Origin of the sequence: Acinetobacter pittii ATCC 19004 = CIP 70.29 (assembly GCF_000369045.1) — a bacterium.
GTDB classification, from domain to species: domain Bacteria; phylum Pseudomonadota; class Gammaproteobacteria; order Pseudomonadales; family Moraxellaceae; genus Acinetobacter; species Acinetobacter pittii.
The window spans coordinates 138,515-253,857 of sequence record NZ_KB849797.1 but is presented as its reverse complement, the minus strand read 5'-3'; the positions used below and the strand labels follow the sequence as shown (position 1 = coordinate 253,857).

The window sequence follows — 115,343 nt, the reverse complement described above, 5'->3', positions numbered from 1 at the left end:
CCTCTTCATGAACCTGTTGTTGCTGTGGTTCTTGATTGTGGTGGTGCTGATGTTGTTCACGTTGCTCTTTGTGCTTACGTTTTTTGTTGTTTGGACGCTGCTGTTGTACTTTATCGTCTTTTTCAACATTCTCACGTGCTTCCTGCTTAACAGGAGATTGAGAAATATAAGCATTGTTAGATGGAGCCGAAGTAACTTCAGCAACAGCTGGTGCTACAACTTGTCCAAACTGCCCACGGCTAACAGCGCCTGTATTCACCATTTGTTCAATTGCAGCAGCAGCATTTTGTGCTGAGCGAGATTGATCAACTGTTTGAGCTTGTTTTTGAACAAAAAGGTTTTCTAACCATGCACATGGGCTTGCTGCTTTTTGAGCGCTTGCCTGAGCAGCAGGTTGAGCCGCTTGATTTACTTTCTTTTGATTAGCTGCGTTATTGGCAGCAGGGGCTGCATGAGTATGGCCATGATCAGCTTCTTCTAAATGCCATTCAGAAGATTCATAACCTAACTCTTTTTCACTTGAACGAGTTGCTTCAGTACGTTCGTAGCTAGATGGGGCAAATCCATCTGGATTGTACTGAATTTCGTAGTGAGGTGTTTCTAAGTGCGGGTGAGGCAAAACAGTCACACGAACACTAGAAGTTTGCTCTAAATACACCAAACTATGGCGTTTTTCATTAAGCAAGAAGGCTGCAATTTCAACTGGAACTTCAACCTGAACTTCACCATGACGTTCACGAAGCGCGATCTCTTCTACTTTACGCATAATAGAAAGCGAAAGTGAGCGTAAGTCACGAACCATGCCTGTACCATGACAGCGTGGGCACACATAACCTGTTGCTTCTTCAAGAGATGGACGTAAGCGTTGACGGCTCATTTCCATTAAGCCAAAACGAGAAAGTTGGCCAAACTGAATACGTGCGCGATCGCTTTGAGTTGCTTCACGAAGTTTTGCTTCAACCATACGTTGGTTGCGCTCTTTAGTCATATCAATGAAGTCGATTACAACTAAACCACCAATGTCACGAAGACGAAGTTGGCGAGCAATTTCTTCTGCTGCTTCTAAATTAGTATTAAGCGCAGTTTCTTCAACGTCATGTCCACGAGTCGATTTCGCAGAGTTAATGTCGATTGAAACTAAAGCTTCGGTCTGGTCAATCACGATTGAACCGCCAGAAGGAAGTTTTACTTCACGTTCATAAGCAGTTTGAATTTGACTTTCAATACCAAAATGAGCAAACAATGGCTCGTTTAAAGTATAAGTTTTAAGTTTGTCTAATTGACGAGGCATCACTGCTTTAACAAAGTTATAAGCTTCGTTATAAGCCTGTTCGCTATCAATTAAAATTTCTGCAACATCATCACGTAAATAATCGCGGATAGCGCGAGTAACAACACCAGCTTCTTGATGAACCAGCATTGGAGAAGGACCAGAGCTTGCTGTGCCTTGGATTTGTGCCCAAAGGTCAAGCAAATGCTGTAAGTCTAACTGTAATTCTTCTTGGGTACGGCCAATACCAGCGGTACGTACAATAACGCTCATACCACGTGGTAAATTTAAAGAAGCTAGAATCTCTTTTAGCTCTTCACGTACAGAACCTGAAATTTGACGACTAATACCGCCACCTTTCGGGTTGTTTGGCATAAGAACCAAATAACGTCCTGCAAGTGAAATAAAGGTAGAAAGAGCTGCACCTTTATTGCCACGTTCTTCTTTTTCGACTTGAACAAGTAATTCAGTACCTTCAGTGATAAGTTCACGAATGTTTGAAGTTTGTCGTGGGTCTGCTTGGAAATAACTGTTAGCAATTTCGCGCATAGACAAGAAGCCTTGACGGCCTGCGCCGTATTCAACAAAAACAGCTTCTAAAGATGGTTCTACGCGGGTTACATGGCCTTTATAGATATTGGATTTTTTCTGTTCTCGGGTACGATTCTCTAAATCAAAATCGTAAAGACGATTACCAGTGATAAGTGCAACGCGGACTTCTTCTGCGTGAGTTGCATTAATCAACATACGTTTCATGGGTGTGACACCTAATAGTGACCCACACAAACATATCGCACAAACTTAAAGGTTCTGAACGAACATCGAACATGACGGATCATTTCCCAGATCTCAAAATATTTGTGGTCTGAGTCATCTGTTACCGGCTACATTTAGCCTTAGCTTCGATTCTCGTCTGTGATGTAGGCAATACTGCTTCAACCTTTAAATCGGACTTCCTTAGTGCTTCACTGGCGGGTGAGCGGTGCATTGGTTAATGACTTTCACTGTCATTGGGCGCGAAGTGACTTCTTTTGGGAAGTTTGATACGGAATGCTCATCGTATCGGTGCTTTCGGCAGTTCCAATGCATCAACGCTTTAGCCTGAAGGCAACATTAAGGAGCGATTTGTCTGATGTGTATCAGTTTACGTTCCATAACCAACTAGAGTTGGTAACATATTTTTTTGAACAAACTGAATTAAACGCAACAGTTTGTCATTTTGCCGATATAATAAGCCTTCGGCGTCGGCATAATTCTTTAGGACCAATCCGAGCTGGTGATGAAAGCATCATTTTGATTGAGGTTTCAATCAGGGAAATTCCCTATTAGATGTTCACTTACGGCGGTATCCGTGCGCTGACTATATCAAACCTTGCAGCATCTGCCTATGGGCTAAGCTTAGATTTCTTGTGAAAAAACTAAGCTAATCGGTCATTTATTAATCAAATTTAGCAAAATTTCAGGTTTAAATATTAGTATGAATTCTACACAGCAATGGCAAAGTGTCACTTGGTTTGAGGTGGATGAACATCAAGCAGGACAGCGAATTGATAATTTCCTGTTTTCGCGTTTAAAGGGTGTACCTAAGAGTCGTATTTATCGTTTGATTCGTGAAGGTCAGGTTCGTGTAAACAAAAAACGTATTAAAGCTGAGACCAAATTAGAGATTGGAGATCAGATTCGTGTTGCACCTATTCGCTATGAACAAAAGGATGAAACAGCTGCTCCTGTGAGTGATGGTGTAGCACAGAGCCTACTTAGCCGTGTGGTCTATGAAGATGAAGGACTGTTAGTCATCAATAAACCATCAGGTATTGCTGTACATGGCGGTAGTGGTGTGGCGTATGGTTTGATTGAGGCTTTACGCGCAGCGACAGGTAAAAAATATTTAGAACTAATTCACCGCATTGACCGTGATACCTCTGGTCTGGTCATGATTAGCAAAAAACGTAGTACTTTAAAGCTGCTACAAGATATGTTGCGTGAGCACAAAATTCGTAAGACTTATGCGGCAATTGTAAAAGGTCAGGTGAGTCTCGATAAACAACTCATTGATGCCCCTTTATTTCGTTATGAGTTAGCCAATGGCGAGCGTCGTGTACGTGTGTCTAAAGAAGGTAAACCGAGTAAAACCGAATGGGTTGTTGCAGAGCGTTTTAAAAATGCCACTTTGGTTCATGCATCGCCGTTATCAGGTCGTACCCATCAAATTCGTGTACATGGTTTAAGTATTGGACATCCGTTGTTGGGTGATGATAAATATGGACATACCACTGAGTACACAGGTCCGCAGGCACGACGTTTATGTTTACACGCGATGCGTTTAGATATTCCGGGTTATCCACCGATTGAAGCGCCGTTACCGGAAGACATGACCCAGTTATTAAAGGCTTTGAGAGTAGCAAAATGAGTCTGAAAACCGAATTAGTAATTTTTGACTGGGACGGAACTTTATATAACTCTGTTGGCCAGATTGTTGCGAGCCTACAACATGCAGCAGAGCAACATGAATTGTCTCTAAGCGATGAAGCTGCAAAAAGTATTATTGGGTTAGGCTTGCCTGAGGTGATGCAGACCTTATTTCCAGAAGCGCCAGAATTGCATGACTCGATCTTAAAGGCATATGGCGATCACTATATTGCGAACTCGACTAGTGACGCATGGTTTGAAGGTATTTCTGAACTACTCCATGATTTAAAAGCCCAAGGTTTAAAGCTTGCAGTTGCAACGGGTAAAAACCGCCGTGGGTTAGACCGTGTAATCGCAAAAACACAAAGTACTCATCTTTTTGATGTGACTCGGGCAGCCAACGAAACACGTTCAAAACCAGATCCGCTCATGCTGCAGGAAATATTGACTGTAACTGGTGTGAATGTTGAGCAAGCGGTTATGATTGGTGACAGCAGCTATGATCTTGAGATGGCACAGCGTTTAGGGATGCCGCGTATTGGAGTAGGCTATGGCGTACATTCGGTTGAAGTTCTGCAAAAGTTTCAACCTTTAACGATTGCTAAAGATGTACAAGAGCTTCACAGCTTTTTGAGAGGGTATACTCAGTTACCTACTGTAGATGTCGCTTAAATTGAAATAGTATTAAAGAGGGAATACGTTCCCTCTTTTTTTAAGCTGAATAACAAAACAATAAGAAGAGAAAAATGAGCCGTTCAATTCGTCTATTAAATCTTTTACAACAGCTCCGTGAAGCCCGTTACCCAATCACAGCACAAGTCTTGGCTGAAAGCTTAAACATTAGTGTTCGAAGTGTCTATCGAGATATTGATAGCTTACGTGAGCAAGGTGTAAGAATTGATGCCTCAGCAGGCTTGGGTTTTCAGCTTAAAGAAGACATCTTATTACCACCGGTTACTTTTAATGAGAATGAAGCCGAAGCTCTATTTTTAGCTTTAGAGTGGTTGAAAGACGTTCCAGATCAGGCAATGAAATCGGCAGCCGTTTCAATCTACTCTAAACTTTATGCAGTTCTACCCGAGCACCGGAAATATTTGATCGATGACATGACGCTAGGCGTTACACATTACTGGCATCCGGTTGATGAAGCTTTAGTAGAACAAGTACGTTTAGCGATTCGTAAACAAGTAAAAATAAAAGTCGATTATTGCGATGAACAAAAACGGTTAAGTAAACGTTCACTTTGGCCTTTTGCTTTAGGGTATTTACATGACAAAGTTGTACTTGCTGCTTGGTGTGAATTACGGCAGGCATTTCGCCATTTTCGGATAGATCGTATCCATGACTTGCAAATGAGTGAGGAAATATATCCTGAATTTAAAAAACATCTGTTTCAAAGATGGTGGAAACAAGAAATGCAAAGGACTACTGACAAAAACTGACAAAAGTTATTTGTAAACTAGGAACTACGATAAACAAGGAGCAATAAGAATGAGCCTTAAACTTTATACTAACAAAGAGTCACGTGGTGTAGTTATTGACTGGCTTTTGGTCGAGTTGGGTGTTGAATGTGAACGAATTGAAGTCGCATATAAGACCGAGATGAAATCGCCTGAATATCTAAAACTTAATCCTTTTGGAAAAGTACCGGTATTGGTAGATGGCGATGTCGTGATTTATGAGTTGGGTGCAATCTGTGCTTATTTGGCTGATAAGTTTAGTGATAAAGGTTTGGCACCAGCCTTGAATGATCCGAAACGTGGTTTGTACTATCGTTGGTTATTTGTGATGGCGGGCCCTTGGGAAGCTGCAGGTGTTGATAAAGCTTTAGGCATAGAAGTATCACCTGAGCAAAAAATGTTTGTTGGCTATGGCGATTACAACGATGCTTATCAAGCTTTAGTTCAGGGATTGAGTGAAGCGAATCCGTATGTATGTGGTGAGCAATTTACCGCAGCAGATGTAAGTGTGGGAGCAATGCTTTTATGGCAGTTAAAAATGAATGCGATTGAATCACATCCTGCTATTACCCGTTATGTTGAAACGATCAAACAGCGTGAAGGCTTAAAACAAAGTACTATGGGGCAACTGCTGTAAACCTAATATTCTTAAAAGTCACCCAAAAGGGTGGCTTTTTTATTTTCAAATAAAGATTTTAATTGGTAAGAAAGCCAGCAGCAACGTTAATGCAGATCGCTAAAATGGTGGTATTAAATCCAAAAGACAACACAGCGTGAAATAAGTTTAAAAGACGCATGTGCTTGTTGGTAATCGACACATCCGCAGTTTGAGCAGAAGTACCAATAATATAACTAAAATATAGAAAATCAGGATAAGTTGGCTGTTTTGTACCAGGGAAATCTAACCCTCCATTTTCCTCATTTCTAGATAGAGCCATATAAAAATCATGGGCATAATGTAGAGCAAAAACGGTATGCATAAAAAGCCATGCAGACACAATGGTGAGTAAAGCTAAAGCCACATGACCTAACTTTGCAGAACTGTCGGAAGGGAGTTGTGACAGTTGAATTAAAATAGCAACCAAACACATGATTAATGCTAATAAAACAATCAGCATAATGACCCATTTGCTTTCATCTTGTTTTTTAGCTTGCTGTTGCATTTGTGAATGGTCGGCACTTTTCATGAGTTGCCAAACATGTAGTAAATATATGCTAACGGAAGCATTCCAGCTGACTAATAAAATAGTTGACCACTTCCATGATGTTAACCATGTCAAAATACCGGCTGTGACAATACCTATGAATAAAGCAATAAAGAAATGTGGGCGGTTTTGTACACTACGTCCTAGATGTTGAAATACGCCAACCATTTTCCTAGTCTCCTTTATTATACGGGAAATATATTATTTTTTATTAAATGGTGAAAATAATATATGGTTTTATATAGATTTTATTTCAATTCTTTTCATTTATATTCATGAGATATTTAATTTTACCTATTAGGTAAAATAGGACATTACCGTGGATTAAACTGTTTATAAAAAGTATAAAATAAATAAAAGGAATATTTATTTATACTTTTTTATAAAGATGATCTTATTAATCATGCGCTTAATAATAAAATTATTCGTAATAATTAAGCGTGGTTTAAGTTTTTATCTAAATGAAATACTTTCGTGAGCTGGTCAATGAATTTTTGAACGCCTAAAGACTGTGAGTTTTTACGATAGTTTACGAATAAATCAAGTGTTGGTAAGTCGACATCAAGTGGACGAACTATCGTATTTTTGATGCCTAAAGGCGCAACATAGGCAGGTAAAATTGTACAGCCTAATCCAGAACCAAGAGAGTTAATATTGAATAATATACTGTCTGCTTTTTGAACAATATTCAGTTCGATGTTATGAGTTTTAGCGAAATCTAAAATGGTGTTATGTAAGGTTTGTGATTGTTCGGCTGCCGGAATGATAAAGTCAATACCTTGTAAGGCATGGACTGGGATTCGATCATATTGAGCAAGTGGATGATTTTTAGGAAGTAAGAAAATCAGGGGTTCAGTTAAAACAAATTGGCTTTGTATTTCATCACTATCTGTATTTTCACGGGTAAACGTAATGTCCAGCTCTCCTTTTTTTAAGGCTTTAAGCTGTTCAGTATTGTTTAAATTAGATAGTTCAATAGTAAGGTCTGGGTATTGTAGTCGCAGATTAGGAAGCACATAAGGGAAAATTTTCATTTCTGCGATGGGAACGAAACCGATACGTAACAATTGCTGTTTAGCCTTAGAAACTTGTCGTGCCATAGCGACCGCTTTTTCAGCCTGAGCGAGGGTGAGTCGAGCATGTTCTAAAAATACTTCGCCTTCTTCTGTTAACTCAACTTTGCGTTTTGTGCGGTTTAAAAGTCGTACACCAACGTCTTCTTCTAAATCTTTAATTTGTTGGCTAAGAGAGGGCTGTGCGGTAAAAAGTTTAAGAGCGGCTTTACTAAAATTTAATTCTTCAGCAACGGTAATGAAATATCGGAGATGGCGTAGTTCCATAAGACTAATCCAAAAAATGTCTTACTATGATTTAAGTGAAGTATAAAGCATAAATAGATATAGCGTGAAGGTGATTTAGGTATTTATAAAATAAATGGAATTTTAATTTTCATTAAAGATTTAATATAGGAATATAAGCTCTAATAATTCATAAAATATATTAATAATTAAATAATAAATACATTATTTTTAATTAATCAAAGAATTTTCTAAAGGATTTAAATATTCATTTAAGAAATTCTCATATTATGCAAAAACTAGAATAATAAAATAAATTTATAACCTAGAGGTCGCTAAGATCTACCCAAATGTAATTGTTACCAAATATATTGTTTTTATTGCACAGAAGAATCTTAAGTTAAAAATTACGGGTGACAAAGATGAAATAGACAGGTTCTATGGCGGCTTTTCGTCATCTTCTAATTGTTATGTTATACAAGAAGTCTTAGTAAGAATGGTAATTACTGACGCATAAACTCAACACATCTAAGTGTTTTTTATGGCACTCTAATTTAACTTAGGTTGGCTATGACCACGATAAAATGGATATTTATATGATAAATAAGTGTAAGTGCCATAGCTTAATTTGTTTTAATCGTTAAGATAGAAACCTGATCACATCCATTCTGCTGATGCTAAAACATAGAAAAGCCCATGAAAGACAAGCCGACATTAACATATCAATTGCCGACTCAGTCCTGTTGGACGCATACATGGATAAAACCTCCTTTTTGTCATCCCGAGTCTGGGCATGAAACGGATACACGTTTTTATAATCAACAACCTAAATCACCTGCTCGTGGCTCAAAAGAGTTATTGCGTTGGTTGGTTACGCGTGAGTCTTTTACATGGAAAGTGGATATTCAAAATGAATATGAAACCCGTGTAAATACGGCTGTAGCTTTGCCGCAAAATCGACCTCATGCAGATCTGGATGATTGGCAAGTTTGGTTTGTTGGGCATGCAACGGTATTGGTTCAGATTGGTCCTTATAACTTTATTACCGACCCAGTGTGGTGTGATTATGCAAGTCCTTCACAAGGGCGTGGCCCACGCCGTGTATGCCCAGCAGGTTTTGCACTAGAACAATTACCGACGATTCATGGAGTTTTGCTCAGCCATAATCATTATGACCATATGGACTTGGCGACACTTGAATGGCTACATAAAAAATTCGCAATGCCAATTTACACTGGACTCGGGAATGGTTTTTATCTACCTAAAGAGTTTCATGTCATTGAGATGGATTGGTGGCAAGAAATTCCTTATCACGAATTAAGAATAATCTATACACCTGCACAGCATGGTTCAGGCCGTGGTTTACGCGACCAGAATAAGGCACTTTGGGGCGGCTTTTCGGTTGTGGCTAAAACAGGTCATTGTTTCTTTGCGGGTGATACCGGTTATGCGGGTCATTTTAAGCAAATACATGCCCGTTATGGCGCACCGCGAGTAGCTTTACTTCCAATAGGTGCGTATGAGCCACGTGAATTGATGAGCTATGTTCATATGAACCCGCAAGATGCGCTACATGCGCACTTCGATTTACAGGCTCATCGTTCTATTGCGATTCATTATCGAACTTTCCAGTTGACTGATGAAGACCGAGAAGACCCAGAGCATGCTCTAGCACAGGCAATTAAAGCTTCTTCAAAGCTTGCAAATCCTTTTTATTGCATTCGGGAAGGACACAAACTGACTGTTTAAAAAACGATGCTTGATATTAAAAAAGCCAGTTCAAATTGAACTGGCTTTTTACCATTTTGGCTTAAATTAAGCTAAGTCAAAACGATCAAGATTCATGACTTTAGTCCATGCAGCAACAAAGTCTTGAACAAATTTTTCTTTACCATCTGCCTGAGCATAAACTTCGGCTAATGCACGTAAGATTGAGTTTGAACCGAAGACTAAATCATTACGTGTTGCGGTAAATTTTACTGCGCCTGTTTTACGATCTTTGCCTTCAAAGACTTCGCTTGTTGAGTCAACAGGTGCCCATGCAGTAGACATGTCGAGTAAGTTCGTAAAGAAGTCTGTGCTGAGTACACCAACTTGCTGAGTGAATACACCGTGTTGTGAGCCATCCCAGTTGGTGCCCAGTACACGTAAGCCACCAATCAATGCAGTTAACTCTGGTGCAGTCAAAGTCAGTTGTTGTGCTTTATCAATTAATAATGCCTCAGTTGTTGCGCTGACTCCTTCTTTTTTCCAGTTTCTAAAACCATCAGCAAGGCCGAGCAATAATTGGAAAGATTCGACATCAGTTTGACTTTGTAATGCATCAACACGACCAGGGGCAAATGGAACGCTAATATTGAAACCTGCCGCTTGAGCAGCTTGCTCTACACCAACGTTACCTGCAAGCACGATTAAATCAGCTAATGATAATTGAGTAGAAGCTTTGAGTTCTTCAATTTTAGTTAAAGTCTCAACTGCTTTTTTATTTACGTCCCATTCACGTTGTGGTGATAAAGCAATACGTGCTCCGTTTGCACCGCCACGCTTGTCTCCACCACGGAAAGTTGATGCCGAAGCCCAACCAAGGGAAACTAGCTCACCAGCAGATAGTCCTAATGCAACAATTTTTGCTTTTGCATCATCAATACTGGCAGTAGACGGTATAGCACTAGCAGCAGGTAATGGGTCTTGCCAAATTAAATCTTCAGCCGGAACCTCAGGACCTAAATAACGTGCTTTTGGACCCATATCACGGTGAGTTAACTTGAACCAAGCGCGAGCAAAAGCATTGGCAAAGGCTTGTGGATCGTTAAGGAAACGACGAGAGATCTTTTCAAACTCAGGATCAAAACGTAAGGTCAAATCTGTAGTAAGCATTGTTGGCTTACGTTTAACTGATGGGTCGAATGGATCTGGAATGATTGCCTCAGCATCTGCTGCTACCCATTGAATTGCACCAGCAGGTGAGCGCTCTTGTACCCACTCGTATTTGAATAGGTTTTCAAAGAAGTAGTTGCTCCATTGTGTTGGTGTTTGTGACCAAATCACTTCTAAACCTGAAGTGATCGCATCTTTACCAACACCAGTGCCAAAACTGTTTGACCAGCCAAAGCCCATTTGTTCAATTGATGCTCCCTCAGGATCAGCCTGAACATGGTCAGCAGAGGCAGCACCATGGGTCTTACCTAAAGTATGACCGCCCGCGATTAAGGCAACAATTTCTTCATCATCCATTGCCATATTGCCGAAAGTCGCGCGAATAAATGGTGCAGCTGATTTAGGGTCACCGCTGGCTTGTGGGCCTTCAGGGTTTACATAAATTAGACCCATTTCGGTTGCAGCTAGATTGCTGCCTTCCAATGCTTCAGAGTTGCGATGAGCTAACCATTCTTTTTCATCGCCCCAGTTTACGTCGTTGTCTGGTTCCCAAACATCTTCACGACCTGCACCAAAACCGAAGGTGCGGAAACCCGAAGATTCAAGTGCGATGTTTCCAGCAAGAATAAATAAATCTGCCCATGATATTTTTTGACCGTATTTTTGTTTAACTGGCCATAGCAAGCGGCGTGCTTTATCTAAGCTTGCATTGTCAGGCCAACTATTTAATGGCGCAAAACGTTGCTGACCACGACCAGCACCACCACGGCCATCGCCCATACGATATGTACCGGCAGCATGCCACGCTAAACGAATAAATAAGCCTGTATAATTTCCCCAGTCGGCTGGCCACCAATCTTGAGAATCGTTTAATACATTTTTGATATCAGCTTTGAGGGTGTAGTAGTCGAGTTTTTTAAATTCTTGACGGTAATTAAATTCTTTACCGAGTGGGTTAGAGCGTTCTGAATGTTGATTGAGTAGGTCGACGCGTAGTTGTTTTGGCCACCAGTGTAAACTAGGCGTGCCACCACCGACCGTTACTTCTGGTTTTGATTTATGGCCTGAAAAAGGGCATTTTGATTCATCTGACATGGTTATATTCTCTCTGGGTAATAATTATTGAGCTCTTCGTAAAAATGTTAGGGCTCATTTTCCTGGACTTCTGGTTTAAAAACTCATGTTTACTAAATAAAGAAATGGGAGAACAAATGGTGAGAGAAACCGTTTAAAAGTCTTTTCACTGAGATGTCGGCCATTATATTTTATTTAATAATGCATCAGATTCCTTTACTTGTTATTCCTCCAATTTACTGCATGAAGGTTAAAAAACAAGAGGAAAAATAAGATGAAACTTGTAAATAACGATGCATAGAATTACCTCTTCAATTGTTGGAACAACGTAAGATCTTTTAATAACGCTCTGTAAATATACTAGGAGTAGGAGTCTTATTTTTCAAATGGATTAAACTGTCAATATTGATTTAAAAAACCGATTGTACGTTTATTTAAAAGATTAAGATGGGGGAGCAATGGTGAGATGAAATTTTTATATTTAATTGTAGTAGAAGCGAGCTCAAAGGAATAAAGGAGAGCATTGCTCTCCTTTATTGTTTATATATTAAACATTTACGATTCGATTCGATTTAACCATATCAGCTAAACCGTGAGTTTTAAAATAGTACTCAAGCCAACTTTTCACGATGAGTGGATTATTCATTTTCATGACATCATCCAGCAATTTTTGTGCATCTGTCATTGGTACATGACAAATTGCTTTTCGTACACGCAAAATATTACTCGAGCTCATTGAAAGGGTATTAAAGCCCATTGCCATGAGCAGGATTGCTGATAATGGATCACCTGCCATTTCACCACAAATACTGATAGGTTTTTTATATTCATGGCATTCTTTAACTAAGCGAGTTAGCGCACGTAGAATGGATGGATGGAAGTGTGAGTAAACGTTAGCCACATGTGGATTATTACGGTCAACTGCAAGTAAATACTGTGTTAAGTCATTTGAACCGACCGAGAAGAAATCGACGAGTTCAGCAAACTCATCAATTTGTAGCAGTACGCTCGGCACCTCAACCATAATTCCAATTTTTGGTTTGGTAATTTTAACTTGCTCTTCTTCTTGCACAGCAATCCAGTCACGCTCAAGTAAATAAAGTACTTCTTCGACTTCACTGACTGTAGTGACCATTGGCAATAAAATATGCAAATTATTTAAACCAATACTGGCTTTGAGCATGGCGCGAATTTGCGAAGAAAAAATCTCGGGATGATCAAGCGTGAAACGAATACCACGCCAGCCTAATGCCGAGTTTTCTTCTTCAATACTGAAATAAGGCAAGTCTTTATCGGCACCAATATCCAGTGTTCGCATCACCACAGGTTTGTTGGCAAAGTGACTCAACTGTTGACGGTAGATTGCGCGTTGTTCTTCTTCACCTGGGAAACGTTCCCGTAACATGAATGGAATTTCACTTCGGTATAGACCGACACCTTGAGCACCACGTTGTACTCCGCGTACTACGTCAATCATGAGGCCTGTATTTACATAGAGCTGAACAGACACACCATCTGGAGTAATCGCTTCTTTGGTCTCGTATTGTTTGAGATCTTTTGCGATTTGCTCATCTTCTTTTTGGATTTCTTTATAGCGTTGGCGTAAACGACGTGGAGGGTTTACAAAAACACGGCCCTGATAGGCATCCACAATCATTTCTGCATCATCAAGTGTGTTCACTGGTAGTTCAGTTACACCAACTACAGTTGGAATACCTAATGCACGAGCAACAATCACCATATGTGAGTTGGCTGCACCTTCGGATGTCACAATCGCTGCAATATTGTCTACTGGCAACTCTACAAGTGCCGCAGTACTAATCTCTTCACCAATTAAAATACTGTCTGGACTCAGGTCACGATGGCTAGAGTCTTCTTCTTGCAAAGAGGCTAAAATACGTCGCCCTAAATCTTTAAGGTCGGAAACTCGTTCACGAAGATAGTCATCTTCCATCTGTGCAAATAGGGCAGTGTGTTTTTCAATGACACGACGTACTGCACCTTGTGCCCAATGTCCATCACGGATAAGTTCTTTAATTTCTGCTGGTAATGCATTTTCATCTAGCATTCTTAAGAAAACACTAAATAAAGCGCGTTCCTCAGCCATTAAAGAATCATGCATTTTTTCATCCAGAGAACGAATCTCTGAACGTACTGATGAAATGGCTTGATCTAAAATTCGAAGTTCATCGCTAATATCTTCTGCTTCACGATCAGGCACAGAACCCAAATCGGCAGGTGGATATAAAATAATAGCGCGACCTAAAGCAACACCGCCTGCACCTGAAGCGCCTTGAAAGGTTTTGTAGGCAGGTCCATTACTCGGCTTACGAAATACGTCAATATTACCCACTGCATGAGCATGAGCAATAACGCCAGAAAGCTGAGCACACAGTGTAACTAAAAAGGACTCGGCAGCTTCACTAAAATCTTGAGGAAGTTTATTTTGGACAACCAAAACGCCCATAACCTTACGACGATACATGACTGGTACGCCGAGGAAAGAGTTATAAATTTCTTCGCCTGTTTCAGGTAAATACAAGAACCGCTCATGTTTTGGCGCATTGTCAAGGTTAACGATTTCTTCGCGTTGCCCGACCAGACCGACCAAGCCTTCACCGAGTTGTAAAGAAACATGGCCTACAGATTCTGGATTTAAGCCTTTAGAGGCCATTAATACATAACGCTGATTGCGTTCATCGAGTAAATAAATAGAGCAAACATCCACTTTCATGGCCTCAGCAACCTGATTAACCATGATGTCTAATGATTCATGCAAACTGACGGACGCATTAACCTCTTGGACAATGCGCCGTAGAGTGTCGAGTTGCATGTTTGACATGGATGTATACTCCAGTATTTTTTTAGACTATGAATGTATTTATAACAGCACTTTTAATAAAAATCATTTGCTAGATAAATGATTTTTAGGGTAATTGTTGCATCGGCAACTGTGTACACAACTCCACCATGGCTTTACGATAAACATCACGCTTGAAGTTCACCACTTGTCCAAGAGGATACCAATAGCTAACCCACTGCCATTCATCGAATTCGGGCGGGTCGGAGAGGTTTAACTGAATATTTTTTGCAGGTGCAGTTAACTTCAGTAAAAACCATTTTTGTTTCTGTCCGATACATACGGGGTCAGAGTCTGACCGAATGTACCGATGTGGCAAACGATAACGCAGCCATCCTTTGGTTTGCGCAATAATCTGGACATGTTCGGGCAATAAGCCGATTTCTTCTCTCAGTTCTCGAAAAAGTGCCTGTTCAGGGGTTTCTCCAAACTGGATGCCTCCTTGTGGAAATTGCCAAGCATTGTGACCAATGCGCTTTGCCCATAAAACCTGTCCATCATCGTTTGCCAAAATGATCCCGACATTCGGTCGGAAACCTTCTGAATCGATCATTTGGCTACCTAAATATTGTCTATATCGTTGACTTTAATCGCGGGGACAAACACTTTTTTATGTCCAGCTCGAAAAGATCAAAGTAAAATGTTTAAATTGCTACGATCTTAACGAATTTCTATCGACTAGCGGAGATAGATTTACATTTTTTTTCTTAAATTTCAGTTTAAACGAGAATTTTCATGAAACTGGCGTTGTTTGATTTAGACCATACCTTGTTAAATACCGATTCAGACCATTCTTGGGGTGAATTTTTAGTCAATGAAGGTTTGGTTGATCCGGTTCATCATCGTCAGATGAATGATAAATTTTATGAAGATTACAAAGCAGGGCAACTTGACCCATATGCTTATAATGAATTTGTTTTCGGATTTTTAACGCAGCATGACAATGACTACTTAACTGAGCTCCACCAATTGTTCATGCAAAAAGTCATTCGTCCGCAAATGCGTCCAAAAGGTTTTGATGCAATCAAAAAACATCAAGATTTAGGCCATACTATTGTGGGTATTACGGCAACGAGTGATTTTATTACTGCGCCGATTTTCCGTGAATTTGGGATTACCGAAATTTTAGCAACCAATGCTGAAGTGGCTGACGGAAAATATACGGGTAAAGTTGCTGGTTTAGCGTGTTATCAAAAAGGCAAACTTGCACGTCTAGATGCATGGTTGGAAGGCCGTAACGTGTCTGAGTCTTGGGCGTATTCCGATTCAATTAATGACCGTTTTTTACTTGAATATGCAACTCATGCGATTGCAGTAAACCCTGATGATCGCCTTGAAAAGCTGGCCCAAGAACACAATTGGGACATTCAGGACTGGTCGATTTAAAATTGTGGAGTTGGAAGAACAGTTTAAAAAGTTTTGAGGTCTTCCAACTCTTAATTATATTTAAAATCATTTTTTAATATCTCTTATAAATCTTAGCTAAAAACAGATATTGCTATGATTAATAAAATAAATTCTATCTTGGCAAAGATTTCAGAATATAAAAAAATTTAATTTAAAAATGAGGAAATAATGTCAAAAACAGCACAAATTAAATTACCAAAACAACTTTGGAATGATGAAAGTATTGATTTAACACGTCATAGCTATCAGGGGAAATTACTTAATAAAAGCGAAGGTTTCAAATTAGGTAAGGCTCAACGTAAAAAAGTTCCACGTGAACAGCTATCAAAGCTTTCTGAACGACCAAAAGGTACAACTGCTTTAACGGTCTATGATTGGAGTAACCAAGGACGTTTAGAAAAGCTCAAGCCGATTCGTGCAAAACGGATGAGTGTTTCTCCATTTACATTTTATCGTGGCATGCCTTCTTTGATGCTATTTGACCAAGCGTGGGAGCAGACAAATTCAGGCTTATTTCAACAGATTTGTGGTGATTGTCATTTAAGTAATTTTGGTGGTTTTGCAAGTCCAGAACGTAATTTGTTATTTGGAATTAATGATTTTGACGAAACTTTAGTTGCCTCGTTTGAATGGGATGTAAAGCGCTTAGCAACCAGTTTTGTGATCGCGGCGCGTGATATTCATCTTGCAGAGAAAGTCGGATTAAAAGCAATTAAAATAATGCTGAATAGTTATCGTCAGCACTTATTAGAAATTACAGAACTTTCACCACTCCAAGTTTGGTATGAAAAAGTTGATGCCAGTACATTATTAGAAAATACTGAGTGTCGAAAACTAAGAAAGAAACGCGAGAAGCATCTCGATTCAGCACAGAAAAGAACTGCGTACTCTGTTTTGCCAAAGCTTACCCAGCAAGATCAAGATACAGGGTTTCGTCATTTTGTGGATGATGCGCCGTTATTATGGCATCCAAGTATGGATGAGCCATTTGGTAAAGATGTTGATGTATTTTTTCAAAAATACCGTGATTCTTTGAAATATGATCGCCAAGTGCTTTTTGATCGTTATCAACGTACAGATGTAGCTTTGAAAGTAGTGGGTGTTGGAAGTGTTGGTACACGATCAGCGATTGCATTATTTCAAGATGCAGATCGGGAACCGTTAATTTTACAAATGAAAGAAGCGAATCCATCAATTCTCAGCCCGCTATTTGTAGACAAGGTAAATCACGAAGGTGAGCGTGTAGTGCATGGTCAGCAGCTCATGCAGGCCGCAAGTGATATATTTCTTGGATTCTCTTCCATATCAAATCAACATTTTCATGTACGTCAGTTACGTGATATGAAAATTTCGGTTGATCTTAGTGACATGGATGATGAGTATTTCTATGAGTATGCCGAAAGTTGTGGTTTAGCCTTAGCTCATGCCCACGCTAAATCTGGAAATGCAGATGTACTTATGGGATATCTTGGCGAAGGTAATACGATAGTAGAAGTATTACAAACGTATGCAGAAGAATATGCAGAACGTAATCTAAATGACTATGACCAATTTATGAATGAAGTTGCAGATGGTAAGATTCAGCTCGCTGGAGATGATGCACTTTAATAATAAATATGCTGCTACAGATGACAGGAAATAATTCGAAAGGTTAGAGAAAAAATGTTTAGTAAAATTATGTCTGGTTTGGGTCTTCAAGGTGTGACGGTAGAAACTGTTTTACAGAACCCAAGCTTGCAAGCAGGCAGCACATTGCATGGAGAAATTAGCTTTAAAGGTGGAGCATCTGATAAAGAGATTAATGGTCTTTATTTGCAATTAGTGACGATGGCAGAAGTCGAATCCGGTGATCATGAGTTTAACCAACCTTTAGTTTTACAAGAGTGGTTAGTGAACTCTCGATTCCTCTTGCCAGCACATCAAGCGCATTCTTTCCCTTTTAGTATTCAACTACCATTTGAGACACCGATTACTGAGGTTGCTTGTCGAAGAAATGGTGCACGTGTTTGGATTCAAACCCATATGGATGTTGATTGGGGATTAGATGCAACTGATCGTGATTATCTAAAGGTTCTGCCAACTCCAGCCATGCAAATGTTTCTACAGGCTATGCAGCGATGTGGCTTTGTTTTATCGACAGTAGATGTAGAAAAAGGGCAGCTGACTGCGCGAAATTTTAGATCAACGATTGGTTGTTACCAAGAGCTTGAATTTGTCTCTTCACATATGTTTAGCGGATTTAATGAGGTTGAAGTTTCTTTCGTTGCTGAACCTAATCAAACTCACGTTATGCTTGAAGTAGACCGCCATTTTCGATCAGATCAGCTATTAACGATGACGATTCCCCATCATATGCTTGATGAAAACCAAATGGTGCAACAAATTAGAAGCCTCTTAAAGCTTGGATAAATTAAATTCGAGTAGATGCTTAGATGAGAGTCTTTTATGCATCCTGCATCATTTTAATCAACTCCTGCATGGCTCTAGATTGAGTGCGTGCAGGATGCCAAACCATACCTAATTGACGATTCATCTCAACATTCAAATCAAGCTGCTGCATATCCTGATTCAACAGAGTTTTTGGTAAAACTGACCAACCCAAACCAATTGACACCAACATGCGAATAGACTCAAGAGGGTTATTGCTCATGGTAATTTTGGGTTTAAGTCCTTGTTTTTCAAACTCAGCTAAAGTGATTTGAGCAGTATAAGTTTGTGCAGCGGGTAATAAGCTTGGATATTCAATTAAATCTTGTAAGGTGAGATTCTTTTTTTGTGCCAACGGATGAAAAGGGGCCGCAACAAAAACTAAAGGATCATTCCAAATTGTAATATAGTTAAGACGCTCATCTCCTGAAGGAGGAAGCGTTAAAAATGCGAGTTCTAGATCACCAGCCAGTACTTGTTCATGAGCTTGCTCTGAATCAACAAAATGCACATCTAAAGTAACCTGAGGAAATTGCTGAACAAAATGCTTAAGTGGTGCAGGTAAATGATGCAAACCAATATGATGACTCGTACCGACTTTTAAGCGGCCTTGTACCTGAGTTTGTTCATGGCTCAGCGTATGGTGAATATCACCCAGCTCATTTAACCAGTTTTTAACTTTAGGAAGTAATGAATGTGCAGCATGAGTTGCCTGAACACCTCGGCCTGCAGATTCAAATAGTTTTACGCCAAAATATTCTTCTAAACTGTGAATTCGTTTGGTAACGGCAGGTTGAGTAATAAATAACTGATCTGCTGCCACAGAGATAGACCCTGTTTCCATAACTTTTACAAAAGCTTCAAAGGCTGCAAGATTCATAATACAACTCAACTTGGAATAGAAAAATCGAGGGGCTAAAGTTGCCGAGCCAAAATCGTATCATGCTTGCAGCAAAACGAGTGAGAAAGTTATGAATTACCGCACTAATCTTAGCCTAAGCTGTTGTTTCTTTTTCAGCTAAGGCTGATATGCGGCGATCTTTAGCAGCCCAAACTTTTTCATGGAAGAAAAAAGCAAAAGCTTGTACGGTTGGTTCAAGCATACTTAATGTTAAAGCCATCCAGATATTACCTGTTACAAAGTATGCGACTAGCATTGCGACAGTAATATGCATAATGTAATAGCTTAAGGTTTTCTTTAAGGTACGTTGATTATTTATAACGAATTTTTGGATATTAGCCATGATCATTCTCTTTAGCCACTTTAGATATTTTTAGTATAGGCATTAGAGTATAAGATTAAAAATTGATTATGCAAATGATAATCATTAACAAAAACGATTTATTAAATTTGATGCACCTTATGGAAGTTATAATTTATTCCAAAAAGTTTTCTAATTTATAAAAATGATAAATTAGATTTATGTGAAACTCTGGCTATAATCGAATAAAGATCAGAATTACCCAGTCCAATGGAGCAAGACGACATGGCAGGCAAAACTTTATATGACAAATTGTGGGATGACCACGTTGTTTCACAGCGTGATGATGGCTCATGTTTACTATACATTGACCGTCATTTATTGCATGAAGTGACAAGTCCACAAGCATTTGAAGGTTTGCAACTTGCGGATCGTCAACCATGGCGTTTAAGTGCAAACGTTGCTACACCAGACCACAACGTTCCAACATCTAAAAAGGAACGTGACCAAGGCATCGCTGGTATTGAAGATGATACATCTCGTATTCAAGTTCAAACTTTAGATGACAACTGTAAGGCCTTTAATATTGTTGAATTTAGTATTAATGATATTCGTCAGGGGATTGTGCATGTAGTTGGGCCTGAACAGGGCTTAACTTTACCGGGCATGACGGTGGTATGTGGCGATTCACATACAGCCACTCACGGTGCTTTTGGTTGCTTGGCGCATGGTATTGGAACATCTGAAGTTGAACATGTCTTAGCAACACAATGCTTGATTCAGAAAAAATCTAAAAATATGTTGGTTCGCGTAGATGGCGTATTGGGTAAAGGCGTAACACCAAAAGATGTGGTGTTGGCGATTATCGGTAAAATTGGTACCGCTGGCGGTACGGGCTATGCAATCGAGTTCGGTGGTCAAGTTTTCCGTGATATGTCGATTGAGGGACGTATGACGGTATGTAACATGGCGATTGAAGCAGGTGCGCGTGTCGGTATGGTGGCTGTTGATGACAAAACTATTGAATACGTGAAAGGTCGTAGCTATGCACCAAAAGGTGAGCAATGGGAACAAGCAGTTGCTTACTGGAACACATTGCATTCAGATGAAGATGCTGTGTTTGATGCTGTAGTTGAGTTAAATGGCGCAGAAATTGAACCACAAGTATCTTGGGGAACTTCACCAGAAATGGTTATTCCAGTTACTGAAGCTGTGCCAACTTTAGAACAAGCGAAAGATGACGTACAACGTAATGATTGGACACGTGCTTATCAATATATGGGTTTAAATGCAGGTCAGGCATTAGCTGATATTCAGCTTGATCGTGTGTTTATTGGTTCTTGTACGAACTCTCGTATTGAAGACATCCGTGCTGCGGCTGAGGTGGTTAAGGGACGTAAAGTGGCATCTACCATTAAACAAGCCATGATTGTTCCGGGTTCTGGTTTAGTTAAGCAACAGGCTGAAAAAGAAGGCTTGGATAAAATCTTCTTGGAAGCTGGCTTTGAATGGCGTGAGCCGGGTTGTTCAATGTGTTTAGCAATGAATGCAGACAAGTTACAACCAGGTGAACATTGTGCATCGACGTCTAACCGTAACTTTGAAGGCCGTCAAGGCAATGGTGGTCGTACTCACTTGGTGAGCCCAGCAATGGCGGCAGCGGCTGCAATCGCTGGTCACTTCGTTGATGTTCGTTCATTTTAATTCGATCTGGAGCAAACCATGAAAGCTTATACAGTTGAACAAGGTATCGTTGCACCATTAGATCGTGCCAATGTTGATACAGATTTAATTATTCCAAAACAGTTTTTAAAGTCGATTAAACGCACTGGTTTTGGCGATAATTTATTTGATGAACTTCGTTATTTAGATGAAGGTTATCCAGGACAAGACAATTCAGTACGTCCAAAAAATCCGGATTTCGTTTTAAACCAGCCTCGTTATCAAGGAGCAACAGTTTTAATTGCTCGTACTAACTTTGGTTGTGGTTCAAGCCGTGAGCATGCGCCTTGGGCATTAAATGAATATGGATTCCGTACGGTTATTGCACCAAGCTTTGCTGATATTTTCTTTAATAACTGTTTCAAAAATGGCATGTTACCTGTCATTTTGCCAGAAGAAACAGTTGAGCAGTTATTTAAAGAATGTGCTGCTAATGAGGGATATCAATTAACAATTGATTTAGCCGCTCAAGAAGTACGTACTCCAACAGGTGAAGCGTTTAAATTTGAAGTTGATCCATTTCGTAAGCACTGCTTGTTAAATGGATTGGATGATATTGGTTTAACTCTTCAAAATGCGGACGCAATTCGCGCTTATGAAGAAAAAACTAAACAAGTTCGTCCTTGGGTATTCCAAGAGTTGAATTAACCTTTCGGTACATTTTAAACATAGCCATGGCGTAGCGTTCAAACTCTTGCTAACATGCTAAAGCATAAAAACACCTTAGAATTATGCACTAGATGAGGATTGGGCTTGAACAATGAAGAGGAACGTTACTCATAGCTTTTTGTTGAGCCTGTGCGCAATAACACTCAGTGCTTGTCAAAGCACTTACAATGTAGTGGATACTGTCCGCATTAAGCAGGCTGAACAAGAAAATTTGGGGCAGAATGCAGCAATATATTGTTCGGGCGCGAAGAGTTGTGAATTTGAACGACTAAATGATATTACTGTAGTGGATGCGCAAACACGAAGAATTAGTAATCAGGCAATTCATCAAGGGATTGTGAGATTACAAGGTTCAGTGCTTAGCCAAACTAACAGCTTATATTTATCAGTGCCTGCTAAACAATATGAAGTGGTGATTCGTTTCTATCCGATCTCTCCGGATCGTGCAGAAACATTTCATGTGATTCACCAGTTTAATGCTAACCATCGCTATACATTTAAAATGTACCGAGACAAATCTAACCGTTCGGGTAGTTTGCTGAATGTTTCTGTACCAGATCCATTATGTGTCGATTTAGAACAAGATGGGCATGTCATTCGCCGTTTTTGTCGACCATTTGATGTTACAACAGGACTAGGTGAATTCCTTGAGCAGAAAAAACTAACACCGCGGTAGTTGTAGCACTGCTTGTCTTTGGAAAATGGAAAAAGTTCATGTCTAAACAGATTTTAATTTTAGCTGGTGATGGTATTGGTCCTGAAATTGTTGGGGCGGCAGAAAAAGTATTAAATACAGTAAATGAAAAATTTAATTTATCGTTAACTTGGGAACATGGCTTATTAGGCGGCGCGGCAATTGATGCGCATGGTGAACCGTACCCAGCAGTAACAAGTGAACAAGCAAAAAAAGCTGATGCAATTTTATTAGGTGCGGTAGGCGGACCAAAATGGGACACCATTGAGCGTTCTATTCGCCCTGAACGTGGTCTTTTAAAAATTCGTAGTGAACTTAACTTGTTTGCTAACTTGCGCCCAGCGATTTTATATCCGCAATTAGCAGATGCTTCGAGCTTAAAGCCTGAAATTGTTGCTGGCTTAGATATTTTAATTGTTCGTGAATTGACTGGCGGTATCTATTTCGGTCAGCCACGTGGTATCCGTGAACTCGAAAACGGTGAAAAGCAAGGTTATAACACCGACGTTTATTCTGAAAGCGAAATTAAGCGTATTGCAAAAGTAGCTTTTGAACTTGCAGGCTTACGTGGTGGAAAGGTTTGTTCTGTAGATAAAGCTAACGTTTTGGAAGTTACAGAGCTTTGGAAGCAAACAGTTACTGATTTACAGCAAGCAAATTATTCAAATATTCAGCTTTCACATATGTATGTTGATAACGCTGCAATGCAACTTGTACGTGCACCGAAACAGTTTGACGTGATCGTAACGGGTAACTTGTTTGGCGACATCTTATCTGATGAAGCAGCAATGCTTACAGGTTCAATCGGCATGTTGCCATCGGCTTCGTTAGATGAAAATGGCAAAGGTATGTATGAGCCTTGCCATGGTTCTGCACCTGATATCGCGGGTCAAAATGTGGCAAACCCATTAGCAACTATTCTTTCAGTTGCAATGATGCTTCGCTACACATTCCGTGAAGAAGCTGCTGCAAAAGCAATTGAAGATGCAGTAGGTCAAGTGCTTGATCAAGGTTTGCGTACAGCAGATATTATGTCTGAAGGTATGACAAAAGTAGGTACGGCTGAAATGGGTGAGGCTGTTGTAGCTGCTCTTGCTTAAAAGCTTATTATAAAAAAACGCAGCGTTGAGCTGCGTTTTTTTATGCCTATGTTTTAACAGGCTTTACCTTCATATTGAATTGACTCGGCAATGTCATTTTTAAGCTGGAAAATCACTTTGCAATTGAAATTAATATCATAAGAATTGCCGCTCAGATTTCCTGATTGGACAGGAATAGAGCTTCCTCTCATATCAACATTACTCACCATCGGAATAGGAATGCTTAAAGGACGCAAAATCGTATAGATGAGCTGATTGGGTGTTTTTTGCGGTGTATTGGCGACTTGAAAACCAAGACTACGTAGATTGATATCTTGTTGAATGGTCGCCGATGATTTTCCTAAAAAGCCTTTTAAATATTCCTGTAAATCTACGGATTGACGTGGGTGGCTAGCACAACCGTTAAGACAAATAATGATGAAAGATAATAAGCCAATTTGGCAGCGGGTATATATGTTCATTTTTCTCACTATATGAAATTATATTTATTATTAAAGAACAATAGGTTGTATTTACAAGCTTGTAAAGTAAAAAAGGAGGATTATGATAAATGGAAGGTAAATTTGTCTTTCGATTTATCAATTACTTCCGAACTACTTTAATAATAATTTTATAGAAAACTTAAGGACGAATAGTATGAGAAAAATAGTTTTTGCTTTTTTATGCAGCTTTGGCATGACTTCAGTCTATGCAGATAACTGTGATAGTGCCCGCAATACTTACGATGATATTTACTGTACAAATAAAATTTATGCGAGTGCTGATGCAGATTTGAATAAGAATTATCAAGCACTGCGAGTAAAGTTAAACACCGCGCAGAAAAATATTCTTAAGAAGTCTCAGCTTGCATGGATACGTCAACGTGACGCCGAGTGTACAGATTCAAATAGGAATAGTGTAGACGTGCAATGTCGTTTACAGACAACGCAAGAAAGAAACCATTGGCTGCAAGAAAGATTGCGTGAATGCCAAACGGTGGGATGTAAAACCAGTCGCTTAAGTGAATAAATAACGCAATAAAAAAGCCACATCATAAAGTGGCTTTTTTGCATTCACTAATTAGCGAGCACGGTACGTAATACGACCTTTAGTTAAGTCATATGGAGTCATTTCGACTTTTACACTGTCGCCAGTAAGAATACGAATATAGTGTTTACGCATTTTACCAGAAATGTGTGCAATAACTTCGTGACCGTTTTCAAGACGTACACGGAACATCGTATTAGGAAGCGTTTCGGTGACAACGCCTTCGAACTCAATGAGTTCCTCTTTATTGGCCATAGCCTACCTGATGATCAAATTGGAAAGGCGCAAATTATAGTCAATTTTTTTAAAAAAAACAAGATAGACACACTTCTGCTAAAGCATCTGGTTAAAGTATGACTAATAAAAAAAGATGTAATTTTTTTCACAAAAGAAGTGTAATTCTGTTGTCAGTTTGGTCAATCAACGCTAATCTAAAATCATAGTTATTAGGGACTGTTAATTGCATAAAGGTCAACAGCCCTAAATATCAATGAAGTATCTACATGGAAGGGCACTGCGTGGGTCAGCTAACAGATGCATCAGTTGTATTACGCTTTGGCTACCAAGCGATTCGTCGTGCGGGTTTGCCAACAGAAGAAATATTAACCAAAGCGGGAGTTGCTTTAAATCAGGTCGATACCAATGCACGTACACCGTTAAGTGCACAGTACGCCTTTTGGACTGCCGCTCAGGAAGTCAGTAAAGATCCAGACATCGGTCTGCATTTAGGTGAGCATTTGCCTTTGTATCGAGGGCAGGTGATTGAACATCTATTTATTAGTAGTGAAACCTTTGGTGAAGGCTTAAAACGGGCCTTAGCTTATCAGCGACTGATTAGTGATGCATTTGATGCAAAACTAGTAGTTGAAGAAGGACGTTGTTATTTAACCAATGGTGAACAGATTGGTGCTGACAATCTCGTCAATCGTCATTTCTCTGAATGTGCAATTTCGGGCGTGCTTAGATTTTTTAAGTTCATTACTGAAGGACAATTTCATCCTATCTTCATCGATTTTAATTTTAGCGAAGGAGCTTCTGAGGATGAATATTTCCGTGTATTTGGTTGCCCAGTTAGCTTAGGTCAGAAAGAGACACGTTTATATTTTGATCCAGCTATTCTAGATTTTCAGCTTTGGCAAGCAGAGCCTGAGTTATTGCAGTTGCATGAGCAGCTCGCGATTGAAAAACTACAGGAATTGGCTCGCTATGATTTAGTGGGCGAAGTTCGCCGTGCGATTGGTTCAACACTTGAAAGTGGAGAAACGACGCTAGAAACGGTTGCTGCTCAGTTGAATATTACTCCACGTCGCTTACGTACTCAGCTCAGTGAGGCAAATACCAGTTTTCAACAAATACTTTCTGACTATCGTTGTCGTTTGGCTAAAAAGCTTCTGGCAAATACCAATGAGAGTGTTGAACGTATTGTGTATTTAACAGGTTTCTCTGAACCAAGTACGTTCTATCGTGCATTTAAGCGTTGGACGAATGAAACACCTGTGGAATACCGTAAGCGTAAGCAGCATCGCTAGATAAGTATATGTAAAGTTGGCTAAGCTTACTCCGGTAAGTTTAGCCAATGTGGCCCAAGTGGTGGCTGCGGCAAATCAAACTGTTCAGGATAATTACACTGAATAAAATAAAGACCGTCGGGTGGGGCTGTTACCCCAGCCGCCTTACGATCCTGCGCCGCAAACATTGCATCGATATGATCAATCTCATACATACCTTGACCAATTTCGAGTAAGCAACCGACAATATTACGCACCATATGGTGTAAAAAACCATCTGCTTGAATATCTAAAACTAAATAGCGTCCATGTTCAAATAAACGGCAATGTTTTACATGTCGAACAGGCTGGTTTGATTGACATGCTGCTGCACGGAAAGTTTCAAAGTTATGCGTTCCTTCAAATTTACTAGCAGCTTTAATCATCTTTTGCACGTCTAGCTTTTGGTAAATGTGCGTAACTTGCTTGTGTAATAGTGCTGGGCGATGCGGTGCGTTATAGATGATATAGCGGTAACGTCGAGCAGTCGCTTTAAAGCGGGCATGAAAATTTTCATCCATCAGTTTAATCCACTGAATGGAAATATCTTTAGGTAGTTGACTATTTGCCCCTCTTAACCACCCCGTTTCTGGACGAATAGCGTTCGTGTCAAAGTGCGCCACCATATTTGTTGCATGTACTCCCGCATCAGTACGACCCGCACCGTGAAGTGCAATGGGCTCATCTGCAATTTTACTCAGTACACGCTCGATCGTTTCCTGAACGCTGGCAACGCCTGGCTGTTGTGTTTGCCAACCTCGGTATTGAACTCCGCTAAATTCAATACCGACTGCATAACGTTGCATGGCTTTACCTCTGTTTAATGCAAATTTTCGTTCCAATGGCTTAGCCATTGTTCTGGGGTTGGGTATTTTAAATAGATTTGAAGTGCTTTTGCATAGAGATCTGCATGGCTATGTGCATCACTGATGACAATTTTTGCAGTTTTGGTCCATGCACTAATCGCATAACGTTGATCAATACCACCGAATGTCACCTGAGTGGTAAGAATCGGAACACAGCCACGTGTGTAAAGCTCATCTAATGTTGCAAGTAATTCTTGGTTTACTGCAATATTGCCAGTACCAAAACCTTGTAACACTAAAAAGTGTGGTGGGGCTGAAAGTAAATGACGTAATTGCTGTACTAAGTGCTGTGTTGCAATGGGTTGCATCATCCAGTTTAAAATCTGGAAGGAAGCAGCTCGTTCAATTTGGGCATCTTGTACGATCAATTCATTTTGCTGAGGCGTAAACTCAGCTTCACTACTTAACCCTGAAAATGCATCGAGTTCAGTCGTATGCGTTTTTAATGCAGTCTGCGCGTGGAATACTTGATGGTGGAATGCGAGATAAGCACCCACAGGTAAAGCAATCACTTGTTCTAGTGCAAGATATAAGTTTTCAATTGCATCAGTAAATTCACGGGTGTTATCGCCTTGAATATTGAGTAACGGGTATTGGCTACCGGTGATCACAATATGACAGCTTTGGCCCAAAAAGCGGGCTAGGGTCGCAGCCGCATAACTGAGCGTGTCTGTACCATGAATAACAACGAAATGCTGATAACCTTCAAGTTGTAGTTGTTGTATACGTTGAATCAGGCGTAACCAATCAGGTGCCGTGCATGCACTGCTATCAACAATATTGGGTGCAGCAAAGCAGTCAACTGTTAAGTGTGGGGGAATCACTTTTTCAAGTTGAGGTAAGAATTGCTCATAAGGCATAGGAGCTAGAGGTTCACCAATGCAACCAAAAGTACCACCCATATAAAATAAGGCTATTTTTTTCATATTTTTGCAGGCATAAAAAAGCAGTCATCTCTGACTGCTTATGGTAAATCGAACAGTTCTAAGAAGCTATGCGATTAAGTAAGTTTTTCGCGCGTTGTTGTTGTTCTGTGTTGAATTTTTGCTCATTGCTTGCCAATAAGGCTTGAGCTGCTGGGTAGGCTCCTAACTTGATGTATTGCTCAGCTAGTTTTAGATCAAGTTCATTTTCATCTAACTGTTTTAATTCTGGAAAAGCTTCTACAAGGGGATCTTTGGTTTGATCTGGGGTAGTTTCTTCACGTACTAAGTCTACAAGGTTTTGAGTTTCAATCTCTGGTGCTGTAACTAATGCAGGCTCGTCTAGCGAAAACTCAAGAGGTGCGATTGAATTCGAGTCTAATGGCGCTTGTTCTACCAATTTAAGCTCATCTAATGATGAGATCTGTTCATTAGGTTTTACTTCTGGATCTTCATGGGTTAATTCAAGATTAAAATCCAAAGCATTGGTGTTCTCTTGAGCTGCTGGTGCTGCTATTGTCTGGTTTTTTTCCTCAGATTCATGCAGAGGTGCCAAGTCAAAAGAAAACTCTAGGTCAGCTAGCTCATTTGTTTCTTGAGATGGCGATAACTCTGATTTGTGTGTTGGTTGGCTGGTACTTTCGGTAGTCGTGGTTTGCTCAAATGAAAAGTTAAACTCTAAAGGTTCAACTTCAACAGCAGGTTCTTGCTTTACAGGGGTATAGTCTTGCTGCAATTCATCAAAAAAAGAAGTTTCAGAAGAACTTGTTGTTAATTGATCAAACTGAGCTGTTGCATCAGATGTATTTTTTGGCTCTTGGTATGTTTGAGCTTGAGGAAAATCGATCGCATCTGGTTGTCTTGATGACTCATATTCTTTTTGTCTGGCTTCTGCTTGAATGGCTATTTCATTGAGCGCTAAGCTACGAATATGGCTAATCAGTTGAGTTATTGCAAACTCATCTTTTTGTGCAATATGAATCTCAAGTAGCAATAAATAAAGTTCATGTTGCGTATTATCTTTTTTGAGCGCCTGATTGACTTGAGCTTCAGCGGCTGAGAATTGTTTTTCTTGAATAAGTAGCTGAATCTTCTGACGAACAGCGTCTGGAACAGGACTGCTTTGTGGAGTAGAGGGAATAGATTCTTCAACTACATTTACTTTAGTTTTTTCACGCGAGTTTTTACTTGATTTAGAGTTCGCTTTTTTATTGGTTTTTCTATTTATTGTTTTAGGGGAATTCGACTCTTGCTTTTGGCTATTTTCGCGTTTTTTTAAAATGACAGCGACCACGAGCAATATGATGAATGGAATCACATATAACATTACTTTCCCCTTAAAAAATAAATATTTGCAATATAAAGCGAGCTGACTCTGGTTTTAACTTAATGCTTTTGCTTATGAGTCTGTTGCTGTGCTTGTAACTGCTGTTGTAACTCTGCCAAACGTGCATTCAGAAGTTGAATACGTTGGTCTTTTAAACGTAAAGTTTGATTTAGTTTGGTTACATTCCTTTGTAATGTAACGGTTTTTTCTCTTGTTGTCATAACTTTTACTGCTAACTCAGTATTGTTTTGACTTTGTTGTGTGCTCTTTTTAGCACTTCCATGTGTAGAATTTTGACTGTTTTCAGCCACAATACTCATTTCGGCTTGTTGTAAACGGTATTTTGCTTTGCCAGAAGTTGATTTTGCAGTATGTGCGATATCTGTTTTTGACTTGTTTTGATGAGGTTTAGCTGCAGGAGAGTGAGCTAGGTTAAGTGCGATTCCCTGACGCAAACGATTTACATCACCTTGAATAAAAGCATGTCGGTTTTGTGTTTGAATATCATGCATGACTTTCGCAACAGGTTGTTTTGTTTTCGCGGCAATACGATTAGCAATGCTCCATAAAGACTCATTTCGCTGTACCACATATTTACCTGATGATGCTGGTCCTTTGTAGGAACTTAACGATTGTTTCTTCGCAGGATTTTGGTTAAGCGCTTTTTGAGATACAGATTTCTTTTGCGCTGTTAGATTTTTGACCGGAGTTTTTGGTGAATTATTTGTAGCTGTCTTAGCGCTGGTTGGTTTAATTTCTGTCTGATCTGGAGTAGTAGCTGTTGTAACTTGTTGAGCAACCTGAGTAGAAGGATTTGCACTAAGTGTATTGGATGAATTTGTGTTTATTGCTGGAGCAGTTCCAACGTTAATACTAAGACTGTGTTCATCATTTGAATTATTTGTAGTTGAGGCCGAAGTTGGTGATGCATATCTAGTACTTTCTGGCAGATTTAGAGCAATGTCTTTTTCATTGACAATAAACTGAGGTGACAAAGTACTTTCGTTATTTTCAGTCTTTTTTATAGAAGAAGGCTTAATTACGGTTTTGATATGCTGCAAACGTGTGGCAGAACCTTCACTAATTTTTACTACAATATTTAGTTCAGGATCAATCACAGGGCGAGATGAGGTAATTACAATAACCCCTGAGCCTTGACCGTTTTGGCGTGTATAAAAATTAAGATTTCCGGGCGGCTGATGAGTTACGCCTAACGCGCTTAAATCTTCAGGAGTCGCTAGACTGACTTGTAGATTAGCGTTGGGGTCAGCTTGTTGAAAATTCATTTCGGCATATAACAAATCGCCAGGTGCGGACTGAATTTGTATAGGGTCTAATGTAATCGCATAAATAGAAGGCGAAGACATAATGGTGAAAATGGCAATTTTTAATTTGTTATAAACAGTCATCTCAATCCATGACCTAATAAGTCGTAAAGTCATTCAAAATTATACAATAATGAAATGTAAATAAATTGTAAAATTTTCACAAACCAGTTACGAAAAAGCCGATCTAATGTGATCGGCTTTTTATTTTGACTGAATAATTCAAATCAAATTATGAGCTTTTGTATTCAACTAAAATACGTAACATACGACGTAAAGGCTCAGCAGCACCCCAGAGTAACTGGTCACCCACTGTAAATGCACCTAGATATTCTTTACCCATGTTGAGTTTACGTAGACGACCTACAGGCACAGTTAAGGTACCAGTTACAGCAACAGGTGTAAGGTCAGTCATAGACGCTTCACGAGTGTTTGGTACAACTTTCGCCCATTGGCTTGAAGTACAAATCATATCTTCGATTTCATCAAGCGGCACATCTTTTTTCAACTTGATAGTAAGCGCTTGAGAGTGGCAACGCATCGCACCAATACGGACACAGTGGCCGTCGATAGGAACAATTTGTGAGTTACCCAAGATCTTGTTGGTTTCAACCTGACCTTTCCACTCTTCTTTTGATTGACCGTTTTCAAGTTGCTTATCAATGTAAGGAATTAATGAACCCGCTAATGGCACACCAAAGTTAGCAGATGGGAAACCTTCACCACGTTGTAACTCAGCAACTTGACGATCAATATCCAAAATTGCAGATTTAGGATCATCTAACAATGTTTTAGTATTGTTATATAAGTAGCCCATACCAGTAATTAGCTCACGCATGTTTTGTGCGCCAGCACCTGATGCTGCTTGATAAGTCATAGCAGTCATCCACTCCACCAAATTATTTTGGAAAAGTGAACCTACACCCATCAACATAAGCGATACTGTACAGTTACCACCTACGAAAGTTTTGGTGCCGTTAACCAAGCCGTCTTTAATAACGTTAAGGTTTACTGGGTCAAGAACGATGATCGCATCATCTGACATACGTAAAGTTGAAGCTGCGTCAATCCAGTAGCCATCCCAACCAGTCGCTTTTAACTGTGGGAAAACTTCAGACGTATAGTCACCACCTTGACAGGTAATAATGACATCCATTTGCTTCAGACTATTAATGTCTGTAGCTTCCATAAGTGCTGGGGCAGTCTTACCACCAAATGAAGGAGCTTCACCACCTGCATTACTGGTAGAGAAATAAAATGGCTCAATATGAGCAAAATCATTCTCTTCAACCATACGTTGCATAAGGACGGAACCGACCATCCCGCGCCAACCGACCAGACCTACTTTCATGTCATTTTGCCTCGGTGCGTTAAAATTGTTAGGGGGAGTTGAGTGTATCAAAAGTGTCCACAACTGCAAGCGTTACAGAAACAAAACACCATCTTTATTGAGTAGAATATCTTGTTTATGTTACATACAAAATTGATAAAGATGACAAAAACTTTAAAAAACAAATCATCTTAAAAGAGAAAATTCAATGATTTATATCGAAGTTCTAGCTGGTCTGGTGATTTGGTTAAGTTTCTGGTCACTTATTCCTCGTGATGAGTGGTGGTTTCGTGGTGCCGATTTTCCTAGGTTGCAGATTCTATTTGTTGGTCTTTTAGCTTTTATAGGAATGCTGTTTTGGCCAACCGAATGGAATCTCTGGCGTGAAGTCGTGCTGGCTGCGCTCATTGCTGCCATTGCCTATCAGCTTAAAATGATTTTGCCCTATACCTTGTTTTGGAAAAAACAGGTTAAACAGGTGAAGACGTCTCAATTAGATCCACAAAAGCAGATTTCATTAATCGTATCGAATGTCCTTACTCCTAATGATAAGTATCATTTATTGCTTGAACAGATCAGGACATTAAAACCAGATTTACTACTTACATTGGAAAGCGATACGACATGGGAAAATGCTTTAAGAGAGATTGAAAGTGACTATCCTTATCGCGTTCCTGTACCCTTAGATAACCTCTACGGCATGCATTTATATAGCCGTCTACCTTTATCAAATACTGAAGTTAAATTTATTCTCAGTGATGAAATTCCCTCTATTCATACAACTGTGACTTTACGATCTGGTATGCCAGTTCAACTCTATTGTTTGCATCCTAAGCCACCTAGTCCAACTGAGGCGAAGGATTCAACTCTACGCGATGCTGAACTTTTAATTGTGGGCGACCAAATTAAAGATCTAGATGAAAGCTGTATTGTGATGGGAGATTTAAACGATGTAGCTTGGTCACGTACTACACGGTTATTTCAACGGATTAGTGGATTGCTTGACCCGCGTGTTGGGCGACATTTTATTAATACTTTTCATGCGGACTATCCTTTATTGCGCTGGTCTTTAGACCATATTTTCCATAGTACAGACTTCGGTTTAGTGAAGATGCAGCGTTTACCTCATATTGGATCTGATCATTTTCCTGTCTATGTGGTTTTGCAGACTGGTCGAATATTTGAGCATATTCAAGAGGAACTGGAACAAACTCAAGATGATGAAGAAGAGGCGCAAAGAGCCATCCAAGAAGGAATTGCAAAGGCTGAAGCTGAAGAAAAAGTAGTAACTGATAAAATTGCACAGCCTTATAAATAAAAAGAATATAAAAAGTGATGTAAGCAATATCGTACAAAGATTTGAGTCTAGGGCGAATAGGCAGAGGGTTATAAAAACCTTATTCTACATTCATCGGCACACGGAACCGGGAATGGATAATCCCACGTAAGGATACATAACGCTGATATGGAATAGCATCACGGATCAGATGTTGGAACGGAAACGATAAAAATAATTATTAACCTGAAAGCACAACCTCATTTACCCGAGTTTTGCAGGACGCAGAACTCGGGTTGATATTTTTATATACCTTATTAAATTTATTGCAAATCACATAAATATTTCCAAGTTTATCTTATTTTTAAAATCTATTTAATTCGCGTTAAGCCTCCATATGTTTTCATATACATCTGCGCAATTTTTAGTGAAAAAAGATATAAAATTTTTTTTATCTAAGTTTTTGTTTTTATAGTTTATTAAGGAATAAATATAGGCTTTGATTTATTTAAAGATAAATTGGGGTTGTTTAATTAATAAATCTCAATAGAATGTGCCGATCGTTGACATGTTGGATCGTCAACAGGCATTGTTTTTTACTTCGCCGGATCGGCGGGTTGTGATTTGTTTGTACATTTAAATTTCTGTTTGGGAATTAGTGTGCATGTTGAGGTTTCACTCTTAGTTAGTGGTCTTCTCCCTCTCATATTTGATACTTTGCGGTGCATAAGGATTGTCTTATGAAGAATTTTAAATTTAGCCTTGCTTGGCAAATTTTAATTGCTTTAATCCTAGGGATAGTTGTCGGGGCTGTTTTACATAACCAGCCTGAAATCAGAGACAGTATTGTGAATAATGTTCTTGCCCCACTCGGTAAGATCTTTATTAGCCTGATTAAAATGATTGTTATTCCAATTGTTTTCTCTACCTTGATTTTAGGTATTGCAGGTGTTGGCAGTACGAAAAGTTTAGGGCGACTTGGTTTTAAAACCATTCTCTATTTTGAAATTATTACGACTATCGCTATTTTAGTTGGTTTGGTTGCGGCAAATATTTTCCAACCAGGTGCTGGTGTAGATAAAGCGATGTTAGTGACGACTGATATTTCGCAATATCAGCATACAGCTCAAGAAGTTGGTTCTCAGTCACATGGATTGGTACAGACAATTTTGTCCATGATTCCAACCAATATTGTTAACTCTATGGCACACGGTGAAATGTTGCCTGTGATTTTCTTTGCTGTGTTGTTTGGTATTGGTCTGTCTTCATTGCCAGCAACTACTAAAGACCCATTGTTAAATGTGTTTCATGCAGTTTCAGAAACGATGTTCCGTGTAACGCACATCATCATGAAATATGCACCTGTGGGTGTGTTTGGTTTAATCGCAGTAACTGTTGCTAACTTCGGTTTTACTTCACTCATTCCATTAGCTAAATTGGTAGTGTTGGTTTATGCTGCTATCTTTTTCTTTGCTTTTGTGGTTTTGGGTATTACCGCAAAAATGTTTGGAATCAACATCTTTATCTTGTTTAAGATTTTAAAAGATGAATTGATTTTAGCATTCTCAACAGCAAGCTCGGAAACAGTTTTACCACGTATTATGCAAAAAATGGAAGCTTACGGTGCGCCAAAAGCAATTTCCAGTTTTGTGATCCCAACAGGTTATTCATTTAACCTCGACGGTTCTACACTTTACCAAAGTATCGCAGCAATCTTTATTGCACAGCTTTATGGTATAGATATGTCAATCGGTCAACAGGTAATCTTGGTTATTACTTTGATGATTACTTCTAAAGGTATTGCTGGTGTTCCTGGCGTATCATTTGTTGTCCTATTAGCAACTTTACATACTGTTGGTATCCCGCTTGAAGGCTTAGCATTTATTGCTGGTGTTGACCGTATTATGGATATGGCTCGTACTGCTTTGAACGTTGTTGGTAACGCACTTGCTGTACTTGTAATCAGTAAATGGGAAAAACAATACGACTCTGAAAAAGCTGCCGCTTATGAAGCAACATTTAAATAAGATAGCTTTCTTTTAGTTGTAAAAAAACCCGCGAATATCGCGGGTTTTTTATTGGGTTATTTCAAAACGCGTTGATAAAGTTCTAGTGTTTGATCACACATATCTTTTAAGCTAAACATAGTGACAGGAGCAACGATTTGAGGTTGTTCAATATGCTTTTTCACAGTCTCGATTAATGCTTTTTCATTTTCTGCTTCAACAAGACCTTGGGGGTATACATTCGATAAAATCTCGGCAACACCGCCACGGTTCCAGCCAACCACTGGCGAACCCACTGAAAGTGCTTCTAAGGCTGTTCTACCGAATGTTTCGGCTTGATTGGATAGAGAGAGCACAATATCGCTAAAAGCGAGCCATTCCCGAATATCTGAGCGATGACCTACGAAGGTAATTTTATCTGCGAGCCCTTTACTTTGAATAGTACTTTGCAATTCACTTAAGTAAGCTTGCTTTTTGGCATCAGCACCACCGACAACAACCGCATGTAGCTGAGGATATTGCGACTGAAGTTGTTGCATCAGTTCAATTAAACTTTCATGCCCCTTTAAGCGTGTAATACGACCAGGTAAGCAAAGTAAAAACTTATTTTCAAGCTCAGGAAAGTCATTAAAAACTTGGTTAAACCACTGTGCTGAGGGCTGGTAATTATGTGGAAAAGCGGCAGGGTCAATGCCTCGATAAATCCGCACAATATCTTGCGGTGGACAGTTTTTATAATGGTCAGTGATGTATTTAACCACGCTGTCAGAAACAGCAATCACTTTTTCAGCTTGAGTCATAATGGCACTATAACGATTAACCGAATAGAAACCATGTACAGTGCTAATGAGGTGAGGGCGTTTGTTTGCAGGTATTTTTCTTAAGGCAAAGTGAGTAAGCCAAGCTGGTACACGAGAGCGCACATGAACAATATCAGGTTGATGCTGTTCAATCAGCCGACGTAAAGAACGAATTTGCCACAAGCTTGAAAGTGATTTTTTATGAATTGGTAGCGTTAAGTGAATAGAACCTTCAGCTTCAAGTTGAGACACTAATCGTCCGCCATTAGACACAACCAGAGATTGATGGCCTTGTGCAACCAGTGCACGTGCAATTTCTAGTGTGCCGCGTTCTACGCCACCGCTATTGAGTTCTGGGAGAAGTTGCATCACTTTCATTGTTTTTTGCCTTATACATTTATAAAAGATGTACCATCTATAGATACATCATTTCAAACTAAATCATTATCCGGAATTTACTATCGTGCTAGCGACATGGATGTCGCTGTTTCGCTGTGTTACAAGGAGGTAACATCAGCGGAACAAAGGATTTTTGCTTACTTTTTATCCTTAAAAAGTAAGGTCTGCCTATTGGATAGTATTTGAATTTCACTTTAAATTAAGGCTGTGTCTGTCATCAATTTAAAATCATTACAGCGTTATCTTAATAAATCTCTTCATATCCCTCAGGACGTGTCTTAAAACGACGATGGAACCACATATATTGAGTCGGTGCGATGCGAAGCTGATTTTCAATAATTTTATTAACTCGAGTTGCATCATCGACTTCATCTTCAGTTGGCATATTGTCTACCGCAGGTTCAATCAAAATATGATATTTAGGGTCCTGTACATCACCGTGACGATAAAAATATAAAGGAACGGCAACTGCCTTAGAGATTTTTAGTAAACGACGATGAGCAGTTACTGTGGCCGCTGGTACGCCAAAGAATGGTGCCATCACCCCTTGCTTGAGTCCAAAGTCTTGATCGGGGCTATACCAAATGGCATCGCCATCTTTAAGGTGACGAATTAAACCACGCATATCATCATGGTCGATTTGTGCTTTATAAATGGTGCCACGGCAACGATAAATCAGCATATCGAGCAATGGGTTATTTTGAGGTCGATAGACAACATCTGGTTCAAAATACTGAGCACAAACATAGCCGCCAGCATCAAGAAGCGTGCTGTGAGTACCCAATAATAAAACACCTTTGCCCTGAGCTTGAGCATTGGTAATGTGTTCTAAGCCTTCAATGGTGACACGGTTTTTAAACCAGTAAGGCTTATACCATGCGTTTAATGTCTCAAACACACCAAGCATCATATCTACAAAAACTTGCTTAGCTTGTTGCTGTACTTTTTCGGCTGACCATTCGGGAAAGCAGACTTCTAAATTACGAATAGTTGTTTTTCGGCGAGATTTTAAATATCTCCAAGCAAGATTTGCTAAGCCATGAGCCAGACGCCACTGAATTGCCCATGGTAAAATAGCCAAAAGCATTAAAAAAACAATGGCAATCCAAATACCCCAATATTTAGGTAATAAAAAGGACCATTGAAATTCACCGGGCGTATAAGTCTGCTTTTGGCTCATAACGATATAAAGAATTCAAAATTAAAACTGGCAAAAGTGTATCACGAACTGAATTTATCGTCGTAATACACTGTTGAATTGAGTGGTTAAGATGAGGAAGTAAAACGCGGTTATCGACGATTTTCTAAAAGAATGCGAACAGCAAGACCAGCTAACACCGTTCCCATAAGCCAGCGTTGTATATTTGCCCAAAGAGGCTTTTGTTGAAGAAAAAGGGCAATGCTACCCGCGGAAAGTACAATTAACGCATTTACCGAGACGCTAACAAAAATTTGAATAGTACCGAGTTGAATGGATTGCCATAAAATACTGCCTTGTTGTGGGTGAATAAATTGTGGCAATAACGATAAATACATAATCGCAATTTTAGGATTAAGTAGATTTGTAGCAAAACCCATTAAAAATAGTTTAGCTGGAGAGTCTACTGATAATTGTTTTACATCAAAAATTGGGGATGCATTGGGACGTAGCGCTTTCCATGCTAGCCAGAGTAAATAAATTGCTCCTGCAATACGTATGGTGTCGTAAGCATAAGGAACTGCAACAATAAGCGCTGTAATCCCGAAAGAAGCGCAAAGCATATAAAATACGAAGCCAACGCCAACGCCAGCGAGTGAAATAAATCCCGCCATTTTTCCTTGGCAAATTGAACGAGAAATAAGATAAATCATGTTTGGGCCAGGGGTGAGCACCATTGCCAAACAGATTAATCCGAATGCTAAAATTTGAGAAAGATCTAGCATGAAAAATACTCGAATATTATTATATTGGTAGATATAACATAATTATTTTTATAAGTCTTATATTCAATCAGAGTGTTATTTAAAACTATTAAGTCTAACTAAACTTAATCACTTATCATGTACTTTTTATAGCTTTTTTGCTTTAAAAATTTATAGATATTCTGAAAAAAGCCCCCTTAATTTAAGGAGGCTTTTTTACTTACTTTAAAGGAAATAAAAGTGAATTAATTTCCTTTGCTCATTTGTTCAAGTTCATCCCAGCGTTCTAATTTTTCAAGTAATACCTCTTCAATTTCTGCGAGACGCTGACTTGCTTTGGTTGCTTCATCGGCATTACTGACAAACCATGAACCATCTGCCAGCTTGTCAGAAAGTTCTGCTTGTTCAACTTCCAGTTTCTCGATTTCGGCAGGAAGTTGCTCAAGTTCACGTTGGTCTTTATAACTCAGTTTGACCTTTTTAACATTACTTTGTGCTGCGGCTTTTTCAGCTTCGGCTTTTGCCTGAGCTTTTTTTACGTCAGACTTTTGGTCTACGACTTTATCATCTGGACGCTGCTGCAAATAGTCTTGGTAGCCACCAATGTACTCTGCAATATTACCTTTACCATCAAAGACCCAAGTTGATGTTACGACATTGTCCATAAATGCACGGTCATGCGAAATGAGTAATAGAGTACCTTTATATTCAGAAAGCATCTCTTCAAGTAGTTCAAGAGTCACCATGTCCAAGTCGTTGGTTGGTTCGTCCATCACAATCAGGTTCGATGGTTTAAGCAGTAATTTAGCAAGTAAAATACGGTTACGCTCACCACCAGAAAGGGCTTTTACTGGTGTACGTGCACGTTCAGGTGAAAACAAGAAGTCTTGTAGATAGCTATAGATATGTCGACGATTACCGTTTACATCAACAAAGTCAGAGCCTTCTGAAACGTTTGCCATCACTGTCTTTTCAAGGTCTAAGGCATTACGTAATTGATCAAAATAGGCTACTTCTAATTGTGTACCTGTCTTAACAGAACCACCGTGCTCGATTTCACCTAAAATGGCTTTAATTAACGTCGTTTTACCGACACCATTATCACCTACTAGGCCAATACGGTCACCACGCATGACTAGTGTAGAGAAATCTTTAATCAGTGGCTTATCATCATAAGATACACTTAGGTGCTCAATATCAAATACTAATTTACCAGAGCGATTTGCTTCTTGAGTCGCCATGCTCACTTTGCCTTGTTGTGAACGGCGAGCTTTCGATTCTTCACGTAAAGCTTTTAAGGCGCGCACACGGCCTTCGTTACGCGTACGACGAGCTTTAATCCCTTGGCGAATCCAAGCTTCTTCTTCAGCTAACTTTTTATCAAATAAAGCATTTTGTTTCTCTTCTGCTTCCATTTGCTGAGCTTTAAGCTCTAAATAACGTGAATAGTTGCCTTCGTAGCCACGTAGGATGCCACGGTCAAGTTCAACAATTCGAGTCGCAATGCTATCTACAAAAGAGCGGTCATGCGAGATAAATAAAAGTGTTAAATTATTTTGATCGAGTAGGAATTTTTCTAGCCACTCAATACTTTCAACATCTAAATGGTTGGTTGGTTCGTCTAGAAGTAATACGTCTGGCTGCGTTAAAAGAGCACGAGCAAGTAAAACACGGCGTTTACGTCCACCTGAAAGATCTGCCAAATCTGCATTTGGATCGAGTCCCATTTTACTTAACAGGGCATTGACCTTGTTTTCGAGTGCCCAGCCGTCGAGTTGGTCGAGCTTATGCTGTAGGTTGCCCATACGGTCACAAGCTTCCATATCTCCCAGCATACAAGCATCAGTTGCTTCATGATAAGCTCTGAGTACTTCGGCAGCTTCTCCTGCACCATCTGCGACAATGTCAGCAACCTTACCTGAATCCATTGGAACGTCTTGGGCTAACATTGAAACTGTTAAACCATTTTGAATGGAAACTTCACCAGAATCTGGTAATAGGCTTCCCTCGATCAGTTTAAGTAAAGTAGACTTACCTTCACCATTACGCCCAATTAAACAGACTCGTTCGCCACGTTCTAGATTAAAGTTCGCGCCATCGAGCAGGGCAGGTCCGCCAAAAGCAAGTTGGACATCCCTTAGGGTAATATAGGCCATAATGTTTTCCAGAATCTCAAATGAGGATTTAAATGACTAAACCACCATATCATGATGATCAAGCGTCATTTTCCGCACCCATTGAAGATTTGCAAGTGCGAATTACATTTTTGGATGATTTAGTTGAACAATTAAATCAACAACTCGCTATTCAAACTCAAGAAATAGCTGATTTGAAAAAACAAATGCAATTTCTTTATCAACGTGTGGAATCGTCGGATTTGTCAGAAGGTATTGCCCCTTTTGATCCATTAACGAATAAACCTCCTCACTATTAATAAAAAGGCAAGTTCGATACTTGCCTTTTTATTTGGGAATATTTTCAATTTTGTTTAAAAACCTTGTAAGACGATCTTACCTTTTGTTGTGCCACTTTCAATTTGCTGATGAACTCGTTTTAAATTTTCAGCATTAATTGGACTTATAACTTCTGTCACAGTTGTTTTGATTTTCCCTTCATCAACCAGCTTGCTGACTTCATTTAATAGTTCACTTTGTTTTACCATATCTTCGGTCTGAAACATTGAACGTGTAAACATAAATTCCCAATGCACAGATACAGACTTTGACTTAAACGGTTTGATATCTAACTGTTCAGGATCATCAATAAGCCCAAAACGGCCTTGCGGTGCAATCAACTCGACAATATCTGCTAAATGCTGATCTGTTTGAGTGGTTGAGAACACATATAAAGGTGCAGTTAAACCTAATTGCTTGATTTGGGCTGCTAAGGGGTGACGGTGATCTAACACATAATCTGCTCCAAGTTGCTTAACCCAGTCTTGAGTTTCTGCTCGTGAAGCTGTTGCAATAATTGTTAGGTTTGTCAGCTGCTTAAGAAGTTGAATGGTGATTGAGCCAACACCGCCAGCTCCACCAATCACTAATATTGTTGTGCTTTCTGGCGCTTTCTTTGGAACTTGCAGGCGATCAAATAACATCTCCCAAGCCGTGATTGCAGTTAAAGGGAGAGCTGCCGCCTCGGTTAATTCTAAAGTTTTTGGTTTATGGCCAACAATGCGTTCATCAACGAGTTGTAATTCGCTATTACTACCTTGACGATTAAGAGCACCTGCATACCAAACAATATCGCCAATCTTAAATTGAGTAACTTTGTCTCCAATCGCTTCAACTACCCCTACTGCGTCCCAGCCAAGCGTTTTCCACTGATTATTTTTAGGGCTTACATTCTTTCGAATTTTAGTATCTACCGGATTTACTGAGACAGCTTGTACACGAACAAGTAAATCATGTCCTTCAGCAATAGGAGCATTGAGTTCAATATCAACGAGTGCTTCTGGCGATGTAATGGGACCAGCTTTTTGATATGCCACAGCTTTCATAATTATCCTTCCTCTTGTTGAGAGTTTGATCATAACGTAAGCTTAAAATAAGTGACTACAGACAAATAACGCTCATAGTGTCAAAAAGGATACTGTAAAATGGCAAAAGTACGACATTCAAGTTTTGATTGCTCTCCGGGTTGTTCAGTGGAGGCGGCGATTAGTTTGATTGATGGAAAATGGAAATGCGTCATTCTTTGGCATTTATTTAATGAAGGCACCTTGAGGTTTAACGAAATTCGAAAGCGTGTTCCGAGCATTACCCAAAGAATGCTGACAAATCAGCTACGTGAATTGGAACAAGATGGAATTATTCATCGGGAAGTCTATCCTCAGGTACCACCTAAAGTAGAATACTGCCTGACTGATTTGGGACAAAGTCTTGAGAAAATTCTGTTTGCTTTAAAACAGTGGGGGGATGCTCATATTGACCAGTTTGGAAAGTTGACACTTGTTGATGGCCATCCGAATCCTTAATGATATTTGTGTCAGCTCATCGCAATTTGCACTGTGAAATCTGACTATTTTGAAGCTTGCCCCTGTATCGGGCATTATTTTTATGATGAAACTTGCGTTTTCTGGTCAGCTTATGCAACTCTAATAAAAGAGATTAATAGGTTTTGCTATGGACAATATGGGAATTTGGGTTACCGTTATCATTGTTCTTTTCGTACTAGGCTCCATTTTTGGTTTAAGAGTGAGCCCACGTGAAAAGGCACTTGGTATTATGCGTGATAAAGCTCGTAAAATGGGTTTACACCCGCGTGTAATCGTTGCACCTGAATGGACACATGTCCCAATGGCGACTGAAAAGCGTGCCAGCATGGTTGCTTATTATAGTGTATTGATTCCCGATGCCCGTTTATCTTTAATGCGCGCTCGCGTTGTAGACGGCAAATTAAAAGTGGTTCAGGGTGATGAGAAATTTAATGATTCTCCCATTGCATTAAAAGGGATTTATGCTATTGATATGCAGGCAAACTGTGTAGGGCTTTATTGGGATGAGGAATCAGACCTGAGAGCAACACAATTAGATGAGATGAAGGCTTATCTGTTGAACTTGGCTAAAGCCTGATTTTTAAATTTATTGGTATAGGAATAACATTTTATATGGCGAATACCTCGCGCTCTGCATCTCAAAGCACAGCATCTACTGCACCTGCTGCACATAAACGTGCCTTAGTGATTGTGGAGTCGCCTGCCAAAGCGAAAACCATCAATAAATATCTGGGTTCGCAATACATTGTAAAGTCTTCTGTAGGTCACGTGCGTGATTTGCCAACAGGTGGCAGTAAATCAACTGAGAAAAAGCCGGCTGCACGGACTAAACTCACTGAAGCAGAAAAAGAACAAAAAGCCAGTCAGGCTTTAGTTAATCGTATGGGGGTTGATCCTGAACATGGTTGGGAAGCTCATTACGAAGTTCTGCCAGGTAAGGAAAATGTTGTTGCTGAACTAAAAAAACTCGCCAAAGATGCCGATGCAATCTATCTCGCAACGGACTTGGATAGAGAAGGGGAAGCCATTGCTTGGCACCTAAGAGAAGTTATTGGTGGTGATGACAGTCGTTATCATCGCGTGGTATTTAACGAAATTACTAAAAATGCCATTCAAGAAGCATTTAAACAACCTACACGCCTAGATTTAAACCGAGTTAATGCTCAGCAAGCACGCCGTTTCTTAGACCGTGTTGTTGGCTTTATGGTTTCACCATTGCTGTGGGAAAAGATTGCCCGTGGTTTATCGGCAGGTCGTGTACAGTCTGTAGCAGTGAAACTGGTTGTAGAGCGTGAAAGAGAAATTCGTGCTTTTATACCAGAAGAATACTGGCAAGTTTTTGCAGATACTCAAGCCAAGAAAGATGACATTCGTCTTGAAGCAGTTAAGCAAGCTGGTAAAACCCTTAAACTGAAAAATAAAGCTGAAACTGATGCTTTATTGGATGTTTTAAAAGGTGCTGAATATAAAGTTGCACAGCGTGAAGATAAACCGACTAAGGTCAATCCAAGTGCACCGTATATCACTTCAACGCTGCAACAGGCTGCAAGTACACGTCTAGGTTTTTCTGTAAAGAAAACAATGATGCTAGCGCAGCGTCTATATGAAGCAGGTTTTATTACCTATATGCGTACTGACTCAACGTTCTTGAGTGATGATGCAGTAAGCATGGTACGTGCTCATATTGAAAGCCAATTTGGTGAGAAGTATTTACCTGCAAAACCAAACCGCTATGGTAACAAAGCTGGTGCTCAAGAAGCCCATGAAGCAATTCGTCCTTCTAATGTTGCGCTTACAGGTGACCAACTTGCAGGTGTAGAGCGTGATGCTCAGCGTTTATATGATTTGATCTGGCGTCAGTTTGTTGCTTGTCAAATGACTCCAGCAGAATATTTATCTTCAACTTTAACGGTTGAAGCTGCTGATGTTGAATTGAAGGCAAAAGGCCGTACGCTTGTATTTGATGGTTTTACACGAGTGCGTGGTGCCAACAAGTCTGATGACGATATTATTTTGCCTGCAATTAAAGTAGGCGAAATTTTAAAATTAGAGAAGTTAGACCCAAGTCAGCACTTTACTAAACCACCTGCACGTTTTACTGAAGCTTCTTTGGTTAAAGAACTCGAAAAACGTAGTATTGGTCGTCCTTCGACTTATGCAGCTATTATTTCTACGATTCAAGAACGTGGCTACGTTAAGTTAGAAAACCGTCGTCTTTTCGCCGAAAAAATGGGTGAAATTGTCACGGATCGTCTTGATGAAAGTTTCAATAACTTGATGAACTATGCATTTACAGCAGACCTTGAGGGGCAGCTCGATAAAGTTGCAACAGGCGAGCGTAACTGGAAAGAGTTACTTGATACTTTCTACGGTGACTTCAAAAAACGTCTTACTAATGCTCAGGGCGAGCACGGAATGCGCCGTAACCAACCGGTTGAAGTGCCAGCAGTACATTGTCCTGAATGTTCACGTCCAATGCAGATTCGTACAGGTACAACAGGCGTATTCTTAGGTTGTTCTGGATATAACTTGCCGCCTAAAGAGCGTTGTAAAGGTACTTTGAACTTAACACCTGTTGAGTCCTTAGCTGCTCTTTCTGATGATGATGGTGCTGAAACCGCAGACTTGATGTCAAAACATCGTTGTGCAAAATGTGGCACAGCCATGGACAGCTATGTAATTGATGGTGGTCGTAAACTACATGTATGTGGTAACAACCCTGATTGTGACGGTTTTGAGCTTGAAGAAGGCGAGTTCAAGATTAAAGGCTACGATGGACCAACCATTCCGTGTGATAAATGTGATGGTGAAATGCAGCTTAAGACTGGCCGTTTTGGTCCGTATTTCGCTTGTACAAGCTGTGACAATACTCGTAAGGTCTTGAAAAGCGGTCAGCCTGCACCTCCACGTGTAGAACCGATCAAGATGGAACATTTGCGCTCAACAAAGCATGATGACTATTTCGTGTTGCGTGATGGTGCTGCTGGTCTGTTTTTGGCCGCAAGTAAATTCCCGAAAATTCGTGAAACACGTGCGCCAAAAGTTGCGGAATTGCGTAGTGTTGCTGCTCAGCTTGATCCTAAATATCAATTTATTTTACAAGCACCAGACGTGGACCCTGAAGGTAATCCGACAGTTGTGAAATTCAGTCGTAAGAATCAATCACAATATGTAGGTTCGGAAACTCCAGAAGGCAAACAAACCAAATGGAGCCTAATTTATCAAAATGGTAAATGGGTTGAGGGCTAATTAAGTCCACAATAAAAAATGCTAGCTCAGCTAGCATTTTTTATATCTAAAACAATAAAAGAAAATTTTAAATGCATGGGGAAAAAGAATGTGGAAAAACATTCGAGTTTTATGTTTGTTAATTATTTTATTGATTGTTGCTGTTCAGGCATGGCGAGATCAAAACCAAGACTGGAATCAACCTATTGTTGTCGTTTTACATCCTATTAATGCAGATGGTTTGCAGACAACAGAGAGCTATATTCATCAGTTGCAATACACTGATTTTGATAAAATAAAAAATTATTTAGGAGAATGGTCGCAGCATTATCGTGGTCAATCAGGAAACTTTGTAATTCGTTTAGGCCAGCCATTACAGCAACGACCTCCTGAGGTTCCTCAAAATGCCAATATCTTTCATGTGATGTGGTGGAGTTTAAAGTTCCGTTTTTATGCATGGCGACATCAACAATCTGAAGATAATGGGGCATCACTTAAACTCTATTTAAATTATTACGATCCCCATTATCAAAAAGTTTTGATCCATTCGACTGCTTTGGAAAAAGGTCGTATTGGTAGTGTGAATTTATTTGCGACCAACACACAAGCTTCCCAAAATCAGGTCGTGATTGTTCATGAGCTATTACATGGCTTTGGGGCACAAGACAAATATGATTTAAAAACTGGTCAACCGCTTTATCCTCTAGGTTATGCGTACCCTGAAAAAGAGCCTTTATATCCGCAGACTGACGCTGAAATCATGGGTGGTCGAACACCATTATCCGAGCAGAGCAGTAAAATGCCGAATGGTTTACATGAAACAATAATAGGTTTACCTACAGCTCAAGAAATTGGTTGGGTGAAATAAAATTGTGGATAAATACTGCTTTATCCACATTAATTGATAAGAAACGATGCAGATTTTATACAGACAAAAAATGTGAAGTACATCACTATTATTGGGTAGATGAAATTCTAATACCTGATAATAAGAGTGGCCATGATGAAAACTGTCGGTAATGATTTGGTACGTAATCAGTTACATGCTGATCGTAAGTGGTATTTGATATTAGGCTTTGTGCTTATTGGCTTTGGTCTGATTTTGTTTAGTTCATTACCATTTGCGACCTTTTCTGTCGTTTTTTTATTTGGAATACTCATGATGGTCGGAGGTGTTTTACATCTTGTTGCGGCTATTAGTGTTTTTAAAGGCGCAAGCCGATGGTTATGGGCACTGTTTGGTGTACTTTATTTAATAGCTGGTTATTACGCTTTTTCTACTCCTGTAAAAACAGCGGTAGTTTTAACAAGCTTACTATCGATTGCACTTATCATCGCTGGGACTATACGTACAATAAACGCAATTTTACTTAAGCCAATTACGGGCTGGGGTTGGACTTTATTCTCCGGATTATTAACACTCGCTACAGGTATTTTAATTTTGGTTTCTAAAGACTCACCTTTTTGGGTGTTAGGAATGTTCCTTGCTATTGATATCCTATTTCAAGGAATTAATTTTCTAGGTTTGGCTTCTGCGATTAAGCACCTACCATCTAGTTCAAAAACAATATCTTAAATAAGAAAATTGAATCAAAGAGCACTTTAGGTGCTCTTTTTGTTTTTAGGGCGAGCAGACGCATCTATGGTTGGGTCTGTTAAACTATGTCTTGGTGTTTTAGCGATATGTGTTATGAGTCTTGCAAAATTAATTAATGAACTAAATGCTCAGCAAAAAAAAGCAGCCACGACATCTGCGCAGAACTGTTTAGTTTTGGCGGGTGCTGGTTGTGGCAAGACAAAGACAATTGTTGCACGTGCCGCCTATTTAATTGATCAAGGCTTACCAGCGAATCAAATCCAGATTTTAACTTTTACTCGACGTGCTGCGAGTGAGATTGTTGCAAGGGTAGAGCAGCATGTAGGAGCACAGGCAAAGGGCCTAAGAGCTTCGACTTTTCATACTTTTTGTATGTATTTACTGCGCCGTAATCCACAAGCTTTTGGCTTAAATCAATTTAGTATTATTGATCGCGATGATCAGTTACTGATGTTCCGTTTATTAAGAGGTAAAGACAAAGATAATGTTTTACCTAAAGCGGCAGAGCTGTGTGATTTATATTCCTATGCAAGAAATACTCAAACCAAGCTTTCTGAAGCACTGCTTAAGCAACTTCCAGAAGCCTATGAGCACAAGGCACAAATTGCTGAGTTGATGAAAACTTATGAGCAACGTAAAAGAGAGCGTAATTTTTTAGATTACGACGATATCTTGTCGATTGTGGCTGTTCATTTACAAAACTCAGAAGCGTTGATCAATTGGGTAGCGGGCTTTTGTCAGGCATTGCTAGTTGATGAAATGCAAGATACAAACCCTTTGCAATGGGCTTTGTTACAGCCCTTAATTGGTAAAGTGAAGTTATTTTGTGTGGGTGATGATGCGCAGTCCATTTATGGCTTTCGTGGTGCAGACTTTGAAAATATTCATTCTTTTAAAGAACGAATACCCGATGCAGAAGTACTTACACTGGCTTTAAATTATCGCTCGACCCAAGAAATTCTAGATTTATCAAATTGGTTGTTGGCACATAGCCCAATCGATTATCAAAAACAGCTACAAGCGCATCGTGGCCAAGGGCAAAAGCCACAGCTACATTTGTTTGGTAATGAGTTTGAAGAAGCAAACTGGATCGCACAAGATTTAATAACACGCCATCAGCAAGGTGCAAACTGGCATGACCACATGGTGTTAGTCCGTTCTGGCTATAGTGCCCGATATCTAGAAGGGGCTTTTATTGCTGCTGAAATACCTTATCGTTTTATTGGCGGGGTAAAGCTTCTTGAGTCGGCCCATGTAAAGGATGTGCTCAGTCTCTTACGTATTGTGAGTAACCCTCACGATGATTTGGCTTGGATGCGCTTTTTAACCTTATGGGATGGGATTGGCGATGTTGGAGCGAGTAAGTTAGCCCAAGAACTGATGGGAATTGTTGATGTCGAGGAGCGCTGTCAGCGACTTGAACGCCATGGCAAGGTACCACTACAAGCGATTTTAATTTTAAAACAGCTAGATGTATTACAGCAGCATGTTGAGGTAAGTATTGGCTTGGCTCTTGATGCTTTAGGTGAACAGCTAGAGCAAAATTATAAAACTAAAGATTGGTCGCGTCGTTTAAAAGACTTTGATTTGGTTAAGCAACTTGCACGAAAGCATGCGTCGTTAGGTGAATTCCTTGAGGAATATGTACTTGAGCCGATTTCAGTTTCTGAAATTGAAAAAGCTGCTGATCAAGATTTAGTAACTTTAATTACGATTCATTCAGCTAAGGGTGCCGAACAGAAAGTTTGTTATGTACCTCACGTATCGCCAAATCAATATCCTTATGCAAGGGCTCAGGGTGATTTTGATGATGTTGAGGAAGAACGCCGTGTGCTATATGTTGCCTTAACGCGTGCTGAAAATGAATTAATTTTGACGAAGCAAAACCTTAATACGTGGTCGCAAGACACTTATGATGAGCAAGGTCGTAAAGTTGAGAGTTATTTCTTAAATGATCTGCCTGCACACTTGGTTCAAGCAAAAATTCATAGGCAAGTACCTCAGCAATTTACTAAAAAACAATGGAACAGATCTCCTGCAGTAAATTTAGGTTTTGGTATCGATCTGGACTAAACTACTGTATAAGACGCTGTGATTACTTAAATGTATATTGGCCCTCCCTTTTATTGCCAATTAAGGTTAGAAAATGAAAATATTAGTTCGTAATTTAGATCGTGCTGTAAGTGAAGCTGAAGTTTTAGAGTTGTTTAAGGCATATGGTAAAGTTGATACATGTGTTCTGGTGACTGATAAAGACACAGGTAAATCGAAAGGCTTTGGTTTTGTTGAAATGCCGAATCCACGTGAAGCGATTAAGGCAATTAAAGGCTTAAATACGCTTAAAGTTAAAGGCTATGGAATTCGAGTTAAAGCAGCCGAAGAATAAGTTTTTCTGATGAAAAGACAATTTTTAGCTCTCTCGATTGTAACGCCCAATGGTATTCGTATTGCTGAAGGTATCAAAACACTTGAAGTGCGTTCATGGGTGCCTACGCAGTTACCAGTGAAAGATCTATTAATTGTCGAAAACCAGAACTTTCTGATTAAAGATACTGATGAAGAGGAAGGAGTTGCTGTCGCTTTAGTTGATGTCGACTCTATTCACCCTTGGCGAAATGACGAGGTCAATTTAGCCTGTGCATCTGCTTGGAGTGAAGGCTATTTTGCTTGGGTCTTAAGTAATGTTCGTCCTATAAAACAGCCAGTGAAAATTTTAGCTAAACGTAAAATTTATCAAGTTGAGCTGGATTTACCATAAATAACGTTGATTTTATCAATGGAGTCGTTAAGCTAAGAATAGCTATTGCAATGGCGATTTTAGAACAGGAAAGTTTAGTTATGTCACGTGTTGCTCGTTATCATGCCGATCGTACCAATCAGAAGCTCTATTTTGCACGTCTAGCGTGTCAACAGGCAGAGCAGACCGATCATGTGCAGCAGGTACAAGCTTACCGTGAAGCAGCTGTATTTCATTTACATGGCGCAATGTTAGCGTTCTTACAAGAATTGGTACGTTATTACCGTTTAAATGATTTGCAACCCACCTTAAAATCTATAGAGGAACATATGGCGGCAAAAGGGCAGGTTTCTCCTGAAGTGTCCGTTTTGCAGCAATTGGCAAAAGATGGTTTTGTTGCAGAGTTAAAACGAGCTTATCGTATGTGCCAATACGCCCCAGAACCAAAAGAACCGACTCCGGAAGAAGAGACTTCTTCTAACCTCATTATTAAAGTGACACAAGGGCCTCAGTCTTGGTTGCCAGATGTTAAAATCTTGCGTGAATGGCATCGAGAATTAAGTCATTTAATTGATGGTTTTCGTAACGAAATGGTCGAGTTCTAAAATTAAACTGCCTAGATGCTTGAAATTTAGACTAGGTGTGCCTATATAAATAAGACAAGAGATGCAAAGTGCAAGGGTGCTTTGCCACCATGTTGAAACATGGAGGAAGTATATGTCTATACAGCAATTGAAAGAGTTATTTGGAAATCAAGAAGCAGTGTTGGAATTAGTTCAACTCGAAGGTGGTGAACTCGCCTTGCGTAATGCAGGTTCTGAGAATGAACCCTTGGTTAAAATTCAATTTAGCGATGAAGTCAAAGCAATCTTGGGTGAGCAGACTCCAGTTGTTGCTCAGCATATGATTCAGGCTGCATTGTTTGGACTGTTGGAAAAGCAGGTAAACGAGTGGCAGGCTGAGGTATTAGACGAACAGCCTAAATTCTTGAGTTAAAAAAAGCGTACTCTTGAGTACGCTTTTTATATGGAGTTAATGAACCGTTGACTGATGAGCAAGCTCGATCTGATTTAAGATGTGGTGGCTCATATTCTTTGCCATTTCTTCTTTTGCATAGAACACCTCTCCAATATTTTCGTCACGGATAACCGCTGCTTCTTCTTTGCTTTCCGCGCAAATTAATACCTGAATTTGTGGGTTTAATTGCTTGGCAATCGCCACAATACGGTGAATATCTAAAATATCCATAGGTGAGATTACTAAGAGTCGTGCATGCATGATATGTGCTTGAATTAAAACACTCGGTTCAGTAGCAACACCACTCACAGCAGCAATATTTGCATTACGTAGTTTTTCTACGATTTCACGATTCTCTTCTGCAATAACGACTTTAATATTCTCATTAATTAAATTTTCAGTAATACGTCTTCCCACACCGCCATATCCCACAATCACAACCTGATCACGTAAGTAAGCTTGATCAACTTCATCGGGTAACATTGCTAATGGGTCACCACTACGTTCAAGCAGTCGAGCTAAGTGAGAGCGTTCACGAATCCAGCGTTGTACAGGCTCAATGGCTGAGAAGATGAAAGAGTTAAGCGTAATTGAAAATAAAGCGCCAGCTAGAATTAAATTCTGAGCTTCTAAGCTTAATAGGCCTAAAGAAACACCGAGTGTCGCCAAAATAAATGAAAACTCACCAATCTGTGCAAGGCTTGCCCCGACTGTTAAAGCTGTATTGATTGGATAGCGGAAGAATAAAACCAGTGCCATTGCAGCAAGAGTCTTACCCACCATAATAATCGCGATAACAGCTAAAATATGGAGCGGACTCTCCACAAGAATATGTGGATCAAACAGCATACCCACAGAAACGAAAAATAAAATCGAGAAAATTTCACGTAGAGGAAGAGTTTCTTCTTCTGCACGATGGCTAAAGTCTGATTCTTTAACGACCATACCCGCAAAGAATGCGCCTAAAGCCATTGAAACCCCAAAGATGGCATAAGAGCCGTAAGCAATCGAAACAGCAGCAGCGACGACAGTCAGCGTAAATAGCTCTCTTGACCCTAACCGAGCAACGAATTGCATAATAATAGGTACAACACGCTTGCCTACAATAAGCATAAAGGCAATAAAGCCAATCACTTTTAATAAAGTTATTCCAAGGGTTAACCAGATATTTCCGTCTGCACCTGCTGGTGCTTTTCCACCGAGTAAAACAGCTGTAGCCGGAAGAAGTACTAAAACCAGTACCATCACTAAGTCTTCGACTAACAGCCAACCCACAGCAATTTTGCCGTTAACTGAGTCTAAAAGACCTCGGTCTCCTAATGCTTTTAATAATACAACCGTGCTCGCACACGATAGACTTAAGCCAAAAACGAGTGCAGACCCGAAACTCCATCCCCATAGCATTGAAACGCCAATACCAAGTAAGGTTGCAACAGCGATCTGTAAAATTGCGCCAGGCAAGGCAATACGACGAACTAGTAATAAGTCTTTTAATGAAAAGTGCATCCCTACACCAAACATCAGGAACATGACCCCGAGTTCTGCAAGCTGGTTGGCAAGGTGGATATCTGCTTCTATACCCGGTGTATTTGGGCTAATAATAATTCCGGCAATTAAATAGCCGATAAGAGGGGGGAGTCGTAATCGGGCTGCAATATAGCCAAAAATGAGGGCAACGCCGAAACCAACAGCAAGTAAAATAATTAAATCTACGTCATGCGGCACTAAAAACTCCTTTTACGTGAGTTAGGCTAAAAACAAGCATAAAAAATGCCAAGGCGGAATGTAGAGAAAGTTTAACAAAAAGGTGGGTATAAAAAAAATGCAAAAAAAAACGACTTCATAAAGAAGTCGTTTTTTTCGAGGCTAAAATTATTTGATTTTAGCTTCTTTGAAAATCACGTGTTGACGGATTTTTGGATCAAATTTTTTGATTTCCATTTTTTCCGGCATAGTACGTTTGTTTTTAGTCGTGGTATAGAAGTAACCTGTACCAGCTGAAGAAACGAGGCGAATCTTATCACGCATTGCTCAGACTCCTTAGATCTTTTGACCTTGAGCACGAAGGTCTGCAACAACCTTTTCGATACCCAATTTGTCAATAATACGCATACCTTTAGTGGTTAAACGAAGACGTACAAAACGTTTTTCGCTTTCTAACCAGAAACGGTGGTGGTGCAGGTTCGGCTCGAACCGGCGCTTGGTTTTGTTGTTGGCGTGTGAGACGTTGTTACCAACGACTGGACGCTTGCCGGTAACTTGGCAAACCTTAGACATGGTGTAACTCCATTGATTCAGCCAACAGCAAATCTGTGGCCAGTCATACTAAATGTAAACGGATGAATTCATTCAAGGGGCGTTTTATACCAAAAATACGATTAAAAGACAAGCGAAATTGGTAAAAACGAGGCATGATTTAGTATAACAGATCATGCCTTGATCAGTTAGCGCAACAAGGTTTTCGAAATGAAACGATGAATCGGCTTATTGAACGGTGGAAGAATGTATTTAAGGCTATAAAGTTTTGGATTTGACATCACCGAACGCTCATGAGAAAGGCTAAAAAAGCCCTCTGGTCCGTGATATTTACCCATACCTGATGCGCCAATTCCGCCAAACGGTAAATCATCTTGTGCAACATGGGTAATCACCATGTTAATTCCGAAATGCCCTGAATGGGTGTGTTGTGCAATATAGTCAGCACGCGCTTGATCATAGTCAAAATAATACATCGCTAGAGGACGTGGACGACTATTAATGAATTCGATGACTTCTTCTATTTGGTCATATTCTAAAATCGGTAGAATAGGCCCGAAGATTTCATTTTGCATAATATCCATTGCGGTCGTCACACCAGTGACTAAAGTTGGCGCAATTTTACGGACATCATCTAAAATTTCATTTTGCGGATTAATTTCAACAATACGTGCACCTTGATCACGGGCATTTTCAAGATAACCCTGAATGCGGTTGTACTGTTTATCATTAATAATAGAAGTGTAGTCTTGGTTGTTTCGGAAATGAGGGTACATTCCAGCTACAATCAATTTAAAGTTTTCGATGAACTCGGCAGTTTTGCCTCGTGGTAAGAAAATATGATCCGGCGCAACACAAGTTTGTCCTGCATTCCATAATTTACCTACAGCAATACGCTGGGCAACATCTTTCATGTCCATAGATGCATGCACAAGAGCAGGAGATTTTCCGCCTAACTCGAGAATTACTGGAACTAGGTTTTGAGCTGCGGCTGCCATCACTGTTTTACCAACAGAAGTTGAGCCTGTGAAAATCATTTTGTCAAAAGGCAAATGACTAAACGCATCTGAAATAATGCCACCACCATTTACCACAGCAACTAATTCTTGTGGAAATGCTTCTGCCAATGCACTTTCAAGGACACGTCCAAAGTTTGGTGAGGCGCTAGAAATTTTGATCATGGCATGGTTGCCTGCAGCTAGTGCACAGATCAGAGGTCCAACTGAAAGTAATAATGGGTAATTCCATGGTGTAATAATACCAATCACACCCATAGGCTGATATTGTACCCAACCTTTTGCTGGCTGATGTAATACACTGATGTGGCGTTTTGATGGTTTCATCCATGCAGTCAGATGTTTACTGTAATACTTGATTTGTTCCAAACTCGTGAGTAGTTCACCAATTTTTGTTTCCATAACTGCACGATTGCCATAATCAAGGTTAATTGCTTCGGCAATCTGATCTTGATATTTTACCAAGACTCTTTTAAGACGAGCTAAACGATCAATACGCTCTTTAGCAGTGGGTACCGGATGACGTAAATAAGCGAGCTTTTGTTGTTCAAGCAAATCATGTAAATGCTTAACATCATAAGGAAGCTGAGTCTCTGGATTTGTTTTTGTTTGACTGTTCATCGGTACTTACCAAATATACTGATATACTTATTTTTTAGAGTAAATACTCTAAATAGTCAAGTCGGTTTATGTGTTTAAGTCTTAACCATGTGAATTATTAAAGGTTATTAAAATGTCTCTACCTAAAGCTCTGAAGACAAAAGACCGGATTTTACAAATCAGTTTGCAGCTTTTTAACGAGCGAGGTGAACGGTCGGTTACAACCAATCATATTGCTGCGGAGTTAGGTATTAGTCCTGGAAACTTGTATTACCATTTCCGGAATAAGCATGAAATTATTAAAGAATTAATGTACCAATATCAGGTTGAGACTTTGGACATGCTTTCTTTACCTGAAGACAGACCACTAACGACCAATGATAAAATTAACTATTTTCAAGTATTAAGTGGTCAACTCTGGAGTTACCGTTTTATACATCGTGATGTCTATCATTTAGTTGAAAGTAACGAAGACTTTAAAAAGATTTATCCGCGTTTTGCGGGGCAGGTCATGCAGCAAGGGCAAAAAATTTATCAAGCCTTTGTCGATGCTGGTCTTATGAAAATGACGCCATCTGAAATTGAAGCGCTCATTATTAACTTATGGATTGTATTAACAAACTGGACAAACTTTTTATATATGTCTGGTCACATTAGTGACAATAACCACTTAGAAGAAAAATGGGTTTGGCAGGCATTACGTCAAATGGTTTTCCTTGAAGGTCCTTATCTTATGGGGGAAAGCCGAGCAACTTACGAGCAGTTGCTTGATTCACTGGGGCCTTCTGATCTATTCGCCAGCTTGTCGTCGTTAAAAGATGAATAGTTGTACTTGCCTATTTAGAGCGCTAGAATACTCGGCTTATTAAAAATTTGACTCAATTAAGTGATATTAACCAAATGAATATGACCACTGCCAATACAGCCCGTTTACTGATTACTTGTGAAGACAAGCCTGGGATCGTACAGGCTGTATCGAGCTTTTTGTACCACCAAGGTGCAAACATTACCGCGCTTGACCAATATGCGACGGAAGCTCAGGGTGGACGTTATTTCATGCGTGTTGAGTTTGAACTTGATCATTTACAGTCACGTAAAGATGCATTAATTCAAACATTTGCTGCCAACGTTGCTGAGCGTTATGGCATGCAATGGCGTCTTGCTTTCGTAAATGAAATTAAAAAGGTTGGTATTTTAGTTTCTAAAGTCGACCATGCTTTACTTGAGTTATTGTGGCGTCATGCACGTGGGTCGTTACCTTGTGAAATTACACACGTGATTTCTAACCACGAAGATTTACGTGAATCTGTTGAGAACTTCGGTATTCCATTTACTGTAATTAAAGTAACTAAAGACAATAAAGCTGAAGCTTATGCACAAATTGATGAAATGATGCAGGGCAATGACTTATTAGTTCTTGCACGCTACATGCAGATTTTAAGCGAAGATTTTGTTGCGAAATGGGAAATGAAAATCATTAATATCCACCATTCTTTCTTGCCAGCTTTCGTGGGTGCCAACCCATATAAACAAGCTTATGAAAAAGGTGTAAAGTTGATCGGTGCGACAGCTCACTATGTGACGGCTGATCTAGACCAAGGTCCAATTATTGAGCAAGACGTTGAGCGTGTAAGCCATGACTATAATGTTGAGCAACTTCGTGAGCTAGGTGAAGATGTTGAGCGTAATGTATTGGCTCGAGCAGTAAAATGGCATTTAGAAGACCGTATTATTGTTGATGGTAATAAGACGGTTGTTTTTTAAATAACGTTTATTTTAAAAAAGCACGCTTCATGCGTGTTTTTTTATATCAAAAAAAATATTGAAATGATATAACATAACAAAATTGAATGAATTTATGGTAGGATTCGATCTCTTCATAGTGAAATTAGCCTAACTATATAAGTTAGATTAAACATTTTGTGAACAAGAGATATGCGTTCATGTAACTATGAGAAAACAAAAGCAAAGACACTCAACTGATACAAATTAGTGATATTGAGCAAATGTTTTTCTCAAAAAATAGTTGCAAATGAAAACACTTCTCATTTATTATTGTGGCACTTTATTGTTCTATCCGATGTTTGAAATCGTTTCTACAAATAGAAATCTGAAATCATCATCCATTAGGTAATTAGATTCTTATGAGTCAATCTTCCGCAGCCTTAAACTCTCCCAATCCGATGAAAAAGAAAGTCATCACGGCACTAATTGCGGTTGCAATTGGTCATATCGGGGTCTTATGGGCGGTCAGCCATATTAAGCCTGCTGAATTAAAGCCAATCGAGAAGAAGCCTTTACAGGTACGTTTCGTAAAAATTCAAGAGCAACCAAAACCACTACCTCCTAAGCCAAAGGAACAGCCTAAAAAGCCGGAACCTAAGAAAGAGGTAAAAGAAGTTAAAGTTGTTGAAAAACCTGTGACACCACCTAAAAAAGTGGAAAAAATTCAACAGGTGAAAAAAGCTGAAACACCAAAAGAAACAGTAAAGACAGAACCTAAAGTTGAAACCAAAGTGGTAACGACAACTGTTACTGAAAAAGTTATCGAAAAACCAAAACCAGTGGTACAAGAAGCGCCTAAAGCTCAACCTGCCCCAGATCCATCACCGAAACGCGTTTCAATTGGTGGTTCGGGTGTACAGTGGAGCCGCTCGCCACGTTTAACTGTTTCTTCAAAGGATTTACAAGGCGAAGCACGCTCTGTCATGGTACTCATTGAAGCCGATGAAAAAGGCAAAATTATTAATGTACGAGTGACTAGAAGTAGTGGTATTTCAAGTCTAGATGACAAAGTAGTCCGTGCTGTTCGCGGTGCGAAATTTAAACCTTATATGGAAAATGGTGTTGCTTATCCAATTAAAGCAGAGCAACCCTTTGATTTAACCCCTTAAATGAATTTGAGTCCCAACGGCTAACCTTAATCAGGAGTTCAATATGAACTTTTCAATCTATTGGCAACATGCAGATGCAGTGAGTAAAACCCTGTATTTCATCTTATTGGCAATGTCGATTGCTACCTGGACAGTTTTCATCTTACGTTTGATGGGGACTCGCCAGCTAAAACAACAAGCTTATGCTCAACTTTCTCAGGCTATCACTTCGCTAAAAGCAAAGTTACAACCGTTGAGTTTTGAACAGCGTAAAGCGGTTGCAGAGCAGGCATTACTTCGTCAGATTTCTGCTGAAAAAGCCAATGCTGATAAAGGTATTTCTGTTTTAGGAACAATTGCTTCAATTGCACCATTCGTAGGTTTGTTTGGTACTGTTTGGGGTATTTTCCATGCACTTGTTGCGGTAGGTAAAAGCGGACAAGCAGGTTTGGCTCAAGTGGCTACACCAGTAGGTGAAGCACTTATTATGACTGGTCTTGGTCTTGCAGTTGCGATTCCAGCGGTATTGGCTTATAACATTTGTGTACGTGCAAACCGTGGTCTTGCTCACGACTTACAAGACCAAGCGCACAGCTTGTTAATTGACACGATGTTGCAGCAAGACTCAACTGTAAAGTCTGATGTTAAAACTGCACAGCAAAGTTACGTTGGAGGTCAAGCTTAATGGCTTTTCAATTGGGTGAAGACCACGATAGTGGCATGAATGAGATGAATCTCATTCCGCTAATCGACATTATGTTGGTGTTAATGATCATCTTTTTGGTCACAGCAACAGTTGCCAACCCATCGATTCCATTAACGCTTCCTAAAACAACTGCTGAAATTATTGATCCACCACCAAAAGCAATTACGATTAGTATCAATGCAAATGGTGAAGTGGCTTGGGATACTCAAGTAATTAGCCTAGATGAGCTTCAAAAACGTTTTCAAGAAGCAGGTCAAGGCGATGTTAAACCAACAGTTCAACTTCGTGCTGATAAAGAGTCGAAGTACGATACTGTTGCTCAGGTAATGTCTCGCGCCAGTGAAGCCGGACTGAGCGATATTGCCTTTGTAAGTGAAAACTAAAATTTAGTTTACTCAGTAAAAAAGCAACCAAACTGGTTGCTTTTTTATTGCTCTGATTTATTGATCTTTCATCAGATGCTGGAATTTACTATATAGCTTGAGCAGCTTTGGTGGAATCGCAAAGTTGCAATAACCTTGTGAAGGATTCTTTGCATAGTAATTCTGATGATATTCTTCTGCTGGATAGAATGTCGGAACAGGGGACAGCTCAGTCACAATATCAAGATCGTCATTTTTTAGAGTCTGAATCGTGTGTTCCGCTGCCTGCTTTTGCTCTTCATTATAATAGTAAATAACAGAGCGGTATTGTGTGCCGATATCATTACCTTGGCGATTTAAAGTCGTTGGATCATGAGTCGCAAAGAACACGTCGAGTAACTGGGAGTAAGTTACTTGCTCTTCATCAAAGTCGACTAAGATCACCTCAGCGTGCTGGGTGTCTCCTTGACATACTTGCTCGTAGGTAGGGTTAGTGGTGTGTCCACCTGCATAACCACTAGTTACTTTTTCTACACCGCGTATTTGTAAAAATACAGCTTCGACGCACCAAAAACAGCCGCCGCCAAATAATGCCTGTTGCATTGTTTTTCCCTCTATTTCCTGCCTATTACAATAGGGTTTATGTATTTAAAATACAAAGTAAAGCATGTATAAAAAAGTAAAGAAAAGTGCATTACTTATTTCATTTAGCTTTAGGTAAACCTTGTCGAACGATTTGAGAGAAGTGTTGACTACTCTGATCTGAAAGCTGTTCAAAATTTTCAGTACGTGGGTTGATATGCGCAATTTGATACCACTGTTTTAAACTGATATTTTGATTAAGTGCTTTAAGGTCATATAAATAATTAGGTAAGTAACCCGAAGCGATTAGACGATAATCTTTAGGAAGTTCATAGGGGTTAATCGCTTGAACCATATCAAAAATTAAAGTTGTACAGTTACTCGTAAGTGTGTTATACCACTCTGGCTTCTTGCGCAGCTCATCCGATTTCTTAAGATATTCTAAAAATAGCGCTTTTTGCTCGCTACGCGGCATATTGACTGGGAAATTATAAACCTGCTCTTTGCGGATGTTACTGCGCGTGTAGACAATATCTTTTTCATCAGAAGCAATTAAGCTCAGTTCATATTTTCTAAAAAAACCGCCAATTGCCGAAAACTCCTCAGTCTTTTCTTTACGAATCTCGATTGAGAAGACTAGTGGTTGTTGGTGTGCAAATTCGAAACTTACCAGTGTGTGAGCAATTTGTGGTCCCATCCAGTAAGAAGTAATGATATTTACTCCATTTAACTGGTTGAGGTCAAAAGTGCGGGTTTCCCATCGCACATCATAGGTTCCGTCAGGATGCCAGTTGAAGTTACGAACATTGTGCAAAGTGATCACATCACCGTGCTTTTCGTAACTCAGTATATTGGCAACTTCAGGGTTCCAGTCTCGATCTTGACGTGCAGTAATCGAAAAATACCAAACAAGAGAGCAGGCAAACGCTAAAAGATAAATCAGGATATCGGTACGGCGGCTAATAATATGACCTTCAACATATAAGCCAGCCATGCTGAGTGCAAAAGCAATCCATATGCCAATGAGTATGCGGCTGCCTAACCAGCCAAAAGGTTGTTGAACCCAAAGCGCTACGCATACCCAAATGCTAGAGAACACAATAAACAGCGTGAATAAACTATGTAATAGCCCAAAAAGTAGAGCAGTAATAAATTCACGTGTTCCGATATTGTGCATAGGCATCCATAAAATTATTTTTTATAAGTGGCAAACTCGAATGAAGTTCCTGATTTTTCATCAACATGCTGTTCACTTGCGGTTTTATGAAACTCACTTGGTATTGTTGGATAATGTGCATCACCTTGCACATCTAAGTCAACATGAGTAAGTTCAAGACGGTCTGCAATCGATAAGGTTTGCTTGAATATCTCGCCCCCACCAATGATGAATAAAGCTTGTTTTTCGGTATTCTTTACATCTTCTAAAGCTGCGTTTAAAGCATCTTCAATTGAATATGCAACTTTAACACCGTCAAATTGCCAGTTAATGTCACGGGTAATTACCCAGTTCACACGGTTTGGTAGAGCACGGCCCATAGACTCAAGTGTTTTACGGCCCATCACGACCACACCGCCTTGTGTGATTTCTTTAAAATGTTTTAAGTCGGCAGAAATATGCCATGGCAACGCATTGCCTTTACCAATACAGTGGTTTTTGTCCATTGCCACAACGTGGACAACTTCTACATTTTGCCATGCCATAATCTTATTCTCTAAACCGTAATCTAATGAAATTTAAGCCTTTGTTATACTGCAACTGGTGCTTTAATTGCCGGATGTGACTCGTAACCTACAATCTCGATATCTTCAAATTTGAAATCAAATAAGTCAGTTATTTCTGGATTTAGTTTCAATTGGCATAACGGTAAAGGCTCACGTGTCAATTGAAGTTTAGCTTGTTCAAAATGGTTGGCATAAAGATGTGTATCACCACCAGTCCAGACAAAATCACCTACACCTAAACCGCACACTTGAGCAATCATATGGGTGAGTAGAGCATAACTCGCGATATTAAAAGGCACGCCTAAGAACACGTCAGCACTACGTTGATAAAGCTGGCATGACAACTTGTTGTCTTGTACGAAAAATTGGAAGAGCGTATGGCAAGGCGGTAAGGCAACTTGTCCAGCTTCATTTGGGTTCCAGCCAGAAACAATTAAACGGCGTGAATTTGGATTGGTTTTAATTTCATTAATTAACCATTTAATCTGGTCAAAACCATCTTGATTATAAGTACCGTCAGCATTTTTAGTTGCGCCGAAATTACGCCATTGATGACCATAGACTGGTCCAAGTTCATGCTCTGGACGGCCAAAGCGAGCAGTTTGTTCTGCTGTTGCCCATTCGTCCCAAATTGAAACTTTATTGTCTTTTAGGTATTGGACGTTAGTGTCGCCTTTTAAAAACCAAAGCAACTCAATCACAATCGAGCGGAAGTGAACTTTTTTGGTAGTGAGTAAAGGAAAACCTTTAGAGAGATCAAAACGCATTTGATGACCAAATACAGAACGGGTTCCTGTGCCTGTACGGTCGCCTTTGTCACCGCCATTATCAAGGATATGTTGTAGTAGGTCTAAATATGCACGCATAACACTCTCGAGTTCGGATTAATTCCATAATATAGAAAGGGGGAGATAGCTCAGAAGATAAATAATTACTCAATAGAGCTGCTTCATCATGAACCACTGAAGATGATACCTGTTGTAGCTCAAGATGAAAATCTAAAATTAGTTCTAAGATATTTTTGCTGAATGTGTTTAGTTAAATCTTTTAGCACGATTTTGATAAATCGAAACAAGAAAAAAGCCAACCAGTACAAAGCCTAAAGCTTGTATGAGATGAATCCATTTATGCTGAAAAGGGAGCAAATACATCAAAATAATAATGATCAAAATAGGATAGATTTTGATTAAAACTCCCAAGCTCGATTTGCCTGATGTGTTGTTTGAAAGTTTGGTATTCAAGTAATGCTCAATATGTAAACCAAATCCGAAAATAAAGCTGAGTATTGTATAAATAGGAGGTAAGGGCTGAACTTGATTAGCAGCATAAACTGCAACACAAACAACGATAATGAAGATAAGTTTGATGTGACGTGGTGCGTTGTACCAATAAGCCAGCATATATTGAGCCTATTTATTAAAAAGTGATTGAGGTGAAAAAATAAAAGCTGCAAGCGCCATAAAAGCGATTCCTTGAACGCCCCAGATCAGCAAGTTCGGCATTGTTTTAACAAAAATAAGTGCAAATAAGAGAGCGATAGGGATCCAAGTCAGCAGGCGGTATAGCAAACCTGTCGGATTTTTTTGAGCAAAATGCAATTTAAAATAGCGACAGATTAAAAAAATAATCCCAGTTCCTGTAAACATTAGAATGGTATCTAAAGGCAGTGGTTGGTATTGATATAATCCAATACAAATCAACAGTGTAATAATTAAAATTACTAATTTTTTAAATGTCGGGACTTGAGTGTTAAACCAGAATTCCAGCATGTCATATCTTCATTTTTAGGAGAGTAAAAACTGTAGCATAAAAAAGAAAAGAGGAGCCGAAACTCCTCTGATTTATCATATTAACTGTTCTTTTGTGGGCCCCCAGTCATAGATTTTCTTTTGGTAGGCATACCACATCATCCAAAGGCCAATTAATAGCATTGGAACGGTGAGGATCTGACCTTTAGTCATCCAGCCAAACAAAATAAAACCTTGGTCGGCATCTGGTTGACGGAAGAATTCCATTACGAAGCGTGCAACACCATAGCCCATTAAAAATAGGGCAGAAACTGCCATGCGTGGACGTGGTTTTGAACTAAACCACCACAAGACAATAAATAGGATTAAGCCTTCACAAATTGCTTGATAAATTTGTGATGGATGGCGTACCAGTTGTAATGGATCGGTCGGGAAGATCATACCGAATGGATAATTTGGGTCAGTTACTGCACGACCATATAACTCTCCACCAATGAAGTTACCAAAGCGCCCAAACATTAAGCCAGTCGGTACACATGGGGCGATAAAGTCGAGAGTTTGGAACCATGTTTTTTGATATTTTTTACACCAAAATAACATCGCAATCATGACGCCTAAAAAGCCGCCGTGGAAACTCATACCACCTGTCCAGACTTGGAATAGCCAAATCGGATTTTCAAGGAATTTATCAAACTCATAGAAAAGGACGTAGCCGACACGACCGCCCAGAACGACACCTAAAGCACCGTAAAACACCAGATCGGAAACCATTTCTGATGTCCAGCCATCACGCTGTTTGGCACGGTAGGAAGCTAGCCCCCAAGCACATAAAAATGCCAATAAATACATGAGTCCATACCAATGGACTTGAAGAGGTCCTACATGTATTGCGACCGGATCGATATTAGGATAGGTCAGCATTGCTGCTCCTTGATCTTACGTTTTGACAGATTGTAGCGGAATGATGTGAAAAATGTTGTACATTCAATGTGTAAAGATAGGGAATAAGAAAAGATGTGTATTGTGGCTTTAGCATGGCATGTTCTGGATGATATGCCCTTATGTCTTATGTCAAATCGGGATGAGTTCTACCATCGACCAACAGCTTTATTACATCAGTGGCAACATACACCGATTATTGCTGGGCAAGATTTACAGTCGGGTGGGACTTGGATGGGCGTTACACCTCAAGGCCGATGGGCTGTCTTGACCAATTTTAGGGATGGACGAGATCAGAAATCATATGAAACCTCTCGGGGGCATTTAGTTCAGGCTTTTTTAGAGTCAGATTTATTGCCGATTCGATTTGCTCAACAATTAGAACAGCAGCAACAGAACTTCGCTGGCTTTAACCTGTTTATGGGAAATGCTGATCAAGCGGTTTATATGAGTAACCGTGGTGAAGCCCCGCAAGTATTAGCAAATGGTGTTTATGTGGTTTCAAATGGTTTGATGTCTGAACATTGGGAAAAAACCAGACATTTAAGAACACGTTTTACGCAAGAGTTTTTGCCTATGCTTCAGCACCAGACGGAAGAGTTAACTTTGCAACATGCTGCATGGGATATTCTTGAAGATGAACGTAAGGTCACAACGGCATTATTACCCAATACGGGCATTCAGCCAGAAATGGAAGAGTTATTATCATCGACTTTTATTCAAAGCCCTGTGTATGGCACACGTTGTTCAAATTTTTTAAGAATGACCAATAACGAATGGCTTTGGTTAGAAAAGACCCAACAAGGCGAGCATAGTGGGCAAATTGTTCAGCAACAGGTTCTCTTAAATCGATGATAATAAAAATGCCGATCAATTGACCGGCATTTTTAATCATCTAAGAATTAACCCACGATCACACCGCCATCTTTACGGGTAATCACAACAGTTGCTGAGCGTGGACGCGCAGTTTTGTTGCTTGGATCTTTCTGGGTTGCTGGCCAGTTACTTTCTGGTGTCGAGTAACTTGCAGAATCTTCGCCAGGGTGTTGAACATTAATGAAAATTGCTTTGTAGTCAGGTGTCATCGCAATACCTGTAATCTCACATTGCTTAGGTCCCACCAAGAAACGGCGCAAAGTTGAGTCTGTAACTTTAGCACCGACTAAAGTTTGCTGACCATTTGAGGTAGTTGCAGGAGCACCATCTCCAATCTGGCCTGGTAGCGCAGCAAGCATCATACAGTTAGTAACATCAGTGTATGCGCCATCATCTGTTTGAATCCAAAGTACGCCACGTGGGTCAAACCACATACCATCTGGAGATGACAAATCATTATTGTCTGTCAGACCCGATAAGTTGATGTTTGAAGCCATAGATGCTTCCGCACCGAATAGATAAATATCCCACTTGAAGGTTTCAGCAGTCGTTTTGTCATCCGTTTCTTTAAAACGGATAATATGACCGTTAACGTTACCCTTTTGCTCTTTAGTGCCGTTGTAGAGGTCTGTGTAGTTACGTGGGTTTGCAGCATCGGTCGCGTAATCTTTGCCACGATTTGAGTTGTTGGTGAGTGTGACATAAACTTCGCCGTTCACTGGGTTGACCGTACACCATTCTGGGCGGTCCATTTTTGTAGCACCGACTGCATCGGCAGCTAAACGTGCAAATGTGACAACGTCAGCTTGAGATTTAAATGGGTAGGTCGTGTTGCTTTCATTTAAGCCATTTTTGCCATAAGCAAGTTCAATCCATTGACCTGAACCATCGTTATTAAACTTGGCAACATACAATTTACCTGCGTTCATGTATTTGTCGCCAACTGCATAACCGCCATTTATATCTTTAGCATCCCACACTGCGGTAGAGACGAATTTATAGATGTACTCACCGCGAGAATCATCGCCCATATAAAATGCTAATGGTTGACCTACAACGGCACGGCAAGCACTGTCTTCATGTGCAAAACGACCAAGTGAAGTACGTTTAACTGGGTTTTGACGTCTATCAAATGGATCAATCTCGACCATCCATCCGAATGTATTTGGACCGTTGCGGTAGTCTTGGGTAGCTTGTGCAGCTTTTACGTCGGCATTCCAGCGGTCATATAAGTCTTGTGACTCTACTTGACCAATTGCTGTTTCCCAGCCGTAACGAGAACTTGCACCTAAATAAATTTGTCGTCCTTGTTCATCAACGTTAGGGATTAACTCACCATTTTTATCTTTTTCATAAATGATTTTGCCCTCGGTATCTTTTTTAGGGGCACCTTTCTCATCTTTCTCATAACGATAGAGCTCATCTTTTTTAACACCTAACCCATAACGCTTTAATGCAATTTTTTCTGCATCTGTACGTGCATATTCATCGCTACCTGAACGTTGGAAATAACCAATAAAGTTTTCTTCCGTGGTTAAGTATGTGCCCCAAGGTGTATAACCATTACCGCAGTTATTATGGGTACCGCGAGTTTTACGTGCATTAGGGGAGAAGCGAGTTGCGAGCAAGCCAGAACCAACTGCTGCACCTTCAAAATCCATCTCTGTTGATGCTGTAATACGACGGTTAAAAGCAGAACTTTTATCAATTGTTACTTGTTGAGTTGTTGGGTCTTTTTTAATGTGAACAATAGAAACGCCATGCGCATTGGTTTCACGAATGACTTCATCTTCAGGACGACGTCCATCAACTCTTGTTGGACCTTTTGGGTGAAGGAAGGTCTGGTTGATATATTCGTGATTCATGACTAACAAACCTTCAGCTGAAACACTTTCGTCAAAGCGGTTTGTTGAAGTATTTAAGCCAAAATAATGCATACCATCATGGCAGTCGCCAGAGCGAAACTGGAAGCTTGGACCAGATGGAATATTATTGTCGTCCCAGTCGCCAAAAGCAGGGTTGATTGAATCACCCAAAGCAAAAATGACATTCGCTTCATAACCTTCAGGTACAGTCACAAGATCATTATGGTTTTTCGCAACTGCGGTAAAAGTTAATTTTTCTGGTTTTTTATTTGGATCTACAGGTGTGGTTCCACCGTTGTTAGAACCTGAATCATCATCGCTATCATTACAGCCTGTTAATGTAGAGGCTAAAGTTAATGCTACAGCACCACTTGCTGCTTTAGTAATTAAACTACGGCGACTGATGTGTTGTTCTAAAATGTCACGAAAGTGGATGTTGTCAGAAGTATTATTGTCCAGTTCTTGGTCTTCATGATATGGCGACAGCTCTGTCATGGGGAATTCCTAAGTAAATAAAGAGATTGTTCTAAAATTCTTCATGAGCTTAGTTTGTGAATGTGACGAGGTGTTGACGTTTTGATGATAAGTTAATGAAAAGTTCTGTAATTTTTCATTTAATTTTCATAAAAAGTAAAAGTTGAATGTAAAAATATTAAAGCTGACCTTAGCCAGCTTTAATATTTAAAGAGGTTATGAAAAATTATTTAGTTGTGACTGAAGGGGCAATTGGGTCTGCTGTAATATAGCCGACGTTAGCACTATAACCATTGTTGTAATTTTGGTTAATTAATGCCTTAACATCCTCAGGTACACTACTACTGTCGCCTGGATGTTGGAAGTTGCTCATGATGTAAGTCCAACCGTTGATTGAATCTACAGCATGTAAACCTGTTGACTCTGCACCTGCAGGTGTAGAAAGCAGTCGTGTTAACTCTTTGGTATCTACATTGTATGCCCACAAGAAGTTGTTCACGTGGTTACCTGAGTCTTCACCAATGAATAATGTACGTAAAGTTTCAGAGAACTTCAGATTGTCTGGGCTAGCAATTTTGTCTGGATTCGCTGTATTACCTAAACTATCTTTCGCAGCAAGATCTTCACCCATGAGTAGCATATATGAGTAAAGAGGAACCCACTCGCTATTGATTGCGCTACCTTCGTTGTCTGTAAAGCTATTACCTAACTTGTGTGCAAGCACGCCACCAGCAGTAATCTTTTTAGAGAACCCTACATTATGTTCCGCAACATAACCTTTACCGCCAATGACCATTGAATCTTGAATATTAGCTAAAGCAGAGTAAGCAACTTTATCTTTAATATTTACGTTAGTACCTTCCATCTTGGTGAACGCCATACTTGCACCTTTTAGTGCTGCATAACGATGTGTTTCCAAGAAAGCTGCTGCTTTTTCCATACCTGGTTTAAGTTTGACCCAAAGCTGTTTCTTTGCCAAAGTGATTTCAGTATAGCTGGCATCATTTGGATTGGTTGTTAAACTTTCCATGATGTCAGTTGACTTAATCCCACCAGCAACTAAATCCTCAATTTCTTTACTAGTCGCATGGCCAAGTTTGATCCATTGAATGCTAGCAGTTGAGGTTTCAGTTAGCGTATTGATGTATTTAGCAACATATAGTGTCCCTGCCGATAAATCTTTTTCTTTATCAGCAACGAACATGAAGAAACCACCGTTGGTGTAGTCATCTCCCATAAGCGCTGTACGGTTGTCTGGCATAACATGGATAAGTTCGTGAGAAATACGCCCTAAACAATAGTGCTTTTTAATGCTACCTGTACCATCAAGGTTAACTGTTACTTCTGGCAAATGACCGTAGTTATATGGATTTGCTTTAGTTTCGTCACCAAAGAAGTATTTCCCAAGATATTTTGGATCTGTACCGCCAATGCCTTGATTGAATGCATCTGGTTCGTATTCTTCACTTGATAAGTGAGTGTTCCAAGGCGATAAGCTAGCACCACAAGTAATCCATAAACCGTGTACTGGTGCAGTATCAACATTGAAGTATTTTTTAAGTTCTAGGTGACCTGTTTTTTGGTCTTGATCTAAAGTCAAAATTGCGATTGGTGAAGGTAATTGACCGTAAGTATCACCACCTGCTTGGTCTTTAGAGTTGTATTCAAATTGAACAACATGGAACACTGGATTTGCTACACCATCAACTTTCGCACCTTCTAATTGAATTAGAGATGAACCATCTGGACAGTCTGAAAAGAACTGACGCTCTTTACCAGCAACTGACTTATCCATAATTGGATTGCCGTTAACATCAAAATAACCACCCGCGATAATCGTCCCACCACCAAGTTTTGGTACGCTATCACCAGTTTTAAAGAAAGGTTTATAAGCGAGTTGGTATTCAGTACTGGTTGAATTTTCCCAATCAATTTTTAATTTAGAATTCACTACAGTTGTTGCACGATCAGCTGCAGTTGTTGGCGCTGGCATTGCTGTGAATTTTGCATTTTTAAATTTGCTTGGTTGTGGTGTTGGAGTGACTACTGAGCTGTCATCACTATCATTACAACCTGCTAATGTTGCTGCCGTAGCCATCGCTCCTAATGGTAGAAAAGGAATCCCCGAAAACCATTTTAAAATTTCGCGACGCGTTGGTTGAGTAGAAGCAGTTGTCATAAGAAATCCGTAAATTTTGTGGGTATATTTGTTGATTTGATTCTATGGACTGAAAATGACACTTTTCTTACATTTTTAAGTCACTTTGAAGACAGTTTATTGCTTTGTAGATTAAAAAGTGCTCTACATAAAAAAGCCTGAACTTGTAGGCTCAGGCTTTTTCTTAGAAATCATTTTATTCAGCAGAATGGTTTTTTCTTTTCTCAAGAATTTTACCAAAGAGTAGGCCAAGTTCGAAAAGCAACCACATTGGGATGGCTAACATCACCATTGAAATTGCATCTGGTGGGGTAATAAACATCGCTACAAAAAAGCATCCAACAATGATAAAACGTCGCTTTTCAGCAAGGCTTTTTGTATTTACCACACCGATTAAAATAAGGAGGAGCGTCGCGATTGGAATTTCAAAAGTCAGTCCAAATACTAAAAATAACTTTAAGCAGAAGCTTAGGTAGCTATTAATATCCGTCATCGGTGCAACAGTTTCAGGCGATACACTAATAAAGAAATGTAAAATTGCCGGAAGAGTAATGTAATATGCAAAAGCAACACCCGCATAAAACAAGACAATACTACCGATGAGTAATGGTAGTGCTAAATGACGTTCTTTTTGATACAGCGCTGGACGAACAAATGACCAGATTTCATACAGAATAAATGGCATTGCCAGCACAAGTGCGACAAATAAATTGAGTTTAAAAGGCGCCATGAATGTTGCAGTGACATCTGTTGCAATCATTGACGAGGAGGTCGGAAGTTGCAGCCTCAAAGGTTCAGATAGTAATTGGTAAGTATTATTTCTAAATGGTAATAAGCAAAAAAATAAAAATAAGGTTACTCCGACAATCCTGAATAAATGACGTCGTAAAACGACCAAATGGCTCATGATTGGCATTTGGTCTAAATTTTCCTGATTATTTACAGTGGTTGAAGGCAGTTGGTTCATACGGCAATCTTCAATTTAACAGGTGATGTCTCTGAAATATCAGTTGATGATGCTAAAGGCATAAATTTTCTAATGTATGGGACTTTATAATGGCCTGATATAGGAAGACATATCCGAATAGGTTGGGGCACTGATTTGGTTGCCTCAGCCTTATCTATATTTTCAGAAATATTCTGCTTTTGAATTTCTTCAAGCTGTTGTTGTACTTTACGTTCTAGTGCTTCAATGCGGTTGAGTTCTTCTTGCATCTCTTTTCGAAACTCAGAAAGACGCAACTCTTGATCAATCTCATTTTGCAAATTGGTAATATAACGTTTTAGGCGAACATACCAACGACCAGCAAAGCGTGCAGCTTCTGGAAGTTTATCCGGACCTAAAACTAAAATTGCAATAATTGCAAAACAGAGTAGCTCTGTCATTCCTACATCAAGCATGGTCGAAAACCTTTAGCTTTTTACTGATGTGCTGTCAGGTGTTTTGACTTGGGCATCAATTGTTCGTGGAGTATTAAGAGCAGTGGTCTCATCTTCTTCACGAACTGATTTTTTAAAGTCTTTTACTGCACCGCCTACGTCTTTACCGATATTTTTTAATTTAGACGTACCGAATAATAAAATAACGACAATTGCAAAAATAACGACATGCCAAATAGATAAACCGGCCATGATCTTATACCTCTTTTCAGTTTGCTTTATATCAACAGGTTGCCATGACAGGAATGTGACATTTATATGTCATTTTTAAGACAATGAATGACTGTCAAAACCTAAAAAGTTCATTTTATAAACTGAATATCTTCTTTTTTTATTTATACATAGTTTGAAAAGAGTCACTTAAATTACTTGAAATGGAGAGTACATTTCATTTTGAAAAGGTGTAGCATAGCAAGCTGGTTTTAATGAGCAAGAGGAGAGAGCGTGGCGCTACTACTGCCTGTATTGGCATTTATCATAGGACTTCTACTTGCTCAGACTTCCATTGCAGAAACCATAAAACCTATTCTTTCAGCTTGGCTTGCACGACTCCTGATTCCAATTGTTATTATTTACAACATGGTATTTTATCAGCCAGGTAGTTTGAGTTTGATTCTGTTTAGCTTCGGTTCAGCATTTCTTATTTTCTTTGCCTATTTAGCTCTATTTAAAGATAGATTATTAGCGCTATGCGTGAGTTATACCAACATGGGGTGGCTTGGCTTTCCCTTTGCCATGGCTTTATTTGGTCCTGATGCTACGGCCCCTATTGTGGCTTTATATATTGGTATGTCTCTTTTTGGAAATGCATGGGCTGTTACGGCAGTCACCACTGCACCACAAAGTAAGCTCAACATATTAAAAAAGGTTTTAACCTCTCCACCGTGTATTTCAATATTCTGTGCACTTTTACTTAGGTCGTTAGGTGCTCAACATATCGAGCATCCTGCTATACATTGGGTATATGAAGTTGCCAAGTTTGTCATGACTTTTGCTGGTATGTGTGTGCTGGGAATGTGGCTACGCCGTACCCGAGTGCATTTAAAAGACTTAATTTACAGTACAAAAGCTCAAGCATTTAAAGTAGTGTGCGGGTTTATTCTTTGTGGCTTAACTTATAGATTTTTACCCATTCCAAATATCAGTCAGCAAATTGGAGTGATGTTTTTAATGTTCTGTCTGCCGCCAGCAGCCAATATTGTAGCGCTAGAAACACATTATCAAGGGACGGGAAGATCGGCGGCTTACATTGCCTCAGGGACGATTGTGAGTTGTATTTTTATTGCGATTTATGCGGTATTTTTGCATTTCCCACTATAATTAATTTAAAAATTTTTCCCCTACACCTGCTTGTGCGAAGGCGGCATGGATGCCGCCAGTTAGACTGTGGTACATGAACGTACCATCAGTCTAACAAAAGATTTTTGCTTACTTTTCATCTTTGAAAAGTAAGGTCTGCCTATACAAAGTTTAATATATTCTAACGCTGCATATTGTGGCCATGTGATCAGCTTACTTCTGTAAGCTCTCTTTAAATAACTGCATCGCTTGCCCACGATGACTAATCTTATTCTTGTCTTCTTTAGACAATTCAGCGCTAGACACTTGTAGCTCAGGCAACCAGAACAATGGGTCATAACCAAAGCCATTTTCGCCTCGTGCAGCTTCTAAAATTTCACCGTGCCAGATGCCTTGGAAAATTTGTGGTAAAGGATCTTCAGCATGCGTCACTAAAGCAAGTACGCATACAAACATACCTTCAATTACTTCACCATTTTTACGATAGGGTAAAAGGTCATTTAATAATTTCGCATTATTTGCTGCATCGTCACCATGTTCTCCAGCATAGCGTGCTGAATAAATACCAGGTGCGCCGCCTAAGACTGGTACACAAATACCAGAGTCGTCAGCCATAGCAGGTTTACCTGAAATTTTAGAGGCATGACGAGCTTTAATAATGGCATTTTCAATAAAGCTTAAACCATCTTCAATTGCATCAGGAATATTAAGGCGACCTTGAGGAATAATTTCTACTGGTAACTTAAGCTGTTCAAAAAGTTTTTCAAACTCTGCGACTTTACCTTTGTTATTGCTGGCAAGAACTAAACTGCCCTGATCAAACCAATGTGGGGTAGACATAATAAAACCAAACTTTATAGCTAATATCGAACAGCAGTTATGTTACGTGTTTTTTGGAAGGGGATATAGAGGAAAACAAATAGAATATAAAATAGGATAACCTAAACTAAAGCCACCTTGTAGAGCATACAAAGTGGCTTTAGTCGAGTAAGGTTTTTTACGGATGAACCGTTATTATTGTGCTTGAATCCATTTGTCCGCACGGTCACGTGCTGTACGGATTTGTTCTTGAGTTAAGTTCGCTGCTAGAGCAGTTTTCTTACCTTCAGATAGGCTAATCACTTTATTGTCGAGCATGCCATCACGAGTTGAAAGCTCATACCATTGGTAAGCACCAACGTAGTTTTTCTTTTGCTCTTCCATCATCGCAAGGTTATAGCTTGCACGGTTATCACCATTGCTTGCTGCTTTTTCAAAGTATTTACGAGCCATAGACTCATCTTTTTTAACACCAATACCATCGGCATACATGCGGCCTACGTTTAATTGTGCTGGTGATAAACCTTGATCAGCTGCTGCTTTAAACCATGCGAAAGCCTGTTTGTCATCTTTTGCTACGTCTTTACCATATTGATAGTGTGTACCAAGGTAAAATTGCGCGCCTGCTTGACCAGCCTTTGCTGCTTTCTGAAGATCGTTAATCCCCATTGTTGAAAAACGTGCAGCCTGACTCGCAACCGATTGTGGCTGGGCGATATAATCTGCATGAGCCTGCATACTTAGCAGTCCTGCAAATAGTGTGCTAAATAATGTCTTTTTCATAGTGCACTCACTCGATAAATAGCGACTTCACCAAACAAATTCGGAACATGTTTGCTTAACAGGCTTCCCTGCTGATTTCCATTGACGGCGAGTCGATTAATAATTTGTATCTGATTTTCAGCACATAGTGCTTCGAAATCTTTAAATGTACATAAATGAATGTTGGGGGTGTTATACCACATATATGGTAGAGCATCCGATACAGGCATCATTCCTTTTAATGCAAGAAAAGAGCGAGTCTTCCAATGCGCAAAGTTTGGAAAAGTAATAATTGCCTGTTTACCCACACGCACCATGTCCCTTAATAAAACATCGGGTGCATCTACGGCTTGCAAAGCTTGTGCCATAACCACATAGTCAAAGGACTGGTCTGCAAAGCGGCTTAAGCCGAGATTCAAATCTTGTTGAATAATATTTAACCCGCGACTGACGGCAATTGCAATCTTTTCTTGATCAATTTCTAAACCATAAGCACGAATTTGATGCTTTTGGCTCATATGAGCGAGTAATTCACCGTCACCACACCCTAAGTCGAGTACGCTTGAGCCGGGTTTAATCCACTTTTCTGCCAGTTGTTGATCAATACGCATTAGCTTGCCTCCAGTGATGTCGATTTTAAGTGTTCTTCACCGCCTAAGAAAGCGCGCATGGTTTTGACATACAGTGGAATCGGGAATAAGAACGAGTCATGGCCTTGTTCAGCATCAATGTCGAGATAGCTTACTGGCTTATGATTGGTAATAAGTGCATCTACAATTTCTTGTGAGCGGCTTGGTGCAAAACGCCAGTCAGTTGTGAACGAGACAATAAGGAACTGGCATTTAGTTTTACCCATCGCTTCAGTTAAAGAATGACCGTACTCACGTGATGGGTCAAAGTAATCTAAAGCTTTAGTCATGATGAGATAAGTATTGGCATCAAAGTTACGGCTGAACTGTTCACCTTGATAACGTAAATAGCTTTCGACCTGAAACTCGACATCAAAACCGTACATAAATTTGCCAGATTTTAAATCACGGCCAAATTTTTGTTTCATGGCTTCTTCTGAAAGATAGGTGATATGACCGACCATGCGAGCCAAAATTAGTCCGCGTTTCGGATAGCTATCATTTTCTAAGTAACGACCATGATGGAAGTCTGGATCAGACAGAATTGACTGACGTGCCACTTCGTTAAATGCAATATTTTGTGCTGAAAGTTTTGGTGCGCTGGCAATAATCACACATTTTTGTAGGCGGTCAGGGTAGTCTACTGACCATTGTAGTGCTTGCATGCCTCCTAATGATCCACCGACCACTGCATACCAGACATCTACACCCAAACGGTCAGAAAGCATGGCCTGAGTTTTAACCCAGTCGCGTACCGTTACTAATGGAAAATCAGGTCCATAAGGACGGTTATCATTTTCAGGATTTGGTGAGGTCGGGCCAGTTGAGCCATTACAGCCACCAATATTATTTAGCGAAACTACAAAAAACTTATTCGTATCAATTGCCTTACCCGGGCCAATACAACTATCCCACCATCCAGCTTTTTTATCATCTTCGTGGTGATAACCCGCTGCATGATGATGTCCGGAAAGAGCATGACAGATTAAAATTGCATTTGATTTATCAGCATTTAAAGTGCCGTAAGTTTCGACCATTAGTTCAAAACGTGGCAAAACACGATCACATTCAAGGTGTAATGGTTCTTCAAATTGGAACTTTTGCGGAGTGACTAACCCCACTGAATCAGCTGGAAAAGACACGGGAACATTTCGCCTTTTAAATCTTTCAGGAATAAAAAGAAAGGATACCAAGCTAGGTATCCTTTCCAAAGTCTTTTTTTAAATTAAACAGCGGCGGCAACAACCTGATCTGTACTTAAAACACCTTGATCAATCAAACGGTTGGTACACGCAATAATTGCTTCAATGGATGAGGTGACTGTATTGTCATGAACACCGGCACCAAATGAACCTTTACCTGTACCTTTTACTTGAAGTTCAATTAAGGTTAATGCTTTGGCATTTGCACCAGAACTAATACTACGTTCTTCATAGTTCAATACGTCAATTGGTAATTGAAGTGCATTTAAGAACGCAGAGATTGGTCCATTACCTTCACCACGAAGTTGTTGTGTTTCACCTTCGACATCAATATCAAGTTCGATAATTTGAGTGCCATTAATGTCAGATAACTTGTAGTGTTTGACTGTGTAATGATGATTCTTCACATCAACATACGCATCTTTAAATAAGGTCCAGATTTCTTTAGCATTAATTTCTGTACCGTTCTCATCAGCATATTGTTGAACAACCTGACTGAATTCGATTTGCAAACGACGTGGTAATACAACGTTGTAGTTTGATTCTAATAAGTAAGCGATACCGCCTTTACCAGACTGGCTATTTACACGAATTACAGCATCATAGTCGCGACCCAAGTCTTTCGGGTCGATTGGCAAGTAAGGCATATCCCAGATTTCTTCGTTTTTCTGGTATTCGAAGCCTTTTTTGATCGCATCCTGATGTGAACCAGAGAATGCAGTAAATACCAAATCACCTGCATATGGATGACGAGGGTGTACAGGTAAACCAGTACATTCTTCAACCGTTGCAATCACTTCATTAATATTAGAAAAATCTAACTCTGGCGCTACACCTTGGGTATACATGTTCAATGCAATTGCTGCAACGTCAACGTTACCTGTACGTTCACCATTACCGAACACACAGCCTTCAACACGGTCAGCACCCGCCATAATGGCAAGTTCTGATGCAGCAATACCACAGCCGCGGTCATTGTGGCAGTGAACAGAAATGATTACGCCATCACGACGCGCCAAATTACGATGCATCCATTCAATTTGGTCTGCATAAACATTTGGTGTAGAAACTTCTACAGTCGCTGGCAAGTTTAAAATCACTTTATGATCTGGACGTGCATCCCAGATTTCTGTGACGGCATCACAGACATCTTTAGCGACTTCTAATTCAGTTGCAGAGAAACATTCTGGGCTGTATTGGAAAATCCAGTCTGTTTGAGGATATTGCGCCGCATACTCTTTAACTTTTTGAGCAGCATTAATTGCTAATTGTTTTGCGCCATCAACATCTACATTCAACACCTTTTGACGGAAGGTTGGAGAGTTCGAGTTATAAATATGTACAATCGCTCGTTTAGCGCCTGCCAAAGATTCAAAAGTACGTTCAATTAAATGGTCACGTGCTTGAACCAAAACTTCAATGTATACGTCATCAGGAATATGATTTTCTTCGATCAACATGCGAGTAAAATCGAAGTCAATTTGAGATGCAGAAGGGAAACCAATTTCAATATGCTTAAAACCAATTTTCACAAGCATTTTGAACATTTTGAATTTTTGTTCCATATTCATTGGTTCAAAAATTGCTTGGTTACCGTCACGTAAATCCGTACTCATCCAGATTGGCGCTTTTGTAATTTCTTTATTTGGCCATTGGCGATCTGGTAAATCCACACGCTGGTACATACGGCGGTATTTTTTGCTAGGGTCAGCCAACATCATGAGAAAACTCCTTGTCTCGTAGCGCGGTTGCTCTGGATATATTTAAAAGGCAACGTCTCTACTTAATATATGGTATCTAATTCAGAAAAATTAAAGGGAATTTCAAAGTGCTGCTTTAAAAAGCAGACAAAATTTTTATACGCGCGCTTGGCGCAGCATCAGGAGTTGCAGATGATGTCTTGCTTGAGTAGGCGGGGCAAACAAGTAATTCGTTTTCATCTCTAGACCGTGAAATAATAAGTTTGGTGGTTTGCAGGTAATCTTGTTATTTAGATATATCACATCTAAACAATGATTACACCTTGTGCAAAATTCTTATCATAATTTTAGTTAAGTTGTTTAGAAAATAATTTTCTAATTTTGCGCTGTTTTGTTTTTTGTGGGAAATAATTTTCATATTTTTGCCTTATTAAGGTAAAAAAGATTATCTGCTCTTAAAAAGGCAAAAATAAATATAGTTACAGTTCTGACCACATACGGATTAAATTATGATAAATGTTGGTCAGCTTCATGACTTCTGAATAGTTATCGCCGTGTGATTTACGTAGTTCTCGAATGCTCTCATCAAGATTAAATAAAAGATGACGTTTACTATCGTCACGGACCAAACTTTGTACCCAGAAAAAAGAAGCAAAACGAGTACCTGTGGTAATGCTACTGACTTCGTGCAGGCTAGTAGACGGGTAGAGCACGACATCACCTGCCGGTAATTTAACTTCGTGATAACCATAAGTGTCTTCAATCACTAGGTCACCACCTTCATATTCATCTGGTTCACTTAAAAATAATGTGCAAGATAAATCAGTGCGTAGCTGTTCAGAAGTTCCACGGATAAGGCGAATCGAGTTATCTACATGGAAACCAAAGCTTTCATGTTCATCATAACGATTAAAAAGTGGTGGAATAATTTTGTGGGGTAGGGCTGCGGCCTGAAACACTGGATTTTGCCAAATTGCTTTGATGACAAGATCACTTAAATGATGAGTAAGGGGATCTTGTTCTGAGAGTTGCTGATTTCTTTTCACAGAAGCAGACAAGGTGCCGGCAGTCACTTTCCCACCTACCCAATTGGCATCTTCCATGAGCTTACGAAACTCGGCAACTTGCTCTTTGCTTAAAACATTGGGGATATGATGAATCACGGCAAACACCTTTTAAGATATATTCTATTTGTAAAAATAGCCTCATGATGAGGCTATTTTATAGGAAACTAAATGAAATCCATAAAAATATTATGGGATTTAGGATTAATATTTAAAGTTAATTGCTAACACTGCGTTACGACCTTCACCCTCATTTGCATAATGAGCTGCATGGGCACTAGTAAAGTAACGTTTGTCAGAAATATTATTAACATTTAATTGTAGATCTACATTTTCATCAACTTTGTACTGAACCATTGCATTGTAAATAGTGAATGCAGGTAAGATTTTGGTTGAAGTCAATGCGGTATTTGGATTTGTGTTTGCATACACTTGGTCACGGTATTGTGCACCTGCACCTACGGTTAGTTTTGGTAGAACTTTATAAGTGGTCCATAAGCTTGCACTATTTTTTGCAACGAATGGTAGAGGTTTGCCTTCTTGAGCAACAGCATTGTAGGCAGCTTTTTCAACTTCACTATCAAGATAGCTATAACCTACAGCCATTTCCCATTTATCGGTAATATGACCAGTTAAACCAAGCTCAAAACCATCAACTTTACTTTCACCAGCATTAGTTGTGGTGTTTGCATCAACTGCAATACGCGTATTTTGCTTTTCGGTACGGAAAATTGCGGCTGTAACATTCGCGCGATTTTCCCAAAGGCTCCATTTTGTTCCCACTTCGTAAGTACGAGCTTTTTCTGGATCTAAAGCCTGATTCGATGCAGACAGGCCATCAATATCAGCATCCATACCTACTGGGTTAGCAGCGGTAGCATAGCTTGCATAAATACTGCCATGTTCAGTTGGACGGAATACTACGCCAGCTTGATACGAGAAGAAATCAGAGTCATTGGTATACACAGTTCCAGCAGGCGTAGTAGTGTTACCACTTATGTAGTCCTTATTGAACTTTAACTCTGAATCGAATTTATCCCAACGCGCACCTAAATTGAGCAACCAGTATTTATTGAATTCAATGCTATCTAAAGCATAAATTGATACTGTTTCATTGGTTGATGTTCTTTGTTTTGGATTCGTTGTTAATGAACCTAACCATGGGGCATTCCCAGATGGATTTGTTAAACTGGTACACCACCCATCATTATTTTTACACGTATTATCAAAGCCAGTTGTCGTTGTTCCCTTATAACCAGGGTAGATGATGTTATATGAGCCACGTTCAGTCTCTTCACGACTATATTCAGCACCTACATTAAAACTATGTGTAAGCTGACCAGTTTGAAGTTTCCCGGCTAAAGATAGTTGATCTGTGAACGCTTCTGTTTCACGAATAGATTGTGTAACACGGCGCCAAACTTGATTTTTATAAATGTTGCTCTTAGAGTCATCTGGGTTAGTGTAGATATAGTCTGCTTTAGAGCGGCTATAGCTTGCTGTGTTACTAAGTGTTAGATCATCATTAAAGTCATGTTCTAACTTCAATGAGCCAATATGGTTTTCGCGTTTGTCGAAATCACGCGCTTTCCAACCATAATATGCTCCTTGCTTAACAGCGACAGGCTTACCATCTCCTTTTTCTGCACCAGCAGGAACATTTGATTTCGGTGTACCATCATTATTAACAAGGTTTGGGTTATTGAATGGAATACCTGAATCAGGTTCATCATTACTTTTTAAGAAGTAATAGCTTAATGTAGCTCGGTTTGCAGAACCTAAGCCGAGCGCTAGGCTCGGTGCAATACCAACACGAGCGTATTCGGCTCCATTACTTTGACCAGGTTTGTCATTTTCATGGCCCATAACAACAACACGGCCAGCAACACCATTGCCAAAGTCTTTGTTGGCATCAAGCTGAATATGACGGTAGTTGTCTGTACCACCCGCAACAGATCCTTGATAAACATTACCTTCATGGGCAATTTTTGGAATAAGGTTAATGCTGCCACCAATCCCGCTTCCCCCAGTTAAAGCAGAGCTTGAGCCCTTGATGACTTCAACTTGTTCAATCGCAAACATGTCACGAGTTTGAGCTGTTGCATTACGAACACCATCAACATAAATAGAAGATTGGCCGTTATAACCACGAATATAAGGAATATCTGTATATGGAACGCCGCCTTCACCAGCACCAAGTGTAATACCTGGTTCATTGCGTAGAGCTTCGAGTAGGGTATTTGAATTCGTTTCTTGAAGTAGCTTTTGGGAAAGAATTGACACCGATTTTGGCGTATCTTTTAGCGGAGCTACAAATTTCGCGTTCGCAGACTGATCTATTTTCAATGATTCTGCTTGATTTGCTTCAGCATGCACATTAATAGTTTTTAATACTTCAACTTGTTCTTGTGCGATAGCAGCGGTTGCTATCACAGAGAGAGAAGAAGCAATTGCAGACGATACAATTTTCTTGCGGGTTTTGATGAAAGACATAATTTTAGGACTTTAAATCATAAAGGTTATGCGAATAATAATAATTCTTATTTATATGTACAGTTTGTGTTAATTGGATTTGTCGATAGAATTGTGAAGGAAATGTGAAAGGTTGGATGGGTTTTAGTATTAAAAAATAGCTAATTATTTGATTGTGTTTAATTGTTTTAAAAAGCGATAAATTTATGAAAAATGATTGTAAATTTAGATTTATAAAGAATAACTAAAAAATTAGTTTTACTTAAGTACTTATGAAAAATATTTAAAGAATCATAAAATTACTGTGAAATTTACTAGAATAATGTCCTTCACTTACATGAAGTGATCGGTTAATTTTGTATATCTTGAAAGTTGTCATATAATACAGCACTTTTTTAAAAACTGTTCCTACTAACTAATTTTTATCGAGGAAGCCATGCAAGTAACGACTGAAGCGGTTTCGGGCGTTGCCCGTCGTTTAAATGTGTCTGTACCGACGAGCCGTATTAACGAGCAATTTGAAGCTCGTTTGAAGCGCACTGCCAAAACTGTGAAGATCAACGGCTTCCGTCCAGGTAAAGTACCTGAAAACGTTGTTCGTCGCGAATACGGTGCAAGCATTTATCAAGAAGTTGTAAATGACATCATTCGTGATAGCGTTTTTGAAGCAATTCAACAAGAAAAAATCAATGCGGTAGGTATGCCGAACATTGAGAAAGTTGAACATAAAGAAGACGCTTTAGTTTTTGAAGCAACTGTAGAAGTTTATCCAGAAATTGAAGTAAAAGCATTTGACGGCTTAGAAGTTGAACGTAAATCAGCTGAAATCAAAGACGCTGACGTTGACGCTATGATCGAAAACTTGCAAAAACAACGTCAAACTTGGGCTGTAACCAAGGGTATGGCGAAAAAAGACATGCAAGTGACTTTTGACTTTGAAGGCACTATCGATGGTGAGAAGTTTGAAGGCGGTTCTGCTGAAGACTTTAAACTTGTGTTAGGTTCAGGTCGTATGATCCCTGGCTTCGAAGATGGCATCATTGGCATGAAAGCTGGTGAAGAGAAAGTAATTGACGTTACTTTCCCTGAAGATTACCAAGCTGAAAACTTGGCTGGTAAAGCAGCTCAGTTCAAAATCACTGTGAAGCAAGTTGAAAAATCTAAACTTCCAGAAATTGATGCTGAATTCTTAAAAATCTTCGGTGTAACTGAAGAAGAAGGCGTTGAGAAGTTAAAAGCTGACGTTCGTAAGAATATGGAACGTGAAGTTCGCAATGGTTTACGTAACCAAGTTAAACAAGCTGCTTTTGATGCTCTTGTTGCTGCGAATGAAGTTGAAGTTCCAACTGCAATGGTTGCTCAAGAAATTGACCGTCAACGTCAACAAATGGTTCAACAGTTCACTCAACAATTTGGTGGTGCAGGCGCGCAATCTTTTGACAAGAGCATGCTTCCTGACGAATTGTTCAAAGAACAAGCAGAGCGTTCTGTTAAGCTTGGCGTATTGGTAAGCAAAGTTTTAGCTGATGCTAAACTTGAAGTTGACCAAGCTCGCGTTGATGCTTACATTGATGACATGGCTTCTTCTTACGAAGATCCAACTGAAGTGATCGAATACTTCAAAAATGATGCTCAACAACGTGCTCAAATCGAAGCAGTTGTATTAGAAGATCAAGTTGTTGATCACATCTTAGCTGGTGCTAAAGTGACTGACAAAGCTGTATCTTATGATGACTTATTGAAAGAACAGCAAGCTCGCCGTATGGGCTAATCTTTTGAGAAGTCAGAAAAAGGCGCCTGAGGCGCCTTTTTTGTTTTTCTTTATGTGGTCAATTAGAGTGCGGCATTAAGTACTTAGGTATAAATAATATAATATTTCAGTGCGAACCTTTTGCAATTTGAGAAATTATCCCGCATATTGTTGCCATAGGTTAAGTCACAAAAAATTTAGGAATAAATAACGTATGTATGTTCCAACAATTGAAAATGCTTTAGTTCCTGTTGTGGTTGAACAATCTTCTCGCGGCGAACGTTCTTTTGATATTTATTCACGACTTTTACGTGAGCGCGTCATTTTTTTGACAGGTGAAGTTGAAGATAACATGGCAAATCTGATTGTTGCCCAAATGTTGTTTTTAGAAGCTGAAAATCCTGATAAAGATATCCACCTTTATATCAACTCTCCAGGTGGATCTGTGACAGCGGGCATGGCCATTTATGACACAATGCAGTTTATTAAGCCTGATGTCGTGACATATTGTATGGGTCAAGCTGCTTCAATGGGTGCATTCTTGTTAAATGCGGGCGCCAAAGGCAAACGCTATTGTTTAGAAAATGCCCGTGTCATGATTCATCAACCATTGGGTGGTTTCCGTGGTCAAGCATCGGATATTGAAATCCATGCGCGTGAAATTCTCTTTATTAAAGAACGTTTGAACCGCTTAATGGCAGAGCACAGTGGTCAAGACTATGAAACCGTTGCTCGTGATACTGACCGCGATAACTTTATGACAGCCCAAGCTGCTAAAGAATATGGTCTGGTTGATCAGGTGTTAAGTAAGCGTCCATAAGGACCTTATTATATAAATAACTTGAGATGTTGAAAAAGATCTCCATTTAGTTATTTATGCAGTGCATCTTGCCCTAATATTTAAGATTCTATTTGTGGAGTGAATATGTCCGAACATCCTCAAGGACAAAAACATTGTTCATTTTGCGGTAAAACGCAGTCTGAAGTCGGGAAACTGATTGCAGGTGAGGACGCATATATTTGTAATGAATGTGTGGATGTCTGCTTAGACCTTGTACAAACCAGCCAACAGGTTGAAGCAGGTGACTGGGCGAGTAAGGCATTGCCAAAACCACATGAAATACGTGCTGCGCTTGATCAATATGTTATTGGTCAAGATCTTGCCAAAAAGACATTATCTGTTGCGGTTTATAACCATTATAAGCGCTTAAAAGTTGGTCATAATGGCCATGTGTCTAAAGAAGTAGAAATTGCTAAAAGTAATATCTTACTGATTGGACCTACTGGCTCAGGTAAAACTTTACTTGCGCAAACATTAGCTCGCCTTTTAGATGTTCCATTTGCGATGGCAGATGCAACAACATTAACCGAAGCTGGTTATGTGGGTGAGGATGTTGAAAATATTGTGCAAAAGCTTTTGCAAAAAGCAGACTACGATGTAGAGAAGGCTCAGAAGGGCATTATCTATATTGATGAGATTGATAAGATTACTCGTAAATCTGAAAATCCATCAATTACGCGTGATGTGTCTGGTGAAGGTGTACAACAAGCATTATTAAAAATGATTGAAGGTACAGTTGCTTCGATTCCACCTCAAGGTGGTCGTAAGCATCCACAGCAAGAGTTTATCCAAATTGACACCTCAAATATCTTATTTATTTGTGGTGGTGCATTTTCTGGTTTGGAAAAAATTGTACAACAGCGTCAAGAGAAAGGCGGTATTGGTTTTACAGCTGACGTTAAAAACAAAGATGAAACCAAAAAGCTTGCTGAATTGTTCCGTCAGGTTGAGCCAACTGACTTAGTGAAATTTGGTTTAATTCCAGAATTCATTGGTCGTTTACCAGTGATTGCGACACTTGAAGAGCTAGACGAAGAAGCTTTAATGCAAATTTTGACTGAGCCAAAAAATGCATTAACACGCCAGTATCAATATCTTTTCACTATGGAAAATGTTGATCTGATCTTTGAAGATTCTGCATTACGTGCTGTTGCTAAAAAAGCGCTTGAACGTAATACGGGTGCGCGTGGTCTACGTTCTATTATGGAAAACGTACTGCTTGAAACTATGTATGATTTACCAAGTCGTACAGATGTTGGAACAGTCATTATTAATAAAGCAGTCATTAATGGTGAAGCAGAACCTGTTTATCAGGCTGAACGCCAACCTAAAGAAGCTGCAACGCATGAAAGTGTTGCTAAAGCAGATTTAAAGGTTATTGATTCGAAGTCTGCATAGATTTCATTCATCTAAAAAGCATGAATCGCGTTAGTGATTCATGCTTTTTTTGTTTTCAATTTATATGGGTAGTGTTAATCTTAAAAATACAAAATACGCATAGTTTTGCGGTGTAAAAAATAAATCAAAAACAAAACGCTTTGAGGGATGCCATGCGTTATTTAATCGTATCTTTGTGCTGTGCAGGACTATTTGTGGGCTGTCAAAGTTCATCTCATTTAGAAAAAAATCCGAGTGAATTGACCGCGACTCTACCTAAAGTTGATGTTGAAAAAGAACCTGGTTTATTAGATCAATATCATTTAGGCGGTTTTACTGTGGGAGGGTGGGTCAACCAAAAATTGGGTCAGACTTTTGCTCCAATCAAACCACAAAATGAACAGGCAGCTGTAGTTTATCTATATCGACCAGACACAAAATGGAATCGTCAGGAAATTGCAGCAATTAATCTCTTTGTGAATGGTAAGCGCATTCCGAGTCTATTACATAATCATTATTACTGGATTGAGTTACCAGCAGGAACGTATCGTCTTTCTGCGAGTCGCCCTTTACTTGGTATCCATTTTCAAGAACCAAAATATATTGATATCACTGTTGAGGCGGGAACGTCTTATTATTTGAAATATGATGAAGAAAATAAAATGGACCGAAGTGAACATACTGGTCCATTTATGTTAATGCAAGACAATATTGGACGTAGAGAGATAGCATTTACCGAGCTTAAATCCTCTAGCTATAATTTTGTTGCTGAAGATGCTTCAGGAAAGATCCGCCATAAACCACAAGAATTAAAGCCAGCTAAATATGATGAAAAATCAGATGTACATCTGATTAAGCCATTTAAATTATGGAATCCTTTAACTTGGTAATGAGCTGCAAAAGATAAAGAAAAGTTTAAGACTTTTCTTTATCTTTTATCAACGGTGCAAGAATTTTAAGCATCTCTTCTTGCATATGATCTCGTGCTTTAGGGTCATTAAATGTTTGCTGTCCCAACTCCATCATATATTCTGAAATTTGCCCCATAATCTGTACGTTTTTGCGCGTAATTGATTGGCCTTCTGGGGTTTTTAAAAATTTCAGATTAGCCTGAATTTCCTCTTCAGTATAAGTCTTAAGATAAATATCCTGTAAGGCTTGGGCGGTTTTTGGATTGCTAATGAGCTGATTGCTCGAATCTTTTAGGAGTAAACCTAATTTCTTCGCGGCCTCTTTTTCTTTTGGACCTAAAGTTTTGATACCCGTGATATTACTAACGATCTGTTCTGCCTGTTGATCATAATAAGGTGTTAATTCATTAATTGATTCTTTAAGCAGGTAATCAATTTGGCTCATTTGCATGAGTTCTTTAACTGAACTTAATTTGGCAGGAGAGGCAAATAAGCTTGTGGTAATACAGCTTAGGCAGAGGCTGATTGAGAGATTTTTAAGAATAGGGCGAATAGTCATGAAATGACCTATATTCAATATTTGGCGAGAGGGTGCTTTCATTAATAGCACAGATTGACGAAGTAATTGTTACAATTCTTTTCAGATTTTAAAATAAAAAAAGAATGCATAAAAAAAGCACCGAATTCGGTGCTTTTCTTGATTAGCCAGCTGCTGCATCGACTACTGGAATTTTTCCAATTTTCGCTTGCCAGATTTTTGGAGCTACTGCGTGAATTGAAGTACCGTTTACATCAACTGCAACAGAAACAGGCATATCTTCAACTACGAATTTGTAGATGGCTTCCATACCTAAGTCTGCAAACGCAACAACTTCAGCTTCGCGAACAGCTTTAGATACGAGGTAAGCCGCACCACCAACTGCCATTAAGTAAGTTGCTTTGTTGTCTTTGATTGCTTCAATTGCTGTAGGACCACGGTCAGCTTTACCGATCATACCGAATAGGCCAGTATGTTCTAATACTTTACGTGTGAATTTATCCATACGTGTTGCAGTTGTAGGGCCAGCAGGACCAACGACTTCATCACCCACTGGATCAACAGGGCCAACGTAGTAAATAAACTTACCTTTAAGATCAACTGGTAATTCTTCACCATTGTCGATCATTTCAACCATACGTTTGTGCGCAGCATCACGACCTGTGTACATTGTTCCGCTAAGAAGTAATGTGTCACCCGGTTTCCAAGAGTCCATTTCTTCTTGAGTAATGGTATCAAGGTTTACGCGTTTAGACTGTGAAGAGTCCCAAGTTACAGATGGGTAGTCTTCAAGTTTTGGTGCTTGAATATGAGCTACACCTGTACCATCAAGCTGGAAGTGAGCATGACGAGTAGCAGCACAGTTAGGAATCATACCTACTGGTTTACCAGCAGCATGACATGGGTAATCTTTAATCTTAATATCAAGAACAGTCGTTAAACCACCGAGACCTTGTGCACCAATACCAAGTGCGTTTACTTTTTCAAAGATTTCTATACGAAGCTCTTCGATTTTGTTCTCTGGTCCACGGCGAAGTAATTCATCCATATTGATTTCTTCCATGAGTGCTTCTTTAGCAAGCATCATGGCTTTTTCAGCAGTACCACCAATACCAATACCGAGCATACCAGGAGGACACCAGCCTGCACCCATAGTTGGAACGGTTTTAAGTACCCAGTCAACAATCGAGTCAGATGGGTTAAGCATCGCAAGTTTAGATTTGTTTTCTGAACCGCCACCTTTAGCAGCAACAGTAATATCTACTTTGTTACCCGGAACGAGTTTGTAGTGAATTACAGCAGGGGTATTATCTTTTGTATTTTTACGACCAAATGCAGGGTCAGCAAGTACAGATGCACGAAGAACGTTGCTGTTTTCAAGGTAACCTTGGCGAACACCTTCATTTACTGCATCGTCTAAGCTCATCGTTAAATCAAATTTAACATCTAAGCCCACTTCAAGGAAAACGTTAACAATACCAGTATCTTGGCAAATTGGACGATGACCTTCCGCACACATGCGAGAGTTAATTAGAATCTGTGCAATTGCATCCTTTGCGGCTTTGTTTTCTTCGCGATCATAAGCACGGCTCATCGCTTGGATAAAGTCTTGCGGGTGATAGTACGAAATAAACTGTAGGGCGTCCTTGATCGATGTAATCAAGTCATCTTGTTTGATAATCGTTGTCATACCAGAAAATCTCTTGAGCGGGCTGTTAGCTAGCGGGCTAAATTATATGACAAAAAGAGGGTGTTGTGGGAAATTGGTTGATCTTTTGACCGAAAGTCGCATAAGAACATATTGATGAGATTTAAAAGAGAGAAATCGGAAAATTATTTATTTTTAATGACTAAAATAAAAAAAGCCATTTGAGCGGATATCAAATGGCGAGAGGTAGTAAAGGCGAATTTATTAATTATTTGGCAGCGGCTTGCTGCTCTGCCTGAATTGCCGTTAACGCAATGGTAAAGACGATGTCATCTACCAATGCTCCACGAGACAAGTCATTGACTGGTTTGTTGAGGCCTTGCAGCATTGGTCCAACGCTCACAACATTTGCAGCACGCTGTACTGCTTTGTAAGTGGTATTACCCGTATTTAAATCTGGGAAAATAAATACATTGGCACGGCCAGCAACACGTGAGTCAGGTGCCTTTTGACGTCCCACACTTTCAACGGAAGCTGCATCGTATTGAAGTGGACCATCAATCAGTAAATCCGGGCGACGTTGCTGAGCAATTTGAGTTGCTTGCTGTACTTTTTCAACATCAGCACCTGTTCCAGAAGTACCAGTTGAGTAGCTGATCATGGCAATACGCGGATCAATTCCAAAAGCTTTCGCTGAGTCAGCCGACTGAATTGCAATTTCAGCAAGTTGTTCTGCGGTTGGATCTGGATTAATCGCACAGTCGCCATATACATAAACTTCATCTGGCAAAAGCATAAAGAATATTGATGAAACCAGTGAATATTCAGGTGCTGTCTTGATGAGCTGGAATGCTGGGCGGACCGTATTTGCTGTGGTGTGTACCGCACCTGAAACTAAACCGTCGACTTGATCTAAGGCTAACATCATGGTGCCAAGCACTACGGTATCTTGAAGTTGTTCTTTCGCTTGAAGCTCGTTGAGTTTACCTTTACGTAGCTCAACCATTGGTGCAACGTATTGGTTACGAATACTATCGGGGTCGACAATTGCCAATTCGGCAGGTAATTCAATACCACGTGCTTTGGCAACATCGTGCACAGCATCTGGTTTAGCTAACAAAATACAATCAGCAATACCACGTGCCTGACAAATTGCCGCAGCTTGAATGGTGCGCGGTTCATCACCTTCTGGTAACACAATTCGTTTTTTTGCTGCAATTGATTTTTGCACCAGTTCATGACGGAAAGCAGATGGCGACAGGCGAGGGGTAGCGGCATTGTTGCTGTGCTGCTTAAGCCATTCGACATCAATGTGACTTGAAACAAATCGAGTCACTTGCTCAGCACGTTCAGTATCGTCAGTTGGAATTTCATTACCAAAATTAGATAGGCGCTGTGCGGTTTCAAGTGTATTTAAACGGGTATGTAAAATCGGTAACCCTTGTTTAATTGCACTTTGGCAAAATTCTAAAAGCTCTGGTGCTGGCGCTTCTCTTTCGGTAAGTACCAAACCTGCAAGAGGAATACCATTGCTGGTTGCCAAACTACTTGCAAGTAAAACGTCGGTACGCTCAGATGCGCTAATAATTAATTCGCCTGCAATAAATTTATTCAGTTCATATTCAATGCTTGAAGCAATTAAACTCGAATGCAAAATACGACGTGTTTTAGCTTCACCTTGATGAACCCATTGCCCATCAATGACATTTGCAATATCAAGTGTTCTAGGTACGCTTAGCGTGTTACTAAATGGAACCAAACCAATAATCGGTAAATCGCTAGAACCAAAATAACGATTATATTTTTGCAGTTCGGTCGTAAATTTCGCAATTTCTTCAGTCGGTCGTAACGATGGATCAAACGCAACAGGAATTTGTGCTGTTTCTTCAGTTAATCCACGGGTACGCATAAACAGTACGCCAGCAGTACGATTTGATGCTGCTCCACCAAACTGGCGTAAATGAGCATCTACTTTTTCTGCTGCTTTTTTCGGGTTTTGAATATCTGCTGTACTGACCAACACGACTTCTGCATCAAGTGCTTGTGCAAGACTTGCATTGAGCTCACTGGCAAAATGATCTTGTCCGTTTGGTAATAAGCCTTCCACAATAATGACATCATGGTCTGCTGCAACACTACGATGAAGGCTAACCGCTTCTTCAAGTAATTCATCTACTTCCCCAGCGGCAATAAGCTGAGTTAATTTTTCATGTGAAATAGATTGAACAGTTTTACTTTGAAATAAATGACCAAATAATGAAGTGGTTCGGTCAAGATGCTCTTGGTCTTCTTGAGAAAATGGTTTTAAAAAGCCTGCTTTAATGCCGTTGCAATCAAGTGCGTAAATCATACCTAAGCAGGCAGAGGTTAAGCCAACCCCTTCACCTGTAGGAATCAATAAAATTGTATTCATATAAACCTATAAATAAACGAATATCGAGTTTTCGCTAAGCTCTAATTAAGCAAGGCTTGCTACAGATGCTGTATTTTCTGCCGCTTCAACAACTTGACGAGTTTCTTTGGCAATACGGCCTTCTTCATCTGTAGGAATGACCCAAATTTGAGGTCCTGTTCCGTTGTCGATTCGGCCTTCAGTGCCACGTTTTAGGTTGTTGTTTTGATCTTTATCAAGCTGCAAACCAAAATGAGGTAAATAAGCTAAGGTTTTTTCACGAATATAGGCTGAGTTCTCGCCAATACCGCCAGTGAAGATTAAGCCGTCTAAAGTTGGTAAACCACAGCTTAATGCAGCAAGTGATTTTGCAAGACGATAACTAAACACTTCAATTGCAAGGCAAGCATCTTCATTACCATTTTCAGCAGCTTCAATCACTGTACGCATGTCGTTAGACAGTTGAGATAAACCTAGTAAGCCACTTTCATTATTTAAAACTTTATCAATTTTTGCTAAATCCCAACCGAGGTTTTTCGCAAGGAAGCTATGTAAGCTTGGATCAACGTCACCACTACGCGTTCCCATCACTACGCCTTCAAGTGGAGTAAGGCCCATAGACGTGTCAACACTTTGTCCATTCCACACTGCGCAAGTTGAACTGCCGTTTCCTAGATGCGCTGTTAACCATCCACCTTTTTTCAGGTTACCTGCCAGCTCACTCGCTTTGTCAGACACATACGCATGGCTTGTACCATGGAAGCCATAACGGCGGACGTTGTGGTCAGTATATAAAAACTTAGGAATTGCATAACGGTATGCATGCGGTGGCATGGTTTGATGGAATGCAGTGTCGAATACGGCAACTTGAGGTAATTCAGGAAATAGACGTACGGTTGCGTCAATACCAATTAAATGTGCTGGGTTATGAAGTGGGGCTAAAGGTGTCGCAGCACGAATACGTTCAATAATTTCAGGAGTGAGTAATTCTGCTTTGGTTAAACTACCCCCGTGTACAACACGATGTCCGATTGCTTGCGGTTTGTAGTTGGCAAGACGTGCAAGTAAAGTTTCTAAAGCTTTGGCATGGTCAGCATAAGGGATTGAAAGTTCAAGTGGTTCACCACCTACTGTAATTCCCTTAATACGAGCATCAGCTGCCCCCAAGTTTTCTGCTAAACCGTAAATACGATCTTCACGACGCTCTGAAACCAGTGCGTATTTAATAGATGAAGAGCCGCAATTGATAACTAATACTGATGTAGCCACGTTGAAATACCCAAGTCCTGATTTAAAATAGTTTTCCTAACTTCCTGTTCAACATGTATTATTTTTCGATACAGATTGAACGGGTTGTCATGTTTTAACATGTGTTGTTTTTCTGTCCAAGATAGACTTTAGCCCATTAGACTTAAGCACTATCGACCATCAAATTATTTGTAACTAATATTTGTCCAGTATAAAGCTTAACCACTGTATTCCTTGTTTTTTTATGCGTGTTGAAACGAGTTTTTTGTATATATTTATGAAAGGTAAATTTCTATTTAATGTATTTTTCAAATATTTGGTATAAATTTTTTAAGAAAAAAGACATGCTGTTATTTTAATCAAACTAAAGGGGAGTATTACAAATAATATACGTAAATGAAATTAAATTTTAATCGTTTATATATAGGTTAAAATATATAAATCATAAACATTTTTAATATAAAAATTAGTATAAAAAATCCGGTATTAATACATTTATAAGAATATTTTATTGCTTTGATATTATGAGAATTTTCTCATAGTTATTAGGGGCTAATATACCAGTAAATATAGTCAAAAATAAAACCAGCTTCTTGTTTAAAACTTAAACATAATTTGTATTTAATAACCATGCTCGGGTATTACCGTAAAATTGACTAGGGCTTGCATGTCGCTTTTTGCCTTAATAATATTGTTCCTTCCCCTTATCAAATGATGATGAAATATATCATTTGGTCTATTTTTATGTTCCGGCTTATCCGGTTGTACAGGAGCGTCCAGCATGGACTTGCCGAATCCAGTATTGGCAAAAGTGACCGAGCGTGTAATCGCACGTAGTCAAAAAACTCGTTCTGCATATTTACAACGTATTGAACATGCACAAGGCAAATTTCCTGCTCGTGGAGCACTTTCATGTGCCAATCTGGCTCATGGTTTTGCCAGTATGGACGATAATGAAAAATTAATTATTAAAGTAGGCCGTGAACCAAATATTGGCATCGTATCTTCATACAACGAAATGCTGTCGGCTCACGCACCGTATAAAACATTTCCAGATTTAATTAAAACAGCCGCTCGTGAGAATGGCGGCGTGGCACAGTTTGCAGGTGGTGTTCCTGCGATGTGTGATGGTATTACCCAAGGTAATGCTGGCATGGAACTGTCATTGTTCTCTCGTGAAACCATTGCGATGAGTACAGCGATTGCATTGTCTCATAACATGTTTGACGCAGCTTTATGTCTTGGTGTTTGTGACAAGATCGTGCCAGGCTTGCTCATTGGTGCTTTGCAGTTTGGCTATTTACCTACTATTTTTGTGCCAGCTGGCCCAATGACCAGTGGTTTATCTAACGATGAGAAAGCCAAAATTCGTCAGCAATTTGCAACGGGTCAGGTTGGTCGAGATGCTTTGCTAGAAGCTGAGTCAGCTGCTTATCACGGTCAAGGGACCTGTACTTTTTATGGTACAGCCAACAGTAATCAAATGCTGATGGAAGTAATGGGCTTACATTTGCCAAGTGCCGCATTTGTTCATCCTCATACACCATTACGTGATGCACTCACCGCAGAAGCGGCGATTCGTGTACTTGATTTAACAGTTGAGCGTGGAAACTACACGCCGATTGGTCATGTTGTCGATGAAAAAGCAATTATAAACGGTATTGTGGCATTGCTCGCTACAGGTGGGTCAACCAACCATACTTTGCATTTGATTGCGATTGCTCGCGCTGCTGGTATCTTGATTGACTGGGATGACTTTGATGAGTTATCGGCTGTTGTTCCATTACTCGCAAAAATCTATCCAAATGGTAAGGCTGATGTAAACCATTTCCAAGCTGCGGGTGGAGTCGCTTTCCTCATTCGTAACTTACTTGAAGCTGGTCTGTTACATAACGATGTAACGACTGTGGCTGGTAAAGGTTTACAGCATTACACCAAAGAACCAAAACTGATTGATGGCAAGCTCACTTGGGTTGACGGTGTGGTTCAAAGCCTTGATGACAAAGTTCTACGTAGCATTGATGCACCATTTCAACCAGATGGTGGCTTACGCTTAATGCAAGGTCGCCTTGGCCGTGGCGTAATCAAGATTTCTGCTGTTGCGCCACAACATCGTAAAGTTAAAGCTCCGGCAATTGTGTTTGATTCTCAAGAAGCAGTGCAAGCTGCATTTGATCGTGGTGAATTACACCGAGACTTTATTGCAGTTGTTCGTTTCCAAGGTGCGCGTGCTAACGGTATGCCTGAATTGCATCGTTTAACGCCTGTGTTGGGTGTTTTACAAGATCAAGGTTTCCACGTTGCTTTAGTGACTGATGGGCGTATGTCTGGTGCTTCAGGCAAAGTTCCTGCGGTGATTCATTTATCTCCAGAAGCCTTATTAAATGGGCCGATTGCTAAAGTTCAAACAGGCGATATGTTAATCATTGATGCCGAAGCTGGCGTACTTGATGTCGAAATAGATGACGATGTATGGCAGTCGCGCCCTGTTGCACAGCCAGAACATCAGGCAGAAAACGAAGTTGGTTTTGGCCGTGAATTATTTGGTGTTTTCCGTGCTGCTGCTGCGCCAGCTGAACATGGAGCATCTGTATTTGGTGCATTGGTTGGTGAAAATTCACCAGAGCAGATTTGAGTCAAAGGAACTGAAAAATAATGATTAAAATTGAAGATATCGTCGAATTAGGCCCAGTCATCCCTGTATTGGCATTTGATTCTGCTGAGCAAGGTGAAGATGTATCACGTGCTTTACATGCAGGTGGCGTAAAAGTCCTTGAGATTACATTGCGTACCGCTGCGGGTCTTGCTGCTATTGAGCGTGCTAGCCAATTAGCTGATGACATTGTGGTAGGTGTAGGTACGATTACCAAGCCAGAACACTGTGCTCAAGCCAAAAAAGCAGGCGCTCAATTTGGGGTATCTCCTGGTTTAACTAAAGATTTGCATTTGGCTGCGCAAGATGCTGGCTTACCTCTATTGCCAGGTGTGATGACACCAAGTGACCTGATTCAAGCGATTGAATTGGGTTATGACATTGTGAAGTTCTTCCCAGCTCAACAGGCAGGTGGCGTTGAGATGCTAAAAGCATTTTATGGTCCATTTCCAAACTTGCGCTTTTGTCCGACTGGTGGAATTACGGCAGAGTCAGCGCCAGATTTCTTAAAACAACCTAACGTGGTTTGTGTAGGTGGTTCATGGTTAACACCTAAAGCTACTGTAGCTGCACAAGACTGGGCTGAAATTACTCGCTTGGCACAAATTGCGAGTCAGTTGAGAGCTTTGTAAATGTAGACAATATTTATAAAAAATGAAGTGCATTCTATGTGCTTTAAAGGCTGTATTGATGTGACCAGTTTGTGCTGGTCACACCTAAATATAAAAATTTAATGTCTTAACAGTAGGAATTACTGTGGTTGAAGACCCTTGTTTAGGCAGTGTGCCTAAATAATTATTCCAAGGAGAAGTGTCCCATGGAGACGGTTCAGGGTGGCATGTTACTGATCTACACTGTAATCGCGATTATTGCTTTAGTGGTCATGATCGCGAAGTTTAGAATTTATCCATTTTTAGTTCTTATTATTGTTTCACTCGGTTTAGCCTTGGCTGTTGGCATGCCAATGGGTGATATTGTTAAGTCTTATGAAGCCGGTACAGGTAAAACCTTAGGTCACCTTGCGATTGTAATCGCACTAGGAACGATGCTCGGTAAAATGATGGCCGAGTCTGGTGGTGCAGAGCGAATAGCAATTACTTTAATTAAGTGGTTTGGTGAGAAAAATATTCACTGGGCTATGATGTTTATTGCCCTTATTGTTGGCCTTCCCGTATTTTTCGAAGTAGGTTTCGTTCTACTCATTCCAATTGCATTCAACATTGCTAAACGGACAGGCAAATCTTTATTAGTTGTTGGCCTGCCAATGGTTGCCGGTTTATCGGTTGTGCATGGCTTAATTCCACCACATCCAGCAGCATTGTTGGCAGTACAGGCTTATCATGCTGATATTGGTAAAACGATTGCTTATAGTCTGATCGTTGGTGTGCCAACAGCTATTGTTGCTGGACCATTGTATGCACTTTGGATTAATAAATACGTTAAATTGCCCGAAAATAATCCGTTAGCGAAGCAGTTTATTGAAGCAGATACGAATAGAACTCGTGAGCTACCAAGCTTTGGGATTACCTTATTCACAATTATGCTGCCTGTAGTATTAATGTTGGTTGGAAGCTGGGCTGATCTGTTCTTTGCACCACAGACTTTCGCAAATGATTTACTACGTTTTATTGGTACTTCTGATATCGCATTACTCATTGCCGTACTGGTCAGCTTTATTACCTTTGGTACGATGCAGGGCTTTAATCGTGAACAAATTGAAAAATTCTGCGGTGGATGTTTAGCTTCTATTGCAGGGATTATGTTGATTGTAGGTGCTGGTGGTGGTTTTGGCGGCATTTTGCGTGACACTGGTATTTCTAATGAGATTGTCTCTACAGCGTTGAAAGCAAACCTGTCGCCGTTGTTGTTGGGTTGGTTTGTTGCAGCATTAATTCGTTTGGCAACAGGTTCTGCAACGGTGGCTATGGCTACAGCGTGTAGCATTGTTGCTCCAATTGCAGCTACGGCTGGTGTCGCAGTTAGACCAGAACTTTTAGTGCTTGCGACGGGTTCAGGTTCATTAGTTTTCTCACATGTAAATGACGCAGGATTCTGGTTAATCAAAGAATATTTCGGTATGACAGTAGGGCAGACCCTCAAGACTTGGTCGGTATTGGAAACGATCATTTCAGTGTTGGGTTTATCTTTCACGCTACTGCTTAGCACAATTTTATAATTAAAGGTGAGTAATCCATGATTGTGATTGCAATGGGTGTCTGTGGAACAGGTAAAACCCTAATTGGTGAGTTGTTATCAGAGCGTTTGGCTTGTGAGTTCCTTGATGGCGATACGCTTCATTCAGCTGCAAATAAAAGTAAGATGAGTCAAGGTATCCCTTTAACTGATGAAGACCGCTTGCCATGGTTACAGGCAATTCGTCAGGTCATTGAAACCAAACAAAGAGACGGTGAAACGGCTGTATTTACATGTTCATCTTTAAAACGCATGTATCGCGATATTTTAAGAGGGCAGGATCAGAATGTTAAGTTTGTGTACTTAAAGGGCTCTTATGAATTATTAGAGCAAAGACTCGCAGCAAGATCTGGTCATTTCTTTGATCCATCATTGCTACAAACTCAGCTAGATACATTAGAAGAACCTGATGTGAATGAAGCAATTGCTATTGATATTGCTCTCACGCCAGAACAGATCATTGAACAAGTCATCCAGAAGCTAGGGGTGACTGATAGTGTGTGTCGGGGGTAAATTCATCTAGAAAGATTATCAACGCTTTAAGATATTCACCTTGTAGTTTACGGTTCAAGCAAGGTGAGTACGGATAATAATAGTGATATTGACCCGAATAAGACCTGATTACAGTGGCAAGTTCGGGAATATATAAAAGACATACGAATAATAAGGTATTAAGAAGAATGAATCAGTTAAATAATCTACAGCTTAAATTCCCAGTAGTGGACAGTATTCCTGAAAGTGTGCGTCTGCCCTCCCAAATTCATCAGCGTGTTTCACTCGTGGATGGTGAGTTGAAGCTATGGGCTGGTGCAACTAAGAAAACATTATCTCCAATTTGGATTCAGCAGCCTGACGGTAGCCTACAGCAAGTTGAACTTGGTAGTTATCCAATCATGGGTGAAAAAGAAAGCGATGAAGCACTAGAAGCAGCGGTAAGGGCTTACAACAATGGTCGTGGCGAATGGCCAATCATGAAGGTTGGTGAGCGCATTGCCTGTATGCAAAATTTTATTCAGCGCATGGTGGAACAGCGAGATCTAATTATTAAGCTGATCATGTGGGAAATTGGCAAAAGCTTGGCAGACTCAGAGAAAGAATTTGATCGTACGATTACCTACATGCGTCAAACGATTGATGCCCTGAAAGATCTGGATAATGCCAACTCCCGCTTTGTCATGGCTGAAGGTACGATTGGTCAAATTCGTCGTACTCCATTAGGTGTCGTGTTGTGTATGGGACCGTACAACTACCCACTGAATGAAACCTTTGCGACTCTGATCCCAGCCATGCTAATGGGTAATACCATTATTTTTAAACCACCTCAATTTGGGACCTTATTGTTTGAACCGTTACTAGAAGCGTTCCGTGATTCATTTCCAAAAGGTGTGATCAATACGATTTATGCACCAGGTTCTCTAGTAGTGCCGCATTTGCTGGCATCTGGGCAAATTAATGTACTTGCACTCATTGGTTCTAGTAAAGTGGCTGATCACTTGAAGAAGCAACATCCTAAATCTCACCGTCTGCGTGCGATTTTGGGATTGGATGCGAAGAATGCAGCCATTATTCTGCCAGATGCTGATTTGGATCTAACAGTGAAAGAGTGTCTGCTGGGTGCATTGTCGTTTAATGGTCAGCGTTGTACCGCGCTCAAAATGCTGATGGTACATCGCTCGATAGCCGATGAATTTGTTAACCGCCTAATGGCTGAACTGGCCAAACTTAAAGTGGGTATGCCGTGGGAAAAAGGTGTATTTATTACGCCGCTACCAGGTATGCATCGTACAGCCTACATGACTGATGTCATTGAAGATGCCGTGGCTAAAGGTGCAAAAGTGGTTAATCCGGAAGGTGGTGAATTCTGCAAAACCATGTTCTATCCAGCCGTAGTTTATCCAGTGACTGAAGCTATGAGGCTGTATCGTGAAGAACAGTTCGGTCCAGTGATACCAGTCTCTGTTTATGATGACATTGAAACTGTACTGGAATATGTCACTACTTCTGATCATGGGCAACAGGTGAGTATTTTTGGTAGCGACCCTGAGCAAATTGGTCATTTAGTTGATCCGCTGGTTCATCAGGTTTGCCGTGTAAATATCAATTGTCAATGTCAGCGTGGCCCTGATGTGTTCCCATTCGGTGGTCGTAAAGATTCTGCGGAAGGTACACTGTCTGTGCATGATGCTCTGCGAGCGTTCTCTATCCGTTCTATGATTGCTGCTAAACAAACAGATGACAGCAAAGGCATGTTGGCCTCTATGGTGTCTGAACACTATTCTAAATTCGTGAATACCGACTTTATTTTCTAATTAATAACTTGAATAATAAAAAAACGCCTGATATTGATCAGGCGTTTTTTTGAAGTGTTAAATCTGTTATTGGCGAATTTGACCGTCACCTAACACAATCCATTTCTGAGAAGTTAAGCCTTCTAAACCAACTGGACCGCGGGCATGAATTTTATCTGTAGAAATACCAATTTCTGCGCCTAAGCCATATTCAAAACCATCAGCAAAACGAGTTGATGCATTGATTACAACTGAGCTTGAATCTACGCGAGCCAAGAACTGACGAGCCAAAGTATAGTTTTCAGTCACAATTGCATCGGTGTGATGTGAACCATATTTGTTAATATGGTCAATTGCTTCATCAATACCGCTAACCACTTTAACAGCAAGAATTGGCCCTAAATATTCGGTGTACCAATCTTCTTCTGTTGCAGGTTTTACAGAGGCACCCAAAATACGGCGTGTTTCTGGGCAGCCACGTAACTCAACTTGTTTTTCAGCATAAAGTTCAGCAATGTGCGGTAAGAAAACATCGGCAATTTTTTCATCAACGAGCAAAGTTTCCATCGCATTACAAACGCCATAACGATGTGTTTTGGCATTTAAAGTAATTGGTAATGCTTTTTGCAAGTCTGCCTGTGCTTCAACAAATACATGGCAGTTACCATCAAGATGTTTAATGACAGGAATACGAGCTTCATTGGTTACGCGCTCAATTAAGCTTTTACCACCACGTGGAACAATGACATCAACATATTCAGCCATTGTAATGAGGTGACCAACAGCTGCACGGTCAGAAGTTTCAATGACTTGTACTGAATGCTCAGGTAAACCGGCAACTTTTAAACCATGCTTAATTGCTTCTGCGATTGCTTTATTTGACTCGAGTGCTTCTGAACCACCACGTAAAATAATGGCATTGCCTGATTTAATCGCTAAAGATGCAGCTTCAAGTGTTACGTTTGGACGTGATTCGTAAATCATACCCACTACGCCTAAAGGTACACGCATTTTTCCAATTTGAATGCCTGTGGGGCGATATGCAAGATCAGTAATTTCCCCAATTGGATCGACAAGTGCGATCACATCTTTTAAACCTTGCAACATCCCTTTAAATCGTGCGGGCGTAAGCTCAAGACGATCAAGTAAGGCACTGTCGAGCTGATTGCTACGACCTTTATCCATGTCGATTTGATTCGCCGCCAAGATTGCTGCTTGATTATTTTCCAAAGCAGTATAAATAGCAGAGAGTGCATGATTTTTTAGTGAGGTAGAAGCACTTGTTAAGACGCGTGAGGCCTCGCGTGCTTGTTGCCCAACTTTTTGCATATATTGTTCAATTGAATCTTGCATAGCATTTTTTAATCATTTACCAATGAGTAAGATAGTAGCAGTCAAATGCGGAACAATGAATGGCTTTTTTTGAAAAATGTGACCGCCATAAAAAAACATTTAAATATTTTGCAAACTATTAGCGACTTAAACAAGATGAGCGGTCATTTCAGCGATTGCGTATATTTCAGACAATTGTTTAGAATGTTATTGTGCAATACAAACTAATACAAATTTTAAAGTTTTGTGCATAAAAGATTACGTGTTCAAGAAGGAACTCTTGCAGCATAAAAAAATTACAGCAAGGAGGAAGCAAGGATATGAATTCCATTATTCAAATGGATTCGGAGATCAACCAAGCTTATGCCGGTTTTGGCTTTTTCGATATCTACCATAGAGATAGTTTTAAACAACCTGCTCGTACAACATGGATTGACGGTTGGAAAATTGAATATATGGCAATTGCCGATCCTAAAACGATTCACAAAACACCGATTGTGATTGTTGGTGGTGCTTTCCAGAATTTTAATTCTTATAAATATTGTGTTGAACAATTGTTTGAAAGTGGTCCGGTTATTTTAATTGACTTACCTTCGATGGGTGCAAATCAGCAAATTACTAATCGCGACACAGGAGTATCTGCGGGTACTTTAGAACTTCCTGATTTATCTGAAATGTTAGGACGTTGGTTAGATATCGTTGGAATACAAAAAGTTTCTGTAATGGGAATGTCTTTAGGTTCAGTAATTGCTTCTTGTTTTGCTCATCAGCGCCCTGACTTGATGGATCGTATGATTTTGATGGGAGTTATGCAAAAGACTCGTAAAAGTTGGCGAATGATTTTGGAAGAATCCCTCAAACTCATGCAAGAAAACCGTATGGAAGAGTTTGGGCAAGCTGTTATTTTGTATTTAGTTAATCATGCAAAATTAGATAAAACTCGTATGTCACCAACCGCTAAAAAGTTATTTTTTAGACAAATGGCCGAGTTTACGGGGACTGAGCGGGAACGTTATGAAATTAACTGTAATCGTCTTTTGCGTTTAACAGATGTACCTATTCCAGAGTGCAAAACGTTGGTTGCAGCAGGGCAGTACGACAGTTTTACTCTGCCTCATGAAAATGCCAATTTTGCTTTGCAATGTCCAGATATGGAATTTGCACTTATTGCAAACGCTGATCATGTGCCACAGCTCCAACGTCGTAAAGAAACCATGAGTTTGTTCACTTCATTCTTGAAGGGTGAATCTATCCACAATCTGGATGGTATTATTCCAATGACCCGTGAACAAATGCAAAACATGGAGCGCCGTGGTGAAGAGCGAGTTCCAGTTTTGCAACCTAAAACTAAACTGAGCCACCGTGAATGTAAAACAGAAGTGCCAGTGACGATTGTTGACGTGACTTTCTTTGGGATGTATTTAAAAATGGATGATGTTTCGCAGCTTGATTTTGTGAATGACCATCCACGTGATTTGGCACTGCATTTAGAAGATGAAGAAGGTCGTTTTGCAATTGAGTGTTTAATCTTTGAAGCTACTGAACAAGGAATACGTGCTTTATTTAAACATGGTAGTTTTGAGCTTGCTGATCGGTTAAGCCGTTTTATTGCTCGTCAAAAACAAGCAGCTTAATAATATAGTTATAGATGGAAGCTCGTTTATGTCGAGCTTCCATTTTTTATATTTATTATTTTATTTGAGAGTGAATAATCCAAACTAAGTCGCCTAAATGCTCTTCATGGTTATCTTGAGAAACTTGCCCAAAGAATATTTGTGGCTGTTCAATAGTAACCTGCTCAAACTCTGTATCTTTAAAAAAGTCTTTAACTTCTTGTGGACTTTTGAAATGAAAACTAAATGAACTGCGAGACATGAGTTTAAGTAACTTACTACTATTCCAAATAATACTAGCGAGTTTGTTTTTAACTGGTTCAGGGTAGAGGTCTGTTAAATAGTGAAACTTTTTAAAAGTAGCCCCATAGTGGCCAATCGATTGGATCAATTGTTTTAATAAATTTTTATCAAAATAGTTAATCAAGCCTTCACTAATCACAACCAGTGGACGGTTAGGGGCAAATACTTCAAATGCTTGTTCAAAAGCTTCTGTAAATAAATCAACTGATAAGATTTCAGGTGCATTTTTTTCAATTTGCTGTAACGCATTTTGTTTGGTTTGTGCCATATCGGGTAAATCAAGCTCCCGATAGGTAATAGAAGGGTAATACTGTCTAAACCACCAACCGCGTGGAGACAGGCCACATGCTATTTCTAGAACTTGTAAATCAGGACTTTCTTGAATGAGTTGTTCTAAATAATGATCAAGCATGGTGTGGCGTTGTTTGAGCGTGGTGCGCATGCTACCGCCGACATATTTCTCTGCCCATGATTCTATCGGATGAACCAAATACGCTAGTGATTTGCCTTTGGTTGTTGCAAGTGCTTCATGAGAGATCCCCATTTGATACCAGATATAACCCGTATAGTGGGCTGTAAAAGAGATGTGGCGGTGTTTTGAAAGTTGTTGTGTCATTCGTCCTGAACTCGATTTATTGTTTTTGTGTGATCTTCATTATTTATAAAAATGAAGAATTTTTACTGCATTGATGTTGAATGAACCTGCATGACGGAGTCCTGTGAATTAGGTTAGTATTTTGGGATGAACTTTCAGTTGGAGTTACTTTTCTTTCGGGAAAAGTAACCAAAACCATTGTCATACGCAAAACCTGTTCACTTTCTGCATCTATCAAATATATTGAAGCAATCAATATCCTTCAGCAGATGAGCAGGTTGCGTATGACTTAACCGCGTATCAGATAGTGAATAGGTTTTTGTAGCCAATTAAAATTTTTACTAACTTAAATCGAATTTTTAAACTCTTCAATGGCTGTTTTGACAGCTTGCCACTCATTTCCAAGCGATAAGGTTTCACCGATCTGAATTTGTGGAATTTGGCCGCGCATGCGTTCTAAACGCTCTTGGTTTGGTAGTTCTAAGTTTGTAATACCTTCGAGCGCTGTACAGGCTGCACTTCGGTCATTACACACCAGCCCCATGTCACACCCAGCTGCTAGAGCAGCCTGAATACGAGCATCTGCGCCACCTGCTACACATGCAGCTTGCATGCTTAAGTCATCAGAGAAAAGTACGCCATTAAAATTCAAACGTTTGCGTAGAACCTCTTGAATCCAGAAAGGTGAAAAACCTGCTGGATTTGGGTCAACTTGATCATAAATCACATGTGCTGGCATGAGCGCATCAAGCTGAGGCATAAGGTTAATGAAGCTTTGCATATCATGGTTATAAATTTCGTCATAGCTACGGCTGTCGATTGCAGCAGCAACATGAGAGTCGGCTTTCACAGAACCGTGGCCTGGGAAATGTTTGCCCGTATTTGCCATTCCAGCTTTTTTCATGCCTTGCATAAATGCGCCTGCAAGTGGGGCAATATCTTCAATATTTTTAGAGAAGCCACGGTCGCCAATCACGTCACTAATAGCATTCAGGTCTAAAACCGGTGCAAAACTGAAATCGATACCGACAGCAAGAACTTCAGTTGCCATTAACCAGCCGCACTGTTCAGCCAGCTGAAGTGCTTTTTGTGGTTGAGTTAAATACAACTCTCCGAAACGGCCCATGGCTGGTAATAAGGTAAAACCTGATCTTAGGCGCTGAACTCGGCCACCTTCTTGGTCAACAGCAATCAAAATATCTGGGCGAATTTGACGCATATGGTCGGTTAAAGCACGCACTTGTTGTGGAGATTCAATATTTCGTGCAAATAAAATCATGCCACCGACTTGCGGAGCGCGTAATAGTTCAATATCTTCTTGAGTAAGTTCTGTGCCGGCGATGTCCAGCATCAATGCGCCAATCATATTGGTTCCATTTGAATTTTGATTGAAAAACAATAAGCGAATTTTGCAATGTTTTGCTACATTTTGTCAGTACAGAATATGATAAAACTACACGGTATAAACAATTTAGTTGGTTAAGATTTTGAATCTGCTTAGTTCATATCGAAAACAGAGCGTGTAAGATAGGAACACCCAAGGAAGTATTAAAAATTTATGAAACTTCAAACTATAGCTTGTGCAGTAGCGATCGCGACTGGCGGTTTATTCTTCTCTCATACGATGAATGAAGCGAGAGCGGCAACCCATACTGCTGCGGTTTCTCAATCAATCCAGCCAACGCAAGAACAGGCTTTGGTGGCTCGCCAACTGGCAACTTTAGTTGATCGTCAACATTATTTAAATATGCGTTTGGATGCGACCACATCAAATCGTATTCTAGATATGTATTTAGATAGTCTTGATCCAGATCACTCATTATTTCTAGATTCTGAAGTTCAAAATTATAAAAAACTATATGGTTCAAATTTTGGTGCTTCATTAAAAGCGGGGAATTTAACTGGACCGTTTGCAATTCATCAGCAATATCGTGAACGCTTAAAACAATTTTATGAGTTCATGTTAGCTGAGTTAAAACAACAGCAAAATTTAAAGCAGCCTAATAGTTATATTGAAGTTGATCGTGAAAAAGCACCGTATTTTAAAACGACTGCTGAGCAACAAAATCATTGGCGGAAAATGTTGGTTTCACAGTTAATCAACTTAACCATTAGCCGTGAAGAAGAGCAGGCGAAACAAAAAGCGCTTAAAGAAAATCCTTCGCTTGCTGATGGTCAAGACTTAACTGGCCCAGAAGATTTAACGCCAGCTCAAACGTTAACTAAACGTTATACGCGTCAGCTTGAAAGAATTAGTCGTGTGAAAAGCGATGACGTCTTGGACAAAACATTAAATGCAATGTTGGCGACCTATGATCCACATAGTAACTATTACCCGCCAATTGATGCGATAGAACTCAATCGCCAAACTACCTTGCAACTCGAAGGTATTGGTGTGTCGATTCGTCCAGAACGTGGCAACGAAGATTACACCAAGATTGAAACCATTGTAGAAGGTGGTCCTGCAAGTAAGTCTGGCCAAGTGAAATCAGGAGATCGAATCATTGGTGTCGCCCAAGAAGGCGAGAAAATGGTTGATGTAATCGGTTGGACAAGTTCTGAAATTGTTGGGCTTATTCGTGGTAAACGCGGAACAAAAGTCACATTAAAACTTCTTGGTGCTGGTGCATCAATGAGTCAGGCACGTAATGTGACCCTAGTACGTGATGTGATTCAAGAAGAAGATGCTGGTGTTCGTTCACGCACAGTTGAAGTGACACGTGATGGTAAAAAGCATGTGTTGGGTGTAATTGAAATTCCATCATTCTATTTTGACTATCGTTCACGTCGTGCGGGGCAACAATACCGTTCAGTTTCTGAAGATACTGCAAATGCTTTTGAAGCGCTAAAAGCGAAGAAAGTAGAAGGTATTATTATTGACTTACGTAATGACCCGGGTGGCTCATTAGAAGAAGTTGCACGTATGTTGGGGCAGGTGATTAAGTCTGGTCCGGTGGTACAAATTCGTGATGGTAATGGCAACGTAAGCGTGTTTGAAGATAACGATGGCGGCCAGCAAATCTATACAGGCCCACTCGCGGTATTGGTGAACTTGGCATCTGCATCGGCAAGTGAGATTTACTCTGCTGCAATTCAAGATTATGAGCGCGGTATTATTATTGGTAGTACAACCACTGGTAAGGGTACAGCTCAGGTACAACTTGATACTTTGGCATATGGTCAAGCGACTTTAACTCAGCGTAAGTTCTATCGTATTACAGGTGGTAGTACACAAAATAAAGGTGTAGTGCCAGACATTAAACTCGTCGATATCTATAACGAAGAGTTTGGTGAGCGTAAATCGAAGAATGCGTTGAAGTGGGACACAATTCCTACTGCACCATTTAAACGAGAAGGTTCTGTTCAGCCTTATGTGACAAAGTTGTCCCAATTCTCTGAACAACGTGTTGGCAATGACGCTCAGTTTAAATATCTAAATAAACGTACTGCGATTGCTAAGGTGACGAGTGATCAAAAACAAGTGGTACTTGATATTGATAAGCGCCGTGCTGAATTACTTGGTCTAGAGAAACAAACTTTAGATGCAGAGAATGAACGCCGTGCTGCAACGGGTCAAAAGCCTTTTGCAAACTGGGAAAGCTATCAAGCTTCATTAGATGCTCTAGCTGAATCTCGCGCTAAAATGAAAGCATCGCAACGTCCAGCGTTACCAGAAGAGGAAACTTTTGTGACTGAAGCTGCTAATGTACTCATGGATTATGCAAAATTGCAAAATCGCTAAGAGTTACTAGAATTTAAGAAAAAGCATGCTGTCATCAGTGTGCTTTTTTTATTTTTCATGTCAGTAAACTGTCATGCATTTATCATCAAAATGTCAAAAAAACTGCTTAATCTTTAAGCATGAAAATAAATACATTGATGGATGGCGCTATGCAAAGTTCATATGCGACAGCACTATTAAAACAACAGCAACTTCCTGAGAGCTTCCAATTCTTTTTTAAACAAAAGCAGCAGCTATCTAATGCACATTCATTGCATGATTTGGTGCGCCCACGTTTAAAAATTGCGATTGTAACGGAAACTTGGCCACCCGAAATCAATGGTGTGGCACTATCATTATTACAGTTATGCCAAGGTTTACAAAAACAGGGGCATAAGATTTTACTGATTCGCCCAGAGCAAAAAGCGAAATGTCATGACTTTATGCCAGAGCAAGAATGTCTGGTGATGTCGCAGGCGATTCCAAAATATCCAACTTTACAATTTGGTTGGCCACAATATTTAAAAGTATCGAAAGCTTTTGAAAAGTTTGTGCCAGATGTTGTGCACATCGTGACTGAAGGGCCGTTAGGTTTAACCGCTATGCAGGCTGCTAAGGCAAAAGCTATTCCTGTTTCGAGCGGCTTTCATTCGCCATTTCAAGATTTTAGTCGATTCTTCGATTTGGCTTTTTTAGTCAAACCGATTCAAAAATACCTGTGCTGGTTTCACAATAACACTCAAGTAACTTGTGTGCCGAGTAAAGATACTCAAGAAGCATTACGCGGTTTTGGTATTACTTGTCCACTGGTTGTCGTTGGGCGTGGCGTAGATACAACCAGATTTTCACCGAAGCATCGCTCTGAAAATTTGCGAAAACAATGGGATGCTAATGAGAATACTCGCGTTATGCTTTATGTGGGGCGTTTGTCTCCCGAAAAAGAAGTGCAAGTTCTCATTGAAAGTTATGCGAACCTACAAACCATTCAGCCACATAAAACTAAATTAGTAATTGTAGGAGATGGCCCAGATTTTGCTCGTTTAAAGTCACTACCTGAAGCGAAGGGTGTTATCTTTACTGGAAGTCTGAGAGGTCAAGATTTGGCGGCTGCCTATGCGAGTGCAGATGTATTCGTATTTGCGAGTCAAGTTGAAACGTTTGGTAACGTAGTTTTAGAGGCAATGGCAAGCGGTTTACCAGTTATAGCGTATGATTATGCATGTGCACATCAATACTTAACACATGGTGTGAATGGCTGGTTAAGCCCACTTGGACAAAAAAACCACTTTATACAACAAATTTATCAGCTTCCTTCAGTACAACAACTTAGAGAAATGGGCGTACAAGCCTGTCATAAAGTACAGCAAAGCGGTTGGCAACTTCCGGTTCAGCAATTGGAGCAGGCATTTTATCAGGTAGTGAAGGAGCCCTCGTTGGACTTCACCTAAGTATCCTAAGATAGGAGAATGACCATGAAATTTAAGAATGCAAAAATAAAAATACTCGATTTAGATTTGAGAGGCTGTTTATATCTGAACAATTTCTCTCACTCACAGCGTGTTGCCCTTTTTTTCAAAATTATCAGTCGTGTTGGTGATGGTCCATTTTGGTATCTAATGTTGGCAATCGTGTGGGGCATGCAAGGCATTAACTATAGCTTGCAAATCATCTACTTGTTATTAGGTGGTTCTTTCGGCACAGCAATCTATAAATTTTTAAAACATAAAACAACGCGACCACGTCCTTATCAGGTGCATCAGGTAATTGTACTTGGTGAAAGACCGCTTGATCACTTTAGTTTTCCATCAGGTCACACGCTTCATGCGGTCATGGTGACAATTGTATTGGGTTACATCCAGCCAGTTCTGCTTGCAGCCATGTTCCCATTTATGGTGCTTGTCGCTTTGTCACGGATGGTATTGGGCCTTCATTATCCAAGTGATGTGATTGTTGGTGCGCTAATTGGTGCAGCGGTCGCGGCTACGATTATTTTTGTGGCGCCATTATTGAACATCGCTTTATAAGTATCGGTAATTTTTATCAGCTTAAGCTATCGATTAAGTTTGTGGATTTGCTAAAGTACACAGTTCGTGATTTAGCAGATTAAACAGATAGGAGCCGCTATGGGCTTACGTTGGACGGATACGATTGATATTGCCATTGAATTGTCAGAAGCACATCCAGAAGTTGATCCGCAATGGATTCGTTTTACCGATTTACATGCATGGGTGTGCGCATTGCCAGACTTCACTGATGACCCAAATAAATCGACAGAAGGATTGCTAGAAGGCATTCAGATGGCCTGGATAGACGAAGTTCGCTAAAAACAGTAGAAAAAATCGCAACTTTTACACATTCAAAGCTGATTATTGCCTATGACATCGGTATAATGCGGCAAATTTTTTAAAGTTTAAATCTTAAAATAAAGGAGCCACTCATGGCTATTGAACGTACTTTGTCTATCGTAAAACCTGATGCAGTGTCTAAAAACCACATCGGTGAAATTTTTGCTCGTTTTGAAAAAGCGGGTTTAAAAATTGTTGCGACTAAAATGAAACACCTTTCTCAAGCTGACGCTGAAGGTTTCTATGCTGAGCATAAAGAACGTGGTTTCTTCGGTGACTTAGTTGCATTCATGACTTCTGGTCCAGTTGTAGTATCTGTTCTTGAAGGTGAAAACGCAGTTCTTGCACACCGTGAAATCTTAGGTGCTACAAACCCTAAAGAAGCTGCTCCTGGTACGATTCGTGCTGACTTCGCTGTAAGCATCGACGAAAACGCTGCTCACGGTTCTGACTCAGTTGCTTCTGCAGAGCGTGAAATTGCTTACTTCTTTGCTGACAACGAGATCTGCCCACGCACTCGTTAATCGAAAGCATTCAAACCAGATAAGTGGTATACTACTTATCTGGTTTTTTTATTCTCTTAAGAGAATATTGTTTGATTCTTGAACAATATCTTCAGTTTTTTGACATGGTTTAGGTAAATACACATGAGTTCTGCAGTGGTCGTTTCATCTGAAAATCTTGATGGACAGCAGCAATCTTCGTCCACGCCGGTAATCCCTGCTGCCGAAAATAAAGTGAATTTACTCGGCATGTCTCGTCCTGAGTTAGAAAAATTCTTTGAAGATATTGGTGAGAAGAAGTTTCGTGCCGGACAGGTCATGAAATGGATACATCAATACTTTGTTACTGACTTTGCTGAAATGACCAATATTTCAGGCAAATTACGTGCGAAGCTTGAACAGATTAGTGAAATTAAAGCACCTGAAGTGGTTCACCGTCATTACTCAAAAGATGGTACACGTAAGTGGGTGTTTCGCGTAGGTGAGGGTGCAGGTTCTTTAGTTGAAACTGTATTAATTCCTGCTGAAGATAAAACTGGGTTACGTAAAACGCTTTGTATTTCCTCTCAAGTGGGCTGCGCATTAGATTGCTCATTTTGTTCAACAGGTAAACAAGGTTTCCAACGTGATTTAACGCCAGATGAAATTATTGGGCAACTCTGGATGGCAAACTATTCTTATATGGAAGAAGTGCCTGTTGCCGAGCGCGAACGTTCAGTGACCAATGTTGTGATGATGGGCATGGGTGAGCCATTGCTCAACTATGATGCTGTATTAAGCTCAATGCAGATTATGCTTGATGACTTTGCTTATGGCATGTCAAAACGTCGTGTGACTTTATCGACATCAGGTGTTGTACCAAAAATTGACCAGCTTGCAAAAGATATTGATGTGGCTTTAGCCATTTCTTTACATGCGCCAAACGATGAATTACGTAACGAATTAGTACCTATTAATAAAAAATATCCATTGGCTCAGTTAATTGCAGCATGTCAGCGTTATATTGCTAAAGATGGTAATGAAAGTACGCGTAAACATGTGACGATTGAATATGTGATGTTAGAAGGCGTGAATGATCAGCCTGAACATGCACAGCAAATGATTAAATTATTAAAAAATTTACCAAGTAAAATTAACTTGATTCCGTTTAACCCGTTCCCGCATGCGCCATATGGTCGTTCAAGCCGAAATCGTATTATCTCGTTCCAAAAAACTTTGTCTGATGCTGGATTTGTGTGTACGATTCGTCAAACACGTGGTGATGATATTGACGCTGCATGTGGGCAGTTAGTGGGTCAAGTGGCTGACAGAACCCGTCGTGCTGAACAGTGGCAGAAAAAAGTCACACAGCGTCAAGAGATTTTGCGTACACAAGGATAAATTGAGGGCAGGCTTTGAGTATTCCAAAGTTAAAAACGGTTTTATGTATGGGGATTGCAGTTGCATTTCTGGTAAGTGGTTGCCAGACAACGCATACGCAAAAAAAAGACCCTGAGAAAGCGGTAAAGGTGCGTACACAACTTGCTGCTGAACATATCCGTTCGGGTGACTTGGACTCAGCAAAGCGAGCTCTTGATCAAGCTTTAAGTGTAGATAGCCGCGATGCTACTGCAAATATGATGATGGGTATTTTGCTACAGCAAGAAGGTAGCAAACCCAATTTAGAAAAAGCAGAACATTATTTTAAAAGAGCAATTTCATCTGAACCGGATAATGCTCAAGCACATAATAATTATGGTACTTATTTATATCAAATGGAGCGTTATAATGATGCGGTTGAGCAATTTCGTATTGCTGGCGCAACATTAGGTTATGACCAACGCTATCAGGCATTAGAAAATCTGGGGCGTATTTATTTAAAATTGGGTGATGTTGCGAATGCTGAAAAAACATTCAAACAAGCACTCCTTGCTAACCGCGACTCTTATATTTCAATGTTAGAGTTAGCGGAAATTTTTTATTTGCAGCAGCAGATTCCGGCTGCTACACAAATGTATGAGCAATATGTTCGTACAGTGGGGCAGAAAAATCAGGGTGCAAGAGCACTTTGGATTGGTGTAAGAGTGGCTCGAGCCAATGCGGATAAAATGGGAATGCAAGTGTTAGTAAACCAGTTACGTGCTTTGTTCCCGGAAAGTCCAGAATATCAACGTTATTTGCAATTACAGTATAGTACTGAGGCCGTATGGAAATAAATCCTAATTCACAGCAGCCAACTGGCTCAAGCTTACCGACTTCTGCTTTAGGAAATATTCAACGTCCTGGTGAGTATTTACGTCAAATTCGAGTTGCTCAGAATAAAGAGTTAGGGCAAGTTTCTTCAGATTTAAATATGCCGGTTAAGACCTTGACCGCTTTAGAGCAAGATGACTATAAATCATTGCCGGAAGCGACTTTTATTAAGGGTTATTACCGTTCATATGCAAAATATTTAAATACGGACGCGACGGCAATTATTCAGCGTTTCGATGAGATTTATGCAAATGATACTGGGCTGTTACCAAATCATGCCTTAAATAATTCGCCAATTAAAATCATGGGTAAACTCCCGGGTTCTAATAGTGATCGTAATAAGAAATGGTTAAAGCGCGCACTTCTTGCTGTTGTAATTCTTGCTGTTGTGTCATTGCTTGTTATGGGTGTCCAAAAATGGACTTCAAAGAAAGAAGATGCTGATTTACCTAAAGTAAATCAATCGAATGTTGAAGTTTTACCTATGCAAGGGGCTACCACCTCAACAGTGGGTGATCAATTGGTGTTAAACTTTAACCGACCAACTTCTGTTCATATTGTTGATGCAACAGGTAAAGTTTTGGCGACAGGTCGTCAGTCATCAACTTTAAACTTAACTGGTGAGTCTCCATTCCAGATTCGTCTTGATGATGCAACGGCTGTGTCATTAAGTCTAAACCAAGAACAGATTTCATTGTCTCCATATACGGTAAACGGTAAAGCAGAATTCCGTTTATCCCGCTAATACCATGAGTTGAGCGATACAATGATAGAGAACCCAATTAAACGTCGACCAACACGTAAAATCCGTGTTGGTTCGGTGTATGTCGGTGGCGATGCACCTATTAGTGTGCAAAGTATGACAAATACCGAAACTTGCGATGTCGATGCAACCGTTGCTCAAATCGAGCGTTGTGTTGATGCAGGTGCTGATATTATGCGTGTTTCGGTCCCATCTATGGAGGCTGCTGAGGCATTTGGTGCGATCCGTAAACGTGTTTCAGTTCCATTGGTGGCTGATATTCACTTTGACCATAGAATTGCTCTGGCAGTTGCAGACTATGGTGCAGACTGTTTACGTATTAACCCAGGCAATATTGGCTCAGACCAGAAAGTGCGTGAAGTCGTTGCTGCGGCGCGTCATCATGGCATTTCTATGCGTATTGGGGTCAATGCGGGTTCTTTAGAAAAAGATTTACAAAAGAAATATGGCGAACCTACAGGTGAGGCGCTGCTTGAATCAGCACTACGTCATATTGATATTTTAGATCGTCTCAACTTCCATGAATTTAAAGTCAGCGTAAAAGCATCAAATGTGTTTTTAACCATGGATGCTTATCGTTTACTTTCAAAGCAAATTGATAACCCATTACATCTAGGTGTGACTGAAGCTGGTATTTATCGTACAGGTACTGTGAAGTCGGCGATTGCCCTTGGCGGATTGTTGATGGAAGGTATTGGCGATACGATGCGTATTTCGCTTGCCGCCGAACCGGAAGATGAAATCAAGATTGGTTTCGATATCTTAAAATCACTAGGGCTTCGTTCTAACGGGATTAACTTTATTGCTTGCCCAAGTTGTTCTCGCCAAGAATTTAATGTTATTCAGGTAATGCAAGCATTGGAAGAGCGTTTAGAAGATATTCGTACTCCAATGGATGTGTCGGTAATTGGTTGTAAAGTAAACGGCCCGGGTGAAGCAAAAGAAGCTGACATCGGGGTTGTTGGGGCTGCGCCTCGCTCATTGGTTTATCGTAATGGTGAAAAAAGCCATTTAATCGATACCGATCAATTGGTTGATGAAATCGAAACTATGGTTCGTCAACGTGTCCAAGAGCTTGAAGAAGCTAAATCTAAAGAAATTATTCGTAGTTCATCATGAGTTCAATCGTCGCAATCAAAGGTTTTAATGACATCTTGCCATCGCAAACAGTAGCGTGGAGACGTCTCGAGCAACATTTAGCATCTTTAATGGATGCTTATGGATATCAACAAATTCGTTTGCCGATTGTTGAACAAACGGGCTTGTTTAAACGTGCTATTGGTGATGCTACCGATATTGTTGAAAAAGAAATGTATACCTTTTTCGACAAAGGTAATCCACCAGAGTCATTAACCTTACGTCCAGAGGGTACAGCAGGTTGTGTTCGTGCATTGGTTGAACATAATTTGTTGCGCGGTGCTACGCCACGCGTGTGGTATATGGGACCTATGTTCCGTTATGAAAAACCACAAAAAGGACGTTACCGTCAGTTCCACCAATTTGGTGTGGAAACTTTCGGTGTTGCGACTCCTGATATTGAAGCTGAAGTTATCTTGATGACAGCTCGCTTATGGAAACGTATGGGCGTTGATCACATGGTTCAACTTGAGTTAAATACTTTGGGTGAAAAAGATGAGCGTACAGAATACCGTAATGCTTTAGTTGCGTTTTTAAACGAGCATAAAGATGCGTTGGATGAAGACTCACAGCGTCGTTTAACAACAAATCCATTACGTATTTTAGATTCTAAAATTGAATCGACTCAGAAAATTCTAGAAAATGCGCCGAAATTATATGACTTTTTGAAAGAAGATAGTTTAAGTCACTTCCAACAATTGCAAGATTATTTGACTGCTGCGGGTGTTAAATTTGTCATTAATCAAAAATTGGTGCGTGGTCTGGACTATTACAACAAAACCGTTTTTGAATGGACAACAACTGCACTTGGTTCGCAAGGTACTGTGTGCGGCGGTGGTCGTTATGATGGTCTTGTTGGTCAGCTAAAAGGTAAGCCGGATCAATCTGTACCTGCTGTTGGCTTTGGGATGGGGATGGAGCGCTTATTGCTTCTGGTTGAGCAAGTTGAACAGGCTCAAGTTATACGTGATTGTGAAGTCTTCTTGGTTGCAGAACCTGCTTATCAAACCAAAGCTTTGATTTTAGCAGAACAATTACGTGACCAGTTAGAAGCTGCAAATAGCAGTATTCGAATCAAAACAGGTTCACAAGGCAGCATGAAGAGTCAGATGAAAAAAGCTGATCAGGCTGGGGCTGTTTACGCCATGATTTTAGGTGAGCGTGAATGGGAAGCGCAGCAACTTGCTATCAAAGAGTTAGCAACAGCTGAGCAGTCTCAAGTTGCGCTGGCTGAGCTTGTACCATTCTTAATCGAAAAATTTACAAAATAAACTGAAACATCTGGAAAAGGACAATCACATGAGTGTAAGTGATGAAGAACAATTCGACAGCTTAAAGTCGTTCGCCAAAAAATATGGTTCTGCCATGATTAGCGGGATTCTCATTGCATTGATTGCCTTTTTTGGGTGGGAATACTGGCAAAAAAGAAATCTTGCGAGCAGCCAGACAGAAACTGCAAAAGTACAACAGTTAATGGATGAGGCAAATGCAAGTGCTGATAATCCTAATGCTTTAACTTCGGTAACTGCATCGGCAGATAAAATCGTAAAAGATGATATCGATTCTGTTCAGGCGATACAGACTCAGTTTGTGTTAGCAAAATTAGCTTATGAAAAACAAGACTATGCTGCTGCTGAAAAAGCATTGAAGAAAGTCGAAAATTCAAAAGTAAAAGATGAAGGTTTGATTCAGGTTGTAAAATTGCGTTTAGCAGATGCACAATTGGCGCAAAACAAATATGATGAAGCACTGAAAACTTTGTCTGGTAACGTCGATCCTGCGTTTAAAGCAACAGTAGAAGAGTTACGTGGTGATATCTTTGTTGCTAAGAAAGATGTTGATTCTGCTAAAAAAGCGTATCAGGCAGCATGGGATTCGTTACTGGAACGTAAACAAGAACGACAAATTTTACAAATTAAACTCGAAAGTGTTGGCGTTTTAGTTGAAGATCCACAGATTGAGCGCCCAATTTTGGAAACACAGGTGGAAGAGTCTTAATGAATCAGAAATTCAAACTGCCTTTGGCAATTGCAATCGCATCAGCTGTACTGGTGGGATGTTCTAGCAACAAAGTAAAAGAAGCAAAACCAAATCCGCTACCGAAATTGACTGAGTCGAAAAAGACTCTAGTACCCGTGTTTTCGCGCAGTGTTTCTTCTACTGATAAGGCAGATCCGTTACGTTTGCAGCTTGATGCAAGTGAGGGCGTGGTCTTTACGCTTGACCCAAAAGGTGAGGTCGCTGCATATCGTGGCAAGGAACGCATTTGGGAGAAAAAAGTCAGCAAATTAGGCTTGAGCTCTGGTGTTGAAGCTGCTGAAGGAATTGTTGTTGTTGGTAATAGTAAAGGTCAACTTTTTGCTTTAGATCAGGCAACAGGTGAACAAAAGTGGACTGCGCAGTTATCTGGTGCACTATT

The 115,343-nt window shown here is 39.9% G+C and carries 106 protein-coding genes and 1 pseudogene (2 of these 107 running past the window's edge); 56 read left to right on the top strand and 51 right to left on the bottom strand.

All coding sequences use genetic code 11. The features are described from left to right. Positions 1-2,026: the 5' portion of an Rne/Rng family ribonuclease gene (gene rne / locus F928_RS19830; protein WP_005079240.1), read on the bottom strand. The gene continues 1,295 nt to the left of window position 1, outside the view; 2,026 of the gene's 3,321 nt are visible here — the first part of the coding sequence; its start codon is at positions 2,024-2,026; its stop codon lies off the left edge, out of view. A gap of 721 nt (positions 2,027-2,747) precedes the next feature. On the opposite strand from rne, the gene F928_RS19825 reads away from it, so the two are divergent. The 4 genes from F928_RS19825 (at position 2,748) to F928_RS19810 (ending at position 5,776) form a co-directional block, all read left to right on the top strand. After that, positions 2,748-3,680 carry an RluA family pseudouridine synthase gene (locus tag F928_RS19825; RefSeq protein ID WP_005079237.1) on the top strand — a complete coding sequence of 311 codons (933 nt, stop codon included), beginning with the start codon at positions 2,748-2,750 and terminating at the stop codon, positions 3,678-3,680. Beyond that, positions 3,677-4,351: an HAD-IA family hydrolase gene (gene ppaX, locus F928_RS19820; RefSeq protein WP_005079234.1), complete on the top strand. Its 675-nt coding sequence runs from the start codon at positions 3,677-3,679 to the stop codon at positions 4,349-4,351. The genes F928_RS19825 and ppaX overlap by 4 nt, the downstream gene beginning before the upstream one ends. Before the next feature lie 74 nt (positions 4,352-4,425). Next, a complete protein-coding gene (locus F928_RS19815; RefSeq protein ID WP_005079232.1) occupies positions 4,426-5,121 on the top strand; it encodes a helix-turn-helix transcriptional regulator in 696 nt (231 codons plus the stop codon). Positions 5,122-5,170: 49 nt separating this feature from the next. Further along, the gene (locus tag F928_RS19810; protein WP_005079230.1) at positions 5,171-5,776 is read left to right on the top strand and encodes a glutathione S-transferase family protein; all 606 of its coding nucleotides are present in this window, start codon (positions 5,171-5,173) and stop codon (positions 5,774-5,776) included. Between the two features lie 58 nt (positions 5,777-5,834). Here the strand turns inward: F928_RS19810 and F928_RS19805 are convergent, their stop codons facing one another. After that, positions 5,835-6,512 (bottom strand): DUF1345 domain-containing protein, encoded by a 678-nt coding sequence (locus F928_RS19805; RefSeq protein WP_005079228.1) that lies wholly within the window; start codon positions 6,510-6,512, stop codon positions 5,835-5,837. Positions 6,513-6,778: 266 nt separating this feature from the next. Then, complete coding sequence (hcaR, locus tag F928_RS19800; RefSeq protein WP_005079222.1) at positions 6,779-7,684, bottom strand: DNA-binding transcriptional regulator HcaR; 906 nt, start codon at positions 7,682-7,684, stop codon at positions 6,779-6,781. Positions 7,685-8,338: 654 nt separating this feature from the next. Here hcaR and F928_RS19795 point away from each other — a divergent pair. Next, entirely contained in the window at positions 8,339-9,391 is a 1,053-nt protein-coding gene (locus F928_RS19795) for an MBL fold metallo-hydrolase (protein ID WP_005079220.1), read from the top strand. Between the two features lie 66 nt (positions 9,392-9,457). On the opposite strand, the gene katG is transcribed toward F928_RS19795, so the two are convergent. From katG to nudH, 3 genes are all read right to left on the bottom strand, one after another. Then, a complete protein-coding gene (katG, locus tag F928_RS19790; protein WP_005079218.1) occupies positions 9,458-11,614 on the bottom strand; it encodes a catalase/peroxidase HPI in 2,157 nt (718 codons plus the stop codon). A 526-nt stretch (positions 11,615-12,140) separates the two neighbouring features. After that, positions 12,141-14,435 (bottom strand): phosphoenolpyruvate--protein phosphotransferase, encoded by a 2,295-nt coding sequence (gene ptsP / locus F928_RS19785; protein ID WP_005066019.1) that lies wholly within the window; start codon positions 14,433-14,435, stop codon positions 12,141-12,143. A gap of 85 nt (positions 14,436-14,520) precedes the next feature. Beyond that, positions 14,521-15,006 carry an RNA pyrophosphohydrolase gene (gene nudH, locus F928_RS19780; protein ID WP_000567255.1) on the bottom strand — a complete coding sequence of 162 codons (486 nt, stop codon included), beginning with the start codon at positions 15,004-15,006 and terminating at the stop codon, positions 14,521-14,523. A gap of 182 nt (positions 15,007-15,188) precedes the next feature. Here nudH and F928_RS19775 point away from each other — a divergent pair, with 182 nt between their 5' ends. From F928_RS19775 to F928_RS19765, 3 genes are all read left to right on the top strand, one after another. Further along, on the top strand, positions 15,189-15,839 hold the full coding sequence (locus F928_RS19775; protein WP_002115098.1) for an HAD family hydrolase: 651 nt from the start codon (positions 15,189-15,191) through the stop codon (positions 15,837-15,839). Between the two features lie 189 nt (positions 15,840-16,028). Next, positions 16,029-17,468 carry a DUF2252 domain-containing protein gene (locus tag F928_RS19770; protein WP_005079215.1) on the top strand — a complete coding sequence of 480 codons (1,440 nt, stop codon included), beginning with the start codon at positions 16,029-16,031 and terminating at the stop codon, positions 17,466-17,468. Between the two features lie 54 nt (positions 17,469-17,522). Then, entirely contained in the window at positions 17,523-18,269 is a 747-nt protein-coding gene (locus F928_RS19765) for a sporulation protein (protein WP_005079213.1), read from the top strand. A gap of 34 nt (positions 18,270-18,303) precedes the next feature. Here the strand turns inward: F928_RS19765 and F928_RS19760 are convergent, their stop codons facing one another. Both F928_RS19760 and F928_RS19755 read right to left on the bottom strand, forming a co-directional pair. Next, positions 18,304-19,167 carry a LysR family transcriptional regulator gene (locus F928_RS19760; RefSeq protein WP_005066023.1) on the bottom strand — a complete coding sequence of 288 codons (864 nt, stop codon included), beginning with the start codon at positions 19,165-19,167 and terminating at the stop codon, positions 18,304-18,306. Positions 19,168-19,282: 115 nt separating this feature from the next. Next, positions 19,283-19,537, bottom strand: a complete 255-nt coding sequence (locus F928_RS19755) for a DUF2061 domain-containing protein (RefSeq protein WP_005804193.1) — start codon at positions 19,535-19,537, stop codon at positions 19,283-19,285. 237 nt (positions 19,538-19,774) lie between these two features. On the opposite strand from F928_RS19755, the gene leuC reads away from it, so the two are divergent. From leuC to leuB, 4 genes are all read left to right on the top strand, one after another. Further along, complete coding sequence (leuC, locus tag F928_RS19750; RefSeq protein WP_002115007.1) at positions 19,775-21,193, top strand: 3-isopropylmalate dehydratase large subunit; 1,419 nt, start codon at positions 19,775-19,777, stop codon at positions 21,191-21,193. Between the two features lie 18 nt (positions 21,194-21,211). Continuing rightward, positions 21,212-21,859: a 3-isopropylmalate dehydratase small subunit gene (leuD, locus tag F928_RS19745; RefSeq protein ID WP_002114814.1), complete on the top strand. Its 648-nt coding sequence runs from the start codon at positions 21,212-21,214 to the stop codon at positions 21,857-21,859. 112 nt (positions 21,860-21,971) lie between these two features. Continuing rightward, positions 21,972-22,556: a hypothetical protein gene (locus F928_RS19740; protein WP_005066026.1), complete on the top strand. Its 585-nt coding sequence runs from the start codon at positions 21,972-21,974 to the stop codon at positions 22,554-22,556. 38 nt (positions 22,557-22,594) lie between these two features. Continuing rightward, entirely contained in the window at positions 22,595-23,674 is a 1,080-nt protein-coding gene (gene leuB / locus F928_RS19735; protein WP_002114882.1) for a 3-isopropylmalate dehydrogenase, read from the top strand. Between the two features lie 53 nt (positions 23,675-23,727). Here leuB and F928_RS19730 read toward each other — a convergent pair whose 3' ends face one another. Further along, positions 23,728-24,135, bottom strand: coding sequence for a hypothetical protein (locus F928_RS19730; RefSeq protein ID WP_005079209.1), 408 nt, complete (start codon positions 24,133-24,135; stop codon positions 23,728-23,730). Between the two features lie 175 nt (positions 24,136-24,310). Between F928_RS19730 and F928_RS19725 the strand changes: the two genes are divergently transcribed. Continuing rightward, a complete protein-coding gene (locus F928_RS19725) occupies positions 24,311-24,682 on the top strand; it encodes a lysozyme inhibitor LprI family protein (protein WP_005079207.1) in 372 nt (123 codons plus the stop codon). Positions 24,683-24,733: 51 nt separating this feature from the next. Here the strand turns inward: F928_RS19725 and infA are convergent, their stop codons facing one another. Beyond that, positions 24,734-24,955, bottom strand: coding sequence for a translation initiation factor IF-1 (gene infA / locus F928_RS19720; RefSeq protein WP_001284370.1), 222 nt, complete (start codon positions 24,953-24,955; stop codon positions 24,734-24,736). A 263-nt stretch (positions 24,956-25,218) separates the two neighbouring features. On the opposite strand from infA, the gene F928_RS19715 reads away from it, so the two are divergent. Continuing rightward, positions 25,219-26,229 (top strand): AraC family transcriptional regulator, encoded by a 1,011-nt coding sequence (locus F928_RS19715; RefSeq protein WP_005066032.1) that lies wholly within the window; start codon positions 25,219-25,221, stop codon positions 26,227-26,229. A 26-nt stretch (positions 26,230-26,255) separates the two neighbouring features. On the opposite strand, the gene truA is transcribed toward F928_RS19715, so the two are convergent. From truA to asd, 5 genes are all read right to left on the bottom strand, one after another. Continuing rightward, on the bottom strand, positions 26,256-27,053 hold the full coding sequence (gene truA / locus F928_RS19710; protein WP_005079200.1) for a tRNA pseudouridine(38-40) synthase TruA: 798 nt from the start codon (positions 27,051-27,053) through the stop codon (positions 26,256-26,258). A 14-nt stretch (positions 27,054-27,067) separates the two neighbouring features. Next, complete coding sequence (ansA, locus tag F928_RS19705; RefSeq protein WP_016805986.1) at positions 27,068-28,039, bottom strand: asparaginase; 972 nt, start codon at positions 28,037-28,039, stop codon at positions 27,068-27,070. Positions 28,040-28,097: 58 nt separating this feature from the next. Further along, positions 28,098-29,363, bottom strand: coding sequence for a hypothetical protein (locus F928_RS19700; RefSeq protein ID WP_005079197.1), 1,266 nt, complete (start codon positions 29,361-29,363; stop codon positions 28,098-28,100). A gap of 59 nt (positions 29,364-29,422) precedes the next feature. Beyond that, positions 29,423-30,772: a type IV pilus assembly protein FimV gene (locus F928_RS19695; protein WP_005079196.1), complete on the bottom strand. Its 1,350-nt coding sequence runs from the start codon at positions 30,770-30,772 to the stop codon at positions 29,423-29,425. Positions 30,773-30,920: 148 nt separating this feature from the next. After that, positions 30,921-32,039, bottom strand: a complete 1,119-nt coding sequence (gene asd, locus F928_RS19690; protein ID WP_005079195.1) for an aspartate-semialdehyde dehydrogenase — start codon at positions 32,037-32,039, stop codon at positions 30,921-30,923. A gap of 187 nt (positions 32,040-32,226) precedes the next feature. Here asd and F928_RS19685 point away from each other — a divergent pair, with 187 nt between their 5' ends. Together F928_RS19685 and gltP are read left to right on the top strand one after the other, a co-directional pair. Beyond that, on the top strand, positions 32,227-33,336 hold the full coding sequence (locus F928_RS19685) for an endonuclease/exonuclease/phosphatase family protein (protein WP_005079194.1): 1,110 nt from the start codon (positions 32,227-32,229) through the stop codon (positions 33,334-33,336). 698 nt (positions 33,337-34,034) lie between these two features. Beyond that, positions 34,035-35,321 carry a glutamate/aspartate:proton symporter GltP gene (gene gltP, locus F928_RS19680; protein WP_005079193.1) on the top strand — a complete coding sequence of 429 codons (1,287 nt, stop codon included), beginning with the start codon at positions 34,035-34,037 and terminating at the stop codon, positions 35,319-35,321. A 56-nt stretch (positions 35,322-35,377) separates the two neighbouring features. Here gltP and lpsB read toward each other — a convergent pair whose 3' ends face one another. The 4 genes from lpsB to uup all read right to left on the bottom strand — a co-directional run bounded on the left by lpsB (position 35,378) and on the right by uup (position 40,557). Further along, positions 35,378-36,478, bottom strand: a complete 1,101-nt coding sequence (gene lpsB, locus F928_RS19675) for a glycosyltransferase family 4 protein (RefSeq protein WP_005079192.1) — start codon at positions 36,476-36,478, stop codon at positions 35,378-35,380. Between the two features lie 265 nt (positions 36,479-36,743). Further along, a complete protein-coding gene (gene lpxL / locus F928_RS19670; protein ID WP_005066053.1) occupies positions 36,744-37,679 on the bottom strand; it encodes an LpxL/LpxP family Kdo(2)-lipid IV(A) lauroyl/palmitoleoyl acyltransferase in 936 nt (311 codons plus the stop codon). 110 nt (positions 37,680-37,789) lie between these two features. Beyond that, entirely contained in the window at positions 37,790-38,422 is a 633-nt protein-coding gene (gene yahN, locus F928_RS19665) for a LysE family translocator (RefSeq protein WP_005079191.1), read from the bottom strand. Positions 38,423-38,646: 224 nt separating this feature from the next. Beyond that, the gene (gene uup / locus F928_RS19660) at positions 38,647-40,557 is read right to left on the bottom strand and encodes an ATP-binding cassette domain-containing protein (RefSeq protein ID WP_002114959.1); all 1,911 of its coding nucleotides are present in this window, start codon (positions 40,555-40,557) and stop codon (positions 38,647-38,649) included. A gap of 32 nt (positions 40,558-40,589) precedes the next feature. Here uup and F928_RS19655 point away from each other — a divergent pair, with 32 nt between their 5' ends. Next, positions 40,590-40,835: a SlyX family protein gene (locus tag F928_RS19655; RefSeq protein ID WP_002115104.1), complete on the top strand. Its 246-nt coding sequence runs from the start codon at positions 40,590-40,592 to the stop codon at positions 40,833-40,835. Positions 40,836-40,889: 54 nt separating this feature from the next. Here the strand turns inward: F928_RS19655 and F928_RS19650 are convergent, their stop codons facing one another. Further along, positions 40,890-41,900 carry a zinc-binding alcohol dehydrogenase family protein gene (locus F928_RS19650; protein ID WP_005079189.1) on the bottom strand — a complete coding sequence of 337 codons (1,011 nt, stop codon included), beginning with the start codon at positions 41,898-41,900 and terminating at the stop codon, positions 40,890-40,892. 99 nt (positions 41,901-41,999) lie between these two features. Here F928_RS19650 and F928_RS19645 point away from each other — a divergent pair, with 99 nt between their 5' ends. The 10 genes from F928_RS19645 to F928_RS19600 all read left to right on the top strand — a co-directional run bounded on the left by F928_RS19645 (position 42,000) and on the right by F928_RS19600 (position 50,956). Then, positions 42,000-42,377, top strand: coding sequence for a winged helix-turn-helix transcriptional regulator (locus F928_RS19645; RefSeq protein WP_005079187.1), 378 nt, complete (start codon positions 42,000-42,002; stop codon positions 42,375-42,377). Positions 42,378-42,525: 148 nt separating this feature from the next. After that, a complete protein-coding gene (locus F928_RS19640; protein WP_002114763.1) occupies positions 42,526-42,975 on the top strand; it encodes a hypothetical protein in 450 nt (149 codons plus the stop codon). A gap of 35 nt (positions 42,976-43,010) precedes the next feature. After that, the gene (gene topA / locus F928_RS19635) at positions 43,011-45,647 is read left to right on the top strand and encodes a type I DNA topoisomerase (protein WP_005079182.1); all 2,637 of its coding nucleotides are present in this window, start codon (positions 43,011-43,013) and stop codon (positions 45,645-45,647) included. A gap of 88 nt (positions 45,648-45,735) precedes the next feature. Then, a complete protein-coding gene (locus F928_RS19630; protein WP_005079175.1) occupies positions 45,736-46,494 on the top strand; it encodes a hypothetical protein in 759 nt (252 codons plus the stop codon). A gap of 126 nt (positions 46,495-46,620) precedes the next feature. Continuing rightward, the gene (locus F928_RS19625; protein ID WP_080632757.1) at positions 46,621-47,202 is read left to right on the top strand and encodes an HdeD family acid-resistance protein; all 582 of its coding nucleotides are present in this window, start codon (positions 46,621-46,623) and stop codon (positions 47,200-47,202) included. A 114-nt stretch (positions 47,203-47,316) separates the two neighbouring features. Continuing rightward, positions 47,317-49,296 (top strand): ATP-dependent helicase, encoded by a 1,980-nt coding sequence (gene pcrA / locus F928_RS19620; RefSeq protein WP_025465505.1) that lies wholly within the window; start codon positions 47,317-47,319, stop codon positions 49,294-49,296. Positions 49,297-49,369: 73 nt separating this feature from the next. After that, entirely contained in the window at positions 49,370-49,609 is a 240-nt protein-coding gene (gene rbpD / locus F928_RS19615; RefSeq protein WP_002115113.1) for an RNA recognition motif domain-containing protein, read from the top strand. A gap of 9 nt (positions 49,610-49,618) precedes the next feature. After that, positions 49,619-49,981: an ASCH domain-containing protein gene (locus F928_RS19610; RefSeq protein ID WP_005079172.1), complete on the top strand. Its 363-nt coding sequence runs from the start codon at positions 49,619-49,621 to the stop codon at positions 49,979-49,981. 80 nt (positions 49,982-50,061) lie between these two features. Continuing rightward, positions 50,062-50,565, top strand: a complete 504-nt coding sequence (locus F928_RS19605; RefSeq protein ID WP_005066079.1) for a DUF6586 family protein — start codon at positions 50,062-50,064, stop codon at positions 50,563-50,565. A gap of 112 nt (positions 50,566-50,677) precedes the next feature. After that, positions 50,678-50,956, top strand: a complete 279-nt coding sequence (locus tag F928_RS19600) for a hypothetical protein (protein ID WP_002114792.1) — start codon at positions 50,678-50,680, stop codon at positions 50,954-50,956. A 36-nt stretch (positions 50,957-50,992) separates the two neighbouring features. On the opposite strand, the gene ybaL is transcribed toward F928_RS19600, so the two are convergent. The 4 genes from ybaL to calB all read right to left on the bottom strand — a co-directional run bounded on the left by ybaL (position 50,993) and on the right by calB (position 54,870). Continuing rightward, positions 50,993-52,702, bottom strand: a complete 1,710-nt coding sequence (gene ybaL, locus F928_RS19595) for a cation:proton antiporter (protein ID WP_005079171.1) — start codon at positions 52,700-52,702, stop codon at positions 50,993-50,995. 147 nt (positions 52,703-52,849) lie between these two features. Beyond that, entirely contained in the window at positions 52,850-53,005 is a 156-nt protein-coding gene (rpmG, locus tag F928_RS19590; RefSeq protein ID WP_001205031.1) for a 50S ribosomal protein L33, read from the bottom strand. Between the two features lie 12 nt (positions 53,006-53,017). Next, positions 53,018-53,254 carry a 50S ribosomal protein L28 gene (rpmB, locus tag F928_RS19585; protein ID WP_000048256.1) on the bottom strand — a complete coding sequence of 79 codons (237 nt, stop codon included), beginning with the start codon at positions 53,252-53,254 and terminating at the stop codon, positions 53,018-53,020. Positions 53,255-53,421: 167 nt separating this feature from the next. Then, positions 53,422-54,870, bottom strand: a complete 1,449-nt coding sequence (gene calB / locus F928_RS19580; protein WP_005079169.1) for a coniferyl aldehyde dehydrogenase — start codon at positions 54,868-54,870, stop codon at positions 53,422-53,424. Positions 54,871-54,982: 112 nt separating this feature from the next. Here calB and F928_RS19575 point away from each other — a divergent pair, with 112 nt between their 5' ends. The 5 genes from F928_RS19575 to F928_RS19555 all read left to right on the top strand — a co-directional run bounded on the left by F928_RS19575 (position 54,983) and on the right by F928_RS19555 (position 58,811). Continuing rightward, positions 54,983-55,675, top strand: coding sequence for a TetR/AcrR family transcriptional regulator (locus F928_RS19575; RefSeq protein ID WP_005066087.1), 693 nt, complete (start codon positions 54,983-54,985; stop codon positions 55,673-55,675). 74 nt (positions 55,676-55,749) lie between these two features. Next, complete coding sequence (gene purU / locus F928_RS19570) at positions 55,750-56,613, top strand: formyltetrahydrofolate deformylase (protein ID WP_005066088.1); 864 nt, start codon at positions 55,750-55,752, stop codon at positions 56,611-56,613. Between the two features lie 380 nt (positions 56,614-56,993). Further along, positions 56,994-57,743, top strand: coding sequence for an energy transducer TonB (locus F928_RS19565; protein WP_005079167.1), 750 nt, complete (start codon positions 56,994-56,996; stop codon positions 57,741-57,743). Positions 57,744-57,786: 43 nt separating this feature from the next. Next, positions 57,787-58,407 carry a MotA/TolQ/ExbB proton channel family protein gene (exbB, locus tag F928_RS19560; protein ID WP_001011664.1) on the top strand — a complete coding sequence of 207 codons (621 nt, stop codon included), beginning with the start codon at positions 57,787-57,789 and terminating at the stop codon, positions 58,405-58,407. Then, complete coding sequence (locus tag F928_RS19555) at positions 58,407-58,811, top strand: ExbD/TolR family protein (RefSeq protein ID WP_000885432.1); 405 nt, start codon at positions 58,407-58,409, stop codon at positions 58,809-58,811. The genes exbB and F928_RS19555 overlap by 1 nt, the downstream gene beginning before the upstream one ends. A gap of 57 nt (positions 58,812-58,868) precedes the next feature. Here F928_RS19555 and msrA read toward each other — a convergent pair whose 3' ends face one another. From msrA to lgt, 7 genes and pseudogenes are all read right to left on the bottom strand, one after another. Further along, complete coding sequence (gene msrA / locus F928_RS19550; protein ID WP_004794799.1) at positions 58,869-59,393, bottom strand: peptide-methionine (S)-S-oxide reductase MsrA; 525 nt, start codon at positions 59,391-59,393, stop codon at positions 58,869-58,871. Between the two features lie 100 nt (positions 59,394-59,493). Then, positions 59,494-60,549, bottom strand: a complete 1,056-nt coding sequence (locus F928_RS19545) for a DUF4105 domain-containing protein (RefSeq protein WP_005079166.1) — start codon at positions 60,547-60,549, stop codon at positions 59,494-59,496. A 14-nt stretch (positions 60,550-60,563) separates the two neighbouring features. Further along, positions 60,564-61,073 (bottom strand): dihydrofolate reductase, encoded by a 510-nt coding sequence (folA, locus tag F928_RS19540; RefSeq protein ID WP_002114723.1) that lies wholly within the window; start codon positions 61,071-61,073, stop codon positions 60,564-60,566. A gap of 44 nt (positions 61,074-61,117) precedes the next feature. Next, positions 61,118-61,960 (bottom strand): thymidylate synthase, encoded by an 843-nt coding sequence (gene thyA / locus F928_RS19535; RefSeq protein ID WP_005079164.1) that lies wholly within the window; start codon positions 61,958-61,960, stop codon positions 61,118-61,120. A gap of 146 nt (positions 61,961-62,106) precedes the next feature. Next, positions 62,107-62,494: pseudogene (locus F928_RS19530) on the bottom strand (hypothetical protein); the annotation flags it as partial. A 9-nt stretch (positions 62,495-62,503) separates the two neighbouring features. After that, a complete protein-coding gene (locus tag F928_RS19525; protein WP_005079162.1) occupies positions 62,504-62,863 on the bottom strand; it encodes a hypothetical protein in 360 nt (119 codons plus the stop codon). A gap of 75 nt (positions 62,864-62,938) precedes the next feature. Further along, positions 62,939-63,763 carry a prolipoprotein diacylglyceryl transferase gene (lgt, locus tag F928_RS19520; protein WP_005079161.1) on the bottom strand — a complete coding sequence of 275 codons (825 nt, stop codon included), beginning with the start codon at positions 63,761-63,763 and terminating at the stop codon, positions 62,939-62,941. 93 nt (positions 63,764-63,856) lie between these two features. Here lgt and F928_RS19515 point away from each other — a divergent pair, with 93 nt between their 5' ends. Continuing rightward, the gene (locus F928_RS19515) at positions 63,857-64,636 is read left to right on the top strand and encodes an NRDE family protein (protein WP_002114777.1); all 780 of its coding nucleotides are present in this window, start codon (positions 63,857-63,859) and stop codon (positions 64,634-64,636) included. A gap of 47 nt (positions 64,637-64,683) precedes the next feature. Here F928_RS19515 and F928_RS19510 read toward each other — a convergent pair whose 3' ends face one another. The 5 genes from F928_RS19510 to tatA all read right to left on the bottom strand — a co-directional run bounded on the left by F928_RS19510 (position 64,684) and on the right by tatA (position 70,786). Next, a complete protein-coding gene (locus F928_RS19510) occupies positions 64,684-67,017 on the bottom strand; it encodes a PhoX family protein (RefSeq protein ID WP_002115117.1) in 2,334 nt (777 codons plus the stop codon). A 205-nt stretch (positions 67,018-67,222) separates the two neighbouring features. Beyond that, positions 67,223-69,175, bottom strand: a complete 1,953-nt coding sequence (locus tag F928_RS19505) for a PhoX family protein (RefSeq protein WP_002114895.1) — start codon at positions 69,173-69,175, stop codon at positions 67,223-67,225. Positions 69,176-69,350: 175 nt separating this feature from the next. Next, positions 69,351-70,121, bottom strand: coding sequence for a twin-arginine translocase subunit TatC (gene tatC / locus F928_RS19500; RefSeq protein ID WP_002114673.1), 771 nt, complete (start codon positions 70,119-70,121; stop codon positions 69,351-69,353). Next, the gene (gene tatB / locus F928_RS19495) at positions 70,118-70,555 is read right to left on the bottom strand and encodes a Sec-independent protein translocase protein TatB (protein ID WP_002114889.1); all 438 of its coding nucleotides are present in this window, start codon (positions 70,553-70,555) and stop codon (positions 70,118-70,120) included. The genes tatC and tatB overlap by 4 nt, the downstream gene beginning before the upstream one ends. 12 nt (positions 70,556-70,567) lie before the next feature. Beyond that, positions 70,568-70,786 carry a Sec-independent protein translocase subunit TatA gene (gene tatA, locus F928_RS19490; RefSeq protein ID WP_002114991.1) on the bottom strand — a complete coding sequence of 73 codons (219 nt, stop codon included), beginning with the start codon at positions 70,784-70,786 and terminating at the stop codon, positions 70,568-70,570. 252 nt (positions 70,787-71,038) lie between these two features. On the opposite strand from tatA, the gene F928_RS19485 reads away from it, so the two are divergent. Next, on the top strand, positions 71,039-71,914 hold the full coding sequence (locus F928_RS19485; protein ID WP_002114690.1) for an AEC family transporter: 876 nt from the start codon (positions 71,039-71,041) through the stop codon (positions 71,912-71,914). Positions 71,915-72,106: 192 nt separating this feature from the next. Here the strand turns inward: F928_RS19485 and rdgB are convergent, their stop codons facing one another. From rdgB to F928_RS19450, 7 genes are all read right to left on the bottom strand, one after another. Beyond that, positions 72,107-72,733 carry an RdgB/HAM1 family non-canonical purine NTP pyrophosphatase gene (gene rdgB / locus F928_RS19480; protein WP_002114893.1) on the bottom strand — a complete coding sequence of 209 codons (627 nt, stop codon included), beginning with the start codon at positions 72,731-72,733 and terminating at the stop codon, positions 72,107-72,109. A gap of 174 nt (positions 72,734-72,907) precedes the next feature. Then, on the bottom strand, positions 72,908-73,495 hold the full coding sequence (locus F928_RS19475; RefSeq protein ID WP_005804213.1) for a tetratricopeptide repeat protein: 588 nt from the start codon (positions 73,493-73,495) through the stop codon (positions 72,908-72,910). Next, positions 73,492-74,085, bottom strand: a complete 594-nt coding sequence (gene metW / locus F928_RS19470; RefSeq protein ID WP_001217230.1) for a methionine biosynthesis protein MetW — start codon at positions 74,083-74,085, stop codon at positions 73,492-73,494. Before metW ends, F928_RS19475 begins: the two co-directional genes overlap by 4 nt. Continuing rightward, complete coding sequence (metX, locus tag F928_RS19465; protein ID WP_002114709.1) at positions 74,085-75,245, bottom strand: homoserine O-succinyltransferase MetX; 1,161 nt, start codon at positions 75,243-75,245, stop codon at positions 74,085-74,087. The genes metW and metX overlap by 1 nt, the downstream gene beginning before the upstream one ends. 83 nt (positions 75,246-75,328) lie before the next feature. Further along, complete coding sequence (gene leuA, locus F928_RS19460; RefSeq protein WP_002114718.1) at positions 75,329-77,026, bottom strand: 2-isopropylmalate synthase; 1,698 nt, start codon at positions 77,024-77,026, stop codon at positions 75,329-75,331. Between the two features lie 458 nt (positions 77,027-77,484). Continuing rightward, complete coding sequence (locus F928_RS19455; protein ID WP_002114934.1) at positions 77,485-78,168, bottom strand: Fe2+-dependent dioxygenase; 684 nt, start codon at positions 78,166-78,168, stop codon at positions 77,485-77,487. Positions 78,169-78,273: 105 nt separating this feature from the next. Continuing rightward, positions 78,274-80,562, bottom strand: coding sequence for a TonB-dependent receptor (locus F928_RS19450; protein ID WP_002115056.1), 2,289 nt, complete (start codon positions 80,560-80,562; stop codon positions 78,274-78,276). Positions 80,563-80,977: 415 nt separating this feature from the next. Here F928_RS19450 and tig point away from each other — a divergent pair, with 415 nt between their 5' ends. From tig to F928_RS19430, 4 genes are all read left to right on the top strand, one after another. Beyond that, positions 80,978-82,312, top strand: a complete 1,335-nt coding sequence (tig, locus tag F928_RS19445) for a trigger factor (RefSeq protein ID WP_005079155.1) — start codon at positions 80,978-80,980, stop codon at positions 82,310-82,312. 193 nt (positions 82,313-82,505) lie between these two features. Continuing rightward, complete coding sequence (clpP, locus tag F928_RS19440) at positions 82,506-83,111, top strand: ATP-dependent Clp endopeptidase proteolytic subunit ClpP (RefSeq protein WP_002114870.1); 606 nt, start codon at positions 82,506-82,508, stop codon at positions 83,109-83,111. 105 nt (positions 83,112-83,216) lie between these two features. Further along, entirely contained in the window at positions 83,217-84,530 is a 1,314-nt protein-coding gene (clpX, locus tag F928_RS19435; protein WP_005079153.1) for an ATP-dependent Clp protease ATP-binding subunit ClpX, read from the top strand. A gap of 152 nt (positions 84,531-84,682) precedes the next feature. Further along, the gene (locus tag F928_RS19430) at positions 84,683-85,399 is read left to right on the top strand and encodes a DUF2846 domain-containing protein (RefSeq protein WP_002115030.1); all 717 of its coding nucleotides are present in this window, start codon (positions 84,683-84,685) and stop codon (positions 85,397-85,399) included. A gap of 25 nt (positions 85,400-85,424) precedes the next feature. Here F928_RS19430 and F928_RS19425 read toward each other — a convergent pair whose 3' ends face one another. From F928_RS19425 to F928_RS22250, 5 genes are all read right to left on the bottom strand, one after another. Next, on the bottom strand, positions 85,425-85,979 hold the full coding sequence (locus tag F928_RS19425) for a DUF2059 domain-containing protein (RefSeq protein ID WP_005079151.1): 555 nt from the start codon (positions 85,977-85,979) through the stop codon (positions 85,425-85,427). Between the two features lie 142 nt (positions 85,980-86,121). After that, entirely contained in the window at positions 86,122-87,648 is a 1,527-nt protein-coding gene (gene fumA, locus F928_RS19420) for a fumarate hydratase (protein ID WP_002115045.1), read from the bottom strand. 226 nt (positions 87,649-87,874) lie between these two features. Beyond that, the gene (gene pta, locus F928_RS19415; protein WP_002114833.1) at positions 87,875-90,019 is read right to left on the bottom strand and encodes a phosphate acetyltransferase; all 2,145 of its coding nucleotides are present in this window, start codon (positions 90,017-90,019) and stop codon (positions 87,875-87,877) included. 45 nt (positions 90,020-90,064) lie between these two features. After that, positions 90,065-91,267, bottom strand: coding sequence for an acetate/propionate family kinase (ackA, locus tag F928_RS19410; RefSeq protein WP_005079149.1), 1,203 nt, complete (start codon positions 91,265-91,267; stop codon positions 90,065-90,067). Further along, positions 91,249-91,368 carry a hypothetical protein gene (locus F928_RS22250; protein WP_005804223.1) on the bottom strand — a complete coding sequence of 40 codons (120 nt, stop codon included), beginning with the start codon at positions 91,366-91,368 and terminating at the stop codon, positions 91,249-91,251. The genes ackA and F928_RS22250 overlap by 19 nt, the downstream gene beginning before the upstream one ends. Positions 91,369-92,027: 659 nt before the next feature. Between F928_RS22250 and edd the strand changes: the two genes are divergently transcribed. From edd to gapN, 5 genes are all read left to right on the top strand, one after another. Beyond that, positions 92,028-93,881: a phosphogluconate dehydratase gene (gene edd, locus F928_RS19405; protein WP_002115022.1), complete on the top strand. Its 1,854-nt coding sequence runs from the start codon at positions 92,028-92,030 to the stop codon at positions 93,879-93,881. Between the two features lie 20 nt (positions 93,882-93,901). Further along, on the top strand, positions 93,902-94,531 hold the full coding sequence (gene eda, locus F928_RS19400; RefSeq protein WP_002114688.1) for a bifunctional 4-hydroxy-2-oxoglutarate aldolase/2-dehydro-3-deoxy-phosphogluconate aldolase: 630 nt from the start codon (positions 93,902-93,904) through the stop codon (positions 94,529-94,531). 185 nt (positions 94,532-94,716) lie between these two features. After that, positions 94,717-96,075 (top strand): GntT/GntP/DsdX family permease, encoded by a 1,359-nt coding sequence (gntT, locus tag F928_RS19395; protein ID WP_002115035.1) that lies wholly within the window; start codon positions 94,717-94,719, stop codon positions 96,073-96,075. Positions 96,076-96,092: 17 nt separating this feature from the next. Then, positions 96,093-96,605 (top strand): gluconokinase, encoded by a 513-nt coding sequence (idnK, locus tag F928_RS19390; RefSeq protein WP_002115138.1) that lies wholly within the window; start codon positions 96,093-96,095, stop codon positions 96,603-96,605. Between the two features lie 167 nt (positions 96,606-96,772). Then, positions 96,773-98,401, top strand: coding sequence for an NADP-dependent glyceraldehyde-3-phosphate dehydrogenase (gapN, locus tag F928_RS19385; RefSeq protein WP_005079146.1), 1,629 nt, complete (start codon positions 96,773-96,775; stop codon positions 98,399-98,401). Between the two features lie 66 nt (positions 98,402-98,467). Here gapN and proA read toward each other — a convergent pair whose 3' ends face one another. Then, positions 98,468-99,733, bottom strand: coding sequence for a glutamate-5-semialdehyde dehydrogenase (gene proA / locus F928_RS19380; protein ID WP_005066156.1), 1,266 nt, complete (start codon positions 99,731-99,733; stop codon positions 98,468-98,470). 299 nt (positions 99,734-100,032) lie between these two features. On the opposite strand from proA, the gene F928_RS19375 reads away from it, so the two are divergent. After that, the gene (locus tag F928_RS19375) at positions 100,033-101,346 is read left to right on the top strand and encodes an alpha/beta fold hydrolase (protein WP_005079144.1); all 1,314 of its coding nucleotides are present in this window, start codon (positions 100,033-100,035) and stop codon (positions 101,344-101,346) included. 55 nt (positions 101,347-101,401) lie between these two features. Here F928_RS19375 and F928_RS19370 read toward each other — a convergent pair whose 3' ends face one another. Both F928_RS19370 and nagZ read right to left on the bottom strand, forming a co-directional pair. After that, positions 101,402-102,244 carry a class I SAM-dependent methyltransferase gene (locus F928_RS19370; protein ID WP_005079142.1) on the bottom strand — a complete coding sequence of 281 codons (843 nt, stop codon included), beginning with the start codon at positions 102,242-102,244 and terminating at the stop codon, positions 101,402-101,404. A gap of 325 nt (positions 102,245-102,569) precedes the next feature. Beyond that, positions 102,570-103,589: a beta-N-acetylhexosaminidase gene (gene nagZ / locus F928_RS19365; protein ID WP_005079140.1), complete on the bottom strand. Its 1,020-nt coding sequence runs from the start codon at positions 103,587-103,589 to the stop codon at positions 102,570-102,572. A 192-nt stretch (positions 103,590-103,781) separates the two neighbouring features. Here nagZ and prc point away from each other — a divergent pair, with 192 nt between their 5' ends. The 12 genes from prc to bamB form a co-directional block, all read left to right on the top strand. Then, positions 103,782-105,965, top strand: coding sequence for a carboxy terminal-processing peptidase (gene prc, locus F928_RS19360; RefSeq protein WP_005079135.1), 2,184 nt, complete (start codon positions 103,782-103,784; stop codon positions 105,963-105,965). 137 nt (positions 105,966-106,102) lie between these two features. Continuing rightward, on the top strand, positions 106,103-107,392 hold the full coding sequence (locus F928_RS19355; protein ID WP_080632755.1) for a glycosyltransferase family 4 protein: 1,290 nt from the start codon (positions 106,103-106,105) through the stop codon (positions 107,390-107,392). A 24-nt stretch (positions 107,393-107,416) separates the two neighbouring features. Further along, on the top strand, positions 107,417-107,968 hold the full coding sequence (locus F928_RS19350) for a phosphatase PAP2 family protein (RefSeq protein WP_005079131.1): 552 nt from the start codon (positions 107,417-107,419) through the stop codon (positions 107,966-107,968). Positions 107,969-108,067: 99 nt separating this feature from the next. Beyond that, positions 108,068-108,268 carry a Fe-S cluster assembly protein IscX gene (gene iscX / locus F928_RS19345; protein WP_002115051.1) on the top strand — a complete coding sequence of 67 codons (201 nt, stop codon included), beginning with the start codon at positions 108,068-108,070 and terminating at the stop codon, positions 108,266-108,268. Between the two features lie 113 nt (positions 108,269-108,381). Beyond that, complete coding sequence (ndk, locus tag F928_RS19340) at positions 108,382-108,813, top strand: nucleoside-diphosphate kinase (protein WP_000963851.1); 432 nt, start codon at positions 108,382-108,384, stop codon at positions 108,811-108,813. Positions 108,814-108,936: 123 nt separating this feature from the next. Continuing rightward, a complete protein-coding gene (gene rlmN, locus F928_RS19335; RefSeq protein WP_005079127.1) occupies positions 108,937-110,172 on the top strand; it encodes a dual-specificity RNA methyltransferase RlmN in 1,236 nt (411 codons plus the stop codon). A gap of 14 nt (positions 110,173-110,186) precedes the next feature. Continuing rightward, entirely contained in the window at positions 110,187-110,987 is an 801-nt protein-coding gene (gene pilW, locus F928_RS19330; RefSeq protein ID WP_002114699.1) for a type IV pilus biogenesis/stability protein PilW, read from the top strand. Further along, the gene (locus F928_RS19325) at positions 110,978-111,769 is read left to right on the top strand and encodes a helix-turn-helix domain-containing protein (protein ID WP_002114935.1); all 792 of its coding nucleotides are present in this window, start codon (positions 110,978-110,980) and stop codon (positions 111,767-111,769) included. The genes pilW and F928_RS19325 overlap by 10 nt, the downstream gene beginning before the upstream one ends. Before the next feature lie 21 nt (positions 111,770-111,790). Beyond that, a complete protein-coding gene (gene ispG / locus F928_RS19320; protein WP_002115078.1) occupies positions 111,791-112,906 on the top strand; it encodes a flavodoxin-dependent (E)-4-hydroxy-3-methylbut-2-enyl-diphosphate synthase in 1,116 nt (371 codons plus the stop codon). Beyond that, a complete protein-coding gene (hisS, locus tag F928_RS19315) occupies positions 112,903-114,195 on the top strand; it encodes a histidine--tRNA ligase (RefSeq protein ID WP_002114994.1) in 1,293 nt (430 codons plus the stop codon). Before ispG ends, hisS begins: the two co-directional genes overlap by 4 nt. A 28-nt stretch (positions 114,196-114,223) precedes the next feature. After that, entirely contained in the window at positions 114,224-114,922 is a 699-nt protein-coding gene (locus tag F928_RS19310; protein ID WP_002114884.1) for a YfgM family protein, read from the top strand. Then, positions 114,922-115,343, top strand: the start of a protein-coding gene (gene bamB / locus F928_RS19305) for an outer membrane protein assembly factor BamB (RefSeq protein WP_002115136.1). 724 nt of this gene lie beyond the right edge of the window; only the first 422 of its 1,146 coding nucleotides appear in the window; its start codon is at positions 114,922-114,924; its stop codon lies beyond the right edge, outside the window. The genes F928_RS19310 and bamB overlap by 1 nt, the downstream gene beginning before the upstream one ends.

Coding starts and splice junctions, on each gene's coding strand:
- F928_RS19810 (WP_005079230.1), top strand. CDS start 5,171: ATGAGCCTTAAACTTTATACTAACAAAGAGTCACGTGGTGTAGTTATT.
- tatC (WP_002114673.1), bottom strand. CDS start 70,121: ATGAACCAACTGCCTTCAACCACTGTAAATAATCAGGAAAATTTAGAC.
- idnK (WP_002115138.1), top strand. CDS start 96,093: ATGATTGTGATTGCAATGGGTGTCTGTGGAACAGGTAAAACCCTAATT.
- gltP (WP_005079193.1), top strand. CDS start 34,035: ATGAAGAATTTTAAATTTAGCCTTGCTTGGCAAATTTTAATTGCTTTA.
- hcaR (WP_005079222.1), bottom strand. CDS start 7,684: ATGGAACTACGCCATCTCCGATATTTCATTACCGTTGCTGAAGAATTA.
- F928_RS19605 (WP_005066079.1), top strand. CDS start 50,062: ATGTCACGTGTTGCTCGTTATCATGCCGATCGTACCAATCAGAAGCTC.
- F928_RS19700 (WP_005079197.1), bottom strand. CDS start 29,363: ATGTTATATGTGATTCCATTCATCATATTGCTCGTGGTCGCTGTCATT.
- pcrA (WP_025465505.1), top strand. CDS start 47,317: ATGAGTCTTGCAAAATTAATTAATGAACTAAATGCTCAGCAAAAAAAA.
- F928_RS19325 (WP_002114935.1), top strand. CDS start 110,978: ATGGAAATAAATCCTAATTCACAGCAGCCAACTGGCTCAAGCTTACCG.
- lpxL (WP_005066053.1), bottom strand. CDS start 37,679: ATGAGCCAAAAGCAGACTTATACGCCCGGTGAATTTCAATGGTCCTTT.
- nagZ (WP_005079140.1), bottom strand. CDS start 103,589: ATGATTGGCGCATTGATGCTGGACATCGCCGGCACAGAACTTACTCAA.
- F928_RS19795 (WP_005079220.1), top strand. CDS start 8,339: ATGAAAGACAAGCCGACATTAACATATCAATTGCCGACTCAGTCCTGT.
- clpX (WP_005079153.1), top strand. CDS start 83,217: ATGTCCGAACATCCTCAAGGACAAAAACATTGTTCATTTTGCGGTAAA.
- tig (WP_005079155.1), top strand. CDS start 80,978: ATGCAAGTAACGACTGAAGCGGTTTCGGGCGTTGCCCGTCGTTTAAAT.
- ptsP (WP_005066019.1), bottom strand. CDS start 14,435: ATGTCAAACATGCAACTCGACACTCTACGGCGCATTGTCCAAGAGGTT.
- F928_RS19725 (WP_005079207.1), top strand. CDS start 24,311: ATGAGAAAAATAGTTTTTGCTTTTTTATGCAGCTTTGGCATGACTTCA.
- F928_RS22250 (WP_005804223.1), bottom strand. CDS start 91,368: ATGTTAAAACATGACAACCCGTTCAATCTGTATCGAAAAATAATACAT.
- F928_RS19430 (WP_002115030.1), top strand. CDS start 84,683: ATGCGTTATTTAATCGTATCTTTGTGCTGTGCAGGACTATTTGTGGGC.
- ndk (WP_000963851.1), top strand. CDS start 108,382: ATGGCTATTGAACGTACTTTGTCTATCGTAAAACCTGATGCAGTGTCT.
- F928_RS19610 (WP_005079172.1), top strand. CDS start 49,619: ATGAAAAGACAATTTTTAGCTCTCTCGATTGTAACGCCCAATGGTATT.
- truA (WP_005079200.1), bottom strand. CDS start 27,053: ATGCAACGTTATGCAGTCGGTATTGAATTTAGCGGAGTTCAATACCGA.
- edd (WP_002115022.1), top strand. CDS start 92,028: ATGGACTTGCCGAATCCAGTATTGGCAAAAGTGACCGAGCGTGTAATC.
- F928_RS19555 (WP_000885432.1), top strand. CDS start 58,407: ATGGCTTTTCAATTGGGTGAAGACCACGATAGTGGCATGAATGAGATG.
- eda (WP_002114688.1), top strand. CDS start 93,902: ATGATTAAAATTGAAGATATCGTCGAATTAGGCCCAGTCATCCCTGTA.
- rpmG (WP_001205031.1), bottom strand. CDS start 53,005: ATGCGTGATAAGATTCGCCTCGTTTCTTCAGCTGGTACAGGTTACTTC.
- F928_RS19310 (WP_002114884.1), top strand. CDS start 114,224: ATGAGTGTAAGTGATGAAGAACAATTCGACAGCTTAAAGTCGTTCGCC.
- F928_RS19545 (WP_005079166.1), bottom strand. CDS start 60,549: ATGCACAATATCGGAACACGTGAATTTATTACTGCTCTACTTTTTGGG.
- F928_RS19640 (WP_002114763.1), top strand. CDS start 42,526: ATGGACAATATGGGAATTTGGGTTACCGTTATCATTGTTCTTTTCGTA.
- F928_RS19375 (WP_005079144.1), top strand. CDS start 100,033: ATGAATTCCATTATTCAAATGGATTCGGAGATCAACCAAGCTTATGCC.
- proA (WP_005066156.1), bottom strand. CDS start 99,733: ATGCAAGATTCAATTGAACAATATATGCAAAAAGTTGGGCAACAAGCA.
- lgt (WP_005079161.1), bottom strand. CDS start 63,763: ATGCTGACCTATCCTAATATCGATCCGGTCGCAATACATGTAGGACCT.
- F928_RS19575 (WP_005066087.1), top strand. CDS start 54,983: ATGTCTCTACCTAAAGCTCTGAAGACAAAAGACCGGATTTTACAAATC.
- F928_RS19740 (WP_005066026.1), top strand. CDS start 21,972: ATGAAGAGGAACGTTACTCATAGCTTTTTGTTGAGCCTGTGCGCAATA.
- F928_RS19760 (WP_005066023.1), bottom strand. CDS start 19,167: ATGAATCTTGCAGCCTTTGAAGCTTTTGTAAAAGTTATGGAAACAGGG.
- F928_RS19655 (WP_002115104.1), top strand. CDS start 40,590: ATGACTAAACCACCATATCATGATGATCAAGCGTCATTTTCCGCACCC.
- F928_RS19370 (WP_005079142.1), bottom strand. CDS start 102,244: ATGACACAACAACTTTCAAAACACCGCCACATCTCTTTTACAGCCCAC.
- F928_RS19355 (WP_080632755.1), top strand. CDS start 106,103: ATGGATGGCGCTATGCAAAGTTCATATGCGACAGCACTATTAAAACAA.
- fumA (WP_002115045.1), bottom strand. CDS start 87,648: ATGACAACGATTATCAAACAAGATGACTTGATTACATCGATCAAGGAC.
- gapN (WP_005079146.1), top strand. CDS start 96,773: ATGAATCAGTTAAATAATCTACAGCTTAAATTCCCAGTAGTGGACAGT.
- rbpD (WP_002115113.1), top strand. CDS start 49,370: ATGAAAATATTAGTTCGTAATTTAGATCGTGCTGTAAGTGAAGCTGAA.
- leuC (WP_002115007.1), top strand. CDS start 19,775: ATGGCAGGCAAAACTTTATATGACAAATTGTGGGATGACCACGTTGTT.
- infA (WP_001284370.1), bottom strand. CDS start 24,955: ATGGCCAATAAAGAGGAACTCATTGAGTTCGAAGGCGTTGTCACCGAA.
- pta (WP_002114833.1), bottom strand. CDS start 90,019: ATGAATACAATTTTATTGATTCCTACAGGTGAAGGGGTTGGCTTAACC.
- F928_RS19630 (WP_005079175.1), top strand. CDS start 45,736: ATGTGGAAAAACATTCGAGTTTTATGTTTGTTAATTATTTTATTGATT.
- iscX (WP_002115051.1), top strand. CDS start 108,068: ATGGGCTTACGTTGGACGGATACGATTGATATTGCCATTGAATTGTCA.
- F928_RS19645 (WP_005079187.1), top strand. CDS start 42,000: ATGGCAAAAGTACGACATTCAAGTTTTGATTGCTCTCCGGGTTGTTCA.
- F928_RS19650 (WP_005079189.1), bottom strand. CDS start 41,900: ATGAAAGCTGTGGCATATCAAAAAGCTGGTCCCATTACATCGCCAGAA.
- nudH (WP_000567255.1), bottom strand. CDS start 15,006: ATGATCGATTCAGAAGGTTTCCGACCGAATGTCGGGATCATTTTGGCA.
- rpmB (WP_000048256.1), bottom strand. CDS start 53,254: ATGTCTAAGGTTTGCCAAGTTACCGGCAAGCGTCCAGTCGTTGGTAAC.
- leuA (WP_002114718.1), bottom strand. CDS start 77,026: ATGATGTTGGCTGACCCTAGCAAAAAATACCGCCGTATGTACCAGCGT.
- asd (WP_005079195.1), bottom strand. CDS start 32,039: ATGAAAGTAGGTCTGGTCGGTTGGCGCGGGATGGTCGGTTCCGTCCTT.
- F928_RS19475 (WP_005804213.1), bottom strand. CDS start 73,495: ATGAAAAAGACATTATTTAGCACACTATTTGCAGGACTGCTAAGTATG.
- leuB (WP_002114882.1), top strand. CDS start 22,595: ATGTCTAAACAGATTTTAATTTTAGCTGGTGATGGTATTGGTCCTGAA.
- leuD (WP_002114814.1), top strand. CDS start 21,212: ATGAAAGCTTATACAGTTGAACAAGGTATCGTTGCACCATTAGATCGT.
- tatA (WP_002114991.1), bottom strand. CDS start 70,786: ATGGCCGGTTTATCTATTTGGCATGTCGTTATTTTTGCAATTGTCGTT.
- F928_RS19425 (WP_005079151.1), bottom strand. CDS start 85,979: ATGACTATTCGCCCTATTCTTAAAAATCTCTCAATCAGCCTCTGCCTA.
- yahN (WP_005079191.1), bottom strand. CDS start 38,422: ATGCTAGATCTTTCTCAAATTTTAGCATTCGGATTAATCTGTTTGGCA.
- lpsB (WP_005079192.1), bottom strand. CDS start 36,478: ATGAAAGTGATGCAACTTCTCCCAGAACTCAATAGCGGTGGCGTAGAA.
- folA (WP_002114723.1), bottom strand. CDS start 61,073: ATGGCATGGCAAAATGTAGAAGTTGTCCACGTTGTGGCAATGGACAAA.
- metW (WP_001217230.1), bottom strand. CDS start 74,085: ATGCGTATTGATCAACAACTGGCAGAAAAGTGGATTAAACCCGGCTCA.
- rlmN (WP_005079127.1), top strand. CDS start 108,937: ATGAGTTCTGCAGTGGTCGTTTCATCTGAAAATCTTGATGGACAGCAG.
- rdgB (WP_002114893.1), bottom strand. CDS start 72,733: ATGTCTACCCCACATTGGTTTGATCAGGGCAGTTTAGTTCTTGCCAGC.
- gntT (WP_002115035.1), top strand. CDS start 94,717: ATGGAGACGGTTCAGGGTGGCATGTTACTGATCTACACTGTAATCGCG.
- F928_RS19505 (WP_002114895.1), bottom strand. CDS start 69,175: ATGACAACTGCTTCTACTCAACCAACGCGTCGCGAAATTTTAAAATGG.
- katG (WP_005079218.1), bottom strand. CDS start 11,614: ATGTCAGATGAATCAAAATGCCCTTTTTCAGGCCATAAATCAAAACCA.
- F928_RS19525 (WP_005079162.1), bottom strand. CDS start 62,863: ATGCTGGAATTCTGGTTTAACACTCAAGTCCCGACATTTAAAAAATTA.
- F928_RS19770 (WP_005079215.1), top strand. CDS start 16,029: ATGTCAAAAACAGCACAAATTAAATTACCAAAACAACTTTGGAATGAT.
- F928_RS19450 (WP_002115056.1), bottom strand. CDS start 80,562: ATGTCTTTCATCAAAACCCGCAAGAAAATTGTATCGTCTGCAATTGCT.
- F928_RS19685 (WP_005079194.1), top strand. CDS start 32,227: ATGATTTATATCGAAGTTCTAGCTGGTCTGGTGATTTGGTTAAGTTTC.
- ansA (WP_016805986.1), bottom strand. CDS start 28,039: ATGAAAAAAATAGCCTTATTTTATATGGGTGGTACTTTTGGTTGCATT.
- F928_RS19565 (WP_005079167.1), top strand. CDS start 56,994: ATGAGTCAATCTTCCGCAGCCTTAAACTCTCCCAATCCGATGAAAAAG.
- F928_RS19695 (WP_005079196.1), bottom strand. CDS start 30,772: ATGACTGTTTATAACAAATTAAAAATTGCCATTTTCACCATTATGTCT.
- purU (WP_005066088.1), top strand. CDS start 55,750: ATGAATATGACCACTGCCAATACAGCCCGTTTACTGATTACTTGTGAA.
- prc (WP_005079135.1), top strand. CDS start 103,782: ATGAAACTTCAAACTATAGCTTGTGCAGTAGCGATCGCGACTGGCGGT.
- F928_RS19600 (WP_002114792.1), top strand. CDS start 50,678: ATGTCTATACAGCAATTGAAAGAGTTATTTGGAAATCAAGAAGCAGTG.
- thyA (WP_005079164.1), bottom strand. CDS start 61,960: ATGCGTGCATATTTAGACCTACTACAACATATCCTTGATAATGGCGGT.
- clpP (WP_002114870.1), top strand. CDS start 82,506: ATGTATGTTCCAACAATTGAAAATGCTTTAGTTCCTGTTGTGGTTGAA.
- F928_RS19775 (WP_002115098.1), top strand. CDS start 15,189: ATGAAACTGGCGTTGTTTGATTTAGACCATACCTTGTTAAATACCGAT.
- msrA (WP_004794799.1), bottom strand. CDS start 59,393: ATGCAACAGGCATTATTTGGCGGCGGCTGTTTTTGGTGCGTCGAAGCT.
- ppaX (WP_005079234.1), top strand. CDS start 3,677: ATGAGTCTGAAAACCGAATTAGTAATTTTTGACTGGGACGGAACTTTA.
- F928_RS19510 (WP_002115117.1), bottom strand. CDS start 67,017: ATGACAGAGCTGTCGCCATATCATGAAGACCAAGAACTGGACAATAAT.
- F928_RS19815 (WP_005079232.1), top strand. CDS start 4,426: ATGAGCCGTTCAATTCGTCTATTAAATCTTTTACAACAGCTCCGTGAA.
- calB (WP_005079169.1), bottom strand. CDS start 54,870: ATGAACAGTCAAACAAAAACAAATCCAGAGACTCAGCTTCCTTATGAT.
- F928_RS19730 (WP_005079209.1), bottom strand. CDS start 24,135: ATGAACATATATACCCGCTGCCAAATTGGCTTATTATCTTTCATCATT.
- tatB (WP_002114889.1), bottom strand. CDS start 70,555: ATGCTTGATGTAGGAATGACAGAGCTACTCTGTTTTGCAATTATTGCA.
- topA (WP_005079182.1), top strand. CDS start 43,011: ATGGCGAATACCTCGCGCTCTGCATCTCAAAGCACAGCATCTACTGCA.
- hisS (WP_002114994.1), top strand. CDS start 112,903: ATGAGTTCAATCGTCGCAATCAAAGGTTTTAATGACATCTTGCCATCG.
- F928_RS19515 (WP_002114777.1), top strand. CDS start 63,857: ATGTGTATTGTGGCTTTAGCATGGCATGTTCTGGATGATATGCCCTTA.
- ispG (WP_002115078.1), top strand. CDS start 111,791: ATGATAGAGAACCCAATTAAACGTCGACCAACACGTAAAATCCGTGTT.
- F928_RS19755 (WP_005804193.1), bottom strand. CDS start 19,537: ATGATCATGGCTAATATCCAAAAATTCGTTATAAATAATCAACGTACC.
- F928_RS19825 (WP_005079237.1), top strand. CDS start 2,748: ATGAATTCTACACAGCAATGGCAAAGTGTCACTTGGTTTGAGGTGGAT.
- exbB (WP_001011664.1), top strand. CDS start 57,787: ATGAACTTTTCAATCTATTGGCAACATGCAGATGCAGTGAGTAAAACC.
- F928_RS19765 (WP_005079213.1), top strand. CDS start 17,523: ATGTTTAGTAAAATTATGTCTGGTTTGGGTCTTCAAGGTGTGACGGTA.
- F928_RS19805 (WP_005079228.1), bottom strand. CDS start 6,512: ATGGTTGGCGTATTTCAACATCTAGGACGTAGTGTACAAAACCGCCCA.
- F928_RS19350 (WP_005079131.1), top strand. CDS start 107,417: ATGAAATTTAAGAATGCAAAAATAAAAATACTCGATTTAGATTTGAGA.
- uup (WP_002114959.1), bottom strand. CDS start 40,557: ATGGCCTATATTACCCTAAGGGATGTCCAACTTGCTTTTGGCGGACCT.